Origin of the sequence: Streptomyces nidicola, from assembly GCF_050106155.1 — a bacterium.
Classification (GTDB): Bacteria; Actinomycetota; Actinomycetes; order Streptomycetales; family Streptomycetaceae; genus Streptomyces.
The window spans coordinates 9,177,919-9,293,261 of sequence record NZ_JBNBPI010000001.1 but is presented as its reverse complement, the minus strand read 5'-3'; the positions used below and the strand labels follow the sequence as shown (position 1 = coordinate 9,293,261).

Below are 115,343 nucleotides of genomic sequence, written 5' to 3'. Positions count from 1 at the left end.
ATGGCGTCGGCGCGGACGAGTTCGCGGCCGGTCGCCCTGTCGATGACGGAGGCGATGCAGGCGCGGGCCAGGTCGACGCGGACGGCGAGGTGCTCGTTCTCCAGGAGCAGCGGGTCGGTGTGGGCGTGGGCCGCGGCGGCGGTGTCGGCCGGGTTCTCGCGCTCGCTGCCGCCGGTGGGGTTCCAGCCGGTGGCGGTCTTGACGGCGGTCGTCCCCTGCGTGGCGCCGCCCGCGGTGTCGGCGGCGCGGATGTCGACGCGGACGGAGCCGGCGGCCGGTACGTCGTCGACGCGGACGAGGAGGAAGCGGCCCGCGTCGCGGTGCTCCTCGTTGACCTGCGGCCGCTCCTCGTGGGTCAACTCGGCGCCGGTGCGGGCGTCGTGGACGGTCACGGCCTGTTCGAGCGGCACGCTGGATTCCGGGAGGAAGAGCTCGGCGACCTCGGTGCGTGGCCAGGAGCAGGTGTTCACCACGTGGTACGCGGCCGGGGTGTCGGCGGGCCGGGCGAGGCGCTGGCCGAGGCGGGCGTTCGCACGGTTGAGGAGGGACTGTCCGTCGTCGCGGGCGCGCACCGCCTGGCCGTACTTCCAGTGCCACTGCTGCTCGCCGGAGTGACTGTGGTCGTGCCCGTGTGTCCAGGGGTCGCCCGCGCCCCAGGTGTGTTCGTCGAAGAGGGACACCGCTTCGTACACACCCGCCGAGTCACGTGTGTCGTCGGCCGCCCCTTCCGCGCCGAGCACGCCCGCGAACGTGCCGAGGGTCTGCGCGTCGGCGACGACGGACTGGGCGGTGCGGGCCATCGACAGCGGGTGGGCCCCGGAGCCGACGCCGTCGACCCACCAGTCCGTCCAGTCGCCCTCGAAGGTCTGGATCTCGTCGCCCAGCCGGGCTTCGGCGTCGGTGAAGAAGTCCTCGTTGCGGGACAGGCGCAGCTGCGGGTAGGCCCAGGTCTCGTTCCAGCGGCGCACGGTGTCGGCGATGATGCGGCGCGGCGGCGCGTTGTCGCCGAACTTGCCCTGGACGCGCAGGTGCAGGACGTCCCACGGGTAGGGCTCGCGCTTGATCTCCCGCTCGTCCATGGCCCAGCCGAAGACACCACCGCGGTACGGGTAGGGGTTGGAGGCGAGTGATGTCAGGTAGGCGGGCAGCAGGTCGTCGACGGAGGCGTAGTCGGTGTCGAAGCCGAGCAGCGGGCCCTCCATGTACGCGAGCCCGTGCGGGGTGTCGGTCATCCAGACGAGCACGCTGTTGCCGCTGGGCGCCTGCCAGCGGAACAGGCGCGGCAGCTTCTCGCCTCCGACCAGGTGGGGCACGGAGCGTCCGGCCCAATTGTGCGCCACCGAAAGATACTTGACCCCTGCGGCGCTCAGCGCGTCGACCATGCCGACGACATGGCCGGGTACGTCGGTCTGCATCGCCGAGGTGAAGTCGACGCCGCGTTCGTCGCGCACCTGGTGGGCGAGGCGCAGCAGTTCGTGCAGCTCGTCGGTGGAGCAGGTCTCGCTGTGCAGGTTGAACGGCAGCGCGGTCAGCTCGATGCGGCCCTCCTGCACGCGCCGTACGAACTCCTTGACCTGTTCGGCGGGGCGGGCGTCGGCCCACTGCTGGAAGGAGAGCAACGACTCGACACACCAACGGAACTGGGACTCGGGTTCCCAGTCGTCGGTGGCCTGCGTCAGTTCCAGGCAGGAGTCGAGGAACGAGAGGTGTTCCGCGAGGACGCGGCCCTGCGGGTCGGTGTAGCCGATGTCGAGGTGCGAGTGGTGGACGAGGTGGATGGTCCACTCGCGCTGCGGGGTGAGGGTGACGTCGATGCCGTCGCTTCCCGTAGAGGCGACGGTGACGCGCTGCGCGGTGTCGACGGCGGGCAGCAGGAGGCGTACGGAACCGTTCGGCCCGGCGATACGCTCGGCGGACAGCGGCGCCCCGGACTCGGTACGGACGACGAGTTCGGTGGGGATCACGCCCCCGTTCACGGCTTCCACGCGCAACGACTGAAGCAGTCCGCCGTCCTCCGCGCGGCGCATCAGCGGCTCGACGGTGAGCCGCAACGAGCCGCCGGACAGGCTGCCTTCGGCGCTCACGACGGAGCCGCGCAGGCTCTCCCGGATGCGGTCGTTGTCCCAATCGGCGGTGCGGACGAGGGCCCGTGTGGTCATGCGTTCTTCTCCAACTCTGGGTGCGGTGGGGGGTGTTCAGCGGGCGGCGGCGGTGACACCGCGCAGGAACAGGCCGCGGAACGTCAGGAAGACGACGAGGGTGGGCAGGGAGACGATCAGCGCGCCGGCCAGGATGACGGGCGGACCCGACGAGGCGTAGGCGTTGTTGAGGCTGGTGAGGGCGGCCATCACCGGCTGGACGTCGGGGCTGCGGCTGAGCGTGATGCCGAACAGCAGGTCGTTCCAGACGGCGGTGAACTGGAAGATGAACGCGGCCGCCAGGCTGGAGCCCATCAGCGGCACATGGATGCGCCAGAAGATCCGCCGGAACGAGGCACCGTCGATCATCGCGGCCTCGGTGACCTCGGGCGGCATCGTGGTCATCTGGTTGCGGATGAGGAAGAAGGCGAACGGGATCGACCACGCGACGTAGATGAGCATGAGGCCGAGCCGGGTGTCGTAGAGGTTGCCGTCGGCGTACATGCCGAACAGGGGGGCGAGGAACATCTGCAAGGGGAAGAGGGTCCCCGAGTAGATGAGCCAGAACCAGAACGCGGGCCTCGGGATGGGCAGCACCACCACGGCAAACGCCGCCATCGCGGCGACGAGCACGGCGGCCGCGCCGCACACCACCGCGTACATCAGGGAGCCGAGGAAGCTCTCGCCGATGCCCGCTTCGTTCCAGGCGGTCACGAGGTTGTCCCACAGCGCGAAGCCGTTCGGCGTCCAGTCCGCGTTGCCGCTGTACGAGCCGACGGGTGTCAGCGCGTTCACGACCAGCAGGTACAGAGGGACCAGCCAGAGCACCACGCAGCCGGCGACGAAGACATTGCGGAAGGTCTTTCCCACGGGTGTCACTCCTTGTCGGACGGCTCGGGTCAGCGCGGGGACGTCTCGGGCAGCTGCCTGCGCAGATACAGCCACGAGGAGGCGACGACGATGACGGACAGGACGAGGGCGATCGCGGAGCCGTAGCCGATGTGGAAGAGCCGGAACGCCTCGCGGTACATGGTCAGTGCGAGGGTCTCGGAGGAGCGGGCCGGGCCGCCCTGGGTGAGGACCCAGATCATGTCGAAGGCCTTGAGGCTGTTGACGATGGCCATGCCGACCACCACCACGGTCACGGACCGCAGTTGGGGCAGCGTGATGTGCCGGAACATCCGCCAGCCCCGCGCCCCGTCCAGCTCTGCGGCCTCGATGGTCTCGCGCGGGATGGCGCGCAGGCCGATGGCGAAGAGGACCACGTTGAGTCCCGTGGCCTGCCAGGTGCTGGCCACGATCATGGAGAGGGTGTTCTGCGGCCACTCCAGGAGCCATGGCTGGGCGAGGGAGCCGAGGCCGATGGCGTCGAGGACCTGGTTGAGGGAGCCCTCGGAGGTGAGGATGAACTTCCACAGCACGGCGGTCGCGGCGCCCGAGACCGCGTACGGCAGCACGATGACGGACTGTGCGATCAGCCCGAAGCGCATGCGGTGTGTGGCCACGGCGATGGCGAGTCCCGCGAGGACCGGGAGCAGCAGGGTGCCCGCCACCCACATCAGGGTGTTGAGCAGCGAGCGGCCGAAGATGGGGTCGTCGGCGAGCCGCGTGAAGTTGTCGAGGCCGGTGTAGTGGCTGGTGAAGCCGTTGTCCTCGAAGAAGCTGCCGTAGATGCTGCGCAGGAACGGGTACACGAGGAGTACGCCGACGAACAGCAGGGCGGGCAGCGCCCACGGGACCCCGGAGAGCGGGCCACCGAGCCGGCCCGTGCCCTTCTGGCGGCCACTCGCCTGGTGGGGTGTGCGGGTGGGGATCCGGCGGCGGGGTGGTGTCACCTTGGTGGCTTCGACGGGTGCCGTCGTACGCACGGTCTCGGTCATGCCTTCTCCGCCTCCCGCCACACCGGCCATGCCTCGTCGGCGCGGCCCTGCATCGTGCGCAGCACCGACCGGTACGAGGAGGGGTTGATCAGGGCGGCGGCGAGGTCGTCGACCGTGGATTCGACGAGTTCGGGCGGGCCCAGCTCCCAGAAGCGGTTGAGCTTGCGGGCCTTCGTCTCGCGGACGGTCCGGGTGACACCGTCGATCGTGACGTTCGCGGGTGGGACGACGGGGTTGGGGCAGCCGTCCTGCAGGGCGTGCGAGAAGGCCTTCATGACCTGGGGGTGTGTCCACGCGCCCGCGGCCCGCAGCGCCTCCGCGCGGTCGGGTCCGCGGACCGTGCACACCAGCGCGCTGGTCTCGAAGACCACGGCGGGGCGGACGCGGGTGTTCTGCATCGGCAGCACGAACGCGTCGACGTTCTTGCCGGGTTTGCCGCCGACCCCGGCGAAGGTCCCGCCGAGCCAGGACCCGCAGGCCACCATGCCGACCTTGCCGTGCACGACACGCGCGGCGGCCGTGGAGTGGTCCATGTCCAGTGACGTGAACCAGTGCTTGTCGGCGAAGGACCCGATGGTGCGCATGGCCTGTTGGGCGGGCTCGTCGGTGTAGCGGGCGCGCCCGTTCATCAGGTCCTCGTAGAACTGCGGGTTCTGCCGGGTGAGGATCTCTTGGAACCAGATGAACGCGGGCCACCGGCCGGCCGTCGTCGCGTGCAGCGGGGTGATGCCCGCGCGCTTGAGGCGGTCGGCGGTGTGCATGAAGTCGTCCCAGGTCTCCGGCTTCTTCAGGCCGTTGTCCCGGAAGACCTCCGGGTTGTAGAAGAAGACGTAGTAGGCGAGGTTCATCGGCAGCCCGTAGACACGGCCGCGGTAACTGAGCGCGGGCCGCAGCGCCGGGTCGGCCCAGCCCTTGCGGACGGCGCCCGCCCAGTGGTCCGACAGATCCTCGATGCCGCCGGTGCGGGCGAGGTCCTGGAGCCGGTAACCGGACCAGTACTTGAGCATGTCCGGTGTCTTGTTGGTGCGCAGCGAGGACTTGACGACCTGCTCGAAGGACTCCAGGGACGGGATGACCTCGGGCACGAGCGTGATGCCGTCGACCTTGCGCATCGCCTGCCCCGCCGCCTTGAGCGGCGGTGCCCACGTCTGGTTGTCCCCGTGCAGGGCCACCTTGCCGGGAGGCTGCCCGGAGGCGGTGCCGCACGCCGTGAGGAGCGGCGCCGACGCGGTGGCCACGGCGCCGGCTGCGGCCGCCCGCAGCAGGGCGCGTCTGCCGGGCCTCGCGGCCGGAAGAGCTGGACCGATGGACGGCTGACGGCCTGTCATGGGGCGGCTCCCTCAGGCGGACTCAAGATCGTGTTATCGATAACACGCGATGCCGGGAGCATGGCGCGTGCGCGAGCGGGGCGTCAATGGGCGCGGCAGGGCGAATGTTTGGGTGGGCGTGTGACGTGGGGTTCTCGCGCGAAGTGACGGGGTGTCGGCGGCGGTGGCGGTGGCGCATGGTCATCCCGCGCAAAGCGAGGGGTGTCGGCGAAGGCGCGTGGCCGTCACGCGAAAAGCGGCGGGGCGTCGGCGACGGCGCGTGATCGTCCCACGCCCACGCAAGGCGACCGGGAGTCGGCAATACGCGGCCGCCCGCAGCCGCGCACGTCCGCCGAGCATGCCGATTCCGCGGCACACACCAGGGTTGGTGCGATGCCGCGGGTCGGGGACGTGAGTTACGAGGTGGTCGCGGCCAGCGCCATTGGGAGTTGGTCGGCCAAGTAGGCGTAGTCCTTGCGGTCGTTGTAGAGGTGTGCGGACAGGCGGAGGAAGCCGCGGCCGTTCCAGGTCGTGATGGCCGTCTCGCAGCCGATCGTGTCGGCGAGGTGGCGTCCCAGCGCGTGCGCGGCGTCCTGGTCCGATGCCGCGCCGTCGGGCAGGGGGACGAGGCGCATGGCCGGGGCGGGGCTGCCGCCGACCGGGGCCGTGTCCACGCCCAGGGCGTCCGCGAGCAACTGCTGGGCCTCCCCCGCCAGTTCGGACATTTGCCGGCGTGCGGCGTCCCAGCCGAACCGCTCCTCGATGAAGTCCAGGGAGCGCGGCGCCGCGAGCCAGGGGGCGAGGTCCACCGTGCCCTGCTGGTCGAAGCGCTCGGGGAACGGGTAGGGAGCGCCCCAGGAGTCGGTCAACGGGTGCAGACGCTGCGCCCGGTCTCCGCGTGCCACGAGGGCAGCCGTACCGCGGGGCGCGCAGGGCCACTTGTGCAGGTTGCCCACCCAGAAGTCGGCCTCGCCCGCGTCGGCGAGGGGGTCGGCGAGCATACCCGGCGCGTGCGCCCCGTCGACGAGCACGAGGGCTCCTGCCGCGTGGGCGTGCGCCGCGATGTCGGCGACGGGGAACAGGCGGGCGGTGGCCGAGGTGATCTGGTCGACGACCACAAGGGAGGTGGGTGAGGCGGTGTCGCCGAGGGCCTCGGCGAAGAGCGCGGCGATCTGCGCGGAGGTCGCGTCGAGCGGGATGTGCAGGGTCCGTACATGCGCGCCCGCCCGCTCCGCGGCCCGCGTCACTCCCATGGTGACGGCGCCGTAGGAGTGGTCCGTCAGCAACACCTCGCTGCCGGGCGGGAGTTCGAGGGAGCCCAGCACTGTACTGATACCGGCGCTGGCGTTGGGCACGAGCGCGAGGGTGTCCGGGGCGACGCGCAGATAGCGGGCGATCTCGGTGCGGGCCCGCGCCACGCGCTCCGGGAGCCCGCGGAACCACCGGCACGGGTTGCTCTCCATCTCCGCGCGCAGCGCTCGCAGCTCGTCGAGGGTGACACGGGGCACGGCACCGAAGGAGCCGTGGTTGAGGTGGCGTACGTCGGGGTCGAGCGCCCAGGCGTCGAGGGGGTGGGAAGACATGTCACTCCGCGAGTCATCCGATGACTGTGGTCCGATCGTGTCGTACTCGCAGGACCGTAGGCGGTAAATTGCTTGCTGAACAGGGGTGGTTGGGAATTCTGGGAATCATCCCCAGCGCATGCTGCAGGATTCATCGGATGACTCCTCGGACGACACGAGGACAAAGGGGGCAGGACCATGACGGCCACCGATACGGCGGCAGCGGGGCTGCGGGCGATGATCGCGAGCGGTGAACTGGCTCCGGGCGCGCGGCTGCCGCCGGAGCCCGACCTGTGCGCCCGCCTCGGGGTGTCACGCGGCTCGCTGCGCGAGGCGGTGCGCTCGCTCGCGGCGCTCGGGATGCTCGAACCCCGGCACGGCGCCGGCACGTTCGTCTCCGCGCTGCGTCCGGCGCACATGCTGGCGGGCTTCGCCGCGATGGTCGACGTACTCCCCCTCGACGGCCTCCTGGAACTCTTCGACACCCGCCGCGCCGTGGAGTGCCAGGCGGCCGCGCTGGCGGCGGCCCGCGCCGACGAGAAGGTGATCGCGCGGCTGCGGGAGCTTCAAGCGCGCCTGAGCGCCACCGAGGACGAGCAGGAACTCCACGACCTGGACCACGAGTTCCACACCACTATCTGCTCGGCCTCCGGCAACGAGACCCTGGCCGCGCTCGCCGGCGTCCTGCGCTCCCGGGGCCGCCACTACAACGTGTACGGCTCCGCGCAGGGCACGGCGGTCCGCGCCGCGAGCGACCAGGGCCACGAGGCGCTCATCGACGCGCTGGCCGCCCACGACCCCACCGCGGCGGCAGCGGCGACGGGCGCGCACCTCACCCGGACGGAGAGGTGGCTGCGGCAGCTGCGCCCTGCGCCGGAACCGGGCTGACGGGGCGGTCGAGCGGGACGAGGCAGCCGCCGAGTGCGCGAAGCCCGACCGTGTCCCCGGGGAGGGCCGTCAGCGGCGCGCGATGGGCGACCAGGCAGCGGGTGCCGTCGGCGAGCCGGACCGTACTGGTTCGCCCCCTGCCGTGGTACGTGGTGCGCTCCAGGGTGCCCTCCCAGTGGCACTCGGCGTGCCCGGGCTCGACCACGGTCAGGTCCTCCGGGCGCAGGGCCAGTTGGCAGGGCGCGTGGTCGAGCTCGCCTGCGTGCTCCGCGATCTCGGCGAGTGGCCGGGCGGACGGCAGGTCGGGCACGAAGCCCGTCGGGGTGCGGCGGCCCGCGATCAGCGTGACCTGGCCGACGAAGGACGCCACGAACGACGTCGCGGGACGTTCGTAGATGTCGGACGGCGAACCGACCTGTTCGATGCGGCCGTTGTTCATGACCGCGACGACGTCGGACATCTCCAGCGCCTCCTCCTGGTCATGAGTGACGTACACGGCGGTGATCCCGGCCTCGCGTTGCAGGGTGAGCAGTTCGTGGCGCATGTCGACGCGCATCTTCGCGTCGAGGTTGGACAGCGGCTCGTCGAGCAGCAGGACGGTCGGGCGCAGCGCCAACGCCCTTGCCATCGCGACGCGTTGCTGCTGGCCGCCGGAGAGCTGGCCGGGGAAGGCGTCGGCGCGCTGGGCGAGGCCGACCTGGTCGAGGGTCTCGTGCACGCGGCGGGCGATCTCGGCCTTGGGCAGCTTGCGGAGCTTCAGGCCGTACGCGACGTTCTCGCTCACCCTCATCTGCGGCCACAGCGCGTAGTTCTGGAACACGAATCCGACATCGCGCTTCCATGGCGGGACGTTCGCCACGTCGCGGTCCCCGAAGCTCACCGAACCGCTGGTCGCCGTCTCGAACCCGGCGAGGATGCGCAGCAGCGTCGTCTTGCCGCAGCCCGAGGGGCCCAGCAGGGTGGTGAAGGACCCGGCGGGGACGGACAGGTCGATGCCGTCCAGCGCCAGGTGTTTGGGGAACTGCTTGCGGACACCGGAGATGGTGACGCCCACGGAGGCGGCGGAAGCGGGCAGGTCTGTGGCCATGTTGGGTGGAGTCCCGTCACGAGGTTCTGAGGTCGGAGAAGCGGCGCCGGACGAAGTACAGGGGCACGTAGACGCTGACCATCAGGACGACGGTCATCGCGGAGGCGACGCCGAACGGGCTGCCGGGCTGCACCGCGTTGTTGAAGATCACGACGGTCATCGTGACGAAGGGGACCGCGTAGACCATGATCGTGGCGCTCAGTTCGGTGATCATCTGGAGGAACGCGACGGTGCCGCCGGACACCACGGCGGGCCGGATCGCGGGGAGCGTCGCCTGCCGGAACGCCCGCAGGGGCTTGGCGCCGACGCTGACCGCGGCTTCTTCGAGGGCCGGGTGCACCTGGGTCATGGCGGCCTCGACCGACTTCATGAAGTACGGCAGGCGTCGGGTCAGATACGCGAGCACGATGATGGTCGCCGTCCCGGTGAGGATGAGCGGCGCGCTGTTGAAGCTGAGGATGAGGCCGATCGCGAGGACGGTGCCCGGCAGGATGTACGGGATCATCACCATGATGTTGAGCGCCGGGGCGAGGACCCGGTAGCGGCGGCGCACCGTGATGTAGGCGGTGAGGACGCCGACGAGGATGCACAGCACGCAGCCGATGCCGGCGAGGACGAAGCTGGTGAGGATCGTTCCCAGGTCCTCGGCGAACAGCTGCCGGTAGTTGGCGAGGGCGGGCGTCCAGGTCAGGATGCCGGTCTGCCAGGTCAGGAAGCTGGTCCCGATGACGACGAGGTGGGGCACGAAGGAGATGAAGAAGACGAAGCAGAGCCAGCCCGTCATGAGGACCTTCTGGGCTCGGCCGACCGGCTGCAGCGGCCGGGTGCGCACGCCCACCGAGGCGTAGGTCCTGCGCCGCAGCGCCCACTGCTGCACGGCGAGGGTGGCTCCGGCGACGGTGAGCATGACCAGGCTCGCGGAGGAGGCGAGGGCGGGGTTGGTGCTGACCTCGCTCAGGAACTCGTTGTAGACCTGCACCGGGAGCATGCGGTAGCCGCCGCCGATGATGAGCGGGGTGCCGAAGTCCGCGAAGATCTTCATCGCGGCCGTGTAGAAGCCGGTGACGAGGGCCGGAACGGCGAGCGGCAGGATGATGCGCAGCCGGGTGCGCCACGGGTTGCTGCCCACGCTCGCGGCGGCCTCGTCGAGGCTCGGGTCGATGGACCGGAAGGTGTCGTAGGCGATCAGGAACGTCATGGACTGGGTGGCCCAGATGGTCACCCAGATGATGCCGCCCGGCCCGATGATGGTGTCGAACGGCAGCGGGACGACGTCCGTGAGGATGCCTCCGCGCCCCAGCAGCATGACCCAGGCGTAGGCGCCGAGGAACGGCGGCGAGACGGTCGCCATCGTCGCGAGGGTGAGAAAGAGGCCCCGTCGCGGCAGGTCGTACTGGGCGAGCAGATACGCCGCCGGGATCCCGACCAGGCAGGACAGCAGCCCGGCGACGAAGGACACCAGCACCGAGTGCCACAGGGCTTCGGTGAAGCGGGCGGTGGTGAAGAACTCAGCGAAGTGCGCGAGGGTCGCTCCGCCGTGGCCGTCACTGAACGCCGCTGTGACGATGCGCAGTTGGGGCAGCACGATGATGGCGAGCAGCAGCAGGGTGAGCAGTACGGCGATGAGGACCCAGACGCCGGGCCGTCTGCGGGGCCGCCGGACAGCGGTACGTGTCTGCGTCTCGCGCGGGATGTCGGTCGTGACCATGGGACGTCCGGGGCCCGCCGCTACTTGGCGCCCGAGGCGGCGTCGAACTTGTCGAGCACCTTCGGCTGCTCGCTCACGAACTCCGCTGGGGACTGGGCCAGATGGAGGCTCTTGCCCGCGGCGAGTCCGGCGGGCGCGGGCAGATCGGTTCGGGCCGAGCGGCGCCCGACGGCATCACTCATGACCTGTTGCCCCTTGGCCGACATGAGGTAGTCGACGAAGGTCTTCGCGTTCGCGGTGTGGGGCGCGTCCTTGATGACGGCCGCGGCGCCGATCTGGTTGGAGACCACGTCGGTCGGATAGACCAGCTTGAGCGGCGCCTTGGCCTTCACCCAGGCATTGCCCAGGTCCTCATTGATGAAGGCCACCGGGAACTCGCCGTTGCGTACGCCCTTGAACATGGCGTCACTGCTGTCGGTGACCTTGGCGTTGGGGAGGAACTTGTCGACGTAGTCCCAGCCGTACTTGCTCACCATGCCGGCGAGAACCGAGTAACCGGTGCCGGATGAACGGGGGTTGGCGAATCCGATGCCGCCCTGCTTCTTCCACTTCGGGTCGGCGAGGTCGTCCATCGTCTTCGGATAGTCGGCCGGGTTCTTGACGCGGTCGGTATTGACCGCGATGGCCTGGTAGAGCAGATCGGTGGCGTGCCACTGGTGCTTGGGGTCGGTGGCCACCATGTGCTTGTCCTGGTCGAGTTCGGCCGGCGCCCAGATCCCCTTGCCCGCGACGGCCTTGTAGTTCTCGATGGATCCGCCCCACGCGACGTCACCGAGAGGGTTGGCCTTCTCGCCCTGGATACGGCTCATCAGGGGGCCGGTGCCGGAGATCGCGGTGAGCGTCACCTTGATGTCGGGGTGGGCCTTCTCGAAGGCCTTCACGATGGGGGCCGTCACCTCGGGCCCGGACGAGGTGTAGACGGCAAGTCCCTTGCTGTCACCGGACTTCTGCCCGCCGACGACGGAGCTGCAGGCGGTGAGGGCGAGCGCGGTGACGGCGAGGAGACAGACACGTACGGATCTCATGCGGAGTGCCTTTCTGCTTCCCGCGGGGACGTGGCGGCGACCCACACGGGGTTGGAGACGGCGAGCGAGGAGGCGTGCGAGCGATTGCACGAGGCCCAGAAGTAGGGGTCGTCGCTGGAGGCGTGCAGCTCGGCGCGGTAGTGGCCGGGGAGCGGGCGCGGGTCGCTCACGCGGATGTGCGCGGGCCCTGCGGCCTCCACCGGTTCCATGTGCCAGAGCAGCCCGCCCCGCAGGATGAACAGCACGGCGGGGCGCGGTGTGTCGACGTCCACGTCGAGATGAACAGCCCCGCCCGGTGACACGGCCACGGTCCCACCCATCGCGCACGCGCCGGAGTCGCTACGGGCGGACAACCACAGCCCGGCACCGCGCGACACGTACGCCTCGCCCGCCCGCAGCGCGCCGAGGATGCCCTCCCGGCTGCGCTCCGCCCGTACGACGGTGGTGACTTGGCCGAGCCGGTGTTCGGGCTTCTGGGGGTGGTGGCAGTCGGTGCCGGCGACGCCGGTGATGCGGTGCCCGGCGGCGAGCAGCCGGTCCCACAGTCCGACGGCCGCGTCGTTGTTGGCGCCCTGACCGAAGTTGTCGACCTCCAGGAGGTCGACGTCGTCCCACGTGTGGTCATCCCTGCGCCACGCCTGACGACCGCTGAAGGGATGGTTGACACCGACGAGGCCGTCCTGGGCATGCACCTCGCGGGCGGCGTCGGCGAAGTCCCAGCCCTCGGCGTCGACGTAGGTGCCGGGCCATCGGGACAGGCCGTGCAGATTGGCGTGGCCGAAGTGCGAGGTCAGCTCGATGGACCGCAGGAGCACGAGCCCGTCGGCGGCCCCCTCCTCCTCCAGACACGCGAGTTCCGCCCAGTGACTCGACGTGAAGTGGTCACTGACGGCGAGGAAGTCGAGCCCGGCGGCGCGGGCGGCGTCCAGCAGGGCGGGGAGGTCGGCGGAGCCGTCGCTGTGGAGGGAGTGCGAGTGGAGCTCGCCGCGGAGCCAGGTGGGTGGTGACTTCGGTGCCGGCACCGCGGGCCCACGTCGCGTACGCGCTACGGACGCTTCGGCAACGCCCGGAGCACCCGCACCCACCTCCACATCCCCCACATACACCCGCAGCTCGTAACTCCCGCCCTGCGTGAACCGGTCGAGGTCGATGCGGATGGTCCACTCCCCGGCGGGCAGCGGCCCCGCATGACACCCGAGGTCGGCGTGCCCCTCCCCCACCTCGAAGGACAGCCGACGGGGCCCGGGATCACCAGGGCACTGCACATGACCGCGCAGGAACCCGGCGGGGTCGAGGGCGGCGGCGTAGAGCTGGAAGCAGTCGGTGACCTTCTCGAAGTCCAACTCGACGCGGAGCGTGCCGACGCCCTCCGGGAGGGCGAGGGCACGGTCCAGATACTGCTCCGTGATCGACGCGGGGTCGATGGTGCGGGTCTCCCGCAGAACACGGCGGCTGCTCACCCGGCCTCCTTGAAGCGCACCACGAGCGCCACCGGCCCCCGGCGATCACCCGGGCCGCGCAGACTCGCTCACCAACTTGCAAGAACGTGCGCATAGTTGAGCACGCTTCTTCGTGGCGCGCCAGCGAGTGCGCAGAATTGCTCGGTGGGCCGGGTGGTGCGGTGAGGCCGTCACCCCGTCGCCGCCGCCTCCCGAATCCGCGGCTCGAACTCGCGGCGTACGTACGCGTCGAACGGGGGCGTCAGTGCGCCGTCGATGACCTGTCGGATTCCGTGTTGCGCCGCGAGCTCCTTGAGGGACGCGCGGGATTCGGGGCCCACGCCGCCGCCGATGATCAGTACGCCGAACTCCTCGGTCTCAAGGAGTCCTTGCGCCTCGTCGTCCGTGCTCACCCCTTCCGCTTCGAACCCGTCCGCGTGCAGCGTGGTCAGTACCTCTGTCACCCTCGCGGGCGTCCTTCCCAGCACAAGTGTCTTCATGGGGCGAACCTAGAAGCTCAATCGGACTTGAGGTCAAGTCCTGCCGCCGCCTGTGCACGGCGGCGTCTGCGGAGGGCGGCGTAGGAGGTCAGGACGACCACGACCGTGAGCAGGCTCGCGGCGAAGTCCGCGCGGGTTGCCGGGAGGATCGCCATCGCGGCGATGACCACGACCATCGCGCCGATCGTGAAATAGCTCAGGTAGGGGTAGCCCCACATCTTCAGGGTCAGGGAGTCGGGGTCCTCGCGTTCCAGGCGCTTGCGCAGGCGGAGTTGGGAGAGGGCGACCAGGAGGTAGACGAAGAGGGCGACCGCTCCGTAGGAGTGCACGATGAAGGAGAAGACCGTGTCCGGGGAGACGTACGCGAAGACCACGGACACGTAGCCGAGGACCGTGGCGAGGAGGATGGCTCGGCGTGGGACTCCGCTGCGGCTGAGTTTCGTGAGGCCGCGTGGGGCCTCGCCCTCGCGGGTGAGGGCGAAGACGATGCGGGACGCGGAGTACAGGCCCGCGTTGAGGGAGGAGAGGACCGCGATCAGGATCAGGATGCGCATCATGGTGTCCGCGCCGGGGATGCCGATCTCCTGGAGCGCCGCGATGTACGGGCCGCCGTTCAGCTTGTCCGAACTCCACGGGACGATCGCGACGACCAGGAAGATCGAGCCCACGTAGAAGAGCAGGACGCGCAGGACGACGGAGCGGGTGGCGCGGGCGACGTTGCGGCCGGGTTCGGAGGATTCGGCGGCCGCGAGCGCGGCGATCTCCGCGCCGGTGAAGAAGCCGACCGCCGGGATGATGGAGGTGAGGACCGGGCCAAGGCCCATCGGCAGGAAGCCGCCGTGCGCCGTCAGGTTGTCGACGCCGCCCGCGTCGTGGGCTCCCGGCCACAGGCCGACCACGAAGACGAGGCCCACCACGAGGAACACCGTGATCGCGGCCACCTTGATCGACGAGAACCAGTACTCGAACTCGCCGAAGGTCTTCACCGACAGCATGTTGACCGCGGTCAGGATCAGCATCAGGGCGAGGCTGATCGTCCAGAGTGGCAGGCCGGGGAGCCAGGCCTGGACGAGTTCGGCGCCGGCGACCGCTTCGAGGGCCACGACGTTGACCCAGAAGTACCAGTACAGCCAGCCGATCGTGAAGCTGCCCAGCGGGCCGAGGGCCAGGCGGGCGTAGGCGTGGAAGGAGCCTACGGCCGGGCGTGCCACCGCCATTTCGCCGAGCATCCGCATCACGAGGATGACCAGGCCGCCGGCGAGTGCGAAGGAGATCACGGCGGCGGGCCCGGTGTCCTGGATGACGACGCGGCTGCCGACGAAGAGTCCGGCGCCGATGACACCGCCGATCGCGATCAGGGTCATGTGGCGCTGCTTGAGGGCGCTGCGCAGACCGGGGCCGCCGGAGGGCTCGGCCGTGCCGTCGTCCCGCAGGGATCTGTCGCTGGTGTCCGTCACGTCCGCCTCTTCTCCGTACGTCTGCGTGGGCCTGCCCGGCGGCACCGTCCCATGATGATCATTCGGCGCCGTCGGACAGTCTTGGCACGCCCGGAGGCACACCGGGGCGCGTTCAACGAACCGTTCACACGGTCGAAACGACCGGTCGAAGCGATCGACGCCTCAGGCCACGGAGCGGGCGACCGAGGCGACCATCTCGTGCACCCCTTCGAGCAGCTCACCGAGCACCGCCCGGTCCGCGACCAGCGGCGGAGCCACCATCAGCATCGTCGCGCCGCGGTCGTCGGGCCGCAGGATCACGCCTGTGCGGCGCATCGCGTCCGGCAGCACCTCGCGCAGGATCCGCGTCGACTGTTCCTCGGTCAGCTCGCGGCCGCTGTCCCGGTCGGCGGTGAACTCGACCGCGTAGAAGAAGCCGGTGCCGCGGACGTCGGCGACGACCTGGTGGCAGTCCTTGATGTCGTCGAGTCCGGCCTTCAGGCCGGGGCCGAGGGCGCGTACGTTGCCGGGGATGTCCTCGTCGCGCATCGCGCCGATGTTGGCGACGGCCACGGCGGTGGACACCGGGTGCCCGCCCCAGGTCGCGCCGTGCGTGAACGTGCCGCCGAGCGGCGAATCGTACAGGCCCCGGACCAGGGGCTCGCGGACGATGGCGCCGCCGAGCGGGGCGTAGCCCGAAGTGGCTCCCTTGGCGAAGGTGACCAGATCGGGGACGACGCCCTCGGCCGCGCTGCCGAACCAGTGGCCGAGCCGGCCGAAGGAGCAGATGACCTCGTCGGCGACGAGCAGGATGCCGTGCTCGTCGCAGATCCGGCGCAGTTCGCGCCAGTAGCCGTCCGGCGGGACCAGGGCGCCGCGGCCGTTCTGCACGGGTTCGGCGAAGACCGCGGCGACCGTCTCCGGGCCTTCCTCGGCGATGGCCCGCTCGATCGCGCGGACGCAGTCGAGTTCCGCCGCCGGGCCGTAATCGCCCGTGAATCCAAGGGTGTTGGGGACATGCCGGATGCCCGGGAGCAGCGGCCCGAAGGGCTCCCGGATCTTGGGGAGGCCGGTGACGGACAGGGCGCCCAGGGTGACACCGTGGTAGGCCATCGACCGGCTGATGATCTTCGTGCGCTCCGGCTGTCCCTGCGAACGGTGGTACTGGCGGGCGAACTTGATCGCCGTCTCGACCGCCTCCGAACCGGAGTTGACGAAGTACGTCACGTCCAGGTCGCCCGGCGCGAGTTCGGCGATCAGGCTCGCCGCCTCGATGGCGGGCGGGTGGGCGGCGCCCCAGTTGGTCGAGTACGCGAGGGTCTCCATCTGCTTGGCGCCCGCGGCCACGACGTCACCGCGGCCGTGGCCGATGTTCACGCAGAACAGCCCGGAGAGGCCGTCGAGGTGGCGCCTGCCCTCGTCGTCGTAGAGATAGCAGCCGTCGCCGCGGACGTACACCGGCGGCGGGGTGTCGTACCAGCTGTCCTTGCGGGTGAAGTGCGGGCCGAGGTGACGCTGGGCCTTGGCACGCAGGGTGGGGTCCTGGGGCACGGTGCGCTCCTTCGCGGTCACGTTCACGTTCATGTCACGTTCGTGTTCGTGTTCGTGTTCACAGCAGGGCTTGGTCCACGTCGACGTGCTTCATGTCATGAGCCTCGGCCACCGGACGGTAGGTGAGCCGCCCGCCGAGCGTGTTGATGCCCCGCTTCAGCGCCGGGTCGGTCGCCGCCACCGCGCGCAGACCGTGGTCGGCGATGGCCTTGACGTAGGGCAGCGTGACGTTGGTGAGGGCGTGGGTGGAGGTGTGCGGGACCGCGCCGGGCATGTTGGCGACGCAGTAGAAGAGGGTGTCGTGGACCCGGTACACGGGGTCGGCGTGGGTGGTGGGCCGGGTGTCCTCGAAGCAGCCGCCCTGGTCGACGGAGATGTCGACGAGGACGGCGCCCGCCTTCATGCGGGCGACGAGGTCGTTGCTCACGAGGCGGGGCGCCTTGGCGCCGGGGACGAGGACCGCGCCGATCACCAGGTCGGCGTCGAGGACGGCCTGTTCGAGGGTGAGCCGGTTCGAGGCGAGTGTGGTGATGCGGCCCTGGTACATCCGGTCGGCGGCGCGCAGCTTGTTCACGTCGGTGTCCAGCAGCACGACGTCCGCCCACATGCCGGTGGCGACGGCGACCGCGTTCATGCCCGCCACTCCGGCACCGATGACGACGACGCGGGCCGGACGGGTTCCGGAGACACCGCCCGTCAACACGCCGCGCCCGCCCCCGCCGCGCATCAGGTGGTACGCCCCGACCTGCGGCGCGAGCCGGCCCGCGACCTCGGACATCGGGAAGAGCAGCGGCAGCGAGCCGTCGGCCGCCTGCACCGTCTCGTAGGCGACAGCGGTGGTGCCGGCGTCGAGCAGCGCCTGCGTGCAGGCACGGGACGCGGCGAGGTGGAGGTAGGTGAACAGCACCTGGTCGGGGCGGAGCCGGTGGTACTCCTCTGCCACCGGCTCCTTCACCTTCAGCACCAGGTCGGCCCCGGCCCATACGTCGTCGGCCGCCGGCAGGACGCGGGCTCCGGCCTCGGCGTAGTCGGCGTCGGGCAGCGCGGACCCGGCTCCGGCGCCCGCCTCGACGGTGACGGTGTGGCCGTGTGCGGTCAGTTCGTGGACCCCTGCGGGGGTCAGGGCGACGCGGAACTCGTTGTTCTTCACTTCCCGCGGAATACCGATCCTCACGGTTCGACTCCCCTCTGGCCCGGCCCGGAATGCGGCGCGGACGCGGTACGACAGGCGTGGGTGGGCGCGCTCGACACGAGTTGGGGTGGAGGCTGCGACGTCTGGACTGAGCCTGAGTCATTGCTGGACAGAGCCTGCGTCATTGCTGGACAGAGCCTGCGCGGAAGGTGGCGTCGGCCGTCGCACCCTCGTGCGCCGGGGCCACCACGGCTACCGTGCCGAACGGGACGGCGACCGCAACAGGTCCAGTTGCGTGCACGCTGATGGTGCCAGGCCGACGGCGAGACGGAGGCGGTACGTGCCGCGTACGTTGATCGAGATCGAGCGGGGTCGCGGGGAGCCGCTGTACCGGCAGGTGCGGCAGGCCATCGAGCACGGCATCGCGTCGGGGCGGCTCGACGCGGGCGGCCGGTTGCCGTCCTCGCGGCTCCTCGCCCAGGAGTTGGGGGTGTCACGGAACACGGTCACCGCGGCGTATCAGGAGCTGGTGGCCGAGGGTTTCGTGGAGAGCCGGGCCCGTTCGGGGCTTTTCGTCAATCCGCGGATGCCGGCCCGCCCGGAGCCGGAGCCGGCGCCTCCGCAGGAGCACGCCTTCGACTGGTCGGGGCGGCTGCGCGGTCGCGAGGGGGACCGGCTTCCGCACATCGAGAAGCATCACGACTGGGCGCGCTACCCGTATCCGTTCCCCGCGGGTCAGGTCGATCCGCGGGCCTTCCCGGCGCGGGCCTGGGTGCGCGCGCTGAACCGGGCGCTCGACCGGCCGCACGCCGCCTGGTCGTTGCAGGACTGCGTGGCCGACGACGATCCGTTGCTGGTGGAGATGGTCCGTTCCCACCTTCTGCCCGCACGCGGCGTGGCGGTGGAGGCGTCCGAGGTGCTGATCACCATCGGCTCGCAGCAGGGGCTTGATCTGCTGGGGCGGGCGCTGCTCGGGCCCGGCTCGGTGGCTGCCGTGGAGGATCCCGGGTACCTGGACGCGCGGCACATCTTCCTGCGGGCCGGGGCCCGGTTGCACCCCCTGCCCGTCGACGCGGACGGACTGCGCCCGCCGGGCACCCTCCGCGGCGTCGACCTGCTGCATGTGACGCCCAGTCACCACCATCCGACCAATGTGACGTTGGGGCCGGGGCGACGGCAGGCGCTGCTCGAGGCGGCCAGGGAGGCGGGCACGGTCGTCGTGGAGGACGACTACGACAGCGAGTTCCGCTACGAGGGCATTCCGACGCCCGCGCTCAAGTCGCAGGACACCACGGGGCAGGTGGTGTACCTGGGCACGTTCTCCAAGTTCCTCGCGCCGGGCCTCAGGCTGGGCTATCTCGTCGGCTCGGCCGAACTCGTCGCACACCTGCGGGAGTTGCGCCGCTATTCGGTGCGCCATCCATCCGGCCATTTGCAGCGGGCGCTCGGCCTGCTGATCGAGTCGGGCGACTACCAGTGGGCCGTACGGCGCAGCCGGGCACGCCTCGGAGCGAAGTGGCGGCTGATGCGGGACGCCGTGAACGCGTCGCTGTCGTGGGCGAGTTCACCGGCGCCGGGCGGGGTGAGCCTGTGGATGTCGGGGCCGGAGGGGCTCGACTGCCGGGAGCTGGTGCGGCGGGCGCGCGAGCGCGGTGTGCTGATCGAGCGGGGTGACATCTTCTTCCTGGCGGGCCTGGACGTCCCGGCAGGCCCGGACTTACTGACGGGCCCGGACCTCCTGACACGCCCGGACCTCCTGGCAGGCCCGGCCTTCCAGGCGGGCCCGGATCTCGACGCGCTGCGGCACTTCCGAATCGGCTTCGCGGCGCCACGGGCCGACGTCATCGAGCCGGGCATCGCGATCCTCGGCGACGTCGTGCGGGAGTTGCTGCCGGCGCAGTGACCTTCAGTCCGCCTCGACCCGGGCGATCCGTTCGGCCGCCTGCCGCAGCACCGGCACCAGTTCGACGGCCCGCTGCACATCGACCCGTACGGCGGGCGCCTGGAGGGCGACGCACTGACGCACCCGCGAACCGGCCGGGTCGCCGTCCGGCTCGCGGGGCACGGGCACCGCGGCACACACCAGGCCTGGCAGGAACTCCTCGTCGTCCAGGGCGAAACCGTCCCTGCGCACCTGGTCGAGCTCGGCCTCCAGGGCGTCGGGGTCGGTGCGGGTGCGCGCGGTGAACGCCTTCAGCGGGGCCGCGGTGAGTATCTTGCGGCGCTGGGCGGCGGGCAGGAACGCGAGGATCAGCTTTCCGCTGGCGCTGCAATGAACCGGGACGCGGGAGCCGGGCCGCAGCGCGAAACGCAGCGGCTCGGGGGTCTCGACGCGGTCGAGGTAGACGACCTCCGGTCCGGCCGGCGCGGTCAGATTGCAGGTCTCGCCGATCTCGTCGACGAGGTGGCGCAGGACGGCGTGCCGGGCGGCGTGGTGGGTGCCGTGGCTGAGCAGGTCCTCGGCGAAGGTGCGCAGCCGGCCGCCCGCGCCGTAACGGCGGCCGTCGCCCTGCCGGTCGAGGAGGCCCGCGCCCTCCAGCTGCTGAAGCATCCGGTGCACGGTCGGCTTGGGCAGTCCGGTCTCGGCGACCAGCTCGGTCAGGGTGACCAGCCGGTCGGTGCGGGCGATGTGTTCCAGCAGGGCGAACAGGCGCAGGGCCGGGGTTCCGTCCTCCATGTGCACCATCCTCAACTCTCCCTCTGCAGGGGCCAGTTGTCGGGCCCCCGAACGTAGCAGCCCGTCCCGGATTTCGGTACGCACGGTTGACGCTGCCGAGACGCCCGCTCTACGGTCCTCGACGTGTCCCGCTTTTGGGAACACCACGTACCGGATCCCGGAACCTGCTCTCCCCCCACCGAACATGCGCCACCCCGCACCAGCACCGACAGCACGTCGAAGGGTGGAAACTCCATGACCAGCAGTGCGCCCCAACCGCAGTTCACGACCGAGGACGGCCGTCAGGTGGCCGCCGGCGTGCAACGGATGACCCCTTCCGAGTCGTTCGTGGAGACCCTGGTCTCGCACGGCGTCAAGGACATCTTCGGCATCATGGGTTCGGCCTTCATGGACGCGATGGACATCTTCGCGCCGGCCGGCATCCAGCTGATCCCGGTCGTGCACGAGCAGGGCGCGGGCCACATGGCGGACGGCTACGCGCGGGCCAGCGGCCGGCACGGCGTGGTGATCGGCCAGAACGGTCCGGGGATCTCCAACTGCGTCACGGCGATCGCGGCGGCCTACTGGGCGCACTCCCCCGTCGTCATCGTCACGCCCGAGGCGGGCACGATGGGCATGGGGCTCGGTGGCTTCCAGGAGACCAATCAGCTCCCGATGTTCGAGGAGTTCACCAAGTACCAGGCGCACGTGAACAATCCGCGCCGGATGGCGGAGCTGACGGGCCGCGCCTTCGACCGGGCGATGAGCGAGATGGGGCCGACGCAGCTCAACATCCCGCGCGACCACTTCTACGGCGATATCGAGGCCGAGATCCCGCGCCCGTCCCGCCTCGACCGGGGTCCGGGCGGTGAGCGCAGCCTGGAGGAGGCGGCGCGGCTGCTCGCCGAGGCCGAGTTCCCGGTGATCATCTCCGGTGGCGGTGTGGTGATGGGCGACGCGGTCGAGCAGGCGAAGGCGCTGGCCGAACGGCTCGGCGCGCCGGTCGTCAACTCGTACCAGCACAACGACTCGTTCCCCGCGAGCCACCCGCTGTGGTGCGGGCCGCTCGGCTACCAGGGTTCCAAGGCGGCGATGAAGTTGCTCGCGCAGGCCGATGTGGTGGTCGCGCTCGGCACCCGGCTCGGCCCGTTCGGCACGCTGCCGCAGTACGGCATGGAGTACTGGCCCAAGGACGCCAAGATCATCCAGATCGACGCGGACCACCGCATGCTGGGCCTCGTCAAGAAGATCGAGGTCGGGATCTGCGGGGACGCGGGCGCCGCGGCGCAGTCCCTCGTGCGGCGGCTCGACGGCCGTGACCTCGTCTGCGAGGGGACGCGCGCCCGGCGTTCGGCGACCATCCGGGCGGAGAAGGACGCCTGGGAGAAGGAGCTGGACGGGTGGATCCACGAGACGGACCCGTACAGCCTCGACATGATCGCGGAGCAGGACGGCGAGGACGGCTCCTGGCTGCACCCGCGTCAGGTGCTGCGCGAGCTGGAGAAGGCGCTGCCGGAGCGGGTGATGGTCTCCACCGACATCGGCAACATCAACTCGATCGCCCACAGCTATCTCCGCTTCGAGGAGCCGCGGTCCTTCTTCGCCCCGATGTCCTTCGGGAACTGCGGCTACGCGCTGCCGACGATCATCGGCGCCAAGCTGGCCGCGCCCGAGCGACCTGCTGTCGCCTACGCGGGCGACGGCGCCTGGGGCATGAGCATGGGCGAGATCATGACGGCGGTGCGGCACGACATCCCGGTGACCGCGGTGGTCTTCCACAACCGGCAGTGGGGCGCCGAGAAGAAGAACCAGGTCGACTTCTACGACCGCCGGTTCGTCGCGGGCGAGTTGGAGAGCGAGTCCTTCGCCGGGATCGCCCGCGCGATGGGCGCCGACGGCGTGATCGTGGACCGGCTCGAGGATGTCGGCCCGGCGCTGAGCAAGGCGGTCGCGGCGCAGATGGACGAGGGGCGCACCACGGTCATCGAGGTCATGACCACGCGTGAGCTGGGCGACCCGTTCCGCCGCGACGCCCTGTCGAAGCCGGTCAGGCACCTCGACAAGTACCGGGACTACGTCTGATCTCTGTACGACTACGTCTCATCGCTGTACGAGCACGTCTCATCGCTGTACGAGAACGTCCGGGGCGCCCGCGGTCGGTGCGGGCGCCCCGCCCTCCGTCCCCTCCTTCCCTGTCCCTCTCCCCTGGTGGTGATCATCCGTGCCGAGCCCGCTCCCCCGCCCCGCCGATCCCCTGCACGCCGCCGACACGATCCTGTACGGCGGCACCGTACGCACCCTGGACCGCGCCGGGCACACCGGCACGGCCATGGCCGCCCGCGACGGGAAGGTGCTCGCCGTCGGTTCGGACGCCGACATCCTCACCCTCGCAGGGCCCGCCACCACGCTGCGCGATCTGCACGGCCGGTGCGCCGTGCCGGGGTTCATCGAGACCCACAACCACCCCACGTTCTTCGGCCTGACGCTCGCCGCCGAGGTCGACGCGGGCAGTCCGCCGAACGACGGGATCGCCGACATCGTGGCCCGCGTCGAGCAGGCCGCCGGGCACACCGAGCGCGGCGACTGGATCCGCGGCTACCGCTACGACGACACGCTCCTCGCCGATGACCGGCACCCCACGCGCGCCGATCTGGACCCGGTCTCGCCGCACCATCCGGTGTGCCTGCAACACATCTCGGGCCACTTCTGCGTGCTCAACTCGGCGGCGCTCGGGCGCCTGGGCATCAACCGGGACACCCCCGACCCGGTCGGCGGCGCCATCGTCCGCGACGCGCGGGGCGAGCCGACCGGTGTGCTCGCGGAGACCGCCGCGTTCGCCGCGTACGCGGGCATGCCGAAAGCGGATGTCGACGACTTGGCCGACGCCATCGGCCGGGCCGGTGACGCGTATCTGGCGGCGGGTGTCACCACCGTGCACGACACGGGGCTCGGCCTGATGGGCGGCCCCGGCGAACTCGACGCCTACCGCAGGGCCCGGCTCACCGGTCGGCTGCGCAACCGGGTCCAGGCGTACCTGGTGCAGGACCTGTTCCCGGAGCTGGCCGAGGGGCGCCTCAGCCCCGTGGAGTCGGCCGTCGCGGGGCTCGGGGACGACGCGTTCCGGGTGGCCGGCGTCAAGATGTGGGCGGACGGCTCGATCCAGGGCCTGACCGGGTGTGTCTCGGACGGCTACGCGTGCGCCCCGGACAAGCACGGGCTGCTGATCTTCCCGCCGGACGACCTGTCCCGGCGGATCGCGACGCTGCACGAGGCGGGCTGGCAGGTCGCCGTGCACGGCAACGGCGACGGCGCCATCCAGGCCATCCTCGACGCGTACCAGAAGCTGGGCCTGGACCCGGAGTCGGCGGACCGGCGGCACCGCATCGAGCACTGCCAGATGGCGGGCGAACGGCAGCTCGCGGACATGGCGCGGGCGGGTGTGCACGCCTCGTTCTTCGTCAAGCACGTCTACTACTGGGGCGACCGGCACCGCGACCGCTTCCTCGGTCCCGAACGGGCGTCCCGCATCGACCCGTTGGCCTCGGCCCGCCGCCACGGCGTCACCTTCGGCCTGCACTCGGACACGCCCGTGGTCCCGGTGCCGCCGCTCGAGGGCATGTGGTGTGCGGTCGACCGGATGACCCGCGACGGCCACCAACTCGGCCCAGAGCAGCGGGTGGACGCGGAGACCGCGCTGCGCGCCTACACCAGCGAGGCGGCCAAGCTGGCCTTCGAGGAGGACCGCAAGGGAACCCTGGAGCCGGGCAAGCTGGCCGATGTCACGGTCCTGTCCGAGGACCCGACCGCCGGCGGCGAGCGCAGCCTGCGCGATCTGACGGTCGAGGCGACGGTCATCGGCGGCGACGTCGTGTGGGAGCGAACTCCCGGAGGCACGCGATGAGTTCACCACCGACCGAGCCCACCCGCCGTCTCCCCCGCAGCCTGTGGCTGGGCCTCGGGGTCCCCTCGTTCGCGCTCCTCGTGGTCATGCCGCTGCTCGCGGACACGGACGTGTACGTAGCGGGCATCCCGCTGCTGTTCCTGTGGGTGTTCGCGTGCTTCCCGCTGACCACCCTGTGTCTGAAGCTGGCGTGGCGGATGGACCGGAAGCACTACCCCGAGGACACACCGGACTCCTCGGAAGAGGTGACCCGATGATCGCCACGGTCTTCTTCGTCATCATGGTGCTCTCGGTCCTCGTGGCGTTCAGCGCGCGGCGCGGCATCCGCAAGGTGTCGATCAGCGAGTACCTGGTCGGCGGCCGTTCGTTCCCGCCGTGGCTGCTGTACTTCCTCGCGGTCGGCGAGGTCTACAGCATCGGCACGATGATCGGTTTCCCGGCCGGGATCTACGCCAAGGGCGCGAGCTACGGCGTCTGGTTCCTCGGCTACATCCTGCTGGCCTATCCGCTCGGCTACTACGTGGCTCCGCTGATCTGGCGGGCCGGGGTGCGCTACGACGCGATGACCATCCCGGACGTGTTCGGCCGCCACTTCCGCAGCCGGAACCTCGAACTCATCACGGCGCTGGCCCTGTTGGTGGCCCTGGTGCCGTGGGGCCAGTACCAGTTCATCGGCATGCAGGTGGTGCTTACGGCGCTCGGGCTGCCGATCACGCCGGTGCAGGCGGTGATCCTCGCGGGCGTGATGGCGTTCCTGTACGTCGCCGTGTCCGGTGTGCGGTCCCCGGCGTTCGTGTCCATCCTCAAGGACGGGCTCATGGTGCTGGGTGTGGTGGCCGCGGGTGTCGCCGCGCTCGTCGCGGGCGGTGGCATCGAGGCGGTCACGGATCCGGCGGCCGTGCCGCGCGCGCAGGTCACCATGTCGGGCAGCCCGATGGTGTTCGCGCTGACCACCATCGTCTTCCAGGCGGTCACCTTCTATCTGGGGTTCTCCGCGGGCTACATCTTCACCGCGCGCTCCGAGCGGGCCATCAAGTCGTCGACGGTGTGGATGCCGTCGTACATGCTGATGTACCCGTTCCTGGTGGCGACGGCCTACTTCGCGTACACGGCAGGCAAGCATGTCGCCGACCCCAACACGGTGTTCATGGAGGTCGTCCGCGATGTGCTGCCGAACTGGCTGGTGGGTGTGGTCGCGGGCGGCGCGGGTCTGTCGGGGGTGCTGGTGCTCGCGGTGACGGCGCTGTCGATCGGCGGCATCGTCTCCCGCAACCTCGCGCCGAACCTGCGCCCGGAGGCCCAGCGCCGGTGGACGACGCTGGCCGTCGCGGTGTTCCTGGTGGCGGCCGCCGTGCTGACACTGACCGCGTCGTCGCTGATGCTGACCGTGCTCAACCTGACGTACTACCTGCTGGGCCAGCTGATCCCCGGCTGGTTCGCCCTGCTGTTCTTCCGCCGGGTGCGGGCGTGGGCGGTGGCGACCGGCATGATCGCGGGTGTCGCCGCCTCCCTGGTCCTTTACGTGGTCGAGCCCGACCTCGGAGGTGTCAACGCGGGCCTCGTCACGGTGGTGTTGAACGCCCTGCTCACCTTCGGCCTCAGCGCTCTGGCCCGGTCCCGGCCGTGCGTCACGGAGCCGCCGCTGGTGTCGGTGCCCGCGCCCCGGCCGGGAGCGGCGGACACCCAGGGCGGCCAGGACGAGGAGCCGGCCGCGCTGCGCTGACGGTCGAGCGGGGCGGGTGGGGATCGGCGCGCCCCCACCCGCCCCGCGGCCCTCAGGCCCCCGCCAGTTCGGCCACCTCCGCGGCCGTCAGCGTCTTCCCGTACACCCGGAAGTCGTCGAGCGCGCCCTTCAGATACGGGTCGGCGTACTGGGACTTGCCGAGGTATCCGGCGCGGATGTGGTTGCCGAACATGTCCGGCTGCGCGGTGACGTGGTCGTTGCGCCCCTTCTCCGCGCCGTCCACGTACAGCACGGCCGTGCCGTTCCCGTACGTCAGCGCCACATGTACCCAGGCGTCGGTGGGGAGTTGGTCGACGTCGATGCGCTCCTCCGCCCCCGCGCCGCCGGCGGTGATCGCGAAGCGCAGGGTGTCGGCGTCGGAGCGTGGTGTCAGGAACAGGTTGGCGGAGGCACCGCTGCCGATGTCGAAGACGCGGGTCCACGTCTCGGGCGTCCCGTCGAGCTTCACCCAGGTCGCCACCGAGTACGCGGTGGCGCCGGCCAGCACGTCGTCGGCCAGCTTCACGTACCCGCCCGAGCCGTCGAGGGCGACGGCGCCGCCGGTCTTCCCGCCGGTCGTCCAGATCGCGCCGGCCATCAGCTGAGCGGTCTTGCCGTTGCCCGTGGCGTCGGCGGCGGTCGTTCCCGAGGTCTCGTCGAAGCGGTGCCAGGCGGCGAACTCCGGTGGCGGGGGCGGCGGTTCGCCCGTCAGCCAGTAGGCCGTGTAGTACACGTGGTGGGTGCGGGCGATGGGCAGCAGGGTGGCGTTCTCGTCGTCGGCCCGCGCCGTGAACCTCATCGGTGCGACAGCCGTCTGCTTCACCGACTTCGGGTCGAGCCTCGGCATCCGCATCGCGCCCCGGTCGCCGTACTGCCCGGCGAGCACCACCGGCCCGTACAACACGGCCTGTACGTCCGGGTCGTCGGGCGTCGGCTCGATGGCGAGCCGCATGGGGAGGGTGACCTCGACCCGGTCACCGGCCTTCCAGCGGCGGCGCAGCGCGAACCAGCTGCCCGCCTTGGGACGGTCGCCGAGGGCACGGCCGTTGAGCGTGATGCGCGCCCCCTTCGTCCAGGACGGGATCCGCACCCGCAGTTCGTGCTCGGCGGTGCCTGCCGTGACGGTGAGCGTGGTGGAGGCCTTGTCGGGGAAGCCGGTCGTCTGCCGCCAACTCACCTTCTTGGCCTTCCACTTCACCTCCGCGGGCACGAACAGGTTCACCAGGAGCCGCTCGTCGTCGTGCGAGAAGACGGTCTCCGCGAACTTCGCGTGCGTCTCCATCCCGCTGCCGTGGTCGCAGGAGAAGTTGTCGTAGTCGGTCGAGTAGGCCTTGGGGTCCTCGCCCATGAAGGAGGGCTGCTGCTTGTACGAGCCCGGCGCGAGGCCGGTGTAGTAGATGTTGAAGCCGTGCGCGGAGTCGGGGTCCTGTTCGCCGAGCATCTGGTTGAACAGGGTGCGCTCGTAGTAGTCGAGCAGGTCGACGCGGTGCGGCGCGTGGAAGTGCATCAGGCGGGTCAGCTTCAGCATGTTGTAGCTGTTGCAGTTCTCGCAGCAGCCGTTGGAGAGCTGGGCGGCGATGGCGTCCGGCTCGTGGAACGCCTCGCCGTTGCTGTTGCCGCCGATGACGTACGTGTGGTGGTCGGTGACGATCTGCCAGAAGTTCTCGGCGATGGTGCGGTAGCGGTCGTCGAGGCCCTCCTCCCACAGCCGCAGCGCGCCCACCATCTTGGGTATCTGCGTGTTGGCGTGCAGCCCGGCGAGCTTGTCCTCGTTCTTGGCCAACGGGTCGAAGACGACGTCGTGGGTGAACCGTTCGGCGACCTTCAGCCAGTTGGTGTCACCGGTGATCTCGTGCAGATCGGCGAACACGTCGTTCATGCCGCCGAACTCGGTCTGGAGCACCCGCTGCATCTGGTCGTGGCTCAGCGCCCCGGTCCGCTTGTCCACCCAGGCGGCCTGCCGCAGCACCACGTCGAGGGCCTGCTCGCTCCCGGCGAGACGGTGCTGGTCGACGAGCCCCGCCATGATCTTGTGGATGGTGTAGTACGGCGCCCAGACCCCGGACCCGGCTTCGAGGCGGTCGAAGAAGCTCTCGGGGAACGCGGACAGATACCCCTTCCCGAATCCCGCCTTCGGCGAGGCCTCCTGACACTCCGCCAGTGCGGCGACCAGCTCGCGCCCCTTGTCACGTACGGCGGTGTCGCCGGTGTTGGCGTACGTCAGCGCGAGCCCGGACAGCAGATGTCCGGTGCTGTGCCCGCGCAGCTCCACGTCGGGTGCCTCCCAGCCGCCACAGGGCTCGGCGTCGGACGGCAGGCCGACGTTCTTCCTGAAGGTGTGCAGCAGCCGGTCGATGTCGACGAAGTGCAGATAGGCGGTGTTGCGCGCCTGGTTGTCACGGAAGACACCGGGCAGCAGGGCGACGGCGTCGAGGGGGAAGGGGGCGACGGCTCCCGTAGCGGCCCGGGGTGCGGCATCGGTGCCGGACGCCGGGCTCGCGTACGCCGCCGTGCCCAGGGTGGTGGGCAGCGCGGCGGCTGCGACCCCGGTGGCGGCGACAGCGATGAACTGCCGTCTGCCGGGGGTGACTTGCGGAGAAGACGATCCGTTGGATCTCTCGGTGCGGCTCACGTCGTGCTCCTCGCGCGGCTATTTGTTCGCGATTTCGGACAGTGAACGGAACTCCGGACGCGAAGATTAGGCTCGCCGCACACCATGGTCAACACCCCGCGCACCGTTCCCACGCACACCGGCCCGCCACCGGGACAGGGATCACGGTTAGCCTGCCACCGCGGCGATCCCCCGCCGCCACCGTTTCGCCCCGAGGAAAGAGCCGTGAACATGAGCACCACCGCCCGCGCCACCGTGCAGCACGAGGACGAGCGCACCCGGGTCACCCGCTGGGACTTCGAGCCGGGGCAGAGCACCGGCCGCCACGTGCACGAGTACGACTATGTCGTGGTCCCGGTGACGGACGGCCACACCGATGTCATCGCCCCGGACGGCACGGTCACGCGCAACGAGCTGTTCTCGGGCCGCTCCTACGCGCGTTCGGCGGGCAGCGAGCACGAGGTCGTCAACGCGGGCCAGGAGCCGCTGGCCTTCGTGGAGGTGGAGCGCAAGTAGCGCCCCACCTCCACGGCGTCCTCACGCCTTGCGCCCCACCCCGCACACCGCCGCCTCGACCGCCGACGCCTCGGGCCGCGGCGCGCCGGGGTCCGGGCGCCAGGCCGAGGTGTTGACCACTCCTGGTTCGACGAGGTCGAGGCCGTCGAAGAACGCGGCGATCCGCTCCGGTGACCGCAGGTGATAGGTGTGCACCGACTGCTGGTTGTAGCCGGCGACCGCCGTGTTCAGCGCGTCGTTGTTGTCCGTGCCGTCGGTCAGGGCCAGGTAGCTGCCGGGCGGCAGCGCCTCCAGCAGCGTGGACACCACTTCCGCGGGGCGGTCCTCGTCTGACAGCTGCCCCATGATGCTGAGCAGGGTCAGCCCGATCGGCCGGTCGAAGTCCAGGGTCTCGCGCGCCTGGGCCAGGATCCGCTCCGGGTCCCGCACGTCGGCGTCCAGATAGGCGCAGGCCCCCTCGGGGGTGCTGGTGAGCAGCGCCCGCGCGTGGGTCAGGACCAGCGGGTCGTTGTCGACGTACACGATCCGGCTGTCCGGGGCGATGCGCTGGGCCACCTCGTGCGTGTTGTCGGCGGTGGGGAGGCCGGTGCCGATGTCGAGGAACTGCCGGATGCCCGCCTCTCCCGCCAGGTATCGCACCGCGCGCACGAGGAACTGCCGTTGCAGCCGCGCGACGGTGGCGAACTCGGGGAACGTGGCGAGGATGGCCTCGCCGACCTCGCTGTCGACGGGGTAGTTGTCCTTGCCGCCCAGAAGGTAGTTCCACACCCGGGCGGAGTGCGGACGGTCGGTCTGCAGCCTGTCGCGGAGTTCGCCATGCGTGTGATCCATGGCTTCAGCTTCACACACAACACGGCGGGTGCACCGATGAGTTCGGGGCCCGGGAGCGGTCTGCACCGGTATCACCACGGCATGCCACCCGAGGAGGACTTTCCGTGATCGACCTGAAGCCGGCCTGCGGCCGGATGACCGATGTACTGACCGGTGTGAGCGACGAGCAGCTGTCCGGGCCCACCCCCTGTTCCGAGTACTCCGTGCGCGAGCTCGTCGCCCACGTCGACGAGGCGGCGCGGGCCTTCACCGGCTTCGCCCGCAAGGAAGCGCCCCTGCCCGCGGAGCCGGGCGACTGGCGCGAGCGCACGGCGAAGAGCGTGCGGGCGCTCGGCGACGCCTGGGACGACCCGGAGGCCTGGCGGGGCGAGACGGACGGGCCGGGGTTCACGCTGGCGAACGAGACGTGGGGGAAGGTCGCGCTCACCGAGATGGTGGTGCACGGCTGGGACCTCGCCAAGGCCACAGGGCAGCCCTTCGACCTGCCCGAGGAGACGCTGCGCGCCTGCCACGACCACGTCAGCGGCTTCGTGACGGCGGCGCCCCTGCCTGAGCTGTGGGGGCCACCGGTCGAGACACCCGCCGACGCGCCGCTGATGGACCGCATCGTGGGCTGCACGGGGCGCCGCCCCTGACCCGGCCGCCCGTGCACTCTGCACAGTCACCTCCGTCCCACCGGGCACTGCGCCCATCCCGCCCCTTCGGCGGCCGCCGTAGCGTGCGGGCAACCGCAGTCGCTTGGAGGTTCGATGGCCGCCGCACGCGCCGTCGGGGTGGACGACCACGCCCTGACCAGAGTGCCCACCACCGCCCGTTACAGCTGGTGGTCCGTAGCCCTGCAGCGGTTCGGGCAGATCTCCGGGCTCAGCCAGTTCGTGCTCGGCGCGACGCTGGGCTTCGGGATGGACTTCTGGACGGCGTTCTGGGCGCTCACCCTCGGCTCGGTGATCGTCGAGGTGCTCTCGATCTTCGTGGGGATCATCGGCGTACGGGAGGGCCTTCCGACGTCCGTGCTCGCGCGCTGGACCGGGTTCGGGCGCGTCGGGTCCTCGCTGATCGGGCTCGCGATCGCGCTGAGCCTCATCGGCTGGTTCGGCATCCAGTCGGCGATATCGGCCGACGCGCTCGCGGGCCTTGTCGGTGTGTTCCCCGCGCCCGTGTGGTCGGTGCTGTTCGGGCTCGGCGTGACGGCCGTCGTGCTGTGGGGCTTCGGCTCCATGAACTGGGCGGCGTACGTCACGGTGCCCGCGTTCCTGCTGCTCGTGGGCTGGTCCACGGTGCACGAGCTGGCGCGCTTCGACATCGGGCATCTCGTCGCCTCCGCGCCGCCCGGGCCGCAGCTCTCCCTCGTCCAGGGCACGACGCTCGTGGCGGGCGGCGCGATCGCGGGCGCGATCATCACGCCGGACATGACCCGCTTCAACCGGTCCACCGCCGACGTCGTCAAGCAGACCGTGGTGGGCATCTCGCTCGGTGAGTACGTGGTCGGGCTCGCCGGAGTGCTCCTCGCCCACGCCACCCGGTCCGCCGACGTGACCGCGATCGCCGTGTCCTCGGTGGGCTGGGTCGGCACCCTCGTCGTCATCATGGGCGCGCTGAAGATCAACGACTGGAATCTGTACAGCTCCGGTCTCGGCGTCGTGAACTTCATCGAGTCGGTCTTCGGCCGCAAGGTCAACCGCGCCACCGTCACCGTCGTCCTCGGCCTCGTCGGCAGCCTGCTCGCGGCGGCCGGCATCCTCGACCGGTTCGCCGACTTCCTGACGCTGCTCGGCGTCGCCTTCCCGCCCATCGCCGGCGTGATGATCGCCGAGTACTTCGTGGTCAAGCGGTGGCGTGGCGACCTGGAGGCCTCGCGGGCCGCGGGCACGCTGCCCGCGACCGCGCCGACCTGGGTCCCGGCGACGCTCGTCGTGTGGCTGCTCGCCTTCTGTGTCGGTGAATTCGTCGACTGGGGCCTGCCCAGCATCAACTCGGTCGTCTTCGCGTTCCTCGCCTACATCGTGCTGGGCCGGCTCGGCCTCGTACGCGGCGTCGGTGTGTCCCGCGACATGGGAGCCGGTGCGCCGGTGTCCGATGAGACTCCGGGCGTCGCGAGCGGCGACTCCCCCGACTCCCCCACCCCTCACGTCACCGCCGCCCCCGGCGGCGCCTCCCGCTAAGGAGAGAGTTCCGTGCGTATCGGAATCGATGTCGGCGGCACCAACACCGACGCCGTCCTGCTCGAAGGATCGCGGGTGCTCGCCACCACCAAGTCCGCGACCAGCCAGGACGTCACGTCCGGCATCGTGTCCGCGCTCGAGGCGCTGCGCGCGCAGCACGCCTTCGACCCGGCGGCGGTCGGCGCCGTGATGATCGGCACCACCCACTTCCTCAACGCGCTCGTCGAGGCCCGCGGCCTCGCCCCGACGGCGGCGCTCCGCCTCGGCCTGCCCGCGACGTCCGCGCTGCCCCCGTTCGTGGACTGGCCGGAGCGCCTGACGCGGGCCGTAGCCGGACGGCCGTACCTGGCGCACGGCGGGCACGAGTTCGACGGCCGGAAGATCGCCGACCTGGACGAGGACGAGCTGCGCCGGCACGCCGCCGACATGGCCTCCCACGGCATCAGGTCGGTGGCGATCTCCTCGGTGTTCTCGCCGGTCAGCGACGAGTTCGAGGTAAGGGCGGCGGAGATCCTGCGCGCCGAACTGGGCCCGGACGTGGCCCTCTCGCTGTCCCACGAGATCGGCCGTATCGGCCTCCTGGAGCGGGAGAACGCGACGGCGGTGAACGCGGCGCTGCGTGAGCTGGCCGCCGGGATCGTCGACGGTCTGGCCGGGGCGGTCGCCGGTTTCGGCATCACCGCGCCGCTGTATCTGAGCCAGAACGACGGCACGCTGATGGACCTGGAATACGCCCGCCGCTACCCGGTCGCCACCTTCGCCTCGGGCCCGACCAACTCGATGCGCGGCGCCGCGGTGCTGTCCGGTCTCGACACCTGCGCGGTCGTCGACGTCGGCGGCACCACCAGCGACGTCGGCGTCCTGGCGCAGGGATTCCCGCGCGAGGCGGGGACGGCCGTGGACGTGGCGGGGGTGCGCACCAACTTCCGTATGCCGGATGTGCACAGCATCGGCATCGGCGGCGGTTCGCTGGTCGTCGAGGACGGCGGCCGGGTCACGGTCGGCCCGCGCTCGGTCGGCTACCGGCTCACGGACGAGGCCCTGGTGTTCGGCGGCTCCACACTGACCGCCACGGATGTCGCGGTGGCCGCCGGGCTCACGGACATCGGCGACCGCTCGGCCGTCGCCCACCTCGACGCGCGCCTGGTGAAGGAGGCACTCGACACGATCGCCGCCGACATCGCCCGCGCGGTCGAGTCGATGCGGACCTCGCCCGAGCCGCTGCCGGTGGTCGCGGTGGGCGGCGGTTCGGTCCTCCTTCCGGACACCCTGCCGGGCTCCGGAACGGTCCACCGGCCCGATCACTTCGCGGTCGCGAACGCGATCGGCGCGGCCATCGCACAGGTCGGCGGCGAGGTCGACCGGGTCTACGCGATCGACGCGGGCCGCCGCGAGACCGTGCTCGACGAAGCCCGGCAGGAGGCGGTCGACCGGGCCGTCGCCGCGGGCGCGAACCCGTCCGGGGTCCGCATCGTCGAGTTCGACGAGGTCCCCGTCCCCTACCTGCCGGGCAACGCCACCCGGATCCGCTGCAAGGCCGTGGGCGACCTGCAACAGGTCGACTGAGCCCCGCCCCCACCCACGTAAGGAGAGCACGAGCACATGAGCTGGACCCTGGGCCTCGAGCAGCTGGACGACCTGGCGCGCGGCGCCGCGATCCTCGGCACCGGAGGCGGCGGCGACCCGACCATCGGCCGCCTCCTCGTCCGCGAGGCGATGCGCGAGTACGGCCCGGTGACCGTCCTCGACCCCGACGAGGTCGCCGACGACGCGTTCGTCGTCCCGGTCGCGAACATGGGCGCGCCCACCGTGATGGTCGAGAAGCTGCCCGGCGCCGACGAGCCGGTGGCAGCGCTGCGCGCCCTGGAGACGTTCACGGGCCGCAAGGCCGACGCGACGATGCCCATCGAGTGCGGCGGCAGCAACTCGCTCATCCCGCTGATCGTCGCGGCCCGCACAGGCCTCCCGGTCGTCGACGCGGACGGCATGGGGCGCGCCTTCCCCGAACTCCAGATGGAGACCTTCCACGTCTACGGGATCCCGGCCTCGCCGCTCGCGATGGCCGGCGAACACGGCGAGACCTGCGTATTTGACACCGGAAAGGACACCAAGCGCCTGGAGGACCTGGCCCGCCGGGTCACGGTCGGGCTCGGTGGCGGAGCCGCGATAGCCGAGTACTCGATGACCGGGGAACAGCTCAAGCGCACCGCGGTGCCGCGCACGCTGTCCCTCGCCCTGTCCCTCGGCCGCGCGGTCCGTGAGGCGCGCGAGGCCCACCGGGACCCGGTGGAGGCACTCGGAGAGGCGGTGGGCGGCACGATCTACGGTCACCTGCGGGTACTGTTCCGCGGCAAGGTGACCGATGTGGAGCGGCGTACGGAGGGCGGTTTCGCGCGGGGCCGTGCCACGTTCGCGGCGTTCGAGGGCGACTCGGATCTCGAACTCCGTTTCCAGAACGAGCACTTGGCGGCGCTGCGCGACGGCGAGCCGATCTGCGTGGTCCCCGACCTGGTGTGTGTCCTGGAGGCGGACACCGGCGAACCCATCACCACGGAGGCGCTCCGCTACGGCCAGCGGGTCACGGTGATCGGCATCGCGGCACCGGCCATCATGCGCACCCCGGAGGCGCTGAACGTCTTCGGCCCGTCCTGCTTCGGCCTCCCGTACGAGTTCCGTCCGGTGGAGGAGCGGCTGCCCATTTCAAGCCCCTGCAGGGGGCACCTCCCAGCGGTAGCTGGGGGAGATTGAGCAGCGGGGTCCGGGGCAGCGCCCCGCGACCGCAGCCACGGTGCTGCCCGCGCACGCCCAGTGCCCCGCTGCAAGAATCAGGGGCGTGCCCCACACGATCACCGCCGAAGACGTCCCCGCCCTGGTCACAGGCGTGAACGTCCTCGGCTGCGGCGGAGGCGGCGACGCCGCGGCCTTCGCGTCGATGCTGCGCCACTCACTGGGCAGGACCGGCACGGTCACCTGGCACGAGGCCGGCTCGCACGACCCCGTCATCGTCCCGGTCGGCGTCGTGGGCGCGGTGAACGTACTGAGCGAGAAGCTCCCGAACGGCCAGGAGTTCCGGGAGGCCGTCGGCGCGGTCGCCCGCTGGACGGCCGGCCCCGCCCCCGACGCCCTGATGGCCGTGGAGGCGGGCGGCCCCAACGCCCTCACCGTGCTGCTGGCCGCACTCGACCTCGGCCTCCCCGTCGTCGACGTCGACCTGATGGGCCGCGCCCTCCCCCGCCTCGACCAGCTCAGCTGGGCCGTGCGCGGCCTCCCGGTCACCCCGTGCGCGCTGGCCGAACCGGGCGGCCAGATCCTGGTGGTGGACCGCACGGACGCGCGCGGACTGGAACGCACGGTGCGCGGTTTCCTCACGGCGGCGGGCGGCTGGGCCGCACTCGCGCTCGCCCCGGTACGGCTGAGCGCGGTGCGCGACGCCTGCGTCCACGGCTCCCTCACCCGGTCCCTGGCCCTGGGCCGCGCGCACGCCGAGCTTCCGCACCGCCCGGACAGGGACGCCGTGGAGGCGGCGCTCGGCTGCAACGTGCTCGCGGCGGGCCGGATCCGGGAGGTCGCGCGCAGCGAAGGTCCCGGCTTCGGACGCGGCAGTGTCACGGTCACGGACGCCGCGTCCGGCGCGGTCGTCCGCCTGGAGACGGAGAACGAGATCCTGCTGGCCCTGCGCGACGGCGAGCTCGCGGCGACCGTCCCCGACGTCATCTGCCTCCTGGACCGCCGCACGGCGCTCCCCGTGGCCATCGACCGGGTGCGCCCCGGCCAGGAGGTCATCGCCGCGACCCTGCCGGGTCCCGAGTTCTGGCGCCGCCCCGACACGGAGCCGTACGTCTCGCCCCGGGCGTTCGGCCTGGACGCGGAGGTCGTCGGATTCGAGGCGGCCACGACATGACCGGTACGGCCCGAAGCGGCACCCGAAATGATTCCTCCCCAGGCGTCCCCCTCTCCGCGATGCTCGCCCACCCCACATGGCACGACGTCACCCTCCTCGCGGGCCCCGAGGACTCCCGCACCGTCCAACACCCCGTAGCCGCACAGGACTTGGCGCATCCACTACCCGAGGAACCCGCCGGCCGGCTCCTCGTGCTGCTCGGCGGCGCGGACCGCGGCGACTGGCGGCTCGACGCGCTGCTGCGCCGTGCGCACGGCGCGGGTGTCGCGGCGCTGCTGGTTCCGGGGGTGACGGCGCTCCGTATGTCGTCGACGTTGCTCGCCGAGCGGCTGCGGCTGCCCGTCCTCGGCTCCCCCGACCCGCTGGCCGCGTACCTCGCCCTGGAGCGGATGACCGCCGAACCGGGGCTGCTGCGCGCCGATTCGGCCCTGCGCACCGCGCGGGTGTGTGCCCGGGCGGACGAGACCGTGGACGCACTCCTCACCGATCTGGGCGCGCTGCTGCACCGCCCGGTCGCCCTGCTCACCGCGGACGCCCGGCACCTGGCGGGCGACCCGGCCACCGTGACTCCCGCCGAACAGGGCACGGTGGCACGGCAGTTGACAGGTCCGCCGCTCCCCCGCCCGCTCGACCTCCCCAGCGGCGCCCGTCTCCTCACCCACCCCGTCGGCACCGAACGTGTCCCACCCCGCCTCGCCGTGCGCCTGCCCGCCCGGCTCGCCCCCGAGGCCGACGCGGTGGCGGCCGCCCTGGAGGTGGCGTCGGGCGCCGTACGGGAACGCCTCGCGCTGCGCCGCCTCGACCTGGAACGCAGCGCACGCCACCGCACCTCCCTGCTCGGCGAGCTGCTGCGCCCGGCGGGCGGCGAGATCCCGGACGCGGTGCGCCGGCACGCGGTCGAGTTCGGCTGGCGCCTCGACGGCTGGCACACCGGCATCCGCATCGGTACCGGACCCGATGTGGACGTGGCGGGCCTGCGCGCCGAGGTCACCGACGCGTTCGCGGCGGAGCGGCTCGGCGCCCAGGTCGTCGAGCAGGGCGACGGCTGGTCCGCCTGGACCAGCACCGACCAGGAGCCGTCGACCAGCGACATCGAGCGGCACGCCGCCGCCGTCCGCCGCGTGCAGCGCCGCCTGCCCGAGGTTCTGCACGCGTACGTGGGGGTGGGCCGCGCCCATCCGGGTCCCACCGGCATCGCCCGCAGCCTGGGCGAGGCGGCCGACGCGGCGCGTCTGGCGCAGGGCCGGGAGGCGAGCGGCCGCTTCTTCCACGTGGACCGCCTCGGCCTCGCCCAGCTCCTCCTCGCCTGGACCCGCACGGACACCTTCCAGCCCGCGGCCCGCTCCCTGCTGGAACCGCTGTCCGGCGAGCCCGGCGACCTGGTGCGCACCCTCACCGCGTACCTCGACGCGGAGTCCTCCACGGCCGAGACCGCGGCGATCCTCGGCGTGCACCGCAACACGGTCGCGGCGCGCATCGCCCGCGTACAGCAGCTTCTGAGCGTGGACCTCGCGGATCCGGACGAGCGCCTTGCCCTGCACCTGGCGTGCCGGACGGCCATGGACGGATGAATCAAACAGAGGGGAATCAGGCCGAGGGGAATCGAGCGGCGCACGAGGCGAACGCAGGAAATGGACGCGGGAAAGCGAACTAGGACACCATCCGACCTACTTGCTGGCTACCGTGACGGAACCGAACACCAAGCGGGCATTCCACGCGAGAGGCGAACACCATGACCACCAGCGAGCCGACCACCCAGGCCCCCACCGCCGCCGTCACCGGCGAACGCGCCGACATCCTCGAGTCGTTGGCCAAGCAGCGGCACTTCCTGGCCTTCACCACGCGGGACCTGACGGACGACCAGGCCCGGCAGCGGACCACGGCGAGCGAGCTGTGTCTCGGCGGTCTGATCAAGCACGTCACCGAGGTGGAGCGCAGCTGGGTGGGCTTCATGCTCGAAGGCCCGTCCGCCATGCCGGACTTCTCGGCGATGACCGAGGAGGACTTCGCCGCCCGGGCGGACACCTTCCGACTGCTGCCCGACGAGACGCTGGCCGGTGTGCTCGCCGACTACGAGAAGGCCGCGGCCGCGACCGACGAGCTGGTGGCGACCGTGCCCGACCTGGACCGCAGGTGGCCGCTGCCGAAGGCCCCTTGGAACGAGCCGGGCGCGGAGTGGTCCGTGCGCCGGGTCCTGATGCACCTCGCCGCCGAGACCGCGCAGCACGCGGGCCACGCGGACATCATCCGCGAGTCGCTGGACGGCTCGAAGAGCATGGGCTAGCACTCTCCCGGTCCTCACCGTCACGGCGTGCTCGCGTGGGCGCGCCGTGATTGCGGATGAGGGCCACGCCTATGAGGGCGAGGAGCGAGGCCGCGGAGAGGGTGTAGAGGCCGCCGTTGGTGCTGCCCGTGGAGTCCTTGAGGTAGCCGAAGAGGGTCGGTGAGACGAAGCCGCCCAGATTGCCCAGTGAGTTGACGAGGGCCAGGCCCGGAGCGGCGATCTTCACGTCCAGGCCGTGCTGGGCCATCGGCCAGAACACACCAGCGGCCACCTTGCCACCTACCGCGGCCAGAGTGATCGCGACCAGCCCGAACCAGGGCGATCCGAGGGTTGCCAGGAACGTGCCGAGAGCCGACAGGACCAGCGCCGCGGCCAAGTAGGGGCGCCGGTCGGGGAGTCGGTCGGTGAAGTGGTTGGTGGTGTACATCGCGATGACGGCGCAGATCCACGGGATCGCGGAGAGCAGCCCGACCTGGAAGGGCGACAGTCCGCCGATCTCCTCCACGAGGCTCGGCAGCCAGAAGGTGATGGCGTAGCCGGTCAGCGCCATGGCGAAGAACACGCCCGTCAGCGCGGCGACCTGCCCCCGGAAGAGGAGCTTGATGCCGCTGGTGCCGGGGGCACGGGTGCGCTCCTGCCGGTCGCTCTCGACCGCCGAGCTCAGCGCCTCCTTCTCCTCGTCGGACAGCCAGCGGGCGTCACGGATGCGCGAGACGAGGAAGAAGCCGGCGAAGATGCCGAACACGATCGAGAAGCCGCCTTCGAGCGCGAACATCCAGCGCCATCCGGCGATGCCTCCGATGCCGTGCATCTCCAGGAGGGCCCCGGTGATCGGCCCGGTCACGATGTACGCGGTGGCCGAACCGCCCAGGAAGATCGCGCTGGCCTTGCCCCGGTGGGAGTTCGGCAGCCACTGGGTGAAGTACAGCATGACGCCGGGAAAGAACCCCGCCTCGGCGACGCCGAGCAGGAAGCGCAGCCCGTAGAAGGCCCACACGTCGTGGATGAAGCACATCCCGAGGATCACGGCGCCCCACGTGATCATGATCCGGGTGAGCCAGACACGTGCGCCGAGCCGCTCGAGGAGCATGTTGCTGGGCACCTCGAACAGGGCGTAGCCGATGAAGAACAGGCCGGCGCCCAGGCCGTACGCGGTGGCGCTGACGCCGACGTCCGCGCGGAGGTCGTCCTGGACGAAGCCCACGTTCGTCCGGTCCATCTGGTTGATCACCAGCATCAGGACGAGCACGGGCAGCATTCTGGTCAGGAACTTCCTGACCGCACGCTGCTCAGCGGTACGTTCGGCCGCCGCCGCGGCCCTTTCGGCCCGGGTCTTCCACTTGAACGGTTGCACGGCCATGCGGGCTCCCAAGTCTGGTGCCTCGTGGGGACGTTGGTTCGCGTTTCTGAATGCTGATCAAGATCGTGGGCACCCTACGGACCGACCGGCACAGCGTCAATGGATCACGCAGAACCAGGGATTCACGCACGTGAAAGGCCTTGTCACACCGCCTGGCCGAGTCCTGGGCATCGGTAGGGCTGTTCATGGATACGAATCATGTGCTCTGATCTGAATGATCGTCGCTCCCGCGAACAGACCATCGGACAGCCACGCACAGACCACCGGACAGAAGGGCCCGAGGCATGAAGTCGTCCACCGCTCCCCCGGATACCGCTCCCCCGGACGCCGGCAGCCGCATCCGTGAGCTGATCGTCACGCCCATCGCCTTCGCGGACCCTCCCCTGCTCAACGCCGACGGGGTGCACGAGCCCCTCGCGCTGCGCTGCGTCCTCCAACTCGTCCTGGAGGACGGCACGGTCGGGTTGGGGGAATCGCCCGGCGGCAGCGCGCGGCTCGCCCGGCTGGAGCGGGCCGCGAAGATACTGCCGGGCCGGGACGTCTTCGACACCACGGCCCTGTGCGCCGCCGTCGACGGCGCGCTGAGGGCGGACGTACCGAGCGCGCACGAGCGCGGCTGGACCACCTCGGCGATCGAGGTGGCCTGCCTCGACGCACAGGGCAAGCTCACCGGCCGCCCGGTCAGCGACCTCCTGGGCGGTGCGGTGCGCGACAGCGTGCCCTTCGCCGGATATCTCTTCTACAAATGGGCCCGGCACCCCGCCCTCGACGGACGCCCGGCGATCGCGGACGAGTGGGGGGAAGCGCTCACTCCGGACGGCATCGTCGCGCAGGCGCGGCGCATGCGGGAACTGTACGGATTCGAGTCCTTCAAGCTCAAGGGCGGCGTCTTCGCGCCCGACGAGGAGATCGCGGCCGTCGAGGCGCTGCGCGACGCCTTCCCGGACGCGCCGCTGCGCCTGGATCCGAACACGGCCTGGACGGTGGAGACTTCGGCGTATGTGGCCGACCGCCTCGCCGGCACCCTCGAGTACCTGGAGGATCCGACCGGGACCATCGCGGGCATGGCCGAGGTGGCCCGCAGGTCCCCCATGCCGCTGGCGACCAACATGTGTGTCATCGCCTGGGAGCATCTGCGCCCGGCCGTGCGGGAGGACGCCGTCCAGGTCCTGCTCACCGACCACCACTACTGGGGCGGACTGCGCCGCACCCGCGAACTCGCCGCGGTTTGCGAGGCGTTCGGGCTCGGCCTTTCCATGCACTCCAATTCCCACCTGGGCATCAGCCTCGCCGCGATGACGCACGTCGCCGCTTCACTGCCTCGCCTGGACCACTCCTGCGACACCCATTACCCGTGGAACGCCGCCAGCGACATCGTGGAGCCGGGCGTTCTGAAGCTGGAGAACGGGGCGGTTCGCGTGCCCACGGGGCCCGGTCTCGGTGTCACCCTCGACCGTGACGCGCTGGAACGGATGCACCGCGTCTATCTGGAGTCCGGCATCCGGGACCGCGACGACTCCGGCTACATGCGCCGTGTCCAGCCGGACTTCCGGCCGGGACTGCCCCGTTGGTGACCGCGCCCGGCCATTGGCTCGGGCGGCACAAGCGTCGATGATGATGACCATGACTTCAGCACCGAACACACCCGGCGTGGGGAACGCGTCGACGCTCGATCTGGCGGCGGCGCTCGCCACCGGCTCCGTCCGCGTCGTCGACCTCACGGCGCCCCTCTCCTCCGGGACGCCGATCCTTCCACTGCCCGAACCGATGCACCCGATACCCCACTTCGAGCTGGAGCGGCTCAACGACTGGGACGATCCCGGGGAGATCTCCTTCCAGAACCACATCCACACCGGCGAGCACGTGGGCACCCACTTCGACGCCCCGGTGCACTGGTCGTCCGGGCGTGACCTGGAGGACGTGGGCAGCGTGCCGGCGACGCGACTCGTGGGGCCCGCCGCGGTCGTGGACAAGTCGGCCGAATGTGCCAAGGACCCCGACTACCTGCTCGGCCTCGACGAGTTGAAGGCGTGGGAGCGTGAGCACGGCGCGCTGCCCGAGGGCGGCTGGCTGGTGTACCGCACCGGGTGGGACACCCGCTCCGACGACCAGGCCTCGTTCCTCAACGCCGACGACAACGGCCCGCACACCCCGGGCCTCACCCCGGAGTGCGCCCGCTACCTGGCCGAGGAGACCGGCATCGTGGGGATCGGCGTGGAGACCGTCGGCACGGACGCGGGTCAGGCGTTCCGCTTCGAACCGCCCTTCCCCGTCCACCACTTCATGCTCGGCAACGGCAAGTACGGCGTGACGCAGCTGCGGGGCGTCGGGGAGCTTCCGCCGGTCGGCGCGGTGCTGGTGGTCGCACCGCTGCGCATCGTCGGCGGCTCCGGCAGCCCCGCGCGCGTCCTGGCGCTGACGCCCGCCACGGAAGGCAAGTGAGCATGCTCGTACGGGAAGCCATCGGCCGCGAACTCCACCGGCTGGGTGCGCGCACCGCGTTCGGCGTGGTGGGCAGCGGCAACTTTCATGTCACGGGCGCGCTCGTCGCCGCGGGCGCGCGGTTCGTCGCGGCGCGGCACGAGGGTGGCGCGGCGGTCATGGCGGACGCGCACGCCCGCACCAGCGGCGAGGTCACCGTCCTCTCCGTGCACCAGGGCTGCGGCTACACCAACTCCCTCACCGGGGTGGCCGAGGCCGCGAAGAGCCGTACTCCGCTGCTGGTCGTGACGGCGGAGGCGACCGAGCGGACCTCGAACTTCTACGTCGACCAGCCGGCCATCGCCGAGGGCGTCGGGGCGGTGTCGGCGCGGGTCCGCTCCGCGCGCACAGCGCTGGACGACGTCACCCGCGCGTTCCGGCTGTGCGCCGAGGAGCGCCGCACGGTGGTCCTCAACGTCCCCATCGACGTACAGGACGAGGCGCTGCCCGAGGACGCCGTGGCGCCGCGGCGCCGCCCGGCCCCCGGCCTGCCGCGTCCGGCCGCCGCCGATGCCGAGGGCTTCGCCGAGCTGCTGCGCCGCGCCGAGCGCCCGGTGTTCGTGGCGGGTCGCGGTGCCCGTTCCGGCGAGGCCGGGGAGGCGATCGCGGCGCTCGCCTCGCGGACGGGCGCGCTGCTGGCCACGTCCGCGGTGGCGCGGGGGCTGTTCAACGGGCGGCCGGGCGAGGAGTGGTGCCTGGACGTGGCGGGCGGTTTCGCCACGCCGCTGGCCGCCGAACTCATCTCGGGCGCCGATCTGATCGTGGGCTGGGGCTGCGCCCTGAACATGTGGACCATGCGGCACGGGCGCCTCATCGCGGACACCGCGAAGGTGGTCCAGGTGGACGTCGACCGCGACGCCCTCGGCCGCACCCGCGACATCGACCTGGGCCTGTGGGGCGGCGTCACTGAGACGGCGCACGACGTGGCCGCGGTCCTGGCGGACGATCCCGCGGCGAGCGGCTATCGCACGCCGGACGTCGACAAGCGGCTGGCCGCCGAGGGCAGTTGGCCACAGATTCCGTTCGAGGACGGCACGGGCGACGGCCGCATCGACCCCCGTGCACTGACCCTCGCGCTCAACCGCATGCTTCCGGCCGAGCGCACCGTGGCCGTCGACTCGGGCAACTTCATGGGCTACCCGAGCATGTACCTCGACGTGCCCGACCAGTACGGGCTGTGCTTCACGCAGGCGTTCCAGTCGATCGGCCTCGGCCTGTCGACGGCGATCGGTGCGGCGCTCGCCCGGCCCGAGCGGCTTCCGGTGGCGGCCTGCGGCGACGGTGGTTTCCTCATGGGCGTCTCGGAGTTGGAGACGGCCGTGCGCCTCGGCCTGCCGCTCCTGGTGGTGGTCTACAACGACGCCATGTACGGGGCCGAGGTCCACCACTTCGGCCACCCCGCAGAGGCGGCGGACCTGTCCACGGTCACGTTCCCCGACACCGACATCGCGGCGCTCGCCCGCGGCCACGGCTGCGCGGCCCTGACCGTGACGGGGCCGAAGGACCTGGACCCGCTGGCCGAGTGGCTCGCCGCCCCCGACCGGCCGATGGTGATCGACGCCAAGACGACGCGGGGCGAGGGCTCTTGGTGGCTTCAGGAGGCGTTCGGCCACTGACGCCCGCCCGGCACGCACGGGAAGAACAGCAGCGACCCCCGCCGGAAATCGCTTCCGAACATCGGCGGGGGCCACCCACGAGGAAGCACGGCTCCCCTTCGCGCGCTTCCTCGTCTGTTCCGTCCAGTGACGCCGCGGGACCGCGGGAGGAAGCCCCAGCAGGCGCACCTCGGACGGAGGACCACAGTCGCGTTGTCGGCGATGCGACTGTGGCGTCTTCTACCAAGTTGCCCGGGGACCAGGGGCGTTGAAGAGGGTAACCCCCTTCGGCGTATCCAAACGTATGGCACATGCCAGAGGCGTCTCAAGTCCTCGTTTGCGCCGTCATGCGATGGTGTCGGCCGAATCCCGCAGCAGGTCGGTAAGCGCGCGGGCCGCCGCGCTCGGCGGGCGGTCCGCCGGGGTCGCGAGGTACAGCGACCAGCCGAGGTCCGCGTCCGTGACCGGCAGGACGGCCAGGCCGTGCGCGGTGTCGGCGAGGAAGCGCGGCACCAGGGCGACGCCCAGGCCCGCCCTGACGTAGTCGGCGCTGGTGGCGAGGTCCGTGATCTCGATGGTGACGTGGCGCGGGACGCCCGCCGTGGCGAAGGCACGGTCGGCGACGGAGCGGTTGCCGTAGCCGACGGGACAGTCGATGAACCGCAGCCCGGCCAGTTCGCGGATCGCCACGCCGTCACGCCCGGCGAGCGGATGGTCGGCCGGCACCACGAGGTCGAGCGTCGATCCGGCCAGCGGCGTCAGCTCGACCTCGGCGGGACTTGCCCCCGGCAGGGAGACGAGGGCAAGGTCGAGACGGCGTTCCGCGAGCGCCGTGAGATGCCCCTGGGATCCGGTCGGCGCGACGGTGATCTGCACCTGGATGCCCGGATGGCGACGGTGGAACTCGCCCAGCAGTCCCGGCAGATCGATCAGCCGGATCGACGTGAGGGTGCCCAGGCGCAGGGTGCCGCGCAGCGCGCCCCGCACCTCGGCCACCGCGTCCGCCGCGTCGCGCGCGGCCTCCAGGACGATCCGGGCGCGCGGCAGCAGCGCCCGCCCCTCGTCGGTCAGCAGCACCCGCTTGGAATTGCGGTCGAGCAGCCGCGCGTCCAGTTCCCGCTCCAGCGTTTTGACTGCGGCGGAGACCGCGGACTGGACGATGTGCAGACGGGCCGCCGCGCGCGTGAAGTTCTGCTCCTCCGCGACGGCCACGAAGTACTCGAGATGACGTAGTTCCACTCGTCGACTATCGCAGCAACCATCTGTCTTCGCGATCGTCACCAGCGCAAAGATTCGTTGGACGTGATGGCTGTGCAGGCGGACAGTGGAGTCTGCCCACCCGCACCTGGCCGACCCACACCCGGCCCACCCGCACCTGGCCCACCCGCCCCTCCTCCAGTCGAAGGGACCCCTGCCGCATGGCCACGCCGACGCGCGTCCGCACCCCGTCCCACTCCCCCACCGCCCGGCCCGCCGCCGGTTCGCGCCGGCACGGCATCGGCTTCTGGATCGTGGCGCTCGCCTTCCTCACGTCGATGGCGTTCTCGACGGTGCCCACCCCGCTGTATCCGCTGTACGAGGAGCGGGACGGCTTCTCGACCTTCATGGTCACCATCGTCTTCGCGGTGTACGCGGTGGGCGTCGTGGTCAGCCTGATGCTGGCCGGGCACGTGTCGGACTGGGTGGGGCGCAAGAAGATCCTGCTGCCGGCACTCGGGCTGGAGTTCGTCGCCGCCCTGCTGTTCCTGTCGAGTCCGGAGCTTCCGGTCCTGCTCGTCGGCCGGTTCGCGTGCGGTCTCGGCATCGGCATGCTCAGCGCGACGGCCACCGCCCACCTGGCCGAACTGCACGCCGCGCACCGTCCTGACGCCTCCCCGGGGCGGTTCGAGACGGTGTCGACGGCCGCCAACATCGGCGGCCTGGGCCTCGGCCCGCTGGTCTCCGGGTTCCTCGCGCAGTACGTGACGGCTCCGCTGCGGCTGCCGTATCTCGTGTTCGCCGTCCTCCTCGCGGTCGTGGCGGTCGCCCTGTCCCGCACTCCGGAGACCGTGCGCGAACTGCCGGTCAGGCCGCGCTACCGGCCGCAGCGGGTGAGCGCCGACCATGGCGACCGCGCGGGTTACGTGGCCGCGGCGGCCGGCGCGTTCGCGTCGTTCGCGGTGTTCGGCTTGTTCTCGTCGATCGCCGCCGGGTTCGTCGCGAACACTTTGCACCACCCGTCGCACCTGCTGGCCGGGGCGATCTCGTTCCTGGTGTTCGGGGGCGCGGCCCTCGCCCAGATCCTCACCAACCGCCTCGCGCCGCGGACGAAGTCGACGCTGGGGCTGCTCGCGGAGGGCGCGGGCTTCGTCACGCTCGTCGTCGGGATGCACACCGCCGACCTCGCCACGTTCCTGGCGGGTGGCGCGGTCGCGGGCGTCGGGGCGGGGCTGCTGTTCAAGGCGGCGGTCGGGGCCGTGGTCGCGATGGCGGCGCCCGCGCGGCGCGGCGAGGCGCTCGCGGGCCTGTTCCTGGTCGCCTACTCGGGGCTGAGCGGTCCGGCCGTCCTCCTTGGCGTCGCCACGCTCTCGCTCACGGCGACCTCGGCGATGACCTGGTTCGCCATGGTCATCTTCGCCCTCCTGACGACGGTCGCCGTGCTCAACCGCCGCTCGCACGGCGGTCGTTGAGCGACGCAGGCACGACAAGCCTTGACCGTCGCTCGAACGGCAGGCGTTGAGCGACACCAAGACACCACCAGCGCCAACCCACCTCGCAGCGACGCAGATCACATCGGCCAACCTCTTGACGCCTCCACGTTCAAACCGGTTTAGTCAACGCCGTTCGGCCGTTCAAACCGGTTTGAACGTCCATCCGGAGGCCGCCCTCAAGGAGTTGCGCACGCCATGGCCCGCAAGCCCACCATCGCGGACGTCGCACGCCACGCCGGGGTCTCCCGCGCCACCGTCTCCTTCGCCCTCAACGACCGCCCCGGCATCGCGGAGGACACCAAGACCCGCGTGCTCGCGGCGGCCGCCGACCTCGGGTGGACGCCGAGCCGCCAGGCCCGCGCCCTCTCGCTCGGCAAGGCAGGAGCCTTCGGCCTCGTCCTGACCCGCGAACCGGAACAGATCGGGGCAGACCTCTTCTTCCCGGCGTTCATCGCGGGCGTCGAGGCCGTCATCGGGCAGCGCGGCGACGGCCTGATGGTGCACGTGACCACGCCCGAGCAGGAGCAGGGCGTGTACGAGCGCCTCGCGGCCGAGCGCCAGGTCGACGGCGTACTCCTCACGGACCTCAGGCACGACGACCCGCGCCCCCCGCTGATGCGCCGGCTCGGCCTGCCCGCCGTGGTGGTGGGCCAGCCCGAGTGGGGCGGCGGCCTGCCCACGGTCAGCCTGGACGACGAGCCCGCCTACTCCGCGGCGGTCCGCCGTCTCGCCGACCTCGGCCACCGGCGCATCGCGCACGTCGAGGGCCCCCGCGAGTTCCGGCACGCGCACCGGCGCCGCCTCGCCTGGGAGCAGGCGCTGCGCGACCTGGGCCTGCCCGAGGGCCCGGTGCTGCCGGGCGGGTTCAGCGCCGAGGGCGGTGCGCGGGCCACCCGTGAGCTGCTCGCGCTCGACACCCCGCCGACCGCGATCGTCTACGGCAACGACCTGGCCGCGATGGCCGGGCTCTCGGTCGCCCAGGAGCTGGGTGTGCCGGTGCCCGAGCGGCTCTCGGTCGTCGGCTACGACGACGCGCCCCTGACCCGCTACAGCTATCCGCCGCTCTCCTCCGCACGCGCGGACGCCCGTGGTTGGGGCGAGGCCGCGGCCCGCGCCCTGGACGCCGTGCTCGCAGGCGACGAGGGCGCGGCGCACGTGGCGCTGCCGCCCGCCGAGTTCATTCCCCGTGCGTCGATCGGTCCCGCCCCGCGCGACTGAGTCCGCACAGCGGAGCGACAAAGCAACAAGGCGACAGAGCAACAGACTTCGGGCCGCGCCGTGCGCGGACCGGGAATTGCGCACGGCGACGAGGCCGCGCGTGAACAGTTCGGAGATCATCATGCTGAGGAGAACGGCGTCCTCGCTGCTCGTGCTCGCGCTCGCGGGAACGGCGACAGCCTGCGGCCGGGCCGCCCCCGACGCGAACGTCGCCGCCGACGCGCGCGGACCGATCACGGTCTGGCTGTCCAACAACGCCCAAGAAGTGCAGTGGGGCAGGCAGATGGTGGCCGCGTGGAACAAGCGCCATCCCGATCAGCACGTCACCGCCCAGCAGATTCCTGCGGGCAAGACGTCCGAGGAGGCGATCAGCGCCTCGATCATCGCGGGCACGACGGCGTGTCTCGCCTTCAACACCTCGCCCGCGGCGGTGCCGACGTTCCAGAAGCAGAACGGGCTCGTCCCACTCGACGACTTCCCCGGCGGCACCTCGTACGTCACCGGGCGCAGCGGCGGCCTCGCCGACCAGTACAGGTCGCCGGACGGGAAGTTCTACCAGCTGCCCTGGAAGAGCAACCCGGTGATGATCCTCTACAACAAGAAGCTGTTCAAGAAGGCCGGCCTCGATCCGGAGCACCCGAAGCTCGCCACGTACGAGGAGTTCCTGAAGACCTCCCGCACGCTGGTGCGCAGCGGCGCCGCGAAAGCGGCGATCTGGCCCTCGCCGTCGAGTGACTTCTTCCAGCCCTGGTACGACTTCTATCCCGCGTTCGCCGCGCAGAGCGGCGGCAAGCAGCTGATCGAGGACGGCAAGCCGCAGTTCGACTCCGCGGCCGGACGCCAAGTGGCTTCCTTCTGGCGGAAGTTGTACGCCGAGAAGCTGGCGCCGCAGGAGGCGTACCCGGGCGACGCCCTCAATGACGGGAAGGCCGCGATGGCCACGGTCGGACCGTGGGCCGTCTCCGCGTACAAGAACAGCGTGGACATCGGTGTCGCCCCGGTGCCGACCTCCGACGGCGGCAGCGGCAAGCACTCCTTCAGCGACGAGAAGTCGGTGGCGATGTTCAGCGCGTGCAAGAACCGGGCGACGGCCTGGGATCTGCTCAAGTTCGCGACGTCGAGCGTGCAGGACGGCAGGTTCCTGGAGACGACCGGCCAGATGCCGATGCGCGAGGACCTGACGAAGCGCTACGCCGGCTACTTCGCCGAGCACCCCACGTACAGGGCCTTCGCCGACCAGGCGGAGCGCGTCGTCGAGGTGCCGAACGTGCCGGGCTCGGTCGACATCTGGCAGGCCTTCCGCGACGAGTGGACGAAGTCGGTCGTCTTCGGCCGCGAGTCCACGCGCGCGGGCCTGCGCAACGCCTCGTCCGAGATCACCGACCTGCTGAACGAGTACGGAGACGCGTCATGAGCGTGAACCTCGAGAAGGGCCACCGGCGGTCCCGGATCGGCGCCCTGTTCGTCTCCCCGTACGTGCTGTTCCTGCTCGTCGTCTTCGCGATCCCGCTGGTCTACACGGTGTGGATGTCCTTCCACCGCTTCTACTTCACGGCTCCCGGCACGGACGTGGACGCGCCGTGGGTGGGCCTGTCCAACTACAAGGACGTGTTCACCGACCCGGTGGTCGGCCGGGCGTTCCTCAACATCCTGATCTTCCTGGTCATCAACGTGCCGCTGACCGTGGGCCTCTCGCTGGTCCTGGCCGCCGCGCTGAACGCGAAGATGCGGGGCCGGGCGTTCTTCCGCGCCGCGTTCTACCTCCCGTACGTCACCGCGAGCGTCGCGCTCGTCGCGGTGTGGCAGTTCCTCTTCGGCCAGGACGGCTTTGTCAACCATCTGCTCGGCTCGCACGCGCCGGATCCGTCGTGGCTGGTCAACTCGCATCTCGCGATGCCGATGATCGCCGTCTTCGTGACGTGGAAGCAGCTCGGCTTCTTCGTGATGCTGTACCTGGCCGCGCTGCAGAACGTCGGCAAGGAGCTGTACGAGGCGTCCGCGATGGACGGGGCGGGCAAGGTGCGGCAGTTCTTCTCGGTGACCGTGCCGGGCGTACGTCCCGCGACGACGCTGGTCGTCATCTACGCGATCATCACCGGCGCCAACATGTTCAGCGAGCCCTATCTGCTGACCGGGGGCGGCGGGCCGGACCACGCGTCCACGTCGCCGGTGCTGCTCATGTACCAGAAGGGCATCGAGCAGGGGCATCCCGATGTCGCGGCCGCGCTCGGCGTCGTGCTCATCGCGTTCGTCATGGTCGTCTCGCTCGCCGCCCGCAAGCTCACCGAGAGGGGCAACTGACATGAGTGCCACCACCCCGTCGGCGTCCCGCCGCTCCGGCTTCGGCGGCAAGGCCCTGCGCTACGTACTGCTGTCGCTGGGCGCGGTCGTCTTCCTGTTCCCCTTCTACTACATGGTCGTGGGCTCGCTGCGGAAGGTCACGGTCGGCGATCTGTCGGCGGCCGTGCCCTCCGGCCTGACCGGCGCCAACTACGCGGCGATCAACAGCACGATCTCGCTGGGCCGTTCGCTGCTGAACTCCGGGATCATGACGATCGGCGTCCTCATCTGCACGCTCGTCTTCGGTGTGCTGGCCGGGTACGCGCTCGCGGTGCTGAAGTTCCGCGGCAAGGGCGCCGTGTTCGGGGCGCTGTTGCTGGTGCAGATGATCCCGTTCCAGCTGCTCACGCTGCCGCTGTACGTCCTCGTGGTCCGCGACTACGGGCTCGGCGACAACTACCTCGGCATGATCCTGCCGTTCGCGATCAACTCCACGGCCGTCTTCCTGTTCCGGCAGTTCTTCTCGCAGATGCCGCAGTCCCTGTTCGAGGCGGCGCGCATCGACGGCGCGAGCGAGCTGCGGATCCTGTGGAGGATCGCGCTGCCGATGGCCAAGCCGGCCATCCTGACCGCGCTGCTCCTGACGTTCATCGGGCCGTGGAACGAGTTCCTGTGGCCGTTCCTCGTCACCAAGAACGCCGACATGCAGCCCCTCGCGGTCTCCCTCGCGAGCTTCCTCTCCAATCTTCAGGGCACGGTCGCCAACCCGGCGGGCGCCCTGCTGGCCGGCGCGTGTGTGCTGGCCGTCCCCGCGGTGGTCCTGTTCCTCGTGTTCCAGCGCCACTTCACCTCCACCGACATCGACTCCGCTACCAAGGGCTGAATCCGCACATGAGCAACACCACCAACACCACGATCCCCTACCGCATGGTCCGCAAGGGTGTGGTCATGTCGCCCCTCGCCGGTGAGGCGAACGAGGTCGAGGGCGTCCTCAACCCGGCCGCAGGACGCACCCCCGACGGCACGCTGCACCTCCTGCCCCGCCTCGTCTCCGAGGGCAACGTCTCCCGCGTCGGCCTCGCCGAGGTCACCTTCGACGAGCAGGGCGTGCCGAACGGTGTCGAGCGCCGCGGCGTCGTTCTCGCCCCCGACGAGGGCTGGGAGCGCGGCAAGAACAACGCGGGCGTCGAGGACCCCCGCATCACGTGGGTCCCCTCGCTCGGCAAGCACGTCATGTCGTACGTCGCCTACGGCCCGCTCGGCCCGAAGCCCGCGCTCGCCGTCTCCGAGAACCTCACCGAGTGGACGCGCCTCGGCCCCATCCAGTTCGCGTACCAGGCCGACCTCGACACCGACCTCAACCTCTTCCCGAACAAGGACGTCGTCCACTTCCCCGAGCCGGTCCCGGCCCCCGACGGCGAGCTGTCGTACGCGATGCTGCACCGCCCGATGTGGGACCTCGGCTGGTTCCGCGAGGGCGAGGGCGTGCACCTGCCCGCCGGTGTCACCGACGAGCGGCCCGGCATCTGGATCTCGTACGTGCCGGTCAAGGAGGTCGAGGCCGACATCCGCGCCCTCGTCCGCCCGCGTCAGCACACGCTGGTCGCGCTGTCCGAGTACGAGTGGGAGTCCCTGAAGATCGGCGGCGGCCCGGCCCCGATCCGCGTGCCCGAGGGCTGGCTGCTCATCCACCACGGCGTCTCCGGCACCATCGAGGACCCGTGGGCGCAGAACCAGAAGGTGTCGTACGCGGCGGGCGCGATGATCCTCGACCCGGCCGACCCGTCGAAGGTCCTCGCCCGCTCCGACCAGCCGCTGATGGCCCCCGAGACGGAGGAGGAGATGTCCGGCACCGTCCCGAACGTCGTCTTCCCGACGGCGATCGAGGAGATCGACGGCGAGCTGTACGTCTTCTACGGCATGGCCGACGCCCACATCGGCGTGGCTCTCCTGGAGCGCACCGCATGACACCTCCTCCCCTGGGCATCGGCCTGGTCGGCTGCGGCGGCTTCGCCGAGTTCGTCCTCGACGCCGTCGCCGGGCTGCCGGGCCTGCGCCTGGCGGCGGTCGCCGACCCGTCGCGCGAACGGGCTTCCCGGCTCGGCGCGCGGCACGGCGTCCCGGCTCTCGGCTCCCTCGACGAGTTGCTCGAACGGGACGACGTCGCGGCGGTGTTGATCGCCACGCCGCCCGCCACCCATGCCGCGATGGCCACCCAGGCGCTGCGCGCGGGGCGCCACCTCTTCTGCGAGAAGCCCCTCGCGACCACGACGGAGGACGCGGCGTCCGTCGCCGACGAGGCGCGCCGCGCGGGGCGTGTCCTGGTCGTGGACCATGTGCTGCGCTACAACCCGCTGCTGCGGGCGGTCCAACGGCTCACCGAGCGGGAGCTGCTCGCGCCCGTCCGCCGGTTCCTGTTCGAGAACGACGCCGCAGACGAGGACCTCGGCCCCGACCACTGGTTCTGGGACCCGGCGCACTCCGGTGGCATCTTCGTCGAGCACGGCGTCCACTTCTTCGACGCGGCGCGGGCGCTGCTCGGCACGGACCCGCTGAGCGTGCGGGCCACGGCGGTGGCGCGTCCCGGCGGGCCGGTGGACATGGTGAGTGCGGACGTCGTGCACCCCGGCGGCGTCCTCGCCTCCCACCTGCACTCCTTCACCCACGCGCACCGCGCCGAGCGGCAACTCATGCGCCTGGACCACGGGTTCGAGGAGACACGGATCACCGGCTGGATCCCCGCCTACGCGGAGATCTCGGCGTGGACCGACGAGGCGGGCGCCCGCCGCTGGGAGCAACTGCCGCTCCAGCTCGGCCCGTTGCTGACGGTCGGCGGCTTCGAACCGCACGGCGACGAACAGCTCACGGTCCACGTCGAACGCGACGCCGGACCGGCCACGCCCGCCCGTGGGCGCGGCGAGCGGCGCAGCGCGCCGCACCACGTCCACGTCGTCATCGACCTCGGCGGCGAGGCCCGCAAGCCGTACGTGTACGCGCAGAGCGTGCGCGCCGCGATGGCCGACCTCGTACGGGCGGTGCGCGAAGGCACCCCGCCGGCGGCGGACGCCCGCAGCGGCTTCGGCGCGGTGGCGGTCGCCGAGGCGGCCACGGTCGCCGCCGCGACGGGCCGCGAACAGCCGGTCCTGCCCGCGTTCCCGTGGGCTTCGGAAGGAGTCGTCGCATGAGCTGGTGGCAGGACATGGTCTGCTACGAGGTGTACCCGCGGGCCTTCGCCGACTCCGACGGCGACGGAGTCGGGGACCTGCGCGGGCTGACCGAACGCCTCGAACACATCAAGGACCTGGGCGCGGACGCGGTGTGGTGCACGCCGTTCTATCCGTCGCCGCTGGCCGACGGCGGCTATGACATCGCCGACCACACGGGCGTCGCCCCGGACCTCGGGACGACCGCCGACGTCGACGAACTCACCGCACGGGCCCACGCGTTGGACCTGAAGTTCATCGTGGACCTGGTCCCGAACCACACCTCCGACCGGCACCCCTGGTTCCTGGAGGCGCTGGCCGCCGGGCCCGGGTCGGCGGAGCGGGAGAGGTATCTGTTCCGGCCCGGCCGGGGCCCAGGCGGTGAACTGCCGCCCAACGACTGGCAGTCGGCGTTCGGTGGGCCCGCCTGGACGCGGGTCGCGGACGGCGAGTGGTACTGCCACCTGCACGCGGCCGAGCAGCCCGACCTCAACTGGCGCAATCCGAAGGTGCGCGACGCCTTCGCGGACGTGCTGCGGCACTGGCTCGACCGGGGCGTGGACGGGTTCCGGGTGGACGTGGCGCACGCCCTGTTCAAGGCGGAGGGCCTGCCGGACGCGGGCCCGGGGCAGCACACCGACCCGCTGCGCAACCACCTCATGCCCTATTACGACCAGGAGGAGCTCCACCCGCTCTACCGCGAGTGGCGGACCCTGCTCGACACGCATCCCGCGCCGCCTGGTGCGGTGGCGCCCGAGGACCGGGTGATGGTCGCGGAGTCGGCGGTCTTCGACCCGGCCCGGCTCGGCCGCTACATCCGCCCCGACGAGATGCACCAAGCCTTCAACTTCGCCTTCCTGGAGGCCTCGTGGGACGCGGCGGAGCTGCGCGAGGTGATCGACGGTTCGTTCGCGGTGCCCGGCTCCGCGGTGACCTGGCTGCTCTCCAGCCATGACGCGCCACGGCCCGTCACCCGGCACGGCTCCCTTGCGCGCGCCCGCGCGGCCGCGCTGCTCATGCTGGCGCTGCCCGGATCCGCGTATCTCTACCAGGGCGAGGAGCTGGGCCTTCCGCAGGCGTTCGTGCCCGACGACCGCATCCTCGACCCGCTGTGGGAACGCTCCGGCCACACCGAGCGGGGCCGTGACGGCGCGCGCGTCCCGTTGCCCTGGTCCGGCACGGCGGCGCCGTACGGCTTCAGCAGCGCGGCACCCGAGGCGACCTGGCTGCCGCAGCCCGACGACTGGGCGCAGCTCACGGTGGCCGCGCAGCAGGCGGACCCGGGCTCGACGCTCGCCCTGTACCGGCGGGCGCTCAGGCTGCGCCGCATCCACCCGGCGCCGGATCCCGCGGCGCCCCCGCAGTGGCTCTCCGCGCCCGGCGCGTCCCATCTCTCCTTCCGCCGCGGGAACTTGGTGTGCGTGGTGAACCTTGCCGAGCAGCCACTCCCCCTCTCCGCCCTCGGCCTCACCGGCCCTCCGCTCCTCACCAGCGGCCCCCTCACAGCGGGCGCGCTGCCGAAGGACACGGCCGCGTGGCTGGTGTCCCCGGCCTGAGCGCGGATGGCGACTGCCACTGACGGGGCGACTGCCCCACCCCGCACAGATTCCGGCATGTGCCACCAGCGAAGTCCGCTGCCGACACAGCAGCCATGGCCAGACCTTCACGGAACGAGTCCAAAGGATTGATGAATCCGCTGACCAGACAGGGCAGTTGACGTATGGTCACCCAATGGACGGAGCGCAGTGGTTGGCCTCCTGTCACCGAAAGCCGAGCGAGGCATATGCCGCATGGGAGCAGTCGCCGTTTCTGGCGAAGCTCCCGGCGGGCCGCGACTGGGACGCGTTACGCGTGCAGCAGCCGCTCGGTCTGACGGTGCTGTGGGAGCTTGGCGAGGAGGCGGACGCCGTGCCGGTGCTCGAGGAGCACGCCAAGCCACGCCCGGTGTTCTACATCCTCACGCGCCCCGACCCGGCGGGCGCCTCGGTGGCCTGGCCGGAGACGGAGGACGTGCGGCTGCTCACCGCGGGTGAGGACCTGTGCATGCCGTCCCCGGACGCCGACGGCATCACGGGCGTGCGCCACCACTCGTTCCTGTGGCGCACCCCGCCGGACGGCAGCGGCAAGCTGGTCGACCCCGAGCTCCTGCGCACCGCCCTGAAATCGGCCCTCGATCCCGGCCGGCAGGCCGAGCGGATAAGGGCGGCCCGCGCCGTCTTCTGGGCGAGCAAGCGGCACAGCCACTGAGCACCACACCCCCTGGACACCCCGCGCGAAGAGCCGTCGCGGCGGACAACTGTACTGTGCACGGGTATCGGTTGTTCCAGGAAGGATGATCCGCCATCGCCACCAGCAAGACAGTGCAGATACCCACCGCGGACGGCCGGGCCGACGCCTTCGTCGCCTCCCCCGACGACGGCGCGCGGCACCCGGGCGTACTGCTCTACATGGACGCCTTCGGCGTGCGGCCCGTGATCGAGGAGCTGGCCCGCGAGCTGGCCGGGCACGGCTACTACGTGCTCGTGCCCAACGTCTACTACCGGCGCGGGGCCTCGCCCGTCGTCGAGCTTCCCGAGTACATCAGCGAGGAGAACCGGCCGGAGATCTTCGGCAAGTTGTTGCCGCTGATCCAGGAGCACACGGCCGAGCGCGCCCTGAGCGACGCCGATGCCTTCGTCGACTTCCTCACGGCCCAGCCCGAGGTCGCCGATGGCCCGATCGGCACGACCGGCTACTGCATGGGCGCCGCCCTCGCGCTGCGCACCGCCGCGGCCCGTCCCGACCGGGTCGGCGCCGTCGCCGGTTTCCACCCCGGCATGCTCGTCACCGACGCCCCCGACAGCCCGCACCTCGCTGCCGACAAGGTCACCGCCCGTGTGCACCTGGGGCTCGCCGAGGGCGATCTGAAGCCCGAGGCCGTCGCCGAGCTCAACAAGTCCTTCGAGACCGCGGGCGTCGAACACTCCATCGAGCTCTACCCCGGCAGCGTCCACGGCTTCACGATGGCCGACACCTCCGCCTTCTCCGCGGAGGCGCTGAAGCGCCACTGGGACCGGCTGCTGCCGCTCCTCGACGGCGCCCTGCGGGCCGGCTGAGAGCGCGACGCGCCGTAAGGGCGCGGAGGCCGGTCGTCGGCGTCGCCGCGCCCTTACTCAGTACCCCTCCGCCGACCCCAGATACTGCTCCGCGAACGCCGTCGCCGCCGCCCGCGACGTGAACAGACGGCGCAGCCGGGCCAGCGTCGTGCCCGTGCGGAACGGGTCGCCGAACGACGCGCCGTGGTAGACCTCCGACAGCCACTGCGAGAACTCCTGGTAGTCCCATACGCGCCGCAGACAGGCCTCGCCGTACCCCTCGATGCCACTGCTGTCTCCCGCCGCGTGCGCCACGATCGCGTCCGCGAGGAGGAACGCGTCGTGCAGCGCGAGGTTGAGGCCCTTGGCCGCGATGGGGGCGACCAGATGCGCGGCGTCCCCGGCCAGGAAGAGACGCCCGTACGTCATGGGTTCGGTGACGTAGTCGTGCATGTCGAGGACGCGCTTCTCGATCAACTCGCCCTCGGTGAGCGGCGGGGCACCCGCGGCGGCGAGTCGCTTGCGCAACTGCGCCCACACCCGCTCGTGCGACCAGCCCTCCGGATCATCGCCGGGCGGGCACTGCAGGTAGTAGCGGGTGACGTCGGGGCTGCGCGGCATCTGCCCGGCGAAGCCCTCCTCGTGCATGCCGAACAGCACGCGGTCCGTCGACGGCGGCGCCTGGGCGAGCAGCGCCAGCCAGCCGATCCCGTAGTCGTGCCGCGCGACACGGACCCGGCCGGCGGGCAGCGCCTCGCGCGTCGCCCCGCGGGCCCCGTCGCACCCGGCGACGAACTCGCAGTGCAGCACCCGCCGTCGACCGGTGTCGCCGCAGGTGTACGAGACCGATGGACGCCCGCCCTCCAGGTCGTGGAGGCGTACGTCGCGGACACCGAAGCGGATGTCGCCGCCGCGCACGTCGGCGTACTCGCGCACCAGGTCGGTCACGAGCAGCGGCTGCGGGTAGACGAAGTGGTGCTGCCCGGTCAGTTCGGTGTAGCCGAAGCGGTGCCGCTCACCCGCGAAGCGGAACTCGCACTCCGTGTGCCGCTCCGCGCGCTTGAGCAGCTGCGCGGCGAGACCGCGCCGGTCGAGGGCGCGCACCGCCCACTCCTCGATGACACCGGCCCGCGGCCGCCGCTCGATGAACGTACGGCTCTCGCACTCCAGGACCACGCAGTCGACGCCCGCGGCCCGCAGGAGGTTCCCGACGGTGAGTCCGGCGGGGCCAGCGCCGACGATCACCACCGAACTCCGCTGCGACAACGTCGAGTTGGGCCCGGTTTCCGCGTCGGTCATGCGGCCCATTATGGGTCAGGTGACGTCGGCGCGGTCCACCGTCTCCGCGCCCTCCAGCGGCGCCCGCTCCAGGAACGCCACCGCGTCGGGCTCCCGCTCCCGCAGGCGCCGGAAGCCGGCGGCGGTGAGGGTGCGGCAGCGCGTGTCGCGTTCGGCGAGGACCTTGCGGGTGCGGCCGGGCGGGAAGTCGGCGGGCGTCAGGGCCGCGCCCGGGCCCGCCGACCAGGTGCGGCTCGTCGTCACCGTGTCGGCGGTGTCGGCGCACACGGCGAGGCGCCCGGACTCGACGTACCACAGGACGATCCGGTCGAGCGGGGCGGTGCGCGGCGGCGCGACGGACTCGCCCTCGGCGAGGTCGAGGGTGTCGAAGGCCTCGTCGAGGGCGGCGCGCAGACCGGCGTCGGCCTCGCCGAACAGATCGCAGTCGGCGAGCGGCACGGGGACGTCCGGGTCGAGTCCCAGGCCGGTGAGCAGCTCGTCCTCGCAGGCTTCCAGGGCCCGGCCGAGATCGGGGAACTCGTCGGCGGTGCGGGCCAGGGCCTGCCGCTCGTCCGGGTCGGCGAGGACCATGCGCAGGTCACGGGCGCGCAGCGTCTCGGCGAGGCCGCGCAGCAGGTCGGCGGCGACCGGTTCGATGCGGCCGACCCGGGTGAGGTCGAGCACGAACCAGCCGACGGCGTCCGGGAGTTCGAGGGCGGCGCGCACGGTCTGCTCGGCGGTGGCGAAGTCGAGGTCGCCCTGGAGCACGTGGACGCGGATCCGCTGCGCGCGGGCGTCGAGCGCTGCCCGCTGGGCGCGGGTGCGGTGCCGCAGGGAGCGCAGCGGGGTGGCGTGCAGGGAGCGGGGCGGCAGCGGCCTGCGCTCCGGGGCCGAGGCCCGCATCAGGTGCAGGCCGAACTGGTCGGAGATCAGGTGGCAGGCGGCGATGCCGCGCACGCTGTTGCCCTTCTCCTCAAGGGGTGGGCTGAAGACGCCGATGCCGAACTGGCTGGGCAGCGCGACCCCGATCCCGCCGGACACCCCGCTCTTGGCGGGCATCCCGACCCGGAGCATCCACTGCCCCGACGCGTCGTACATGCCGCAGGTGGCCATGACGGCGAGGACGTGCTGGGCGTGCCGGCTCGCGACGACGCGTTCGCCGGTGACCGGGTTGATGCCGCCGCCCGCGAGGGTCGCGTGCATCACGGCGAGGTCGTCGCAGGTGACGAGGACGGAGCACTGGCGGAAGTAGACGGCGAGCTCCGCCTCCACGTCGCCGGTGAGCGAGCCCGCGTTGTGCATGAGGTAGGCGAGGGCGCGGTTGCGGTCGCCGGTGGCGCACTCGGAGGCGTACACGGCCTCGTCGACGGTGAGGGGCCGCCCCGCGAAGGCGCCGAGCCCGTCCAGGATGCGGTCGAAGCGGGCCTTCGGGGTGTCGCCCGCGACGAGCGAACTGGTCACGATGGCACCGGCGTTGACCATCGGGTTCGGTGGCCGCCCCGTGCCGGGTTCGAGGCGGATCGAGTTGAACGCCTCGCCGCTCGGCTCGGCGCCGACCCGCGCCAGGACGTTCTCCAGGCCGTGGTCGGCGAGCGCGAGCGCGAACACGAAGGGCTTCGACACGGACTGCGCGGTGAAGTGGACGTCCGTGTCCCCGCTCCCGTAGACCCGCCCGTCGATGGTGCACAGGCTGAGCCCGAACAGCCGGGGGTCGGCGCGGCCGAGCTCGGGGATGTACGAGGCCGGCTCGCCGTCGTTCAGATCGCGCAGCCGCAGCCGCACGCCGTCGAGGAGTGCGGTCAGCGGGTCGTGAGCGGGCTTTTCCGGCTTGTGTCCCATCTCGTCCATCGAATCGCATGAGGTGCGCCGCTGCCTCCCGAAAACCCCTGTCCGACGCCCGTCCGAGGCAGCAGAGTGTCCCCATGACCGACACCGACCGCAAGAACGATCTGCTCCGCTACCTCCAGGAGGCCCGCGACGCCCTGCTGTGGAAGCTCGACGGGCTCTCCGATTACGACGTGCGGCGCCCGCTGACACCGACGGGCACGAACCTGCTGGGCCTGCTCAAGCATCTGGCCGGGGTGGAGCTGGGTTACCTCTGCGACACCTTCGGCCGGGCGCACGGCGAGCCGCTGCCCGCCCTCGAAGACGCAGCGGAGGACAACGCCGACATGTTCGCGACCGCCGACGAGTCCCGTGAGGAGATCGTCGAGCGCTACCGGCGCGCCTGGACGCACACGGACGCCTCGGTCAGGGAGCTGTCCCTGGACACCGTCGGCACGGTTTCGTGGTGGCCGAAGGAGCGCAATCAGGTCACGCTGCACCACGTTCTGGTCCGGGTCATCTCCGACACGCAGCGCCACGTGGGCCAGGCCGACATCCTCCGTGAGGGCCTGGACGGCCTGATCGGCTACCAGCCGGGCAACGACAGCCTGCCGCCACTGGAGTGGAAGCAGCACCACGCCCGCCTGGAGGAGATCGCGGCGCGCTTCAAGGACTAGTCCTCTAGTTCGGCGCGTGCTGCGCCGCGAGGCGGACCGGGGCGTTCTGTGCCCCGTATCCCTGGTAGCCGTCCTCGCGCTGGGCCAGTTCGAAGAAGACGCGGCCCACGGTGCGGGTGTAGCAGTGGCGGAAGGTGCCGTGGGCGTCGCGGTCGTAGAGGATGCCGAGTTCCTGGTACGTCTCCAGCTCGCCGGGCGCGAACTCGAAGCGCGCCGCCAGGTCGTCGTAGTAGTTGCCCGGCATCGGCAGCAGTTCCCCGCCCGCCGCGCGGAAGCGGCGGGCGGCCGCGACGACGTCGCTGGTGGCGAGGGCGATGTGCTGGGCGCGGTCCTGGTCCTCACCGGGCCCGGGGCCCGCGCCGAGCGCGATGCGGACGGCGCCGTCGGCGGTGGCGACGGCGCGGCTGCGCAGCAGTCCGTACGGGTCGGCGACGTCGACGCTCGCCCGCGGTTCGAGGCCGAGCACGCTGCGGTGGAACAGGGCGGCCTCGTCGAACTGGTGCCAGGGCTGGGTGAGCTGGAGGTGGTCGACGCCGGTGACGTCGGTCTCGGCGGGCCGCTCCCCCGTGGGCTCGAAGTCCCGGATCCAGCTGGGGAGTTCGGGGCGGTCGGTGGCGCAGAAGAAGAGTTCCGTGCCGTCGGGCGCGGCGACGGCGTCGAGGAGTACGTCGCCGGTTCCGCGGCGGCGTGGCAGGACCGGGGCGAGCAGGGCCTCCGCGCGGCGGGCGGCGGCGGCCGGGTCCGGGGACTCCAGGCCGACGGCGGCGAGGACGGTGCCGTCACGGCGGGCGGCGGGCCCGGTGTTGAGGAGCACGCGGGCCTCGCCCTGCTCCCACAGGTCGACCGGCTTGCCGCGGTGGCGTCCCGTGCGGGTGAAGCCGAGGGCGGCGAGGAGGTCGGCGGCCGGGGCGACGTCGGGGGTGACGAGTTCCGTGAAGGCGACTCCGGTGGGTACGACGGGTGCGGGCAGCTCGCCCTGCGCCACGACGTCCTGGACACCCACCGCCTCCTGGAGGGCGAGCAGTGAGCGCAGCGCGTCCACGGCGGCGGGCCCGGCTTCGGCCTGCCGGAACACATCGTTGAAGATCTCCAGCGACAGCGGCCCCTGGTAACCGGCCGCCAGTACGTGCCGCAACAGCCCGGCGACGTCGAGGTCGCCCTGCCCGGGGAAGCAGCGGTAGTGGCGGCTCCACTTCAGGACGTCCATGTCGAGCAGCGGCGCGTCGGCGAGCTGAAGGAAGAAGATCTTGTCGGCGGGGATGTCCTCGATGCCCTTGGGGTGGCTGCCCTTGGCGAGGATGTGGAAGCTGTCGAGACAGGTGCCGAGCGCCGGGTGGTCGGCGGCCTCGATGATGCGCCAGGCATGGTCGTACGTATTGACGTGCCGGCCCCAGGCGAGCGCCTCATAGGCGACGCGGACCCCGAAGTCGCTCGCCCGCTCGGCGAGTTGGCGCAGTTGGTCGGCAGCGAGCGCGTCGTCCCCGATGGAGAGCGGGGAGACGCTGGAGCACACGAGGACGGTGTCGGTGCCGAGGCGCTGCATGAGCCGGAACTTGTGCTCGGCGCGCCGCAGGTTCTGCGCGAACACGTCGGCGGGCACGGCCTCCATGTCGCGCATCGGCTGGTACAGGTCGATGCTCAGGCCGAGGTCGGCGCAGCGGTCGCGGACCTCCTCGGGAGTGAGGGGGCTGGCGAGCAGGTCGTTCTCGAAGATCTCGACGCCGTCGAAGCCCGCGCGGGCGGCCGCGGTGAGCTTCTCGGTGAGCGATCCGCTGAGCGAGACGGTGGCGATGGAGGTGCGCACGGCGGGCTCCTTCAGGGATGTCTTGGGTGGGGTCGGAGATGCGCGGGGTCCGGGATCAGCCTCGGCCCGCCGCCGCGCCCGGCGTGGGCAGCGCCCCCTCCGCCCCGGCGAGTTCGGCGAAGTGGGTGAGCATCCGGGCGGCGTCCGGCTCCCGACCGGTGAAGAGGCGGAACGCGTCGGCCGCCTGGAAGACGGCCATGCCGCCGCCGTCGAGCACGGCGCAGCCCAGGTTGCGTGCGGTGCGCACGAGTTCGGTCTCCAGCGGCCGGTAGACGACCTCGGCGACCCACAGGCCGGGGTGCAGCAGCTCGGCGGGGAACGGGAGGCCCGGGTGGGCGGCCATGCCGGTGGGGGTGGCGTGCACGATGCCGTCGGCTCCGGCGATGTGCGTGGCGAGCTCGTCCATTCCCGCGGGCACCGCGCGGCCCTCGCCGAAGTGCCGGTTCAGGGAGTCGGCGAGGGCGGCGGCCCGCTCCGGCAGCGCGTCGACGAGCACGATACGGCCGGCCCCCAGGGTGAGCACGGCGTGTGCGACGGCGGCGCCCGCTCCCCCGGCGCCGAGCTGGACGACGCGCTCCATGCGGGCCTCGGGCAGCCCGCGGGCGAAGGAGGCGGCGAACCCGGTCACGTCGGTGTTGTGGCCGATGGCGCGGCCGCCGTCGAAGACCACGGTGTTGACCGCGCCGAGCGCCGCGGCCCCCGCCGACAGCTCGTCGAGGTGCTCGATGACGAGCTGCTTGCAGGGGTGCGTGACGTTCAGCCCGTCGAATCCGACGGTGCGGGCGGCCCGCAACAGCTCCCCCACGCCCTCGGGCCGTACGCCGATCTCACCGATGTCGAGCCGCCGGTACAGATACCGCAGGCCCTGCTCGTCGGCCTCCTGCTCGTGAAGGGCCGGGGAGAGCGAGGGCCCGATGCCCTCGCCGATCAGACCGACGAGATAAGAGTCCTTGGGCACGGGGTCCTCCTGGCCGAGCGTCACGCTTAATGTACGAACTGGTTCGTTACTCATATCAAGTCCTACGCCCTCCTGGGAAGGGATGGAAGGGATCAGCGGCAAGGGACTGATCGGAACCGACCCGGAACCGACCCCGGCGCGGCTCCTACAATCACCGGATGACCACTGTCGAAGAGCCGGCGCGCCGCGCGGGACGCATCCGCGACGCGGCCCGCACCAAGGCCGAGATCCTCAAGGTCGCCACGGAGGAGTTCGCCCGCGCCGGGTACACGGGCGCCCGCGTCGACGAGATCGCGGCCCGCACCCGCACCACGAAGCGGATGATCTACTACTACTTCGGCGGCAAGGAACAGCTGTTCACGGCCGTCCTGGAGCGCAGCTACGCGGTGATCCGCGAGGCCGAGCAGGACGCCGACGTGGAGGATCTCGACCCGGTCGCCGCGATCCGGCGGCTCGCCGAGCTGACCTTCGACCACCACGAGCAGCACCCGGACTTCATCCGCCTGGTGAGCATCGAGAACATCCACGACGCCGAGCACATCACGGCGTCCGAGACGATCGGCTCACTCAACTCGCCCGCCATCGACGTGATCGGCCGGATCCTGGAGTCGGGCCGGGCCGAGGGCGTCTTCACGGCGGACGTGGACGCGGTGGATCTGCACGCGATGATCAGCTCCTTCTGCTTCTTCCGGGTCTCCAACCGGCATACGTTCGGCGCCCTGTTCGGCCGCGATCTGACGGCGCAGGACCGCCGCGAGCACTACCGCACAATGCTGGGCGACATGGTCATCGCGTACCTGACCGCGGGCGGCGGCGAGCGCTGACCGGCTCGTACGTCCTCGTCGCAACCTCTTGACAGGCGGGAAACACGGGCGCAACATCGCTGGCCATCAGCAGTTAACTATCCAGTGGGTTAATTAACCCGGCCGGCTCAGGGCCACCGGGTTGATCCACCCAGCCCTCAAGGAGCCCGCGTGTCCGTCCCCGCAGAATCACCGCGCGCACCACAGGGCCAGCCCCGCAAGGCGGCATTCGCCGCCTGGAGCGGCAGTGCCCTCGAGTACTACGACTTCTTCATCTACGGCAGCGCCGCCGCGCTCGTCTTCCCGAAGGTGTTCTTCGACGAGTCGGATCCGGCCGACGCCACCCTGCTCTCGCTCGCCACGTTCGGCGTCGCGTACGCCGCGCGGCCCGTCGGCGCGTTCTTCCTCGGTCACATCGGCGACCGTCTGGGCCGCCGCAAGATCATGGTGTTCACCGTGGTCCTGATGGGCCTGTCGACGTTCCTGATCGGCTGTCTGCCCACCCGCGAACAGGTCGGCGGATTCGCGCCGTTGCTGCTCGTGCTCTGCCGCATCATGCAGGGCATCTCGGCCGCGGGCGAGCAGTCCAGCGCCGGTTCGATGACCTTGGAACACGCGCCGGAGGACCGGCGCGCGTATTTCACGAGTTTCACCCTCAACGGGACCCAGGCCGGGCAGCTCCTCGCCACCATCGTCTTCCTGCCGATCGCGGCGCTGCCCGAGGACCAGCTGCTTTCCTGGGGCTGGCGCATCCCCTTCTGGCTGAGCCTCGGCGTCGCCGTCGCCGGCTACGTCATCCGGCGCTCGCTGGACGAGACGCCCGAGTTCGCCCGCAAGGCCGAGTCCGGCGAGGTCGCCAAGCTGCCGCTCGCGGTGCTCTTCCGCGACCACTGGGTGGACGTCCTGCGCGTGATCGGGGGCGCCCTGGTCGCCTCCGTGAGCACGATCTTCACGGTGTGGGCCCTGTCGTACGCGACGAGCGACGCGGTCGGCATGGACCGCTCCGCCATGCTGTGGGTCGGCGCGCTCGCCAACCTCGTGGCGCTCGCCGCGATCCCGCTGTGGGCGAGGCTCGCCGACCGCATCGGCCGCCGTCCCGTCTTCCTCACGGGTGCCGCGGGCAGCGCGCTGCTGATGTTCGGCTACCTGTGGGCGATCTCCACGGGCTCGTACGCGCTGACGTTCGTGCTCGGCATCCTGGCGTTCGGCGTCGTCTACAGCGCGGCCAACGCCGTGTGGCCGGCTTTCTACGGCGAGATGTTCCCGACCCGCGTACGGCTCTCGGGCATGGCCATCGGCACCCAGATCGGCTTCGCCATCTCCGGTTTCGCGGTGACGTTCGCGGCGCAGATCGCGGGCCCGGGCGGCGACAACTGGGGCGCGGTGGCCCTCTTCACCGCGGCGCTGTGCGTGCCGCCGGTGGTGGCGGGGCTCACGGCGCGCGAGACGGCGAAGGTGCCGACGGCGCGGCTGGGTGAGCGGGACGCTGTGCCCGCTCACATCGGCGACGCCAGCAAGGCGGCCGTCTGAGAACACCGGTGCCCGGCCCCGCGGCCGGGCACCGGTCCGTTCAGAGCCGGTAGACCCGCTCAGCCGTACCCCGCAGCACCGCCTCCCGCTCCCCCGCGGCGAGCCCCTTGGTCACCTCCTCGACGCGGCCCGTTACCTCGGCGTACGTCGCGGTGAGGGTGGAGACGGGCCAGTCCGAGCCGAACATCACGCGCGTCGGGCCGAACGCGTCCAGGCTCGTCGCGGCGGCATCGGCACAGGCGAGGGCCGCGCCGGACAGCTTGCACGCCGTGTTCGGCAGAGCGGCGAACGCCCGGACCGCCCGCTCCCACACCCCGCGCCCGCCGGCCTCGTCCGGCGGGTTTCCCGCGTGATCGAGGACGAAGGTCACCTCTGGGTGGCGCGCGGCGGCCCGTGTGCAGGCCGGAAGCTGGTCGACACGGGCGAGGACGTCGTAGGCGAGGCCCGCGTCCGCGAGTGCGCCGAGTCCGCGTCGCACGTCCGCGCGGAGCAGCCATCGCGGGTCGGGTTCGGCCTGCACGGCGTGCCGGACGCCGACCAGCCGGGTGCCGCCCGGCTCCTCACGCAGCCTTGCGAGAGTGTCGGCGACGTCGGGGCCGGTGAGATCGGTCCAGCCCACGATGCCCTTGACGAGGGTGTCGTGGGCGGCGAGGGCCAGCAGTTCACGGGTCTCGGCCCGGTCGGGCACGGTCTGCACCACGACGGTGCCGTCCACGCGCGCGTGCCCGGCCTGCGGCCGCAGGTCGTCGAGGGTGAAGTCGCGGCGCAGCGGGGCGAGTCGAGGGCCCTTGATCCACGGCTGGTCGCGCACGGCGAGTCGCCAGAGGTGATGGTGTGCGTCGATCAGCGACGGTGCCTGGCCGCTCACCACGTGCCCGTCTCCGACAGCAGTCCGCGTTCGGCGAGCTCACGCCAGAAGGCCGCTGGAACGTCACGGGCCGCACGGAACTGCCTTACGAAATCCTGCACTTCGCAGGGCGAGCGGGCACCCATCACGAGGCCCAGCACCGCATCCGGAGCCGACGAGAAGGCGAGGGCGGCGGCGCGCAGGGTGGTGCCGTGACGTTCCGCGGCCTCTTTCAGGTGCAGCGCACGGGTGACGAGAGCGTCGGGAGCCGCCGTGTAGTCGTAGGTCGCGCCGGGCCGGGGGTCGGCGAGGAGGCCCGAGTTGTAGACGCCGCCGACGAGGACGGCGACGCCGTGCCGCTCGGCAGCGGGCAGCAGGTCGACGCGCGCGTCGGGATCGAGGAGGGTGTGGCGCCCCGCGCACAGCACCACGTCGATGTCCGTGTCGCGGACGAAGCGGGTGAGCATCGCGGACTGGTTCATGCCGGCCCCGATGGCCCGCACGACGCCCTCGGCGCGCAGCCTTTCGAGAGCGGGATACGCCTCGGCGAACGCCTGCTTTTCGTGGTCGTCGGGGTCGTGGAGGTAGGCGATGTCGACGCGGTCGAGGCCGAGGCGGGTGAGACTCTCGTGCAGGCTGCGGCGGATGCCGTCGGCGCTGAAGTCCCAGACGCGGCGGGGCTCTTGCCCGCCGGGGCCCGGGACGAGGAGGCGGCCGACCTTGGTCGAGACGACGTACGTGTCACGGCGGCGGCCGGCGAGTGCGGTGCCGAGCCGGCGCTCTGCGAGCCCGAGCCCGTAGTGCGGCGCCGTGTCGAAGGCGCGCACACCGGCGTCCCAGGCGGCGGCGACGGTGGCGTGGGCCTGGTCCTCGTCGACCGGCGTGTAGAGGTGGCCGAGAGCGGCGGTGCCGAGGACCAGTTCCGTGACCGGGACGCCGCTGCGTCCGAGCGTGCGGCTACGGAAGGGCGCGAGGCTGTGGGGCACCGGGAGGTCTCCCTGTCGTCGGGGCCGCCGTGCCGCAGTCGCAGGGCTCGCGCGGCACGAGCGGGTGGCCGATCTCGGTGACCGGCCCGGGCGGGGCGTCGTACGGAACCGTGAACTCATGTCGTCCAGCGCCGCGTTCGACTGTGGTGTCACTCCCCGGCAGGGAGATCTCGGCTCGAACGCCCGGCGGCACACGCACGTCGACGGTGACGGCGCCGCCCTCGATGCGCCAGCCCGCCTCCGCTCTCCCGTACGGGGTGAGGTGCGCGGCCCACGCGTGGGTGAGGGTGCCGCCGGGCCTTGGCGCGACGCGGATGCGGCGCCAGCCCGGTTCGGCGGGAGCGAGGCCCGCGACGGTGCGGTGCAGCCAGTCGGCGACGGAGCCGAGGGCGTAGTGGTTGAAGGAGGTCATCTGGCCGGGGTTGACCGTGCCGTCGGGCAGCAGCGAGTCCCACCGCTCCCACACGGTGGTGGCGCCCATGGTCACCGGGTACAGCCACGACGGGCAGTGCCGCTCGGCCAGCATCCGGTGGGCGAGCCGGGTCTCGCCCACCGCGCAGAGCGCGTCGCAGATCAGCGGGGTGCCCGCGAATCCTGTGGCGATGCGGAAGCCGGAGCGCCGCACGAGGTGGGCGAGGCGGCGGGCCGCCGTGTGCCGCTGGTCCGCGGTACTGAACAGGTCGAAGCTCAGGGCGAGCGAGTAGGCGGTCTGCGAGTCGGAGGACAGGCGGCCCGCGGGCGTCACGAACTCGGCGGCGAAGGCGGCACGCAGTCGCGCGGCCAGCTCACGGTGACACTGTGCGTCGTCCTTCTCGTCGAGCAGTTCGGCAACCTCGGCGACGAGGTCGGCGGAGTGCACGAGGTAGGCGCAGGCGACGAGGTCGGCGTCGGTGCGGGCGGCGGCCGGGTCGTCGGGCGGCGCCGCCGGATCCAGCCAGTCGCCGAGCTGCCCGGGGTCGCGCCACACCCCGGCGCCCGCCTCGGCGCGCGCGGCGCCGAGCGCCAGCCAGGCTGCCATGGAGGGGTATTGGGACCGCAGCACCTCGATGTCGCCGCTCGCCCGGTACAGCGCCCACGGCACCAGGACGGCGGCGTCGCCCCACAGGGCGTGCACGCCGTCCGCCATGGGCGGGTCGAGGATGTCGGGCACGACGAGCGGCACGGACCGGTCGTGGCGGGCGAACTGCTCGGCGGCGAGGTCGCGCAGCCAGCCGCCGAGCATGCCGGTGCAGTCGTACAGGAAGGCGGCGGTGGGCGCGAAGACGGCGATGTCGCCGGTCCAGCCGAGACGTTCGTCGCGCTGGGGGCAGTCGGTGGGCAGGTCGAGGAAGTTGCCGTGCAGGGAGGCGACGGCGTTGTCGTGGAGTCGGTTGACCAGAGCGTCGCTGCAGGTGAACCAGCCGGTGCGGCGCAGATCGGAGCGGACGACGACGGCTTTCACGCAGGTCGGGTCGAACTCCCCCGGCCAGCCGTCGATTTCGGCGTAGCGGAAACCGTGGAAGGTGAAGCGCGGTTCGTACGTCTCCGGGGCGCCGCTGCCTCGCAGGACGTAGGTGTCCGTGGCGGCGGCGTCGCGCAGGGGTCGGCGGGCGAGTTCGCCGCCGTCGAGGACTTCGGCGTGGCGCAGAGTGACACGGTGTCCGGCGGGTCCGGTGACGCGGATGCGCAGCCGGCCGACGACGTTCTCACCGAAGTCGACGACGGTGCGGCCGGAGGGTGTGGTGCGGACGCCGCGGACGGGGACGGTGCGGGTGCGGCGCATGGGCGGGCCGGTCGGTGCCACCACATCGGCGGCCGGGAAGGGCAGTTCATGCAGGGGATGCCAGTCGTGGTCGTCGTGGCCGGGCTCCGACCAGCCGTCGCGTTCGTGCCGGGCGTCGTACTCCTCGCCGTCGTACAGCTCGGAGCGCAGGAGTGGCCCGGTGGTCCAGCGCCAGTCCCGGTCGGTGACGATGGTGTGGGTGCGGCCGTCGACGTAGCGGATCTCCAGTTGGGCGAGCAGGGCGCGGTGCGGTCCGTAGCGGGCGCGGCGGCCGCCGTCCCAGCCGAGGCGGCCGGTGTACCAGCCCTCGCCGAGCAGCGCCCCGAGCGCGTTCCCTCCGGGGCGTAGCAGGGCGGTGACGTCGTGGGTGCGACAACGCAGTCGGTGGTGGTAGGAGGTCCAGCCGGGTTCGAGGACTTCGTCGCCGACGCGGACACCGTTGATCTCGGTCTCGTACACGCCGTACGCGGTGGCGTAGAGGCGGGCGGAGGCGACCGGCGCGTCGACGGTGAAGGCGCGGCGCAGCAGGGCGACGGGCAGGGGCCCGTCCGGCGGTTGGCTGTCCGGGGTGACGGGCCGGGCCTGCCAGTCGGCGCGCGTCAGGAGTCCGGCCTCGACGGTGGCGGGCGGGGACCAGGCGGTGGCGGAGCCGTCCGAACCACCCCAGACCCGCACCTGGACGGTGGCGCGCTGCCGGGAGGCGAGCGCGGGACCCGGCCAGTCCACGAGGACGGAGTCCGGGCTCTCCACCCGACCGGTGTCGGCAAGGACGGCGACGTCCTCCCCTGTCACCCTTAGCTGGTAGGCGAGTTGGGTCCAGTCGGTTTCGTCGGTCTCGGTGCGCCAGCTCAGGCGGGGCGCCGCCACGCCGATCCCGAGGGCGTCGCGGTGGTGCTCGAAGACGGGTGCGGTGACCCGGCCCATGCTCACCCCCTCACGTCCAGTCGAGGCGGAGGACCTGGACGTACGGGGTGGGCGGCCGGTCGGGCAGCCGTACGTCGAGCCCTTCGGCTCCCGCCGTCCATGTGGGCTGTTCCGGCGCGCCGAGCAGCGTGACCTCGCGGGGCGGGGTGGCGGCCGCGAGGCTGTGGATGCGGATCCTGCGGTCGTCGGGCCAGGACATGACGAAGGCGTACACGACCTCCTGTTCGGGGACACGGGTGAAGCGGAGGTCGCGCGAGGTGTAGGTGAGCCGGCTCTCGCGGGCCTTGATACCGCTCACGTTCGTGGGGCCCTCGCCGTACACGGTCCAAGGGCGGTTGCCGTACAGCGCCTCGCCGCAGACCCGCATCCAGGCGCCGAGGGAGTCGAGGACGCTGCTGACCTCGTCGTCGAGGGTGCCGTCGGGCAGCTGCGGCACGTTGAGGAGCAGGCAGCCGTTCTTGCTGACGGTGTCGACGAGCAGGTGGACGATCTCCTGGGCGGACTTGTACTGCTCGCCGTCGCGGTAGAACCAGTCGCCGATGCTGGTGTCGTACTGCCACGGGTCCGGGTCGATGCCGCTGAGCTGGTGGCGTTCGACGTCGAGGAGTACGGCGCCGCGGTCCTCGTCGGCGATGGTCTTGATGCTGACGGCGCCGTCCGGTGTGCGGTTGTAGTAGTCGGCGAGGAACTCCAGGCCCCTGCGGCGGTCCGGCCCGTCGGCGACGCAGACACTGCCCTCGTCGAAGGGCATCCGTGAGTCGTCGAGGTAGACGAGCTCGGCGTCGTGGCGTTCGGTGACGTCGCGCAGCCGTGCGTAGAAGTCGTCGACGAACGCGGCCGTGGGTACGTCGCCGGGCTTACGGGGCGGGCCGTACAGGGCGCGTGGGTCGAGCCCCTCCCACCAGGTGCCGCGGCCGTCGGCTGCGGTGAGGTGCCCGTCGTAAGGTCCATCGGCGTCAGCGCCGTACGCGGCGTCGAGCCAGCGCCAGGTCCAGGAGCCGGCGTGCATGGAGATGCCGAAGCGCAGGCCGGCGGAGCGGGCGGCGTCGGCCCAGCGGGCGACGATGTCGGTACGCGGGCCGACGGTGACGGAGTTCCACGGCTGGCGGGCGGAGTCCCACAGGTCGAAGTTGTCGCAGTGGGCGGCGAGGGAGACGAAGTAGCGGGCGCCCGCGCGGCGGAAGCGGTCCATCAGGGCTTCCGGGTCGAAGCGTTCGGCGCGCCACTGGTGGCACAGGTCCTTGTGGCCGAAGCGCGAAGGGTGTCCGTAGGTGGCGCGATGGTGGGCCGTTTGGCGGGCGGTGCGTTCGCGTTCGAAGTCCTCGGTTCCTGCGTAGGGGCCGTAGAGATGGCGCGCGTACCAGTCGCCTCGGCGCGCGGCGCACTGCGGGCCCCAGTGGGACCAGATGCCGAGTTTGGCGTCGCGGAACCAGTCGGGGACGCGGTGACGGCGCAGGGAAGCCCAGTCGGGGGTGTAGTGCGCCCGCTCGGTCGCGGCGGGTGCGGAGCGGAGTTCCTCGACGCTGCTCATGCGGTTGCCTCTCCTGGTGCGGGCACTTCTACGGGTCGCAGAAGCAGGGCGAACTTCCAGTGTTGGGGGCGCAGTAGGTGGTGCTTCAGCGGAGGCGGGCCGCAGGAGGCGCTGCCGAGGCCGTGCTGGGCGATGTCTATGTGGAGGTGGAGACGGCCGTCGGGCGTGAGGTCGCACGGGTGGGCGGCGGCTTCGAGGGCCTCGGTGCTCCAGGGGCGGACGGTGAGGCCGAACGGCCTGTCGGGGTCGGCGGCCTCGACGCGCAGCCCTTCGCCGGTTGCCGGGTCGGTGAGTTCGGCCCAGCGGACGGCGGCTCGACGACCGTTCTCCTGCGGTACGACGTAGGGGGTCTGCAGGGCGGCCACGGTGGCGGTGAACAGGCCGACGCGGGCGGCCTGTTCACTGTCCGGGTAGGCCTCGCCAGGACCCTTGCCGTACCAGCGGACCCGGTCGTAGCGGTCGGGCAGGGTGAAGCGGACCCCGGCCCTGGGGAGGGTGCGTTCGCCCCACGGCCCCTCGGGGACGATCTCGACGGCGAGGCGCAGCGCGTCGCCGAATTCGGTCCACTCGTGGCGCATGCGCAGACCGTGCGGGAAGCCCTCGGGCGCGAGCCGTACCTCGGCGCCGTGCTGTCCCGACCACAGCGTGCGGGACACGAGACGGTCGAGACCCGCCGAACGCCATTCCCTCAGCACGGAGTTGGCGCCCATGCCGCGGTCGTTGTCGGTGGGGGCGCGCCAGATGTCGAGGTGAGGGCCGTCGACGTCGGGTGCGGCTTCAGGAGGGGTCGCCCGCTGGGAGCACGCGGGGGGTGTGCGCCGCGGGGCGGCAAGCCGGCCCTGCGCCCAGGCGACCTCGTGACCGGCGGGCGCCCAGGGCGTGTCCGCCGCGAGCACGGCACGCACCGTGAGCCATACCTCCCCGCCGCGCGCGGGGGCCACGGCGGGCATCGGCACGTCGACGCACTGGCGGGCCCCCACGGGGGGAACCTTCAACTCGCCCTCGGCGCACGGCACCCCCTCGCGCTCGGCGGTCCAGGTGAAGCGCAGGTGGGAGAGGTCGCGGACGTCGTGGCGGTTGCGCACGGTGATACGCCCCGGGGCCGTCGTGTCGATGGTGATGCCCACCGGTTCGACGGCCTTCTTGTACGCGGCGAGGCCGGGTGACGGGGTGCGGTCGGGATGGACGAGGCCGTCGACGCAGAAGGTACCGCCGTGCGGGCTGTCGCCGAAGTCGCCGCCGTACGCGAAGAACTCCCGGCCGTCGTCGGTGGTGCGGCGGAAGCCGTGGTCGATCCACTCCCAGACGAACGCACCGGCGCAGCGCGGATGCCGTTCCAGGGTGCGCTGGTACTCCTCCAGGGACCCCGGCCCGTTTCCCATGGCGTGCGCGTACTCGCACAACAAGAAGGGCAACTGCCGCCTCCGCTCCTCCAGTTCGGGACGGCCCTCCGTCTCGGGTGGCGCCGGTTCGGCGTGGCCGCCTATGCGGTCGACGTCGTCCACGGGCGCGTACATGAGGCTGTAGAAGTCGGAGTGCCGGTAGGTGCGGTCGCGTTCGTAGTGCAGGGGGCGGGAGGGGTCGCGGTCGCGGGTCCAGGCGGCGAGGTCGGCGAGGTTGGCGCCCGTGTGACTCTCGTTGCCCAGGGACCAGATGACGATGCTGGGATGGTTCTTGTCCCGTTCGACCATGCGTCGCATACGGTCCAGAAGCATCGGGCGCCAGCGCGGGTCGTCGATCGGGTTGTCCGTCCAGCCGGCGTGGATGAACCCGTGGGTCTCGATGTCGCACTCGTCGATCACCCACAGTCCGTACTCGTCGCACAGGTCGAGGAAGGCGGGGTGCGGCGGATAGTGGGCGGTGCGCACGGCGTTGATGTTGTGGGCCTTCATCAGCTCGACGTCGCGGCGCATCGTCGCGAGGTCGAGGGCCCGGCCGCGGTCCGGGTCGTGCTCGTGCCGGTTGACGCCGCGCAGCAGTACGGGGGAGCCGTTGACGGTGAAGCGGCCGTCGACGATCGCGACGGTGCGGAAGCCGATGCGCAGCCGTGCGCGCTCGGTGTCGGTGCGCAACTCGGCTTCGTAGAGGCGGGGTTGTTCGGCGCTCCAGGGTTCGACGCCGGGCAGGGTGAGGGGCCGGTCGGCGGGGTGGTCGTGGATGCCGAGTTCGGGGACGGCGAGGAGGGCCGCCGCCGACGTCTCGACGCGCAGCAGGCCTTCGTGTCGTACGTGGTCGTACCCGGCGTGCACGAAACAGTCGTCGAGGCCGCCCGGCGGGCGCTCCAGGAGGGTGACGTCGCGGAAGATGCCGGGCAGCCACCACATGTCCTGGTCCTCCAGGTAGCTGCCGGACGACCAGCGGTGGACGCGGACCGCGAGTTCGTTGCGGCCTGGACGCAGGGCGTGTCCCGCCTCGAACTCGACGGGGAGCCGGCTGCCCTTGGAGGTGCCCAGCTCCTGTCCGTTGAGCCAGACCTTGCACGCCGAGTCGACACCGTCGAACCGCAGGACGCTGCCGGCACCACGCCAGCCGTCGGGCAGTTCGAAGGTGCGGTGGTGATCGCCGGTGGGGTTGGCGTCGGGGACGTGCGGCGGGTCGATGGGGAACGGGTAGGCGGTGTTCGTGTAACGGGGGACGCCGTGGCCGCGCAGTACCCAGTGCGAGGGCACGGGCAGGTCCGTCCAGGTGCCGGAGGCGGCGCCGGTCCCGGCCAGGAAGTCGACGGGCGCGTCGGCCGTCGGTGAGAGCCGGAAGGACCAGGGCCCGCCCAGGTCGAGGCGGGCGGCGTCGGAGGCCGGCGGGGCGATACGGGGCGGTCGGCGCAGACCCGTACCGGGCGTGAAGTCGGCCCAGTAGGGCATGCCGTGCGCCTCCTGTCCCTCAGGCCGCATCGGGGCTCCAGTCTCCGGGGACCGTGAACTCATGGATGCCGGGCGGCACTTGACGTACGTCGCGGCCGCCGTCCGGCAGCGCCAGCTCCACCCGGGTGTCGGCGCCCGGCGGCAGCGTGACCGTCAGGCGGAAGGCGCCCGGAGCCCGGTGCCAGGCGACGGACGCCCGGCCGCGCGGCGTGTCGTACCAGGCACTCGCCCAGGTGAGGTCGCCGACCGGGGCGGGGCGCACCACGATGTGCTCGTACGCGACCGAGGCCGGGGTCTGCCGCAGCCCAGCCAGCGAGCCGACCAGCCAGTCGGTGGCCGCGCCGAGCATGTAGTGGTTCTGCGAGGAGCCGCGGGTCGGGCCGTCCCAGCGTTCGGTCAACGCCGTCGCCCCATGGGCGAGTTGGTAGCCGTAGCTCGGATTGTCCGTGCGGCTGAGGATGTCCCACACCACGTCGTCGCGGCCGTGGTCGGACAGGACGCGCAGCAGCGACGGCAGGGCGATCTCGCCGACGGTGACGTGGTCGCCCGCGTCGCGGACTCCCGACACGAGGTGGTCGAGGACAGCCGGCGTCTCTGCGGCGGGTACGGCTCCGGCCTCGAGGGCCAAGGCGTCGCAGGCCTGGCTGCCGCTGCCGTAGGTGTGCCTGTCGGCGTCGTGGAACCGCTGGTGGAAGGCGCCGGCGATGTCGTCCGCGAGGCGTCGGTGGGCGGCCGCTTCACGGTGGGCGCCGATCGCCTCGGCGATGTCAGCGAGCGCGGCGGCGATCCGCCGGTGGGCGAAGGTGGCGGTGACGGCCTTCGGGGTGGAGGTGTCGAAGGCCATCCAGTCGCCGAGCCCGTGCTCGAGGATCAGCCCGTCGGGCGAGCGGGAGCGCAGATGCTCGAGGTAGCGCAGCATGCGCGGGTAGTGGGCGCGCAGTGTGGCGGTGTCGCCGTAGGTGCGGTGCAGCCACCACGGCGCGAGGACGAGGGCGCCGCCCCAGTTGGCGTCGTCGCGGAACTTGTCCTCGAAGACGGTGTACTCCGGGGCGATGTCCGGGACGAGACCGGTGGCGGTCTGCGCGTCGGCCATGTCGCGCACCAGCTTGCGGTAGTGCGCGGCGACGTCGTAGCCGTGGGCGACGGCGGGGAAGACGAGGTGGACCTGTTCGAGCCAGCCGAGCTTCTCGCGGTGCGGGCAGTCGGTGAGCAGGCTGTACATGTTGCTCTGGACGGCTCGGTCGATCAGCCGGTGGACACCGTTCAACAGATCCGACGAGCAACGGAAACCGCCCGCGGGGGTGTTGGCGGCCCGCATCACCTCGCCGCGCAGGGTGTCCGGCGTCGGCGGCTCGGGCAGGCCTTCGACCTGGAGCCAGCGGAAGCCGTGGTAGACGGTCGCGGGCTGCCAGCGTTCGCCGTCGGGGTCGCCGCGCAGCGTGTAGCGGTCGAAGCAGGGCGTGCCGGTGAAGCGCTGGTTGACGGTGCCGTCGGGGGCGAGGAGCTCGGCGGGCCGGATCACCACGGAGGTGCCCGCCGGGCCGGTCACGTCGAGCCGCGGCCGTCCCGCGATGTTCGTGCCGAGGTCGAAGACGTGCACGCCGGGCCGGGGCTCGCTGAGGGCGACCGGGGTGAGCGTGTCGACGACCTCGACCGGCGGATGGGCGCGCGCCGTCAGGGCGACGTCGGCGGGCAGGGGCGCGGGGACGGCGGGCCGCCAGCCGCCGCGGTCGGCGCCGGGGCGGTGCCAGTCGGCGGGTTCGAGGCGGGCGTCGTGCTCCTCGCCACCGAACCAGGCCGAGAGGGTGACCGGGCCGGGACGCGTGCGCCAGCTCGGGTCGGTGACCACGGTGGTGGAGGCGCCGTCCGCGTACTCGGCGTACAGCAGGGCCAGGGCGCGGGGGCTGCCGTGATCGGCGCGCAGTTTGGTGTAGCGGCCGTCGGTGTCGAGGACACGCGCGATGCCGTTGCCCAGGGCGATGCCGATGGTGTTGACGCCGGAGCGCAGGGCTTCGGTCACGTCGTACGTGGCGTAGAGCAGACGCTTGTCGAAGGCGGTGCAGCCGGGTTCGAGGCGGGCGCGGCCCGTCGGCGCGCCGTTGACGAACGCCTCGTAGACGCCGAGAGCGGTGGCGTACAGACGGGCTCGCACCGGGGTGGCGGGGAGGCTGACGTCACGGGCGAGGAGGGGCAGCGGGTCACCAGGGCCCAGGTCCGGTGCGGTGATCCATTCGGCGCCCGCCCAGTCGTCCGGGGCCGGCAGGCCGGTCTCCCAGGTAGCGGGCGTGCTCCAGGCGGTCGGCGTGTCCTCGTCGCCCCGCAGGGAGTGGTCCCACACGCGCACCCGCCACCACACACGCTGCCGGGCGCCGGGCGCCTTGCCGTCGTAGCGGATGCCGGTGTGGGCTTCGCCGGGGACACGTCCGCTGTCCCACAGGTCGCAGGCACCGTCGGTGAGCAGAGCGGACGTGGTGGCGCTCTGCACCTGGTAGGCCGACTGTCGGCCCTGCGTCAACTGCCAGGCCAGGTCGGGGTGTTGTTCGTCGAGGCCGAGCGGGTCAGTGAGGTGGTCGGTGCGCAGGGTGTGGGGCGGGCGTCGGGTCATGGTGCGGCCTCCACCTGCGTCGGTACGGCCGTGCGCATCGGGCCTCCCCTTCGGGTCCCACCCGGACTCCAGGTGGCATGCCACTCTTCATCGCCGAATTTCCGAAACCGTAAGCGGGCAGCCACAAAGCGTCAACACCCCGCGCCTGGCTATCACTTGGCCTTGTCCAGCGCTTTCTGACCTCTTGACGCTCCTGACCGGCCACACTTAGCGTTCTGGACGTTCGCCCCGAGCACCGCCCCTTCGGACTCCGAGACGGCGAGACACAGATGACTGGCATACCAGCAACCCTGCTCCTGGAAGAACGCGCCGAGCTCGCCATGAACGCGGTCGTGCAGCTGGCCGACCCGGATCTCGACGGCATCCCCTTCTTCATGGCCGATCTGCTCGCCGACCCGGCCGAACTCCGGCACGGCGACTGGGACTACGGCTCCAGTCACGGGCGGCTCACCGACGCCTGCGTGCTGGCCCGCCGGATGACCGGCGCCGACTGGTGGGCGCCGACCGAGAAGGCGTACAAGAAGACGCTCCTCGACCTGCTCGGCCCGGACGGCCTGACCTGGCGGCGCACCCATCCGCGCGGCCACTGGGAGGCTACGGCCGGGCTGATCGACCAGCGGGCCACCCTGCTCGCGCTCACCACCTGGTACCAGGACGACGGGGACCCGGCCGTCGCCGAGGCGGCCGACCGGCAGGTCGCGGCGCTGCACCGGATCGCGGTCAAGGAGCGCGACGTCTGGTACTACCCGGCCTCCGAGTACACCCGCGACGGCTGGCCGTCGGCCCACGCGGTGCAGCTGCACCTGGCGCCCGACCCCGCCTCGTTCTGCGGACGCCTCATCATGCCGCTGCTGCGCTGGCATCGGCTCACCGGAAACGCCCAGGCGTTGGAACTGTGCGGCTGGTTCGTCCGGCTGATCACCCACCACAGCGGTGTGTTCGGCGAGGACGGCTCGTTCAATCCGGCGCTCGCCTACCGCAGTGGCCACTTCCACACCCGGCTCGGCACTCTGGACGGGATCGCCAAGTACGCACTGTTCACCGGGGATCACGCCCTGACGGCTTTCGTGCGCCGGACGTTCGACTGGGCGCTGGGCCGGTGCACGGCGTACGGCTGGACGCCGGGCGACCTCGCTGGGCAGCGGTTCGAGCACGAGACGTGCTCGCTCGTGGACCTCATCGGCATCGGCACGACACTGGCCCGGGCCGGACACCACGAGTACTGGCCGGTCGTCGAGCGGTTCCTGCGCAACCATCTGACGGCGTCGCAGCTCACCGACGTGTCCTGGGTGCGCTCCGCGCCCGACCGGGCGCTCGACGAGCCCGGCTGGATCACCCGGTACCGGGTGGGCGAGCGGGTCCGCGGAGCGTTCGCCGGATACGGCGCGCCCAACGACTACGTCAACGACGCCGTGCTCGGCCGCGGCCACACCGCCGATGTGCAGGCGTGCTGCGTCGGCTCCGGGGTGCGCGGCCTGTTCACCGGGTGGGCCGCGGCCGTCACCGGCGACGCGCGCCTGGTCCGGGTGAACCTGCTGCTCAACCGGGGCAGCGCCCACGTCGACGTACACAGCCACCTGCCGCACGAAGGTCGCGTGGACCTTCGGGTACGCGCCGACTGCGAGGAGCTGCGGATGCGGGTGCCCGAGTGGGCCGGGTACGCGCGGCTGCGGGTCGAGCGCGCCGGGCACACCGCGCACGGTGCCGAGCCGGGTCTGTGGGCTCCGGACGGCATGCTGCGGCTCGCGGCGCCGCGGGCGGGCGAGCTCATCACCGTCACGTTCCCGCTGCCGGAGCGGGTCACCGAGGAGACCGCGGCCGGGCGCGCTTTCTCGGTGCGCTGGCGCGGGGACGACGTCATCGGCATCGAACCGGAAGGCAGGACCCGACCCATGTACACCGCCCGCACGATCGAGCCTCAGGCGAAGCCGCGCGAACACACGCTGCACGTCCCGGACCAGGAGTGGTCCTGGTGAGCGCCCCCGGCCGCAGAGCCTTCCTCGCCGCGGCGGGCGCCGGCGCCGCGCTGCTGGTCTCCCCCGCCGTCGCGCGGGCCGCGTCCTCGGAGGCGACGGAGGCTGACCGTCGCGCTCGGCGGATCCTCGCGGGCATCCGCGTCCCCCGGTTCCCGCGCCGCACCGTGCCCGTCACCGACCATGGCGCGGTCGGCGACGGTGCGACGGACTGCACCGCGGCGATCCGCGACGCCATCAAGGCCTGCGCCGCGGCGGGCGGCGGACGCGTCGTCGTACCGCCCGGCGACTGGCTGACCGGAGCGGTCCATCTGCGCGACCGCATCGACCTGCACCTGGAGAAGGGCGCCACCCTGCGCTTCCGACAGGACCCGGCCGCGTATCTGCCCGCCGTGTACACGCGCTACGAGGGCACCGAGTGCATGAACTACTCGCCGTTCGTGTACGCGTACGGCTGCCGGACCATCGCCGTGACGGGCTCCGGGATCCTGGAGGGGCAGGCCGACGCCACGCACTGGTGGGACTGGACGAAGGGCGTCGACGGCGGGCCCTCCCCCGAGTCGCCGGAGAAGCAGCAGCTGCTCGCCTGGGCCGAGGCCGGGGTGCCGGTCGAGCAGCGAATGTTCGGCGATGGCCACCGTCTGCGGCCCAATCTGCTGCAGTTCTACCGCTGCCGCGACGTACTCATCGAGGGCGTCACGGTCCGCAACTCGCCGATGTGGAACATCCATCCGGTGCTGTGCACGAACGTCACCGTGCGCGGCGTCACCGTCGACAGTCCGAACGGACCCAACAACGACGGCGTCGACCCCGAGTCCTGCTCCTACGTCCACATCAAGGACTGCGTCTTCGACACCGGGGACGACTGCGTCGCGTTCAAGGCCGGAAAGAACGCCGACGGGCGGCGCGTGAACGTCCCCATGGAGCACGCCCTGGTGGAGGGCTGCCAGATGCGCGACGGGCACGGCGGCGTCACCGTCGGCAGCGAGACGACCGGCGGCGTCGGCGACATCGTGGCCCGCGGCTGCCGCATGTCCAGCCCGGACCTGGACCGGGCGATCCGCATCAAGTCCAATCCGGTGCGCGGCGGTTATGTACGCGACGTGCTGTGCAGCGACATCGAGGTGGGACAGGTCGGCGACGTGGTCGTCGAGGTGGCGCTGAACTACGAGAACATCGACACCGGGGCGTACTACCCCGACGTACGCGGCATCGAGGTGCGGCGGCTGACGGCCGCCAGCGGACCGCGCGCCTGGACCCTGTTCGGCAACGCCGCCAACCCGATCCGCGACGTACGCCTCGTCGACTGCGCCTTCGACGGCATGACCGGCCCTAACGAACTGCGCAATGTCGAGGGCCTGGTGCTCGAACGCGTCACCATCAACGGTGAGGCGGTGACGGGCTGATGGACACCGAGGCGCCTTGGCGGGAGGCCGACGCGATAGTGGCGCGGGTGACCCGCCCCCGCTTCCCCGACCAGGACTTCCCCGTCACGCGGTACGGGGCCGTGGGCGACGGTGCCACCGACTCCTCCACCGCGCTGCGCCGGGCGATCGCCGACTGCCACAGCGCGGGCGGCGGCCGGGTTACCGTGCCGCCGGGCACCTACCTCACCGGCCCCGTCCGGTTGCGCAGCCATGTGGAGCTGCACCTGGCGGAGGGCGCCACGCTGCGCTTCCACCGGGACCCGGCCGCGTATCTTCCCGCCGTGCTCACCCGCTTCCAGGGCGTGGAGTGCTACGGCTACTCGCCGCTGGTGTACGCGCGCGACGAGCGGACCGTCGCCGTCACCGGGCGGGGCGTCCTCGACGGGCAGGCCGACGACGCGCACTGGTGGCCGTGGTCCGGGCAGGCCGAGTTCGGCTGGCGTCCCGGCGTGCACCATCAGGAGGAGGACTGGCCGGCGCTGTGGCGGCAGGCCGAGAACGGCGACCCGGTCGAGTCCCGGGTCTATGCCGACGGTTACCGCTTCCGCCCCAACTTCCTCGAGTTCCAGAGCTGTCACGGGGTGCTCGTCGAGGGCGTCACGATCGTCCGCTCCCCCATGTGGGAGATCCACCCGGTGCTGTGCGAGAAGGTCCTCGTCCAGGACGTCACCATCGACAGCATCGGCCCCAACAACGACGGTATCGACCCCGAGTCCTGCCGCGACGTGGTGATCCGCCGCTGCGACATCACCGCCGGCGACGACTGCGTCGCCATCAAGTCGGGCCGCGAGGCGGACGGACGGCGGGTCGGCCGGCCCAGCGAGAACATCGTGATCGAGGACTGCGTGCTGCGGCACCGCTACGGCGCCGTCACGCTGGGCAGCGACATGACCGGCGGCATCCGCAACGTGTATGTGCGGCGCTGCCGCATCGGCGGGCCGGGCCTGTACTTCGGCCTCTACATCAAGACGAACTCGGTGCGCGGCGGCTTCGCGGAGAACATCCACCTGACCGATCTCACGGTCACGAACCTCACCAAGGAGTTCGTGACGTGCGACTTCCACCGCGGCGAGGGCGACACGGGCGGCTACCCGCCACGGGTGCGGGACATCAGCGTCAGCAACAGCACGGTCGACCGTGCGCGGCGCGCTGTACTCGCCCGCGGCTACGCCCACGCGCCGATCCGTGAACTGCGCCTCTGTGACGTCGAGTTCGGATACCTCGCCGAACCCGATCGGGTCGAGCATGTGGAGGGCCCCGTACGGGCAGAGGTGACCGGTGGACACTGAAACGACCCAGCCTGAACGGTTCGACCACTGCCCCTGGGAGTTCTGGGGTCACAGCGACGCGACGCAGCAGGCACGCCAACTCGCCTACCAAAAGGAACTCTTGCGGCGCATCGGGGACGCCTCCTTCGGGGAGCGGGTGTTCGTGTCTCCGTGGGCGGCGGTCCATGCCGACACGCTGTACCTGGGCGACCGCTCGTACATCGGTGGGCACGCCGTCGTCACGGACGACGTGCGCGCGGGCAGCGACTGCACCGTCAACCCGTACGCGACAGTCCGCGGCCGGGTGACGTTCGGGGACGGGGTTCGGGTGGGCGCGCACACCTCGCTGCTCGGCTTCAACCACGGTTTCGCGCCGGACACCCCCGTACACCGGCAGCCGTTGACCTCTCAGGGCATCACGGTCGGCGACGACGTGTGGATCGGCTCGCACGTCGTCGTCGTGGACGGTGTCACCATCGGCGACCACTGCGTGATCGGGGCGGGGGCGGTGGTCACCAAGGACCTGCCCGCCTGGTCGGTCGCGGCGGGGAACCCGGCGCGCAGGCTGCGCGACCGACGTGACACGGGGACGACGCCGCGCGGGCCCGGCAGCCTGGACTCCCGCCTCGAACGGTTCGCCCAGCGGGCGCGGGAGCAGGCGCCGGCACTCCTCGATCACCGCCGCGACGGCGAGGGGACGTGGACGGACCGCCCCGGGGCCGCGCCGACGGTGCGGGCGGTGTGCGACGCGGTGGAGATCGCGGCGCTGCTCCTGGACGGCCCTCCACCGGGCGAGAGCGGCCCCGAACTCACCACAAGACTGCGGGAGTTGCAGGACCCGGCCACGGGCCTGGTCCCGGAGCTCGGCCACGCGGCGCCGTCCTGGTCGGACTCCGACGCGATGTACCACATCCTCTCCGTCGGCTACGCGCTCGAGCTGCTCGGCTCCCGTTTCCCGCACCCCGTGCGCGCCGTGACGGAGCTGTCGCCCGAGGAGCTGGTGCGCCGCCTGGACGCGTTGCCCTGGCACACCGAGGCGTGGCGCAGCGGGCACTGGGTGGACGGGGCGGGCACGGCGCTGCACTTCGCCGCGGGCCCTTCGCCACTGACGGACACACTCTTCGGCTGGCTGCTCACACGGGCCGATCCGATGCTCGGCATGTGGGGCGGTCGGCACGCCGAAGACGGCCTGCGGCAGCCGGTGAACGGCTTCTACCGGGCGACGCGTGGCACCTACGCACAGTTCGGCCTGCCACTGCCGTACCCCGAGCGCACGGTCGACACCGTCCTGACGCACAGCAAGGACCCGGCCTGGTTCGGCCCGGACCGCGGCACGGCCTGCGACGTCCTGGACGTGATCCATCCACTGTGGCTGTGCGCACGTCAGACCACCCACCGGCTCGGCGAGGGCCGCGACTGGGCGCGCGGTCAACTGGACCGCATCCTGGACGACCGCTGGCACGACGACGCGGGCTTCTCGTTCGCCCTGGAACCTGGCACCCGCCCCACGCACCGCCCGGGGCTTCAGGGCACGGAGATGTGGCTGGCGGTCACGTGGCTGCTGGCCGAGCACCTGGGCGTGTCGGAGGCCTTGGGGTACCGGCCGCGTGGCGTGCACCGCCCGCTGCCGGTGCGCGGGGGTGAGCGTCCGGCCGGGAGGACTGCGCGTAGCGAAGGAGCGTGACACTCTCCGGGAAAGTGTCACGCTCCTTCGCTACCCCCTTACCGCTTCCGCATCCGCAACGCCTGCGACAGCACCTGGGCCGTCACCCACGAAGGGTTCCAGGTGTTGCTCGTGCCGCGGTCCTGCCAATTGGTGGGGAAGAAGCCCTCGGCCTGCTCGCCCACCGCCTGGAAGCCCCACTCCCCGGGCCGGGTGCAGATGCCCTGGCCGAAGGAGTGCAGCGTTGTCTCGCCGAGGCGGCGGTAGAGCGGTTCATTCAACATGTCTCCCAGGAGGGCGAGTTCGTACGCCGGGAAGAAGACGTCGACGTGATGGTTCTGGACGCTGACGCCGGGCCAGCCGGTCGTGCGGAAGCCGTTCCTGAACGGCGGGTCCCACTGGTAGACCCAGGTGAGCAGCCAGTCGGCCGCTGTCCGGGCGGCCGTGGCCCAGCGTTTCTTGCCGGTGAGCCGCAGGAGTTCGAAGGTGCAGAGGAAGTAGCCGATGCCGCCCTCCTTGTCCTCGCAGGCGGCGTCGAGGGTGGCGTGGGCGAACGGGGTGGTGAAGTCGGTGGCGTTGCGCCGCCGGTAGGCGTCCGCAAGACTCTCCGCGCGGCGCAGCAGGTCGTGGTCCCCGGTGACGCGGTGCGCTTTCACCAGGGCGAGGACGCAGGGAAGTCCGGCCGCCGAGCCGTCGCCGGGCAGCGGGCTTCCGTCGGGCCGCCAGCCGTACGGGGGCGGGGCCTCGCCCTCGCCGCACGTCGCGCCGACCCCTTCGAGCAGGGCGGCCACCCAGCGGTGCGGTACGGCGTACCCGTGGGCGCGGAACAGCTCGATCACGTCGGCGAGGTCGCACAGGGTGTCGCCGTAGGCGCGGGCCGAGACGAACGGCCCGATGTCGTCCCTCGTGAAGCCCGACCAGGCGCGCTCCTCGGTGGCGTAGAAGCTCAGGCGCAGGCCCGGGGCGTCGGGTGCGGCGCTGCCGTCGAGGTAGAAGTCGACGGCACTGCGGGCCCGTTGGATGCGCCACCGCTCAGCATGGTCGACGCCGAAGCGTGCGTCGCACCAGGCGAGCTTGAGGGCCTGACCGGTCCAGCCGTACATGAAGCCGGGCGTGTGGCCGGGACCGATGAACTTCAGGTAGCCGGCGGCCCCTTCGGCTTCGTACCACCGTCGGTCCAGGGCCCGCTCCTTGTGCCGCACGATCGCGTCGAGATCCAACGGGCGGGCGCCGCGCGGCCGGTAGAGGTCCAGGCCGCGGTGGACCATCGCTCGGAAACCGTGCCCACGGCGTGCCGGGCGGCCCCAGTCGAGGGCGTGGCGGGTGCGGTGGGCCGCGCCGGGCGGCAGGTCGAGGTAGCCACCTTCGTAGGGGGCGGTGCGGTTCTTGTGGACGTAGACCGTGTCCGGTCGGCCCGCGAACAGGGTGGCCCCGCTCGCGCCGACGAGCGTCACGCCCCGGCCGGCGGGCACCGCCCCGAGTGATCCCTCGCCGGGCCGCACCGCGTACAGGGTGGCATACCAGGCTGTCGCGCCCGCTCCCCATTCGGCGTGGGCGCAGGGCACGGGCAGCCGGTGGTCCTCGACGACAAGGCCGGAGCCGTCGGCGCCGGTCACGCGGGGCACGGTGCGGGTCGGGTCGGAGGAGGGGTTGCCGCGGTAGTACACCTGGGGCAGGGTCACCGCCTCCGGGCGGCGGGCGGGCAGCGGCACGGCAACCCCCAACACCGCGTCCCGCAAAGGAGATTCGCCTTCGTTGCGGTACTCCACAGCCACGTACAGGAATCCGTTCTCGAACCACAGCCGCAGGTCGACGGCGAGCGCGGGGCAACCCGCGACGGTGCCGCGCACCCGGACGGCGCCACCGTCCCCCTTGACGTCCGGCGCCACGAGTCCGGGCCTGGCCAGGGTCCATGGCCTGCCGAGGGACACCACGAACAGGTCGTCGAGCGCCATGGCGGCGCAGACCGCGTCCGGCGGGCCCACCGCGCCGAGAGTGAGGCGCAGCCCGTCTCCTCCCCCTTCGTCGAGGCGCAGGAATCGGCCTTTCTCACCTATGAGCACCATTCTCAACTCTCCGTTCCCGCACAGGTGTTGACCCTCACGACGGACGACGGAACCATTGTGGCATCCAGGTGGCATACCAGTGGAGTTCCCGATCGTTCTCGACAGGAGAATCTCTATGAGCGCGACACCGAACACCCCCGAACAACAGCCCTCCGGCCCGAGCAGGCGCAAAGTCGTGACCACCGGCGCGACGCTGGGCGCGGCGGCGCTCACCGGCGTCACCCTGGCCGCGTCGGCTCCGGCGCAGGCCACGGCCGTCAAGAGCACAGCTCGGACGTCCGTACGGACCTCGGCCTCCGGCGCCGCCTGCACGACGATCCCGAACCGGTACGACGAGCCGTTCGAGGTCTGCGACGACGAGATCTTCATCTTCATGGCCAACTACAAGCCCTTCGAGTACGCGGGCTTCTTCGAGAAGGTCATCGGCGACAAGCTGCGCGCCGCGTTCCCCGGCATGAAGTTCAAGTGGGCGGCCTGGGACTACCCGATCCGCTACGAGGACCTCGACAAGGCCGGCGTCGTGCCGGACATCGTCCTGGAGGACCCGCGCCGCCGGATCGACCGCGACCTGGAGCCGCGCGGCTGGGTCCGCGACCTCACCGACGACCTGCGCTCGACCGGCATCGACCTGGGCTCCCTCAACCCGGCCGCGGTCGAGATCGTCAGATCCCGTTCGGACGGCGGCCTGTACGGTGTGCCGCTGTTCATCGACGAGTACCTCCTCTACTACAACAAGAAGATCCTCGACATGAAGGGGGTGCGGCCCCCGACGAACGGCACGACGTACGACGAGGCGTTCCGCCTCGCCAAGAAGCTCACGTTCGAGCAGGACCTCGTCGCGTACAAGGGCTACCTGCAGCACCCGGACCAGTACCTGGAGGGCAATCAGCTGGGCCTGTACCCGTTCGCGCCGGGCGCGAGCGAGAACCCGAAGCCCGAGGACGTGAAGATCGACATCACCTCGGCGGGCTGGCAGCGGCTCGGCAGCAACCTGGAGCGGTTCCTCCTCCTGCCGCACAACATCTTCACCACGGTCGACGACTACCTGCTGACCGGGCATGTCGCCATGGCCGTCGACAACCTCCGCAAGCTCGGCGGCTACGCCCTCAACGATCTGTACCTGGAGCCGGACGACGCGGCCGAGTGGCGCGAGCTCGCCAAGAACATCGAGCTGGGCGTCACCTCGGTGCCGGTGCTCGGCAGCGGCGACAACGCCGTCTACCAGCCCAACACCATGGCCGCCTTCCTGCCGCCGCAGTCGACGAAGAAGGCCGAGGCGCTGCAAGTGCTGAAGTGGCTGGTGTCGCAGGAGGCACAGGTGGAGCTGTCCCGGCACGCCATGAAGCCGACGCTCCGCTCGGGCGCGGTGGAGGCGGCGTTCGGCAAGGCGATCCCGGAGCTGGCCAAGATCGACACCTCGGGTGTGTTCTGGGGTGACAACGCCGTCGTCAAGGACTACAAGAACACCGAGTACTGGGACATCCCGATGTACATGGTGTTCCGGCAGCACGTACTCAAGGACGGGCTGCGGGTGTCCTCGGCGCTGAAGGTGGCCGAGACCGTGGACATCCCCGCGTACATCAAGGCGCAGGCGGCCTCCGGCAAGGACTGGTGAGTCGCGTCAACCACGCCTGCGCAGCCGTATCGCGAGGTACGGCCGCGCGGGCAGTTCCACTTCGACCGGGGCGCCGCCGGCCGCTCCGGGCCGCGGACGCACCGTCATGTTCCAGGTGTCGAGGACCTCGACGGACCAGGCGCCCGCGGCGAGGGCGAAGGAGCGGCGCGGGTAGCGGTGTGGGCCCAGGTACTGGAGCAGATACTCCCCCGGCGACTCCAGCGTCGACGCGTCGTACGTCTCCGGGGCGTGCGCCAGGCCGCGGGGCGCTGCGTCGAGGACGTCACGCAGGAACGCGAACCGCGCCACCGCCGTTCCGGCCGGGCTCCCGCCGGATCGGCTCCATGGGCTGGTTCCCCATGTCTCGGCGTGGGCCGCGTAGCCGCCGCGGCACACCGCCTCCCAGACTCGGCACATCAACTCCTGCCCGGGCAGCGCCTGTTCGGCGTCGTCGGGCGCGTCGCCCTCGGCGCCACAGGCATCGAACAGGACCGGTTTGCCGAGTTCGTGGACGAGGCGGGAGACCGTGCGGGTCTGCGGGTCGCGCACGGAGGCGTGGGTGATCCAGGGGGCACCGAAGTCCGTGTCGGGCGGACCGTGCACGGTGAGCGGGTGGTGGCCGTGGTCGTGTTCCAGGATGTCGGTCTGCGCTTCGTGGTCCGGTGGGGCGCACCACCACACGTTGGGGTGGGGCGCCAGGCGGTCGACGGTCTGCGGGATGTCGCGTCCGGTGAGGTCGACCTCCACCTGGATGCCGGCGGAAGCGAGGGCGGCGACCTGGCGGTCGAGGGTGCCGAGGGGAAGCGTGCGGGACCGGGTGAGGCGGACCCGGTTGAACGGGGAGAGTGCCAGCGCGCGGACGGTGGCGTCGTCGGCCTGGGGGACGGTGGTGGTGAGCGGGTGGTAGGGCGTGCCGTCTGCGTGCCGGAAGCGGGTGCCGTCGGCGTGCACGGGGGCATGGTTGCGCGGTGTCGTGTGCATGGGTCTCCCCTGTCAGGCCTTCCGAATCCGCAGCGCCAGGTCCGGCCGGTGGTCGAGCGGTATCCGGACGCGGCCCGTGCGCGCCGGCCCCGGCAGCGGAGTGACCGTCATGTTCCACGTGTCGATCAGGTCGAGTCGCCACGGGCCGCCCACCTCCGGGAGCGTCACCTCCCGGTGCCGGTGGCGGCGGTCGCCGAAGTAGGTGAACACCGCCTCGGGGCTCTCCTCCCACACGGTCCGCAGGAACGCGAGCCTCGGCGTCACCTCGCCGTACAGCCGTCCGCCCCGAGAAATCCATGCCGAGCCCTCGGGGTCCCGCTCCGGATAGCACTCGCCGTGCCCGACGTATGCGCCGGCGGCCATGCCGTGCCAGAACTGGCGCAGCAGTGCCTGCCCGGTGAGGTTGCCCCAGCGGCGGCCGAGGATCCCCTCGTAGCCGATCTCGTCGATGACGACCGGCTTCGGTACGCGGTCGAGCCACGCGGGGGCGAGTGCGGCGTCCCAGTGCTGGATGGACTGGTGGGTGGTCCACGGCGTCCGGAAGTCGAAGATGCGCTCGTACTCGTACATGCGGGTTCCGTTGTGGATGGACCTCAAGTGCTGGTAGGGGTCGGCCCGTTGGACCTGGCGGCCGATGTGGTTCCAGTCGTCGACGGTCTTGGCCTTGTTGAAGTCGTACTCGTTGGCGATCGACCACCAGACGTTGCGCAGGGGTGCCAGCCGGGCGACCGCGTACCGGACGAGGGCGAGGTCCTCCTCGCGGCTCATGTCGTCGACGCCCCAGTGCCCCTCGTCGTAGGGATGGAAGAGGATGATGTCCGCCTCTATCCCGAGGTCACGCAGGTCACGGACGCGGCGCTCGAAGCGGCGGAAGAACTCCGGGTCGAAACGAGTGGTGTCCAACTCCCGTGGCGCGGGCGGGCGCTCGCCGATGCCCGGGTACGGAAGCCGGGGCGGGACCATCGCACGCGTGGGCAGCAGACACATCCGGACCTTGTTGAACGGGGACTGCGCCAGGGTGCCCAGCGTGCACTCCTCCAGGTCCTCGTCCTCGTAGTGGGTCCAGTGGTAGCAGGTGGTTCCGAAGGGGTGGTACGGGGTGCCGTCGGCGTACGCGAAGGTGCGCGGCCCCGCGACCCGTACCGGCCCGTGGTTGCCGCGCACTGGTGGCACGCATATGAACTCCCCTTGCACGCCGTCCAGTTGGGTGACGGTCGAGCGGGTGGTGTACGTCCACGGCCCCTGCCGGTCCGGCATGAACCGCACGGTGTACCTGCCGTCGCCGTCGTAGAAGCCGGCCACGGGTACGACGCGGTGGCCGTGCCGGAAGTCGGCGGCGAACTCGACGTCCCGGTAGGGGTTTTCGGTGGCGGGCCCGGTCAGGGTCAGTTCGAAGACGTCCCAGCGTTCGGTCATCGTCACGGACGACCGCCCTCCCTGATCCAGGCCTCCGTCACCACGGCGTGCTTGATGGTCTTGCGCAGGTAGGAGTACGCGACATGGATGCGGTCGTCGCGGGTCTGCAGCAGGCAGGGGTAGGAGTAGCCGAGTTCAGTGTCCCGGTACTCGTCGTCGGCCACTTGCAGGTCGCGACGCCAGGGCCAGGTGCGGCCCTCGTCGTCGGAGAGGGCGAGGGTGAGCGGGGTGCGCAGGGCCTTCTTACGGCGGCCCGGGCCCTCTCCGACCCAGCGGTACTCTCCGCGTTCCAGGCTCGCGTGGTTGTAGACCAGGGCGAAGGTGCCGCTGCGCAGCCGGATCACCTGAACTGCCGAGTTGTTGTTGGGCAGTTCGGTCCGCACCGGGGTCGTCCAGGTACGGCCGGCGTCCACGGAGGCGGTGGCGTGGATGCGGTCGGCGGCGCGGCTGCGCAGCAGGCCGAGCAGTGAACCGTCGGAGCGGGGCACGACACTCAGCTGGACGAGGTGGTCGCTGCCGGGGACGTCGTACTCCTTCCAGGTGCCGCCCGCATCCTCGCTGATGAGGACCGTGGAGTGCTCGCCTTCGGGGCGGCAGCGGTAGGCGGGAAGGAGCCACGAGCCGTCCCCGGGGTCGAGGGGCGGGTTGCGCACGAACAGGCCGGGTCCGTCGTGGGCGGTGCGCGGGGCGGCCCAGGTGCGGCCGCCGTCGTGCGAGACGCGGGTGACGAGGCGGGCGGTCTTCTGGTCGTGGGGTTCGTCGGAGGGGTGGAACAGGTGCACGGCGCCGTCGGGTCCGGTCGCGAGCACCGGGTTCTGCTCCGCGCGGTCGGGGTCGGCGGACAGGGCGACGGGCGTGTCCCAGCGGTCGCCGGCGCGCGGGAGGCGGGCGAGGATCACATTCGTGTCGCGGTCGCCTTCATCGGGGCCGTTGAACCAGGCGCACAGCAGGTCGCCGTCGTCGAGTTCCAGCAGGCAGGCGGCATGGCTGTCGCCGGGGTGCAGCGTGGGCAGCAGGGCCTCGCGCACGTCCGGGTCGTCGGGGCGCGGGCGCAGCACCCCGTCGAAGCGCGGGTCACCAGTCATGAGACGTCGACTCCCCTCAGGCCGAGCTGTCCTGCGAAGTGGCAGGCCGAGGCGCGGCCGGGCGCGACGGGGCGCAGCTCGGGCACCTCGGTGCGGCACACGTCCTGTGCGTAGGCGCAGCGCGGATGGAACGGGCAGCCGGGCGGTACGGCGGAGGCGTCGGCGACCTCACCGCGCAGCACGATGCGCTCGCGGCGCCGGGCGGCCGGGTCGGGGTCGGGGACGGCCGACAGGAGTGCCTCGGTGTAGGGGTGCAGGGGCTGTCCGTACAGGGCGTCGGTGGCGCCGGTCTCCACGACACGGCCCACGTACATGACGGCTACCTCGTCGGCCATGTACTCGACGACGCCCAGGTCGTGCGAGATGAACACGTACGTGAGGTCGGACTCGTCCTGGAGGTCCTTGAGCAGGTTGAGGATCTGGGCGCGCACCGACACGTCGAGGGCGCTGACCGCCTCGTCGGCGACGACGAGGCGGGGCGCGAGCGCCAACGCCCTTGCGATACCCACACGTTGGCGTTGACCGCCACTGAACGCGTTCGGGTAGCGGCGTAGATACTCGGGGCGCAGGCCCACACGGCGCAGCAGCTCCGCGACGCGTTCCTCGGTGTCCTTGGCGTTCAGACCGAGGTTGACGCGGAGGGGTTCGCCGACGATCTGGAGCAGCGTCATGCGCGGGTTGAGGGAGGCGAACGGGTCCTGGAAGACGAGGCGGATCTCGCTGCGGTACGGCTTGAGGGCCTTCTCGTCGAGGGCGGCGAGGTCGACGGTGGTGCCGTCGGTGCGCCGGTAGACCATCTCTCCGGAGGTGGGTTCGTGGACGCGCAGCAGGCAACGGCCGAGGGTGCTCTTGCCGCAACCGGACTCGCCGACGAGGGCGAGGGTGCGTCCGGCCGGCACCTTCAGGTCGACGCCGTCCACGGCGCGGACCGCTCCGACGGTGCGGCCGAACAGGCCGCGGCGGATGGGGAAGTGCTTGGTCAGGCCCCGTGTCTCCAGGAGCGCGGCCCGGGTGCGGGTATCGGTGACGGTCATGCGGCCGGCTCCCCTTCCTCAGTGGTGTCGTCGTACAGCAGACAGCTGACCCTGCCGTCGCTGCCGGTCGCCGGGGCGGGCAGCGGGGCCGCGACCGCGCGGGGCACGGTCACGTCGCAGCGTCCAGCCATGAACTCGTCGCAGCGCGGGTGGAACGGGCAGCCCGGCGGCCGTGCGTACGGCCCCGGCACCATGCCCCGCACGGGTCGCAGCCGTTCGCGGGAGCCCGCGCCCAGCTTCGGGACCGAGCGCAGCAGGGCGCGGGTGTAGGGGTGGCGGGGGCTGCGCAGCACGGTGTCCGTGGTGCCGGACTCCACGACCGAGCCGAGGTACATGACGGCGATGCGGTCGGCCACTTGGGCGGCGACGCCGAGGTCATGGGTGATCAGCATGATCGCCATGCCCGTGTCCCGCTGCAGTTCGCGCAGCAGGTCGAGAATCTGCGCCTGGGTGGTGACGTCGAGAGCGGTGGTGGGTTCGTCAGCGATGAGCAGGTCGGGGCCGCAGGACAACGCCATGGCGATCATGGCGCGCTGCAGCATGCCACCGCTCATCTGGAACGGGTACTCGTCGACGCGGCGCTCCGGTGCGGCGATCCCGACCCGGCGCAGCAGCTCGACGACGCGGGTGCGGGCCTCGGCCTTGGTGGCCTCGCCGTGCAGGATCAGCGCCTCGCCGATCTGGTTGCCGAGGGTGTGCATGGGGCTCATGGAGGCGATGGGTTCCTGGAACACCATGGCCACTTTGCGGCCCCGCACGGAGCGCAGTTCCGGGCCCGGCGCATCCACCATGTCGACGACACCGTCGTCGCCGTGCACCCGGATGTGTCCTCCCGTGATCCGGCCCGGCTTGTCGACCAGGCGCAGTACGGAGCGGGCCATGACGCTCTTGCCGCACCCCGACTCGCCCACCACGGCGAGGACTTCGCCGCGGCGGATGGTGAGGTCGACGCCGTCCACCGCCCGTACGACCCCGTCGTCGAGTTCGAATCCGGTGTGCAGATCCTCGATCTCGAGCAGCGTGTCCGGCTGCTTCATCGCCTCTCCCTACGTGTACGGGCTACCTGTACGGGCTACTTGTACGGATCGGCGGAGTCGCGCAGTCCGTCGCCGACGAAGTTCATGGCGAGCACGGTGACGAACACCGCGACGCCCGGGATCAGCAGCCATGGAGCGCTCTCCACGGTGCGGATGTTCTGCGCCTCCTGAAGCAGCACGCCCCAGCTGACGGCGGGCGACTGGAGCCCCAGGCCCAGGAAGCTCATCGCGGTCTCGCCGAGGATCATGCCGGGCACCGCCATCGTCAGGGAGGCGATGACATGGCTCGACATCGACGGGACCATGTGCCGGAAGATGATCCGGGGGCGGCTGCAGCCGTCGAGCCGTGCGGCGGTGACGAAGTCCTCCTCGCGCAGCGAGAAGAACCGCCCGCGCACCACCCGTGCGAGACCCGTCCAGCCGATCACGGACAGGATGGTGGTGATGGCGAAGTACCGTGCCAGCGGCCCCCATTCGTCGGGCACGGCCGCCGACAGCGACAGCCACAGCGGCAGGGTCGGGATCGACATGAGGAACTCGATGATGCGTTGGATGGTGAGGTCCGGTTTGCCGCCGAAGTAGCCGGAGATGCCGCCGAAGAACAGGCCGAGCAGGAAGCTGACGGCGACCCCGACCAGGCCGATGGACAGGGACACGCGTGCGCCGTGGATGATGCGGGACAGCATGTCGCGACCCGAGCGATCCGATCCGAGGAAGTAGACCTTCTGGTCGGCGTGCACCGCCCCGAACAGGTGGCGGTCGCCGGGGATGAGTCCCCACAAGTGGTAGCTGTCTCCCTTGGCGAGGAACTTCAGCGGGATCCGCTTGTCGGGGTCGACGGTGTGGATCTGCTCGAAGGTCTCCGGGTCGCGCTCGGTGGTGTAGCCGTTGGCGTAGAACCGCAGGCCGTCGTCCCAGCTGAGGTCGACCTTGACGATCTGCGGCGGCGCATAGGTGTGCTTCTCGTCCACGGCGCTGGGTGAGGCCGGCGCCAGGATCTCGGCGAAGACGACGACGAAGTAGGCGAGCAGCACGATGACGGCGCCGACGAGGGCGAGTCGGTGTTTGCGGAAGCGGCGCCAGATCAGCCGCCACGGCGAGGCCTGCCCGCCGGTGACGGGTGCGTCGTCGACGACGGCGGACGCCTCTTCGGGCTGGGGTGTTCGGGTCAGCACGGTCCGCTCACCCTCCCTCGTAGCTGTGCCGGATGCGTGGGTCCCACCAGGCGAGCGCGAGGTCGCTGAGCAGGGTGCCGATGACGGTCAGGGTGGAGAGGATCAGGATGAAGCTGCCGACCAGGTACATGTCCTGGTTGAGGACGCCGCCGAGCATCAGCGGTCCCGTGGTCGGCAGGTTCATCACGATCGAGATGATCGTCTCGCCGCTGATCAGGCCGGGCAGCAACCAGCCGACGGTGGAGATGAACGGGCTCATGGAGGTGCGGACGGGGTATTTGAGCAGGAGTTTCCACTCGGGCAGTCCCTTGGCGCGGGCGGCCACCACGTACGGCTTGTACAGCTCGTCCAGGAGGTTGGCGCGGATGATGCGGATGCCGCCCGCGGTGCCGGCGACGGCGATGATCAGGATCGGCAGCCACAGATGGCTTGCCGCGTCCAGGACCTTGCCGAGGTTCCACGCGGCGTCCTGGTACTCGGGTGAGAACAGGCCACCCGGACTCTGGCCGAAGTAGCGCATGCCGACCCACATCAGGACGAGGGCGAGCATGAACTCGGGCACCGCCATGCCCACGAACCCGAAGAGCGTGGCGATGTAGTCCCCGGACGAGTACTGGCGCACGGCCGAGTAGATGCCGATGGGCCAGGAGATCGCCCAGATGATGAGCAGGGTGGCCACGGAGAGGAAGAAGGACAGCGCGACACGGTCCCAGATCAGATCGCTGACCGGGCGCATGTTCCAGGCGAAGGCCTGGCCGAAGTCCCCGTGGAAGACGATGTTGCTGATCCACTTCCAGTACTGGGCGAGGAACGACTGGCCGAGCCCGTAGCGGGTGCGCAGTTCGGCCACCTCCGCCGGGCCCATGAACTCGCCGCGCTCCTCGGCGTTGGCCTGGAGCGTGTCGACGTAGTCGCCCGGCGGGAGGCTGATGATGAAGAAGGTCGCCAGCGAGATGGCCCACAGGGTGACGAACATCCAGCCCGTGCGGCGGACGAGGAACGACAGCATGTCTGAACTCCCGGTCCGCCCTCAGGCCTTGGCCTTGAAGTAGTACGTGCTGGGGTTGGTGGGGCCCGGCGCCTGGAACAGGCCGGCCGCGCTGAATGCCTTCGGGACGTTGCGCAGGGTGTTCTTGACGACGGCGTAGTCCTTGGGCGGCGTGGAGATGCCGATGTAGTAGAACTCCTCCTTCGTGATCTCCAGGATCTGCTTGGCGAGGCGGGTGGCTCGCGCGATGTCGAAGGTGTCCCGCATCTCGTCGAAGAGCTCCAGTTGGTGCTTGATGCGGGCGGGCGGTTCCTCGCCGTCTCCGCCGGTGCCCTTGTCCTTGCGCAGATACCACTTGGCCCATTCGCCGCCGAAGCGGGAGGAGCCGCGCGGGTTGGTGGGCGCGTAGTAGTGGTTGCCGCCCTCACCGGTGCGTACGTCGAAGTTGTTGCAGTCCCAGGTGGCTGCCTCCGACTTGCCCGCCTCGACGCGCTCCCAGTACAGGGTCTCGGCCATGCGGGAGACGGTGGCGTCGACGCCGACCTTGCGCCAGTCGCCTCGGATCATGTCCATCGCGTCGACCTGGTCGGCCATGTCGGAGACGACGAGCACGGTGAAGGCGACCGGGTCGCCGTCCTTGGTGAGACGAATACCGTCGCCGTTGCGCTTGGTGAAGCCGGCCTTGTCGAGGTACTCGTTGGCCTTCGCGACGGAGTACTCGGTGTACTGCGTGCCCAACTCCTCGTTGTGCAGCTCGTTCTCGGGGCCGGGGGCCGCCTGCCAGGGCCGGCCCTGGCCCGCGAAGACCGTCTCGATGATCTTCTTCCGGTTGATCGCGTAGGACAGGCCGACGCGGAAGTCCTTGTCGGCGAAGAGGGCGCGCTTCTTCTTGTCGGGGTGTGTCTGGTTGAAGCCGATGATCATCGTGTTGGCGGAGTCCGGCTCGACCTCGGCGATGCGGTAGCCGCCCTTGGAGCGGTTGCGTGAGATCACCGGCTTGTTGCGGACCGTGCCGAACTGGTACATCTGCATGTCCAGATCACCGTTGGAGATCTTCAGGACCTCGACCTCGACCTCTTGCAGAACGTCGACAACGACCTTGTCGATGTACGGCAGTTGGCTGCCGTCGGGGTCGACCTTCCAGTAGTACGGGTTGCGCTCGCAGACGACGCTGCTGCCCTTGGTGACCGGGTTCCTGGGCAGCCAGGCGTTGACGGTGGGCAGGTCCGGGTTCTGCCACACCTCCTGCACCGTCTCCAGGCGGGTCAGCCAGTCCGAGGCCCCCGCGGCCTTCGCGTCCTTGTTGGCGTCCTTGTTGTACTTCGGCAGGTACTTCTTCATGAAGTGCTTCGGCAGGAACATGAAGACGCCCGTGGTGCCCGCGACCTCTTCCAGGAAGCCCGCCTTCGGTGCGTCGAAGACGTACTTGACGGTGTGGTCGTCGACGGCTTCGCACCGGGCCGGCTTGCCGTTCTTGTTCAGCCACAGTGCGTAGAGGCCCGCCGGGTGCACCTTGGGATCGGCGTTGTAGTCGTTGAACGCGAACTCGAAGTCCTCGGCGGTCAGCGGCTCTCCGTCGGACCAGCGCATGCCCTTGCGCAGATGGAAGACGAACTCCTCGCCCCCACCGTTGATCTCGTACTTCTCGCAGACATTGGGAAGGATCTTGGTCTTGGTGACGCCCTGCCAGGTGGGGGCCCAGCGCACCAGCGGCTCGTAGCCCACGCTGAAACGCAGCCAGCCGAGGTCCTCCTGCGTGATCATCGCGGAGTGCCAGGTGCCGCCGTACGCCCCGGTCTCCTGGAGGGGCTCGACCACCAGGGGCTTGGCCGGCAGGCGCTTGGCCACCTTCGGGATCTTGCCGGCGTCGGCCTGCTTCTTCAGGGACGGCGCCTCCTTGCCCTTGGAGCCGCCGCCGCCCGAATCGCCGTTCTCCGCGTCGGTCGAGAAGAAGCCGCAGCCGGTCAGCGAGGCGGCGGCGAGGACACCGCCGCCGGCCCGCAGCAGCATGCGGCGCTCCACGCTCCGGGGGTTGGGTGGCACAGGGGTGCGGTCAGGAGTCATCTCCACGCTCCTTTGCGTCGAGGGCCGCCGTCTCCAGCTCGCGGACGAGGGGCACCACGGTGGCGTCGAGGCGGCGTTCCTCCTCGGCGTCGAGGCGGGCCAGCGGGGGTGCGGCATGAGCGGATTCGATACGGCCGAGGGCCGCGAGGACGTACTTGCAGGTGCTGACCGTGGCGGACAGGGTGTGCTCGTGGCGGGCCGCCGCCATCACTTCGAGCAGGTCCTCCAGGCGCTCCTGCAACGCGCGGGCGTACGTGAAGTCGCCCGCGCGGGCCGCCTCGTAGAGGGCGACCAGGGTGCGGGGGGTGACGTTGGCGAGGGAGCTGGTGGCCCCGGCGGCGCCCGCGTAAAGGGCGATGTCGCTCAGGCCGCTCGCTCCGGCGAAACAGGCGAGGCCGAGGTCGCGGCGGGCGGCCGAGCGCAGCACCCGGCGCAGCCAGGTCAGGTCGCCGCTGCTGTCCTTGAGGCCGCTCAGCACACCCTCTTCGGCGAGTTGCAGGACGCAGTCGACGGTGAGGGCCGACGGGGTCAGCTGCGGGAAGTGGTAGGCGAGGACGGGGAAGCCCACGGCGTCGGCGACGGCGCGGTAGTGGTCGCGCAGTTCCTCGCGCCCGTACGGCGTGAAGTACGGGGCGATGACGGCGAGTTCGTCGGCCCCCGCGTCCACGGCGGCGCGCGCCTGGCGGATGCTCAGCGGGGTCGCGGCGTCCCCCACGTGCGCGACGACGGAGACCCGGCCGGCCGCGGTCTTGGCCGCGACGTCCACGGCGGAGCCCCGCGCGTCCTCGTCCAGGGCATGGAACTCCCCCGTGGTCCCGTTGACCCACAGGCCATGGACACCCGCGTCGATCAGTGCGTTCAGGTGGCATTCCAGGGATGACCGGTCGAGCAGCCCGCTGGACGTCATGGGCAGCACGGTCGGGGCAATGATCCCTTGCAGCGCGTGTCGCGCCATGGTCACCTCGGAGAGGCTCAGAGGGATGTCGGTGGTATGCCATGAGTTTGTTGAGCGATGCCGGGAGCGTCAACCCCCGTGACGTAACCAATAGTTCGGCTTGCCCACCCCCGAGACACGCGGCTCACCTGCGGCATACCATGATGCGCAGTTGAACCGGCGGCACTGGGAGGCGCAATGATCCGAGCGCGAGCGGCACAGCAGGCCCGCGCGGAGGACGGCACGGGCGTGGACGGCGCGGAGGGCAAGAAGGTCGCGGCCCCCGAGGAAAGCCTGGAAGCACGCGCCTCGCGGGCGATCGTCGAGTGGCTGACGACGGAGCATCCGACACCCGGGCAGGCCGTGCCGGTGCGGGAGTTCGCCCGTCGGCTCGACATGAGCCGTACTCCGGTGCGCAGCGCGGTGGGCCGCCTCTACGAGCGGGGGCTGCTCGCCTACGAGTCCTCGGTGGGCTTCACGGTGGCGATACCGTCCCTGTCCAGCGTGTACGAGCTCTTCGAGCTGCGGCTGATGCTGGAGTCGCACGCGCTGCGCCTCTTCGTGGACCGCGTGGACCGGGAGGCGCCCGCGCTGCTGCGTGAACTGGTCGTACAGGCCGAGGAGTTGGCGGGCGAGGCGGTGCGGGACGCGGCTCGATACCCCGACTTCCGGGACAACGACGCCCGTTTCCACCGGGAGCTCGTCAAGCTGGGCGGGCTGCCGATGCTGCTCGATCTGCACGACGACCTGAACCTCAGCATCCACGTGACCCGCGCGGGCCTCAAGGCGCCCATCACCCCGTCCCGGCTGAACATCGCGGTGGACGAACACCGGGCGATCGTCGACGCGTTGGAGTCCGGCGAGCGGCTGCGGGCACGGGAGGCACTGGAGGCGCACATCCTCCGCGTCCGCGATCAGACGATCGCTTTCCTGGCGCGGCCGAATCTCTAGCCGACAGCACTGCCCCCGCCGCTCCAGCCGAGACCGGAGGACCGTTGGAAGGCACTGGAGGACCGATGGAAGGCCCCGTACGCCCCACCCACGCCGCGCTCTCCCCGCACCGCCCGCCCCGCAACCTCCGACTGGCGGTCACCGGCGGCCTGTTCGGCCAGTGGCTGGACGTCAACCGCACGACGAGCATCCCTCTCGCCCTGCACCACCTGGAGGACTCCGGGGCCCTCGCCAACCTGCGGACGGCCGCCGGTGTCGCATCCGGCGCCTTCCGGGGACCGGCCTACGCCGACTCCGACGTGCACAAGATGCTGGAGAGCGCGGCGTGGCAGCTCCAGCACTCCCCCGACCCCGCGCTCACCGCGTTCCTCACCGAGACGGCCCGCCTCCTGGCGCGCGCCCAGCAACCCGACGGCTACCTCGACTCCCACTACCAGCTCACCGACCCGGCGGACCGCTACACCCGACTCGTCGACAGTCACGAGCACTACTGCGCGGGGCACCTCTTCCAGGCGGCAGTGGCCGCCCAACGTTCCACGGGCGACGAGGAGTTGCTGACGGTGGCGGGCCGCCTGGCCGACCACCTGTGCGCGGTGTTCCTCGACCACGAGGGGCCGGGCCTGGACGGGCACCCTCAGGTCGAGACGGCCCTGGTGGAGCTGTACCGCGCCACGGGCGTCGAGCGCTATCTCACCCTCGCCGCCCGCATGGTCGAACGCCGCGGCCACGGCCTCGTCGGCCCGCACAAGCACGGCGCCCGCCACCGCCTCGACCACCTTCCCGTCCGCGAGGCCCCCGCGGTCACCGGTCACGTCGTACGTGCCCTGTACCTGGAGGCCGGCGCCGTGGACGTGGCCGTGGAGACCGGCGACAAGGAACTCCTCGCGGCGAGCGCCGCGCGGTGGACCGACATGGTGGCCACGCGCACCGCGATCACCGGTGGCCTGGGGTCCCGGCAGGTCGGGGAGGTCTTCGGTGAGCGCTACGAACTCCCGCCGGATCTCGCGTACAACGAGACGTGTGCGTCGGCCGCAAGCATGCAGTGGGCGTGGCGGCTGCTCCTCGCCACCGGCGAGGGACGGTACGCGGACCTGCTGGAGCGCACGCTGTACAACGCGTTCGCCGCGGCCCGCTCCGTGGACGGGCGCACGTACTACAAGGGCAACCCGTTGCAGCGCCGCCCCGACCATGCCGAAGCGGTGGGCGATCCGCGCTGCCGCGACGAGTGGTTCTGGTCGGCGTGCTGCCCGCCCTCCGTGACCCGCCTGATGGCCTCGCTCCCCCACTACGCGGCGACGACCACGGACGACGCCCTGTTCCTGCACCTGTACACACCGATGAGGCTGGCCTGCGACCTGGGGGCCGGGCCGATCGCGGTGCGCGTGGAGACGGAGTACCCGTGGAGGGGCGCGGTGCGGGTCACCGTGGAGGAGGCGCCGGACGCGGAGTGGACGCTGGCTCTGCGCGTGCCGCCGTGGAGCGGCCGCACGCTCCTCGACGGCGTCCCCGTCACACCCGACGCGCAGGGCCGGGTGCTGTTGCGCCGGCACTGGCGCGCGGGCGAGTCCGTCGCCCTGGACCTCGACATGACGCCGCGCCTCACCGCCGCCCACCCGCGCATCGACGCCCTGCGCGGCAGCGTGGCGCTCGAACGCGGCCCACTCGTCCACTGCTTCGAGCAGGCCGACCAGCCCTACGTCGACGAACTGGCTCTCGACGCGGACGCGGACCTGAGCGTGCGCGACGTCCCCGATCTGCCGGGCATCGGCCGCACGGTCCGCATCGAGACGGAGGCGGTCACGGTTGCCGCGCCGCACCAGGACGGCCTGCCCTACCTCAGCCCGGGCGCCCCCCGCACCCGCCGCCCGGCGCCCGCCGCCGCGGTGCCCTACTTCCAGTGGGACAACCGCGGCGACGGCGCGATGCGGGTGTGGGTGCCGCTGGACGAACACCCTTAGCCAGGCGACTACTTGTTGATTTTCACCTGGCTGAACGTCGCCGTCACGTAGTGCGCGATGTCGTTGTCCTGCTTGTCGCCGTCGACGAACAGGCCCGCGTACACCTGGTCGCCCATCGGGATCCGCTCGTAGCCCACACGCGTCCACTGCAGGGAGTCCGGGGAGATCTCGGAGGTGAACTCGTCGCCGCGCAGTGTGATGCGCAGCCACTGCGGCTTGATGTCGAGCAGTTCGTCCTCCTCGTACGGGTACCTGCCGTCGCTCATCTCCGTGCCGTGCGAGTGGATGCGCTTGACGGCGCACTTAAGGCCCCCGTCGACGACACAGACGCCGATGAGGTTGAACGGCGAGTCCGGTGTGAGGTTGTCGCGGATCATGATTCCGGCGATGACCTCCGAGTAGACGCGGCTGAGCGTGTCCACGCGGGCGATCAGCTCGACGACCTCGTCGCCGGGGCTGTCGATCTTCTGGTAGACGAAGTGGCAGCTGTCCTTGCGGCCCTTGACCCTTCCGGAGCCTCGCAGTGTGAACTTCCCGGAGTCGAGGGCGGCGGCGCCCTTGATGGGCACGTCACCGAGGTCGACGGACGTCCAACTCCCCAGGTCCGTCTTCTTGTTGACGTGCACCGGCACGGGCGATGACGTGGTGGCGGTGCCGGTGGAATCGGTGGCGCGGGCCGTGAGGTGGTGCGTGCCGGCGGTGGCACCCTTCCAGGTGAGTTCGTACGGGGCGGTGGTGGCTTCGCCGACCTTCTCGTCGTCGGCGTAGAAGGCGACGGTCTTGATGGAGGCGCTCCCCTGCGCGGTGGCAGAGGCCCGCAGGGCGACATCGGCGGTTCCCGTGGCGTTCGCGTACACGGTGTCGATGTCGGGTCCTGTGAGGGAGACCTCGGGGTTGGGGGCGCCGGTTCCGCTGATGGAGTGGAGGTACAGCTCCAGGTTGCTGTACCCCGTGGCCGAGTCGATCGCGGCGCCGTCCGAGGCGTCCTTCGGGTTGAGGCCGTGGGCCTTCTCCCATGTGTCCGGGATGCCGTCGTGGTCGCTGTCCTTGGGCGCCTCGGCGGCGGCGAGCGGGACGAGGCCGCCGACCTCCTTCTGCGAGTTGATCATGCGTCCGGTGCCGTGGCGGGCGTCGTGGACGACGCGCGCGTCGACGGCGTCACGGCGCGGCAGTGTCGCGCCCACGCCCTTCAGCACGGCGTCGTAGGCGTCCTTCGCGGACTGCGCGTCGATCGGGTCGGGGAACTCCAGGGGCTCGTCGCGCAGGGTGACGCCGCCGACCGGGAACTTCACGCCCTTCACGTTGTCGTCGGTGATGTCGTCGTGGCCCTCGATGGTGTTGCCGCTGACGTGCCAGACGCCTCCGCGGTCGGGCGAGACGATGACGGGGGCGATGTCGGCGAGGGTGTCGGGGCCGGGCTTGTAGTAGTTGCCGATCATGTTGACGCCGGCCACCCACTCGCCGCCGTAGCAGGACGTGTAGCCGTAGTTGTAGATCACGTTGTTGCGGTGGTCCACATTGCTCGGGACGTCCTCGACGAAGCTGAAGCGCGGGTTGCGGCCGCCCTGATGGACCAGGAGGTTGTGGTGGTAGGTGACGTTGTCGCCGCCCCACAGGCCGCCGTAGCCGTGCAGCCCCTTCGGGTGCACGGACTGCGCGAGGCCCTCGGAAATGATGCACCACTGCAGGGTGACGTTCTCGTTCCCGTACACGGAGCAGCACTCGTCGACGGCCCAGCTGAAGGAGCAGTGGTCGATGATGACGTTCTTGCAGCCCTCCACACCGAAGGTGTCGATGGGTGTGCCGAGGCTGTCGGTGCCGCGGAACCGCAGATGGCGCAGGATGATGTTCGACTGGTCGTTGATCTTCGTCTCGTTGCCGACGACGCAGATGCCGTCGCCGGGCGCGGTCTGTCCGGCGATCGTCAGATTCGAGCCGAGGATGTCGAGGCCACCCTTGAGCTCGATGTTTCCCGCGACGCGGAAGACGACGGTGCGGTCGGAGGAGGCGACGGCGTCGCGCAGGGAGCCGGGCCCCGAGTCGGCGAGCGTGGTGACCTCGTAGACGGGCTTGCCTCGGCCGCCGGTGGCCCAGCGTCCGCCGCCCTCGGCGCCGGGAAAGGCGAGCACGTTGTCCGCCGCGTCGGCCGCCGCGGCGAGCTTCTCGGCCGCGCGGGCGGAGGAGGGCAGGTTGAGTGCGGCGGCGCCGAGCAGGGCGCCCGCGCCGATGACGAAGGCGCGACGGCCCATGGGGGTGGCGAGGCGCTGCGCGCTGTCGGTGGCCTCGTGCCCGTTCAGTTCAGGCATGCCAGAACTCCTCAAGTCGGATAAGGGGGAAGGGTGTTGCGGGAGGGGCTGCGCCGTACGCGGAGGGGCTACGCCTTCCGGGGCACGAGCCGGTACACGCCGTTCTTGCGCGTCGCGCAGACGACCACGTTCGGCTCGGGGCGTTCGACCCGGTCGGCGCCTGCCACGTCGACCGGCCGGTCGGTGCGCAGCCGCAGTTCACGGCCTTGCAGCGAGCGGACGCTCGCGGCGGTGAGAGCGCCGTCCGCCCAGTGCGCGTCGAGCTCGAAGCCGCCGCGCGCCCGCAGCCCGCGGAACGAGCCGGTGGGCCATGCGGTCGGCAGCGTGGGCAGCAGCTCGATGTCGTCGGTGTGACTCTGCACCAGCATCTCGGTGATGCCGGAGACACCGCCGAAGTTTCCGTCGATCTGGAACGGCGGGTGCAGGTCGAACAGGTTGGGCGCGGTGCGCGCCGGGGTGAGCAGGTCGGCGAGGTGCTTGTAGGCGCGCTCGCGGTCGAGCAGCCGCGCCCACATGTTGATCTTCCAGGCGAGGGACCAGCCCTGTCCGGCGGTGCCGCGCAGCTCCAGGCTCTTGACCGCCGCCGCGGCGAGGTCGGGTGTGGTGCGCGGGGTGATCTGCGCGCTGGGGAACAGTCCGTACAGGTGGGAGACATGGCGGCTGCGTACCGTCGCGGCCTCCTCCCAGTCGACGAGCCACTCCTGGATCTGGCCGAGGTACCCGATGCGGGTGGGCGCGAGCCGCTCGCGCGCCTCGGCCACCCGCTCCCGCAGGCCGGGGTCGATGTCGAGGACGCGGGCCGCCTGCCGGTAGGCGTCGAAGAGGTCGCGCAGCAGCTGCATGTCCATGGTGGGGCCGGCGCAGATGCTGACGGACTCGCCCTCGTCCTGGTGGTGGGTGACCTCGGGCGACTGCGAGGGGTTGGTGATCAGCCAGCCGTGCTCGGACTCCTGGGTGAGGGTGTCGAGGAAGAACTCGACCGCGCCCTTGAGGACCGGGTAGTCGGCTCGCAGCGCCGCCTCGTCGCCGGTGAACCGGTAGCGCTCCCACAGCATCAGGGACAGCCAGGCGCCACCGGTGGGCCACATGCCGTACTGGGCGAAGTCCACGGGGGCGGTGCCGCGCCAGGCGTCGGTGTTGTGGTGGGTGACCCAGCCGCCCGCGCCGTAGTGCAGTTTCGCGGTGCGGGCGCCGTTCTCGGCCAGTTCGTGGATCATCGTGGCGGCCGGTTCCCAGCACTCGGCGAGGTTGGCGGGGCCGGCCGGCCAGTAGTTCATCTCGAAGTTGATGTTGACGGTGTACTTGGACTCCCAGGCCGGGGCCATGCTGTCGTTCCACAGGCCTTGCAGGTTGGCGGCCTGGCCCGGCGCGCGCGAGCAGGAGATCAGCAGATAGCGGCCGTACTGGAAGTAGAGCGCGGCGAACTGCGGGTCCTTGCCGTCGCCGAACTGCCCGATCCGCTCGTTCGTGGGCAGCAGGGTCCGCTCGGAGGTGCCGAGGTCGAGGGCGACCCGGCCGAACATCCGCCGGTGGTCGGCCACATGGCGTGCGCGGAGTTTCCCGTACGGGGTGCCGGCCGCCGGGTCGAGGTGGCGGCGGGCACGCTCGGCCGGATCGGCGTCGACGTCCCGGTAGTTGCGGTAGCTGGTGGCCAGGGAGACGACGAGGGTGACCGCGTCGGCGCCGGTCACCGTGAGGGTTCCGGACGGGTCGGTGCGGACGCCGCCGCCGTCGGCCACCGCACGCACGGTGGCCCGGAACCGGACGGCTCCGTCGCGCCCCTGCCACGGCCCGCTGACGCCGTCCAGGGCGACGGTCCGGGCGTCGAGCGCCGAACTCCTGGCCTCCTGCGGGGTGTTGAACGAGGCCGTGAAACCGACGGCGCCGGGGGTGTCGGCGGTGAGGCGTACGAGGATGACCTGGTCGGGGGTGCTGGCGAAGACCTCGCGGGTGTGGCGCACGCCGCCGCGGGTGTAGCGGACTCGGGTGAGCGCGGTCGTCAGGTCGAGTTCGCGCTCGTAGTCGGTGACCTCGCCGGCTTCGGCGAGGTCGAGGTCGAGGGTGCCGAGGACCTGGTAGGCGGCCTGTTCGCTCGGGCTGCCCATGAAGTGCGCGTCGACGAGCTGTTGGGCCTGGTACCACTTCTCGGCGAGGACCAGGCGGCGGATCTCGGCGAGGTGGTCGACGGCGTCGGGGCGGTTGTAGTCGTGGGGACTGCCCGCCCACAGGCTGTCCTCGTTGAGCTGGAGGTGTTCGGTGTCGGTGCCGCCGAACACCATGGCGCCGATCCGGCCGTTGCCGACGGGCAGCGCCTCGAGCCACTCCTCGGCGGGTGCGCGGTACCACAGTCGTAACGGGTTGTCGGAGTCCGTCGGGGCGGAGGCGGTGGTGGCCGCGGCGGCCGTGCGAGGCAGGGCGGTGGCGGCCGCCGTTCCGCCCGCCGCCGCGAGCACTCCGCGTCTGCTGACGTCTCTCATGTGCAACTCCTCTGTCGGTAAAGTCTGTTGAGGTCGCTCACGACGGATACCGGCGCGCGGTGCTCGACGAGTGCGGCGCGCAGCAGCTCGGACGCGGCGTGCTGGAAGGCCGGGAAGCCGGGGTGGTTCGGGAGGATCCACGCCGTCTCCACGGTGTCGAGGGTGGCGCGGTAGAAGCCGCCCCAGCGGCGGCCCGCGCGGGCATCGGCCCAGGCGGCGCGGGAGGCCGGCTGGGCACCGGTGACCGGGAAGAGGCCGCACTGGACGGGGTCGGCGAGCAGTCGCACGAGATGGTCGCGCAGCGCTTCCCGGATCAGCGGGTCGTGTGCGCGGCGCCGCGACACCGCGAGCCCGGTGCCTGCGAGCACACCGCGGGCCGCGGGCGGCGCACCGAAGGCGAGCGGGTGGCGGCCGCTGCGGGTGGCGGTGGCGCACCCCGGGACCAGCGGGCAGTACACGGGTCCGTCGCCCTGCGCCAGCGCCTCCAGAACGGTACGCGGACCGCGGTGCCACAGCCGCGGATCACTGCGGGCGACCAGCGCGGCGAGCCGCTCGAGGGCGCGCACCCCGCCCTCGCGGGAGACGAACTCCGCACCCTCACCCAGGCGTTCACTGTCGCTCAGGCACAGTGCGCTCAGGGTGAGGAGGGCATGTTCGCCGCCGAGGCACACGGTGAGCGGCACGGCGGACGTGACCACATCGTCCCAGGTGGTGGGGAGCCGCGCGGCGGCCGCCAGGTCCGCGCGCACGGCGGACATCTGCGCACTCACGTGGTAGGGCACGGCCCACGCCCGACCACTGCGTTCGTAGGCGGCGAACGCGGGCCCGATCGCGCCCGCCCGCCACCGCTCCAGCGCCGCGGCGCCGACGAGCTCATCCACCGGCACCAGACATCCGGCCGCGACGGCGTCCCCGAGGTCGGCGTGGTCGATCGTCAACAGGTCGTAGTTGGCGGCGAGTTGCTCGACGGTGGGACCGCCCGCCGTCCAGGCGTCCCACACCACGGGCAGGCCGACGGTCTCACAGCCCGGCGGCAGTCCCGCGTCGATCCGGGAGAGTTCGGTGAGCGGCGACGGGGTCCCCGCCTTGTCCCGGCTGACACCGCGCAGCGCGTCGGTCGTGGTGGGCGGCGCCTCGATGGGGGTGCTCGACGTGGGATTCATACGGACTCCTGCACAAGAGCGGTGCGTTGACTGGGGTGACGGACGGGCCCGGAGAGCCGTCGGGCCCGCCCGTCGGTCGCGCGCGTCAGTCCTGTGCCGTACCGGGCTTCGGGTACGGGAACGAGTCCTTGACGCCGATCTTGTCGTACTCCATGCGGGAGGCGTCGAAGCCGTCCTCCCAGTCACCGTTGGTGACCTTGTTGCACTGGTAGGCCTGGTACTTCTGGTCGGTCACCTTGCCGACCTGCACGTTCGAGATGGCCCAGCCGCAGCCGCCCGCGTCCATGTGCACACCGCGGGTGCCGGAGTCCGGCATGGAGGCGTCCGGGATGACATCGCCGATCACGACCTGGTTCAGGGAGTTGACGATCGGGTGGTCCTCGGGGTCGTTCTGCAGGCCGTACGTGTAGAAGGCGCCCATGTCGCCACTGTCCAGGCCGGTGTTCTCCAGGCGGACGTAACTGATCTTGTTGCCGTCGGTGTAGGTCTGTCCGTTGGTGGCGACCTCGGGGCGGCTGCGCAGGCTGATGCCGTAGCGGGCGCTGTGGTTGACGACGATGTGGCTGACCGTGTTGCGTCCGGTGTCCTGCAGTTCGATGCCGGAGGCGTCGCCGGGCACCAGTTCGCCGACATGGTCGATGAAGAGGTTGGTGAAGGTGTTCTCGTGCGCGACGTCGCCCTCACCCGGATAGGGGCCCTCGACGCGGATGCCGTCGGCGCCGATCCGTTCCAGCAGACTGTCCGCGACGCGTACGTGATCGTTCGCGGTGAGCAGGTAGATCGCGGTGAACCCGGTGTCGGTGATGTGCATACGGGTCAGATCGATACCGGTGGTGTTGGTGAGCCGGATCGCGCCGAAGCGATTGCGGGGCATCTCGATCTGCCGGTCGTACGTGGGGTACTCGTGCACCACGCCGGAGTCGCCGGACTCGTTCCAGCCGTAGCGGTACCAGTCGGGGAAGTCGGTCTGCGTGACACCGAGCCCGTCGAAGGACACGTCGTGCAGCCGCTTGCTCTGTGACGAACCCGCCAGGTCGAGCACGGTCTTGACGACGGGCCTGCGCACCTCCGCCTTCGCGATGTCGCCGCCCTGCGGCTTGTAGTAGAGGTATCCGCCCTTACGGTCGGCATACCACTCGCCGGCCTGGTCGAGGAAGTCGATCGAGTTCTCCAGGAAGTACCGGGAGCCGCCGCCGCTGTTGTGGAGCGCGAAGCGGGTGGGGTACTTGAAGGTGAGCTGGCTCTTCTTCATGTTGTAGTCGCGGATGTCGACGGTGTCGGTGAACCAGGACCAGCTGCCGCCCGACCACACGGTCACCCGTCCCTGGCTCATGTCCCAGTCGGGGTTCCAGTCGCCGGGGTTGGCCCACAGCCAGGTGTGCACCGCCTCGTAGGTCGGCTCGGGCAGGTAGGACGTCATGTACGGCGCCCACTCGTCGGCCGATTTGCGGTTGGGGTAGCGGGCGTTGGTGACCCGCTGGCCGTCGTCGTACAGCGTGTAGAAGGGCTGGTCGACCGGGACCTTGGCGCGGTAGACGCCGTCCTTGTACGCCTCCCAGCCGGTGACCGGGACGGAGCCGGTCAGCCGGGCCTTGCCCGGTCCGTCCGCGCTCCGGTAGACGACCTTGTGGCCGCCGGTGCCCGAGTCGCGCTCGTCGAGGCCGATCGTCTTGCCCACCGGGTAGTCCCCGGCCCGCAGGTTGACCTCGATGTCGCACTTCATGCGTCCGGGGCGGTTGAGGCCCTTGTCGCGGATCTCGTCGCGGGCCCGGGTCACGGTCTTGAAGGGGCTCTGCTCGGTGCCCTTCGCCTTGTCGTTGCCGTCGGTCGCGACGTACAGCTCGGTCGGGCTGCAGTCGCCGGCGGCGTCGGCCGACGGGGTGCCGGGCAGAGTGACTCCCGCGGCGAGCAGGAGCCCGGCGGCGCCGAGCAGGCCGAGTCTGGGGAGCCGGGTGATTCTGCTGAGACGTGCTGCGGCGGTGACGGATGTGCGGGTCACGGGGCCTCCTTGCCACGTGGACGGTCGTACGGGTCCGTGTCTGCGCGCGTTCTCGGTGCTCGGGTGCGCGAGTCACCCCCTTCCGGTCGCGCGCCAGCGCTCGTACTCGGCGCGGGTGTCGGGGGTGAGCGGGTAGTAGTCGGTCAGGGCGCCGCCCTCCTCGATGCGGGCGCGGCTGAAGCGCTCCCACTGCTCGTGGTCGCGGGCGGCGGCGACGATGTCGGGGGCGGTGCGCCGGGGCACCACGACGGGGCCGTCGTCGTCGGCGACGAGCAGATCGCCGGGCAGGGCGAGGACGCCGCCGCAGGCCACGGGGACGTCGTAGGCCCAGGGGAAGAGTTCGGCCTGGGAGGCGTAGTGCGGGGTGACGCCCGTGGACCAGATCGGTACGCCGGTCTCCCGGACGCGCGGCGCGTCACGGAAGCAGCCGTCGATGACGAGGCCCGCGCCGCCCTTCTGCTGGAAGTAGCGCACGAGCATGTCGCCGAAGCAGCCGGTGCTCTGCGAGCCGTAGGCCTGCACGACAAGGACGTCGCCGGGCTCGATGGTCTCCAGGACGGCCCACAGGGCGGTGTACCGCTCGACGTACTCCTGGCCGAGGCCCGAGGCGATGTCCTCGCGCTGTGGCATGAACTGCAGGGTGCGCACCCTGCCCGCGATCTTCTGTCCGGGGCGCAGCGGGCGCGGGCCGCTGACGAAGGTGCGGCGGATGCCCTGCGCGTGGAGTTTGGCGCAGGCGGTGGCGGAGGACACGGCGGCCAGGGCCTTCACCATGTCGCTGTCGGCGGGGGCGGGCAGGGGGCCGCGTACGGGCAGGTCCCAGATGGGCTCGTCGGCCACGAAGTCTCCTTAGGGCGGGGGGGTGGATGCGGGGTCAGCGGGTGGGGACGGCCGACTGGTGGGCGGGCCGCCGGTGGCGCGGAGTGAGGCGCAGGTCGAGACGGATGCGACGGCCGGGCGGCAGCTCGACGGTCACGTGGCCCGCGCCGACCGGGATGTCGGCGGTGCGGGTGGTGACCTCGGGTGCGGTGTAGGCGCGAGGGTCGCCCGGGTGACCGGGGTCGGCGGTCTCGGTGCGTACCGCGTCGATGCGGTCCTCGCCGAAGGCTCCGGCCTGGACGACGACGGTGCGGGGGTAGCTGTGTCCGGTGTGGACGAGCTCCAGGCGCACGCGGTCGGGGGTGACGGTGTCGACCAGGGCGGCGACGTCGGGCGGCAGTCCGGGGCGGCCCCGCCGCCCGTCCCAGTAGGCGATTCGAGTGGGCAACAGACCGCCGTTGTAGAGGACTTGGGGCGTGCCGGTGGTGAGTTGGAGGAGCGCCTCGGTCAGGACGGGGTTGACCCGCTGCCAGTGGTGGATGTGGAGGCCGGCCGGGTCCGTGGGGTCGGCGGTGATGAGTTCCAGGCGGCGGGCGGCCTGACCGAGGGCGACGCGCAGGATCTCGGCCGGGTAGTCGGGGTTGTCGCCGGCGAGGTAGGCGAGCCAGGGTGCCTCGTGGCCGCCCTCCTCCTTGTTGCGGAATGCGCGTACCGTGCGCCAGTCGTAGCCGGAGGCCTTGCGGATCCGGGTGAGGCGTTCGCGGTCGGCGTCGGCACCGGATGCGTGCCACAGCCACAGCGGCAGGGCGAGCTGGGGCGGCTGGTGGTCGAACCAGCCGTCGTCCGCGTACCGGTTGGGCACGAGGAGGGTGGGCCGGTCGGCGTCCTCGCCGAGTTCGGCGTGCCAGCGGTCGCTGATGCTCATGTCGGTGCCGGTGACGGGTGCCTCGACGGCGTGGGCGAGGACCTCGTCGAGCGGGGCGCGGCCGAGGTCGAGCAGCTCGTCGGCGCCGCCGAGCAACGCGGCGTTGAGGGAGGCGATCGCGGCGGCGTTGCCGACGCTGTACAGGCCGTGCGGCCAGCTCCAGCCGTACAGGCCGCCGTACCAGCGGCCGCCGTGCAGTTCGCCGACGACGCCGTTAGGACCGACGTTGTCGGGCAGTACGCCGCCGCGCGCCGCGGCCCGCTCGTGCCAGGCGCCCAGGTAGTCGAGGGCCCAGTCGCGGTAGCGGTCGTCGTGACCGTACAGCCAGGCGTTGACGGCGAGGCTGGTGGCGGCGAGGTCGACGGCGGTGTCGCCGTGACCGATCCGGGCGTTCATGGCCTCGCCCATCCGGCGGGCGTTGTCCGGGTCGGCGAGGTCGTCCCAGGTGGCGATGGTGCCGAGGTCGTGCAGCGGCAGGCCGAAGGGACGCATCATCCCCAACTCCGCCCCGTACGAGGCCCATTCCTTCTGCAGTCCGGGGCGGGGGCCCTCGGCACCGTTGTGCGGGGCGCGGATGATGCGGGCGGCGGGATCGTAGTTGCCGGCCGGGGAGCCGGGCAGGTACAGGTCGGCGAACTTGTGGGCGCGGGAGCGGAATTCCGGGTCGGCCGGGTCGGCGGCGCAGATCCCGTAGAACAGGAGCATGGACTCGCCGAGGTGGAACCAGTCGTAGCCGCGCTCGAACTCGTCGACGACCAGGCCGAGTTCGGTGAGCTGCTCGGTGACGCCCCGCCAGTGGTGCTTCGCTGCGTCGAGCAGCTCGTCGGAGCCACCGAGCCGGTAGAGGACGGGCCAGTTGAAGAACGCTTCGTAGAAGTCGTCGCCGCCGTCGCGGTCGGCGACGGGACCGGAGTAGTAGAGACTGCCGTCGGGTGCGCAGTAGCGGTCGGCGAAGGCACGCCAGGCGTCGTCGAGCACGTCGAACAGGCGGCGCTGCAGGATCGCCCAGACGGGCGGGGTGCCGACGGGAACGGTGGCGGTCAGCAGGGTGGGCGGTCTGTCGGGATCGGTCACGGTCAGCCTCTCGTCGCGCCGGCCGTCAGGCCGCTGATGATGTGGCGTTGCATGAAGACGAAGAAGACGATCAGTGGGGCCACGGCGAGCAGCAGCGTGGGGAAGACGACCGTGTAGTCCGTCTGGTACTGGCTGACGGCCGCGTAGACGCCGGTGGTCACCGTGTACAGGCCGCTGCCCGGGCCGAGGATGATCTGCGGGTTCACGAAGTCGTTCCACACCGAGAAGGTGTTGAGGATGACCATGGTGGCTACGACCGGTCGCATCAGCGGGAACACGATCCGCCAGAAGGTGCGGATCGGCCCGCAGCCGTCGAGGGCCGCCGCCTCGTCGACCTCGCGCGGGACGGTCGTGATGTACCCGGCGTAGAGGAAGACGGAGAACGGCAGGGTGAGCACGGTCTCGAAGAGGACGAAGCCGCGCACCGTGCCCATCAGGCCGAACGTCTTGAGGACGTAGACGACCGGTATGACGAGGACCTGGCTGGGGATGAAGGTGCCGGCGAGGAAGAACAGCATCAGGGCGCGGTAGCGGCGGCGCGCGCTGCGGGCGATGACGTACGCGACCGGTCCGGCGAGCGCGATGGACAGGACGTTGACGCAGACGACGAAGAGGATGGTCACGGCGTAGCCCTGGACGAGGTCGAACTCGTCGCCCCGCAGGGCCTTTTGAAGGGGCTTCAGGGTGCCGTCGGTCGGGAGGCCGAAGGGGTCGGAGAGGATCTCCGGCTGCGACTTGAAGGCGTTGACGACGAGGACGTAGAGCGGCACGAGCATGAACAGCGCGACGACCGTCAGGAACGTCAGGCGTGCGGTGCGGCCGGGGCCTCGCCGACGGGGCGGGTCCGCCCGCACCGGGGCGGGTGGCTTCGGCGGCGCGGTCGCGGGCCGCTTGGGGAGGCTGTCGAGGCTCATGAGTACACCGCGCTTTCCCCGCGGCGCCGCAACTGGGCCACGGCCAGGGCGAGCGCGGCCGTCACCACCATGAGCACCACGGACTGGGCGGAGCCGAGGCCGAGGCGGCCGTCGTGGAAGGAGTTCCAGAGGATGAGGTAGGCGAGCGTCTGTGTCTGTCCCGCGGGGCCGCCGCCGGTGAGCGAGACCACCAGGTCGTACGTCTTCAGGAGCGTCACCAGGGACAGCACGATGTTGATCGTGATCGACGGGCCGAGCGCCGGGAGCGTGACATGGCGCAGGATCTGCCACCTGCTCGCCCCGTCGATGCGGGCGGCCTCGGTCAGCGAACGCGGCACGGCCTGCAGTCCGGCCAGGTACAGCACCACGTTCACGCCGAACGCCGACCACACGACGACGCACACCAAGGTGGCGAGCGCCCACCGGGGGTCGGCGAGAAACGGCAGCACGTCGCCGCCGCGCGAGGTGATCAGACCGTTGACCGCGCCGGTCGTGCCGAGGATGGCACTCCACAGGAAGCCGACGACCAGTGCGGACAGGACGTGCGGGTAGAACAGCACCATCCGGAAGAACGTGTTGACGCGCGACGTCCCGTTGAGCAGAAGCGCGAAGCCGAGGCCGAGGACGTTCAGGCCGACGGTGCCGACTCCGCCGAGCAGCAGCGTGACCCAGGCGGCCCTGCCGAGATCCGGATCGTCGGCGAGCGCCGCGTAGTTGGCGCCGCCGACGAAGGCGGGGCTCGCGCTGAAGCCGTCCCAGTCGGTGAGGCTGAGGTAGGCGGCCAGTCCCACCGGGACGGCGAGCAGCGCGGTGTACAGCACCGTCGCGGGCAGCACCATGACGGTGGTGGCCAGGCCCGCGCGGCGGTCGCGAGCGGTGCGGCGGCCGGGGCGCGGCGGTCGGCCGGCTCGGGTGGCTGTGTGCATGGCGTCCCTTCTGTGACGACGGTCGGGCCCGGGGCCGGGGTCAGGAGTGGGCTTCGACCCAGCGGTCGACGGCCTTGGCCACGTCGTCGGGCGAGCGGCCCGCGTAGAGGCCCTGCACCTCGGTGTTCCAGGCGGCGTTGAAGCCCTTGGGCAGGGTGTCGTCGCCGTACCCCTCGCCCTGGGCGACCTTGTCCGGCGCGGCGTCGAGGATGTGCTGCACGTCCCGCTCCAGCGGGCTCAGCTCGCGCTCGACGCCGGAGCGGAAGTTGCCGTCCTGCTTCAGCTGGGCGGTGACCGCCTTCTTGTCGGTGACGAGGAACTCGACGAGGTCGCGGGCGAGCTTCTTCTCCCCGGAGTTCTTGAGGATCATGTACGGGGCCGCGAGGGTGGCGCCCTGCGGGCCAGGGTGTTTCTGGCCCTTCTCGACGGGCGCGGCGAACACCCCGACCTCGAAGTCCTTCTTCGCGGCGGCCTCGGTGGCGGTGAACCAGCTGCCCATCACGTACATCGCGGACTTGCCGGTGAGGAAGTTGGTCTCACCGTCCGCGTACTTCACGCCGAGGGCGTTCTTGTCTATGTAGCCGCTCTCGATCCACGACTTGTAGAGTTTGAGGTACGGGAGCATCGACGAACCGACCGTCAGGTCACCGGAGTTGACCTTGCCGTACCAGTCGGGGTGGCGCTGGGCGAGCGCCGGATCGGTGAACTGGAGCAGCTGGAGGCCGGTGGCGAAGTCGCCGGAGGTCTGCAGCGGCAGGTACCCGGCCTTCTTGAGCTTGCCCAGGGCGGCGGTGAACTCGTCGAGATTCTCCGGCAGTTCACGGATTCCGGCCTCGGTGAAGGCGTCCTTGTTGTAAAAGACGAGCGACTGGGCCTGTTCGCCCACACCGACGGCGTAGACATGTCCGTCGAGGGACGCCTCCTGCACGAGTGGGGTGTTCTTGGTCCATGCCTCGTCGGTGAGGTCGAGCATCTGGGGGGCGAGGGTCTTGTCCGGGAGCAGCGTCTCCACCACGTCCGGGGCGTCGCCGGCGGCGAGTTGCTGCTGGAGGGTGTCCGGGACTCCCTTGCCGGTCGGCGCCTCGATCTTGACGTCGACACCGGGATGGGCCTTCTCGAACGGGGCGACGAGATCGTTCCAGAACTTCTTGGTCAGGTTCGGAGTGATGTTGACCAGCACCCGGACCGTCCCGCCGCCGTCCTTCGCGTCCCCCTTGCCGGTGTCACCGCCGCCCGAGAAGCCACCGCCGCCGCAGGCGCTCACCGCCATGAGCAGCGCCGCTGCCGCGCCCGTCCGGGCCAGGGTGCGGGATCGTGCACTTGTTGCCGTTCGCCGGTTCCGCATGGGTTCTCCAGGTCGGCTCGGGGCGCCGGGGCGCCGGGGCGCAGTGGAACAGCATGGTTTATTGGGTCAATAATCGAGCAGCGATTACTTCATAAGTGCCTACCGAAACAGCGTCAAGACAGTGCGCACACCCAAAAGTTGACGATGCTTCATGGAGCTCGGCGCCCGAACGAGTCAAAAGTCCGCGTCCTGCGAGGAGAGAAGCGCATGAGGGAGCAGCAGGAGTTCACGCCCCCGAGCGAGACGGATCGCACCGTGCTCAGCACGTGGACCCGGGACACGTCGAGAGCGTTGCGGTTGCGCAGCCGCATCGTCCTCGCACGCGCCGACGGTCTCTCCGCCCAAGAGGTGGCCCAGGATCTCGGGGTGAGCGCTGCGACGGTCACCAAATGGGCGCGACGCTACGCGGAGCGAGGGCTCGACGGCCTTGCGGATGCCCCTCGTTCGGGCCGTCCGCGCAGTTCGGCGCGGGCCGACGCCGAGCGGCTCGTGGGCGCGGCGATCGAGCGCGAGGCGCGCGGCGAGCCGGTCCCCTCCACCCGCACCCTGGCGGAGCAACTGGGTCTTTCGCAGTCGACGGTGGCCCGGATCTGGCACGAGCAGTCGGCGTTGCGCGAGCACACTCCGGGCGCGGAGCGACGGGCCGCGGCCGGGATCAGGACGCGCGCGCCCCGGTCCGCGGAAGGTGGGGTCGCACCGGCCTCCGCGCTCGCCGCCGCTTCCGCATCCGCCGCCGCCCCGGTTCCGGTCGCACCCGCGGGGGCCGACGCCACCACGCTGCCCCGGAGGCTGCTTTCCGACCACGTCTATGCAATGCTGCGCGATCTGATCGTGAGCGGCGAACTCGCGCCGGGCCAGCGCATCGTCGAGTCCGACATCGCCCGCAGGGTGGGCACCAGCCAGGCCCCCGCCCGCGAGGCGGTCAAGCGGCTGGCGCACGAGGGCCTGGTCAACTCCCAGCCGCATCGCGGGACCTACGTCACCGAGGTCTCCGACGAGCAGGCGCGCGATGTGCGCGAGATCCGTGTGCTGCTCGAGATGTACGCGGCGCGGCGCACCGCGGGCCGGCTCACGGAGGAGTTCGGGCACCGACTGGAACAGAGCGTGGAGGCGATGCGGCGCTCCGCCGAGGACGGCAGCATCGGGGACTTCCGGGACGCCGACATGGCCTTCCACCGGACGGTCTGCGCCGCGTGCGGGAACGGCATCCTGCTGCGCCTGTGGCGCATCA

85 protein-coding genes (2 of these 85 only partly in view) are annotated in these 115,343 nt (G+C 71.3%); 38 read left to right on the top strand and 47 right to left on the bottom strand.

Annotation, left to right across the window (positions count from 1 at the left end; translation table 11 throughout):
• From ACOKM3_RS41875 to ACOKM3_RS41855, 5 genes are all read right to left on the bottom strand, one after another.
• Window positions 1-2,159, bottom strand: the 5' portion of a protein-coding gene (locus tag ACOKM3_RS41875) for a glycoside hydrolase family 38 N-terminal domain-containing protein (RefSeq protein WP_426906550.1). Its footprint begins 1,012 nt before the window's first position; only the first 2,159 of its 3,171 coding nucleotides appear in the window; its start codon is at window positions 2,157-2,159; its stop codon lies off the left edge, out of view.
• 36 nt (window positions 2,160-2,195) lie between these two features.
• A complete protein-coding gene (locus ACOKM3_RS41870) occupies window positions 2,196-3,008 on the bottom strand; it encodes a carbohydrate ABC transporter permease (protein ID WP_426906549.1) in 813 nt (270 codons plus the stop codon).
• Window positions 3,009-3,037: 29 nt separating this feature from the next.
• Complete coding sequence (locus tag ACOKM3_RS41865) at window positions 3,038-4,018, bottom strand: carbohydrate ABC transporter permease (protein WP_426906548.1); 981 nt, start codon at window positions 4,016-4,018, stop codon at window positions 3,038-3,040.
• Window positions 4,015-5,346: an ABC transporter substrate-binding protein gene (locus ACOKM3_RS41860; protein WP_426906547.1), complete on the bottom strand. Its 1,332-nt coding sequence runs from the start codon at window positions 5,344-5,346 to the stop codon at window positions 4,015-4,017. Before ACOKM3_RS41860 ends, ACOKM3_RS41865 begins: the two co-directional genes overlap by 4 nt.
• 395 nt (window positions 5,347-5,741) lie before the next feature.
• Window positions 5,742-6,908 (bottom strand): aminotransferase class V-fold PLP-dependent enzyme, encoded by a 1,167-nt coding sequence (locus ACOKM3_RS41855; protein WP_426906546.1) that lies wholly within the window; start codon window positions 6,906-6,908, stop codon window positions 5,742-5,744.
• A gap of 177 nt (window positions 6,909-7,085) precedes the next feature.
• Between ACOKM3_RS41855 and ACOKM3_RS41850 the strand changes: the two genes are divergently transcribed.
• Entirely contained in the window at window positions 7,086-7,775 is a 690-nt protein-coding gene (locus ACOKM3_RS41850) for a FadR/GntR family transcriptional regulator (RefSeq protein ID WP_426906544.1), read from the top strand.
• Here ACOKM3_RS41850 and ACOKM3_RS41845 read toward each other — a convergent pair.
• The 8 genes from ACOKM3_RS41845 to ald form a co-directional block, all read right to left on the bottom strand.
• A complete protein-coding gene (locus tag ACOKM3_RS41845; RefSeq protein ID WP_426906543.1) occupies window positions 7,720-8,862 on the bottom strand; it encodes an ABC transporter ATP-binding protein in 1,143 nt (380 codons plus the stop codon). The two genes, ACOKM3_RS41850 and ACOKM3_RS41845, sit on opposite strands and share 56 nt — an antisense overlap.
• A gap of 16 nt (window positions 8,863-8,878) precedes the next feature.
• Entirely contained in the window at window positions 8,879-10,570 is a 1,692-nt protein-coding gene (locus ACOKM3_RS41840; protein ID WP_426906542.1) for an ABC transporter permease, read from the bottom strand.
• A gap of 20 nt (window positions 10,571-10,590) precedes the next feature.
• Window positions 10,591-11,595, bottom strand: a complete 1,005-nt coding sequence (locus ACOKM3_RS41835) for an extracellular solute-binding protein (RefSeq protein WP_426906541.1) — start codon at window positions 11,593-11,595, stop codon at window positions 10,591-10,593.
• Complete coding sequence (locus tag ACOKM3_RS41830; RefSeq protein ID WP_426906540.1) at window positions 11,592-13,055, bottom strand: CehA/McbA family metallohydrolase; 1,464 nt, start codon at window positions 13,053-13,055, stop codon at window positions 11,592-11,594. The genes ACOKM3_RS41835 and ACOKM3_RS41830 overlap by 4 nt, the downstream gene beginning before the upstream one ends.
• Window positions 13,056-13,225: 170 nt before the next feature.
• On the bottom strand, window positions 13,226-13,534 hold the full coding sequence (locus ACOKM3_RS41825; RefSeq protein ID WP_426906539.1) for a hypothetical protein: 309 nt from the start codon (window positions 13,532-13,534) through the stop codon (window positions 13,226-13,228).
• Window positions 13,535-13,551: 17 nt separating this feature from the next.
• Window positions 13,552-14,991 carry an amino acid permease gene (locus tag ACOKM3_RS41820; protein WP_426906538.1) on the bottom strand — a complete coding sequence of 480 codons (1,440 nt, stop codon included), beginning with the start codon at window positions 14,989-14,991 and terminating at the stop codon, window positions 13,552-13,554.
• Between the two features lie 162 nt (window positions 14,992-15,153).
• The gene (locus ACOKM3_RS41815; protein ID WP_426906537.1) at window positions 15,154-16,554 is read right to left on the bottom strand and encodes an aspartate aminotransferase family protein; all 1,401 of its coding nucleotides are present in this window, start codon (window positions 16,552-16,554) and stop codon (window positions 15,154-15,156) included.
• A 25-nt stretch (window positions 16,555-16,579) separates the two neighbouring features.
• Window positions 16,580-17,695, bottom strand: a complete 1,116-nt coding sequence (gene ald / locus ACOKM3_RS41810) for an alanine dehydrogenase (protein ID WP_426906536.1) — start codon at window positions 17,693-17,695, stop codon at window positions 16,580-16,582.
• A gap of 298 nt (window positions 17,696-17,993) precedes the next feature.
• Here ald and pdxR point away from each other — a divergent pair, with 298 nt between their 5' ends.
• On the top strand, window positions 17,994-19,556 hold the full coding sequence (gene pdxR, locus ACOKM3_RS41805; protein ID WP_426906535.1) for a MocR-like pyridoxine biosynthesis transcription factor PdxR: 1,563 nt from the start codon (window positions 17,994-17,996) through the stop codon (window positions 19,554-19,556).
• Window positions 19,557-19,559: 3 nt separating this feature from the next.
• Here pdxR and ACOKM3_RS41800 read toward each other — a convergent pair whose 3' ends face one another.
• Window positions 19,560-20,330, bottom strand: a complete 771-nt coding sequence (locus tag ACOKM3_RS41800) for an IclR family transcriptional regulator (RefSeq protein WP_426906534.1) — start codon at window positions 20,328-20,330, stop codon at window positions 19,560-19,562.
• 234 nt (window positions 20,331-20,564) lie between these two features.
• On the opposite strand from ACOKM3_RS41800, the gene xsc reads away from it, so the two are divergent.
• The 4 genes from xsc (at window position 20,565) to ACOKM3_RS41780 (ending at window position 25,933) form a co-directional block, all read left to right on the top strand.
• A complete protein-coding gene (gene xsc / locus ACOKM3_RS41795; RefSeq protein WP_426906533.1) occupies window positions 20,565-22,391 on the top strand; it encodes a sulfoacetaldehyde acetyltransferase in 1,827 nt (608 codons plus the stop codon).
• 139 nt (window positions 22,392-22,530) lie between these two features.
• Window positions 22,531-24,210, top strand: a complete 1,680-nt coding sequence (locus tag ACOKM3_RS41790) for an amidohydrolase (protein ID WP_426906532.1) — start codon at window positions 22,531-22,533, stop codon at window positions 24,208-24,210.
• Window positions 24,207-24,467: a DUF3311 domain-containing protein gene (locus ACOKM3_RS41785; RefSeq protein WP_426906531.1), complete on the top strand. Its 261-nt coding sequence runs from the start codon at window positions 24,207-24,209 to the stop codon at window positions 24,465-24,467. Before ACOKM3_RS41790 ends, ACOKM3_RS41785 begins: the two co-directional genes overlap by 4 nt.
• A complete protein-coding gene (locus ACOKM3_RS41780; RefSeq protein ID WP_426906530.1) occupies window positions 24,464-25,933 on the top strand; it encodes a sodium:solute symporter family protein in 1,470 nt (489 codons plus the stop codon). The genes ACOKM3_RS41785 and ACOKM3_RS41780 overlap by 4 nt, the downstream gene beginning before the upstream one ends.
• Window positions 25,934-25,985: 52 nt before the next feature.
• Here ACOKM3_RS41780 and ACOKM3_RS41775 read toward each other — a convergent pair whose 3' ends face one another.
• Window positions 25,986-28,565 carry a beta-L-arabinofuranosidase domain-containing protein gene (locus tag ACOKM3_RS41775; protein WP_426906529.1) on the bottom strand — a complete coding sequence of 860 codons (2,580 nt, stop codon included), beginning with the start codon at window positions 28,563-28,565 and terminating at the stop codon, window positions 25,986-25,988.
• A 210-nt stretch (window positions 28,566-28,775) separates the two neighbouring features.
• Here ACOKM3_RS41775 and ACOKM3_RS41770 point away from each other — a divergent pair, with 210 nt between their 5' ends.
• Entirely contained in the window at window positions 28,776-29,060 is a 285-nt protein-coding gene (locus ACOKM3_RS41770) for a cupin domain-containing protein (protein WP_426906528.1), read from the top strand.
• Between the two features lie 21 nt (window positions 29,061-29,081).
• On the opposite strand, the gene ACOKM3_RS41765 is transcribed toward ACOKM3_RS41770, so the two are convergent.
• Window positions 29,082-29,891: an SAM-dependent methyltransferase gene (locus tag ACOKM3_RS41765; RefSeq protein WP_426906527.1), complete on the bottom strand. Its 810-nt coding sequence runs from the start codon at window positions 29,889-29,891 to the stop codon at window positions 29,082-29,084.
• A 104-nt stretch (window positions 29,892-29,995) separates the two neighbouring features.
• Between ACOKM3_RS41765 and ACOKM3_RS41760 the strand changes: the two genes are divergently transcribed.
• From ACOKM3_RS41760 to ACOKM3_RS41730, 7 genes are all read left to right on the top strand, one after another.
• A complete protein-coding gene (locus ACOKM3_RS41760) occupies window positions 29,996-30,526 on the top strand; it encodes a TIGR03086 family metal-binding protein (RefSeq protein ID WP_426906526.1) in 531 nt (176 codons plus the stop codon).
• 114 nt (window positions 30,527-30,640) lie between these two features.
• Window positions 30,641-32,053 carry a purine-cytosine permease family protein gene (locus ACOKM3_RS41755; RefSeq protein ID WP_426906525.1) on the top strand — a complete coding sequence of 471 codons (1,413 nt, stop codon included), beginning with the start codon at window positions 30,641-30,643 and terminating at the stop codon, window positions 32,051-32,053.
• Between the two features lie 12 nt (window positions 32,054-32,065).
• A complete protein-coding gene (locus ACOKM3_RS41750; RefSeq protein ID WP_426906524.1) occupies window positions 32,066-33,619 on the top strand; it encodes a hydantoinase/oxoprolinase N-terminal domain-containing protein in 1,554 nt (517 codons plus the stop codon).
• A gap of 36 nt (window positions 33,620-33,655) precedes the next feature.
• Window positions 33,656-34,801, top strand: coding sequence for a DUF917 domain-containing protein (locus tag ACOKM3_RS41745; protein WP_426906523.1), 1,146 nt, complete (start codon window positions 33,656-33,658; stop codon window positions 34,799-34,801).
• A gap of 85 nt (window positions 34,802-34,886) precedes the next feature.
• The gene (locus tag ACOKM3_RS41740) at window positions 34,887-35,954 is read left to right on the top strand and encodes a DUF917 domain-containing protein (RefSeq protein WP_426906522.1); all 1,068 of its coding nucleotides are present in this window, start codon (window positions 34,887-34,889) and stop codon (window positions 35,952-35,954) included.
• A gap of 59 nt (window positions 35,955-36,013) precedes the next feature.
• A complete protein-coding gene (locus ACOKM3_RS41735) occupies window positions 36,014-37,525 on the top strand; it encodes a PucR family transcriptional regulator (RefSeq protein ID WP_426906521.1) in 1,512 nt (503 codons plus the stop codon).
• A gap of 161 nt (window positions 37,526-37,686) precedes the next feature.
• Entirely contained in the window at window positions 37,687-38,238 is a 552-nt protein-coding gene (locus tag ACOKM3_RS41730) for a DinB family protein (RefSeq protein ID WP_426906520.1), read from the top strand.
• On the opposite strand, the gene ACOKM3_RS41725 is transcribed toward ACOKM3_RS41730, so the two are convergent.
• Window positions 38,198-39,496, bottom strand: coding sequence for an MFS transporter (locus ACOKM3_RS41725; RefSeq protein WP_426907030.1), 1,299 nt, complete (start codon window positions 39,494-39,496; stop codon window positions 38,198-38,200). The two genes, ACOKM3_RS41730 and ACOKM3_RS41725, sit on opposite strands and share 41 nt — an antisense overlap.
• Before the next feature lie 386 nt (window positions 39,497-39,882).
• Between ACOKM3_RS41725 and ACOKM3_RS41720 the strand changes: the two genes are divergently transcribed.
• The 3 genes from ACOKM3_RS41720 to ACOKM3_RS41710 are packed head-to-tail and all read left to right on the top strand — an operon-like array spanning window position 39,883 to window position 43,695.
• Entirely contained in the window at window positions 39,883-41,172 is a 1,290-nt protein-coding gene (locus ACOKM3_RS41720; protein WP_426906519.1) for a glucarate dehydratase family protein, read from the top strand.
• A 49-nt stretch (window positions 41,173-41,221) separates the two neighbouring features.
• Window positions 41,222-42,040: a cyclase family protein gene (locus ACOKM3_RS41715; protein ID WP_426906518.1), complete on the top strand. Its 819-nt coding sequence runs from the start codon at window positions 41,222-41,224 to the stop codon at window positions 42,038-42,040.
• Between the two features lie 2 nt (window positions 42,041-42,042).
• Entirely contained in the window at window positions 42,043-43,695 is a 1,653-nt protein-coding gene (locus tag ACOKM3_RS41710; protein WP_426906517.1) for a thiamine pyrophosphate-binding protein, read from the top strand.
• A gap of 324 nt (window positions 43,696-44,019) precedes the next feature.
• Here the strand turns inward: ACOKM3_RS41710 and ACOKM3_RS41705 are convergent, their stop codons facing one another.
• On the bottom strand, window positions 44,020-44,913 hold the full coding sequence (locus tag ACOKM3_RS41705; RefSeq protein ID WP_426906516.1) for a LysR family transcriptional regulator: 894 nt from the start codon (window positions 44,911-44,913) through the stop codon (window positions 44,020-44,022).
• 179 nt (window positions 44,914-45,092) lie between these two features.
• Here ACOKM3_RS41705 and ACOKM3_RS41700 point away from each other — a divergent pair, with 179 nt between their 5' ends.
• From ACOKM3_RS41700 to ACOKM3_RS41655, 10 genes are all read left to right on the top strand, one after another.
• Complete coding sequence (locus ACOKM3_RS41700) at window positions 45,093-46,343, top strand: MFS transporter (protein ID WP_426906515.1); 1,251 nt, start codon at window positions 45,093-45,095, stop codon at window positions 46,341-46,343.
• A 216-nt stretch (window positions 46,344-46,559) separates the two neighbouring features.
• Window positions 46,560-47,582 (top strand): LacI family DNA-binding transcriptional regulator, encoded by a 1,023-nt coding sequence (locus tag ACOKM3_RS41695; protein ID WP_426906514.1) that lies wholly within the window; start codon window positions 46,560-46,562, stop codon window positions 47,580-47,582.
• A gap of 121 nt (window positions 47,583-47,703) precedes the next feature.
• Window positions 47,704-48,996, top strand: coding sequence for an ABC transporter substrate-binding protein (locus ACOKM3_RS41690; protein ID WP_426906513.1), 1,293 nt, complete (start codon window positions 47,704-47,706; stop codon window positions 48,994-48,996).
• Entirely contained in the window at window positions 48,993-49,883 is an 891-nt protein-coding gene (locus tag ACOKM3_RS41685) for a carbohydrate ABC transporter permease (protein ID WP_426906512.1), read from the top strand. Before ACOKM3_RS41690 ends, ACOKM3_RS41685 begins: the two co-directional genes overlap by 4 nt.
• A 1-nt stretch (window position 49,884) precedes the next feature.
• On the top strand, window positions 49,885-50,745 hold the full coding sequence (locus ACOKM3_RS41680; RefSeq protein ID WP_426906511.1) for a carbohydrate ABC transporter permease: 861 nt from the start codon (window positions 49,885-49,887) through the stop codon (window positions 50,743-50,745).
• An 8-nt stretch (window positions 50,746-50,753) separates the two neighbouring features.
• Window positions 50,754-51,830, top strand: coding sequence for a glycoside hydrolase family 130 protein (locus ACOKM3_RS41675; protein ID WP_426906510.1), 1,077 nt, complete (start codon window positions 50,754-50,756; stop codon window positions 51,828-51,830).
• Window positions 51,827-53,047 (top strand): Gfo/Idh/MocA family protein, encoded by a 1,221-nt coding sequence (locus ACOKM3_RS41670; protein ID WP_426906509.1) that lies wholly within the window; start codon window positions 51,827-51,829, stop codon window positions 53,045-53,047. Before ACOKM3_RS41675 ends, ACOKM3_RS41670 begins: the two co-directional genes overlap by 4 nt.
• Window positions 53,044-54,621: a glycoside hydrolase family 13 protein gene (locus ACOKM3_RS41665; RefSeq protein ID WP_426906508.1), complete on the top strand. Its 1,578-nt coding sequence runs from the start codon at window positions 53,044-53,046 to the stop codon at window positions 54,619-54,621. Before ACOKM3_RS41670 ends, ACOKM3_RS41665 begins: the two co-directional genes overlap by 4 nt.
• A gap of 175 nt (window positions 54,622-54,796) precedes the next feature.
• Complete coding sequence (locus ACOKM3_RS41660; RefSeq protein WP_426906507.1) at window positions 54,797-55,312, top strand: hypothetical protein; 516 nt, start codon at window positions 54,797-54,799, stop codon at window positions 55,310-55,312.
• A 113-nt stretch (window positions 55,313-55,425) separates the two neighbouring features.
• Window positions 55,426-56,160 carry a dienelactone hydrolase family protein gene (locus ACOKM3_RS41655; protein WP_426906506.1) on the top strand — a complete coding sequence of 245 codons (735 nt, stop codon included), beginning with the start codon at window positions 55,426-55,428 and terminating at the stop codon, window positions 56,158-56,160.
• Window positions 56,161-56,217: 57 nt separating this feature from the next.
• On the opposite strand, the gene ACOKM3_RS41650 is transcribed toward ACOKM3_RS41655, so the two are convergent.
• Both ACOKM3_RS41650 and glsA read right to left on the bottom strand, forming a co-directional pair.
• Window positions 56,218-57,438, bottom strand: coding sequence for a 4-hydroxybenzoate 3-monooxygenase (locus ACOKM3_RS41650; RefSeq protein WP_426906505.1), 1,221 nt, complete (start codon window positions 57,436-57,438; stop codon window positions 56,218-56,220).
• 15 nt (window positions 57,439-57,453) lie between these two features.
• Window positions 57,454-59,256 carry a glutaminase A gene (glsA, locus tag ACOKM3_RS41645; protein ID WP_426906504.1) on the bottom strand — a complete coding sequence of 601 codons (1,803 nt, stop codon included), beginning with the start codon at window positions 59,254-59,256 and terminating at the stop codon, window positions 57,454-57,456.
• An 83-nt stretch (window positions 59,257-59,339) separates the two neighbouring features.
• On the opposite strand from glsA, the gene ACOKM3_RS41640 reads away from it, so the two are divergent.
• Complete coding sequence (locus ACOKM3_RS41640; RefSeq protein WP_426906503.1) at window positions 59,340-59,918, top strand: DinB family protein; 579 nt, start codon at window positions 59,340-59,342, stop codon at window positions 59,916-59,918.
• Window positions 59,919-59,922: 4 nt separating this feature from the next.
• On the opposite strand, the gene ACOKM3_RS41635 is transcribed toward ACOKM3_RS41640, so the two are convergent.
• Both ACOKM3_RS41635 and ACOKM3_RS41630 read right to left on the bottom strand, forming a co-directional pair.
• Entirely contained in the window at window positions 59,923-61,722 is a 1,800-nt protein-coding gene (locus ACOKM3_RS41635) for a sugar phosphate isomerase/epimerase and 4-hydroxyphenylpyruvate domain-containing protein (protein WP_426906502.1), read from the bottom strand.
• A 55-nt stretch (window positions 61,723-61,777) separates the two neighbouring features.
• Window positions 61,778-62,680 carry a shikimate dehydrogenase gene (locus ACOKM3_RS41630; RefSeq protein WP_426907029.1) on the bottom strand — a complete coding sequence of 301 codons (903 nt, stop codon included), beginning with the start codon at window positions 62,678-62,680 and terminating at the stop codon, window positions 61,778-61,780.
• Between the two features lie 158 nt (window positions 62,681-62,838).
• On the opposite strand from ACOKM3_RS41630, the gene ACOKM3_RS41625 reads away from it, so the two are divergent.
• Window positions 62,839-63,504, top strand: a complete 666-nt coding sequence (locus tag ACOKM3_RS41625) for a TetR family transcriptional regulator (protein WP_426906501.1) — start codon at window positions 62,839-62,841, stop codon at window positions 63,502-63,504.
• A gap of 150 nt (window positions 63,505-63,654) precedes the next feature.
• Window positions 63,655-65,013, top strand: a complete 1,359-nt coding sequence (locus ACOKM3_RS41620) for an MFS transporter (protein ID WP_426906500.1) — start codon at window positions 63,655-63,657, stop codon at window positions 65,011-65,013.
• A gap of 40 nt (window positions 65,014-65,053) precedes the next feature.
• Here ACOKM3_RS41620 and ACOKM3_RS41615 read toward each other — a convergent pair whose 3' ends face one another.
• The 6 genes from ACOKM3_RS41615 to ACOKM3_RS41590 are packed head-to-tail and all read right to left on the bottom strand — an operon-like array spanning window position 65,054 to window position 76,529.
• Entirely contained in the window at window positions 65,054-65,881 is an 828-nt protein-coding gene (locus ACOKM3_RS41615; RefSeq protein WP_426906499.1) for an amidohydrolase family protein, read from the bottom strand.
• Window positions 65,878-66,846 carry an aldo/keto reductase gene (locus tag ACOKM3_RS41610; protein ID WP_426906498.1) on the bottom strand — a complete coding sequence of 323 codons (969 nt, stop codon included), beginning with the start codon at window positions 66,844-66,846 and terminating at the stop codon, window positions 65,878-65,880. Before ACOKM3_RS41610 ends, ACOKM3_RS41615 begins: the two co-directional genes overlap by 4 nt.
• Window positions 66,818-69,532 (bottom strand): family 78 glycoside hydrolase catalytic domain, encoded by a 2,715-nt coding sequence (locus tag ACOKM3_RS41605; RefSeq protein ID WP_426906497.1) that lies wholly within the window; start codon window positions 69,530-69,532, stop codon window positions 66,818-66,820. Before ACOKM3_RS41605 ends, ACOKM3_RS41610 begins: the two co-directional genes overlap by 29 nt.
• 10 nt (window positions 69,533-69,542) lie before the next feature.
• On the bottom strand, window positions 69,543-71,063 hold the full coding sequence (locus tag ACOKM3_RS41600; protein ID WP_426906496.1) for an alpha-L-fucosidase: 1,521 nt from the start codon (window positions 71,061-71,063) through the stop codon (window positions 69,543-69,545).
• On the bottom strand, window positions 71,060-73,954 hold the full coding sequence (locus ACOKM3_RS41595) for a glycoside hydrolase family 2 TIM barrel-domain containing protein (protein WP_426906495.1): 2,895 nt from the start codon (window positions 73,952-73,954) through the stop codon (window positions 71,060-71,062). Before ACOKM3_RS41595 ends, ACOKM3_RS41600 begins: the two co-directional genes overlap by 4 nt.
• Complete coding sequence (locus ACOKM3_RS41590; protein ID WP_426906494.1) at window positions 73,944-76,529, bottom strand: family 78 glycoside hydrolase catalytic domain; 2,586 nt, start codon at window positions 76,527-76,529, stop codon at window positions 73,944-73,946. The genes ACOKM3_RS41595 and ACOKM3_RS41590 overlap by 11 nt, the downstream gene beginning before the upstream one ends.
• A gap of 269 nt (window positions 76,530-76,798) precedes the next feature.
• On the opposite strand from ACOKM3_RS41590, the gene ACOKM3_RS41585 reads away from it, so the two are divergent.
• Genes ACOKM3_RS41585 through ACOKM3_RS41570 form a run of 4 tightly spaced genes read left to right on the top strand, consistent with a single transcriptional unit; the run spans window position 76,799 to window position 82,881 of the window.
• Window positions 76,799-78,505 (top strand): glycoside hydrolase family protein, encoded by a 1,707-nt coding sequence (locus ACOKM3_RS41585; RefSeq protein WP_426906493.1) that lies wholly within the window; start codon window positions 76,799-76,801, stop codon window positions 78,503-78,505.
• A complete protein-coding gene (locus ACOKM3_RS41580; protein WP_426906492.1) occupies window positions 78,502-79,908 on the top strand; it encodes a glycoside hydrolase family 28 protein in 1,407 nt (468 codons plus the stop codon). Before ACOKM3_RS41585 ends, ACOKM3_RS41580 begins: the two co-directional genes overlap by 4 nt.
• The gene (locus ACOKM3_RS41575) at window positions 79,908-81,218 is read left to right on the top strand and encodes a glycoside hydrolase family 28 protein (protein ID WP_426906491.1); all 1,311 of its coding nucleotides are present in this window, start codon (window positions 79,908-79,910) and stop codon (window positions 81,216-81,218) included. The genes ACOKM3_RS41580 and ACOKM3_RS41575 overlap by 1 nt, the downstream gene beginning before the upstream one ends.
• Entirely contained in the window at window positions 81,208-82,881 is a 1,674-nt protein-coding gene (locus tag ACOKM3_RS41570; protein ID WP_426906490.1) for an acyltransferase, read from the top strand. The genes ACOKM3_RS41575 and ACOKM3_RS41570 overlap by 11 nt, the downstream gene beginning before the upstream one ends.
• Before the next feature lie 38 nt (window positions 82,882-82,919).
• Here ACOKM3_RS41570 and ACOKM3_RS41565 read toward each other — a convergent pair whose 3' ends face one another.
• Window positions 82,920-84,926, bottom strand: coding sequence for a hypothetical protein (locus ACOKM3_RS41565; RefSeq protein ID WP_426906489.1), 2,007 nt, complete (start codon window positions 84,924-84,926; stop codon window positions 82,920-82,922).
• A gap of 115 nt (window positions 84,927-85,041) precedes the next feature.
• Between ACOKM3_RS41565 and ACOKM3_RS41560 the strand changes: the two genes are divergently transcribed.
• Window positions 85,042-86,541, top strand: a complete 1,500-nt coding sequence (locus ACOKM3_RS41560; RefSeq protein ID WP_426906487.1) for an ABC transporter substrate-binding protein — start codon at window positions 85,042-85,044, stop codon at window positions 86,539-86,541.
• Between the two features lie 6 nt (window positions 86,542-86,547).
• Here ACOKM3_RS41560 and ACOKM3_RS41555 read toward each other — a convergent pair whose 3' ends face one another.
• The 9 genes from ACOKM3_RS41555 to ACOKM3_RS41515 are packed head-to-tail and all read right to left on the bottom strand — an operon-like array spanning window position 86,548 to window position 97,276.
• Entirely contained in the window at window positions 86,548-87,522 is a 975-nt protein-coding gene (locus tag ACOKM3_RS41555) for a DUF5605 domain-containing protein (RefSeq protein ID WP_426906486.1), read from the bottom strand.
• A 12-nt stretch (window positions 87,523-87,534) separates the two neighbouring features.
• Window positions 87,535-88,938, bottom strand: a complete 1,404-nt coding sequence (locus ACOKM3_RS41550) for a DUF5060 domain-containing protein (protein WP_426907028.1) — start codon at window positions 88,936-88,938, stop codon at window positions 87,535-87,537.
• 2 nt (window positions 88,939-88,940) lie between these two features.
• Window positions 88,941-90,023 (bottom strand): sialidase family protein, encoded by a 1,083-nt coding sequence (locus ACOKM3_RS41545; RefSeq protein ID WP_426906485.1) that lies wholly within the window; start codon window positions 90,021-90,023, stop codon window positions 88,941-88,943.
• On the bottom strand, window positions 90,020-91,057 hold the full coding sequence (locus ACOKM3_RS41540; RefSeq protein ID WP_426906484.1) for an ABC transporter ATP-binding protein: 1,038 nt from the start codon (window positions 91,055-91,057) through the stop codon (window positions 90,020-90,022). Before ACOKM3_RS41540 ends, ACOKM3_RS41545 begins: the two co-directional genes overlap by 4 nt.
• Window positions 91,054-92,094: an ABC transporter ATP-binding protein gene (locus tag ACOKM3_RS41535; RefSeq protein ID WP_426906483.1), complete on the bottom strand. Its 1,041-nt coding sequence runs from the start codon at window positions 92,092-92,094 to the stop codon at window positions 91,054-91,056. The genes ACOKM3_RS41540 and ACOKM3_RS41535 overlap by 4 nt, the downstream gene beginning before the upstream one ends.
• Window positions 92,095-92,129: 35 nt before the next feature.
• Window positions 92,130-93,269 carry an ABC transporter permease gene (locus ACOKM3_RS41530; protein ID WP_426906482.1) on the bottom strand — a complete coding sequence of 380 codons (1,140 nt, stop codon included), beginning with the start codon at window positions 93,267-93,269 and terminating at the stop codon, window positions 92,130-92,132.
• 7 nt (window positions 93,270-93,276) lie between these two features.
• Window positions 93,277-94,278, bottom strand: a complete 1,002-nt coding sequence (locus ACOKM3_RS41525; protein WP_426906481.1) for an ABC transporter permease — start codon at window positions 94,276-94,278, stop codon at window positions 93,277-93,279.
• A 21-nt stretch (window positions 94,279-94,299) separates the two neighbouring features.
• Window positions 94,300-96,321: an ABC transporter substrate-binding protein gene (locus ACOKM3_RS41520; RefSeq protein ID WP_426906480.1), complete on the bottom strand. Its 2,022-nt coding sequence runs from the start codon at window positions 96,319-96,321 to the stop codon at window positions 94,300-94,302.
• The gene (locus ACOKM3_RS41515; protein ID WP_426907027.1) at window positions 96,311-97,276 is read right to left on the bottom strand and encodes a dihydrodipicolinate synthase family protein; all 966 of its coding nucleotides are present in this window, start codon (window positions 97,274-97,276) and stop codon (window positions 96,311-96,313) included. The genes ACOKM3_RS41520 and ACOKM3_RS41515 overlap by 11 nt, the downstream gene beginning before the upstream one ends.
• Window positions 97,277-97,453: 177 nt before the next feature.
• Between ACOKM3_RS41515 and ACOKM3_RS41510 the strand changes: the two genes are divergently transcribed.
• The gene (locus tag ACOKM3_RS41510; protein WP_426906479.1) at window positions 97,454-98,206 is read left to right on the top strand and encodes a GntR family transcriptional regulator; all 753 of its coding nucleotides are present in this window, start codon (window positions 97,454-97,456) and stop codon (window positions 98,204-98,206) included.
• 65 nt (window positions 98,207-98,271) lie between these two features.
• Entirely contained in the window at window positions 98,272-100,164 is a 1,893-nt protein-coding gene (locus tag ACOKM3_RS41505; protein WP_426906478.1) for a glycoside hydrolase family 127 protein, read from the top strand.
• 8 nt (window positions 100,165-100,172) lie between these two features.
• Here ACOKM3_RS41505 and ACOKM3_RS41500 read toward each other — a convergent pair whose 3' ends face one another.
• The 9 genes from ACOKM3_RS41500 to ACOKM3_RS41460 form a co-directional block, all read right to left on the bottom strand.
• Window positions 100,173-102,470, bottom strand: a complete 2,298-nt coding sequence (locus tag ACOKM3_RS41500; protein ID WP_426906477.1) for an Ig-like domain-containing protein — start codon at window positions 102,468-102,470, stop codon at window positions 100,173-100,175.
• 68 nt (window positions 102,471-102,538) lie between these two features.
• Complete coding sequence (locus ACOKM3_RS41495) at window positions 102,539-104,947, bottom strand: glycoside hydrolase family 95 protein (RefSeq protein ID WP_426906476.1); 2,409 nt, start codon at window positions 104,945-104,947, stop codon at window positions 102,539-102,541.
• A complete protein-coding gene (locus ACOKM3_RS41490) occupies window positions 104,944-106,110 on the bottom strand; it encodes an extracellular solute-binding protein (RefSeq protein WP_426906475.1) in 1,167 nt (388 codons plus the stop codon). Before ACOKM3_RS41490 ends, ACOKM3_RS41495 begins: the two co-directional genes overlap by 4 nt.
• A gap of 85 nt (window positions 106,111-106,195) precedes the next feature.
• On the bottom strand, window positions 106,196-108,109 hold the full coding sequence (locus ACOKM3_RS41485; protein ID WP_426906474.1) for a right-handed parallel beta-helix repeat-containing protein: 1,914 nt from the start codon (window positions 108,107-108,109) through the stop codon (window positions 106,196-106,198).
• Window positions 108,110-108,181: 72 nt separating this feature from the next.
• The gene (locus tag ACOKM3_RS41480; RefSeq protein ID WP_426906473.1) at window positions 108,182-108,949 is read right to left on the bottom strand and encodes an RraA family protein; all 768 of its coding nucleotides are present in this window, start codon (window positions 108,947-108,949) and stop codon (window positions 108,182-108,184) included.
• Between the two features lie 34 nt (window positions 108,950-108,983).
• Entirely contained in the window at window positions 108,984-110,927 is a 1,944-nt protein-coding gene (locus ACOKM3_RS41475) for a hypothetical protein (RefSeq protein WP_426906472.1), read from the bottom strand.
• Window positions 110,928-110,929: 2 nt separating this feature from the next.
• Entirely contained in the window at window positions 110,930-111,841 is a 912-nt protein-coding gene (locus ACOKM3_RS41470) for a carbohydrate ABC transporter permease (RefSeq protein ID WP_426906471.1), read from the bottom strand.
• A complete protein-coding gene (locus tag ACOKM3_RS41465; protein WP_426906470.1) occupies window positions 111,838-112,767 on the bottom strand; it encodes a carbohydrate ABC transporter permease in 930 nt (309 codons plus the stop codon). Before ACOKM3_RS41465 ends, ACOKM3_RS41470 begins: the two co-directional genes overlap by 4 nt.
• A gap of 40 nt (window positions 112,768-112,807) precedes the next feature.
• Window positions 112,808-114,112 (bottom strand): ABC transporter substrate-binding protein, encoded by a 1,305-nt coding sequence (locus tag ACOKM3_RS41460; protein WP_426906469.1) that lies wholly within the window; start codon window positions 114,110-114,112, stop codon window positions 112,808-112,810.
• Window positions 114,113-114,319: 207 nt separating this feature from the next.
• On the opposite strand from ACOKM3_RS41460, the gene ACOKM3_RS41455 reads away from it, so the two are divergent.
• Window positions 114,320-115,343 carry the 5' portion of a GntR family transcriptional regulator gene (locus ACOKM3_RS41455; RefSeq protein ID WP_426906468.1) on the top strand. Its footprint extends 194 nt past the window's final position, so the window shows 1,024 of its 1,218 coding nt (coding positions 1-1,024); its start codon is at window positions 114,320-114,322; the stop codon falls past the right edge of the window.

Coding starts and splice junctions, on each gene's coding strand:
- ACOKM3_RS41865 (WP_426906548.1), bottom strand. CDS start 4,018: ATGACCGAGACCGTGCGTACGACGGCACCCGTCGAAGCCACCAAGGTG.
- ACOKM3_RS41860 (WP_426906547.1), bottom strand. CDS start 5,346: ATGACAGGCCGTCAGCCGTCCATCGGTCCAGCTCTTCCGGCCGCGAGG.
- ACOKM3_RS41855 (WP_426906546.1), bottom strand. CDS start 6,908: ATGTCTTCCCACCCCCTCGACGCCTGGGCGCTCGACCCCGACGTACGC.
- ACOKM3_RS41850 (WP_426906544.1), top strand. CDS start 7,086: ATGACGGCCACCGATACGGCGGCAGCGGGGCTGCGGGCGATGATCGCG.
- ACOKM3_RS41845 (WP_426906543.1), bottom strand. CDS start 8,862: ATGGCCACAGACCTGCCCGCTTCCGCCGCCTCCGTGGGCGTCACCATC.
- ACOKM3_RS41840 (WP_426906542.1), bottom strand. CDS start 10,570: ATGGTCACGACCGACATCCCGCGCGAGACGCAGACACGTACCGCTGTC.
- ACOKM3_RS41835 (WP_426906541.1), bottom strand. CDS start 11,595: ATGAGATCCGTACGTGTCTGTCTCCTCGCCGTCACCGCGCTCGCCCTC.
- ACOKM3_RS41825 (WP_426906539.1), bottom strand. CDS start 13,534: ATGAAGACACTTGTGCTGGGAAGGACGCCCGCGAGGGTGACAGAGGTA.
- ACOKM3_RS41815 (WP_426906537.1), bottom strand. CDS start 16,554: ATGAACGTGAACGTGACCGCGAAGGAGCGCACCGTGCCCCAGGACCCC.
- ACOKM3_RS41800 (WP_426906534.1), bottom strand. CDS start 20,330: ATGGAGGACGGAACCCCGGCCCTGCGCCTGTTCGCCCTGCTGGAACAC.
- xsc (WP_426906533.1), top strand. CDS start 20,565: ATGACCAGCAGTGCGCCCCAACCGCAGTTCACGACCGAGGACGGCCGT.
- ACOKM3_RS41785 (WP_426906531.1), top strand. CDS start 24,207: ATGAGTTCACCACCGACCGAGCCCACCCGCCGTCTCCCCCGCAGCCTG.
- ACOKM3_RS41780 (WP_426906530.1), top strand. CDS start 24,464: ATGATCGCCACGGTCTTCTTCGTCATCATGGTGCTCTCGGTCCTCGTG.
- ACOKM3_RS41770 (WP_426906528.1), top strand. CDS start 28,776: ATGAGCACCACCGCCCGCGCCACCGTGCAGCACGAGGACGAGCGCACC.
- ACOKM3_RS41765 (WP_426906527.1), bottom strand. CDS start 29,891: ATGGATCACACGCATGGCGAACTCCGCGACAGGCTGCAGACCGACCGT.
- ACOKM3_RS41755 (WP_426906525.1), top strand. CDS start 30,641: ATGGCCGCCGCACGCGCCGTCGGGGTGGACGACCACGCCCTGACCAGA.
- ACOKM3_RS41745 (WP_426906523.1), top strand. CDS start 33,656: ATGAGCTGGACCCTGGGCCTCGAGCAGCTGGACGACCTGGCGCGCGGC.
- ACOKM3_RS41735 (WP_426906521.1), top strand. CDS start 36,014: ATGCTCGCCCACCCCACATGGCACGACGTCACCCTCCTCGCGGGCCCC.
- ACOKM3_RS41730 (WP_426906520.1), top strand. CDS start 37,687: ATGACCACCAGCGAGCCGACCACCCAGGCCCCCACCGCCGCCGTCACC.
- ACOKM3_RS41725 (WP_426907030.1), bottom strand. CDS start 39,496: ATGCTGCCCGTGCTCGTCCTGATGCTGGTGATCAACCAGATGGACCGG.
- ACOKM3_RS41720 (WP_426906519.1), top strand. CDS start 39,883: ATGAAGTCGTCCACCGCTCCCCCGGATACCGCTCCCCCGGACGCCGGC.
- ACOKM3_RS41715 (WP_426906518.1), top strand. CDS start 41,222: ATGACTTCAGCACCGAACACACCCGGCGTGGGGAACGCGTCGACGCTC.
- ACOKM3_RS41710 (WP_426906517.1), top strand. CDS start 42,043: ATGCTCGTACGGGAAGCCATCGGCCGCGAACTCCACCGGCTGGGTGCG.
- ACOKM3_RS41700 (WP_426906515.1), top strand. CDS start 45,093: ATGGCCACGCCGACGCGCGTCCGCACCCCGTCCCACTCCCCCACCGCC.
- ACOKM3_RS41695 (WP_426906514.1), top strand. CDS start 46,560: ATGGCCCGCAAGCCCACCATCGCGGACGTCGCACGCCACGCCGGGGTC.
- ACOKM3_RS41690 (WP_426906513.1), top strand. CDS start 47,704: ATGCTGAGGAGAACGGCGTCCTCGCTGCTCGTGCTCGCGCTCGCGGGA.
- ACOKM3_RS41685 (WP_426906512.1), top strand. CDS start 48,993: ATGAGCGTGAACCTCGAGAAGGGCCACCGGCGGTCCCGGATCGGCGCC.
- ACOKM3_RS41680 (WP_426906511.1), top strand. CDS start 49,885: ATGAGTGCCACCACCCCGTCGGCGTCCCGCCGCTCCGGCTTCGGCGGC.
- ACOKM3_RS41675 (WP_426906510.1), top strand. CDS start 50,754: ATGAGCAACACCACCAACACCACGATCCCCTACCGCATGGTCCGCAAG.
- ACOKM3_RS41670 (WP_426906509.1), top strand. CDS start 51,827: ATGACACCTCCTCCCCTGGGCATCGGCCTGGTCGGCTGCGGCGGCTTC.
- ACOKM3_RS41665 (WP_426906508.1), top strand. CDS start 53,044: ATGAGCTGGTGGCAGGACATGGTCTGCTACGAGGTGTACCCGCGGGCC.
- ACOKM3_RS41660 (WP_426906507.1), top strand. CDS start 54,797: ATGGACGGAGCGCAGTGGTTGGCCTCCTGTCACCGAAAGCCGAGCGAG.
- ACOKM3_RS41650 (WP_426906505.1), bottom strand. CDS start 57,438: ATGACCGACGCGGAAACCGGGCCCAACTCGACGTTGTCGCAGCGGAGT.
- glsA (WP_426906504.1), bottom strand. CDS start 59,256: ATGGGACACAAGCCGGAAAAGCCCGCTCACGACCCGCTGACCGCACTC.
- ACOKM3_RS41640 (WP_426906503.1), top strand. CDS start 59,340: ATGACCGACACCGACCGCAAGAACGATCTGCTCCGCTACCTCCAGGAG.
- ACOKM3_RS41625 (WP_426906501.1), top strand. CDS start 62,839: ATGACCACTGTCGAAGAGCCGGCGCGCCGCGCGGGACGCATCCGCGAC.
- ACOKM3_RS41605 (WP_426906497.1), bottom strand. CDS start 69,532: ATGGGCCGGGTCACCGCACCCGTCTTCGAGCACCACCGCGACGCCCTC.
- ACOKM3_RS41600 (WP_426906496.1), bottom strand. CDS start 71,063: ATGAGCAGCGTCGAGGAACTCCGCTCCGCACCCGCCGCGACCGAGCGG.
- ACOKM3_RS41595 (WP_426906495.1), bottom strand. CDS start 73,954: ATGCGGCCTGAGGGACAGGAGGCGCACGGCATGCCCTACTGGGCCGAC.
- ACOKM3_RS41590 (WP_426906494.1), bottom strand. CDS start 76,529: ATGACCCGACGCCCGCCCCACACCCTGCGCACCGACCACCTCACTGAC.
- ACOKM3_RS41585 (WP_426906493.1), top strand. CDS start 76,799: ATGACTGGCATACCAGCAACCCTGCTCCTGGAAGAACGCGCCGAGCTC.
- ACOKM3_RS41575 (WP_426906491.1), top strand. CDS start 79,908: ATGGACACCGAGGCGCCTTGGCGGGAGGCCGACGCGATAGTGGCGCGG.
- ACOKM3_RS41565 (WP_426906489.1), bottom strand. CDS start 84,926: ATGGTGCTCATAGGTGAGAAAGGCCGATTCCTGCGCCTCGACGAAGGG.
- ACOKM3_RS41560 (WP_426906487.1), top strand. CDS start 85,042: ATGAGCGCGACACCGAACACCCCCGAACAACAGCCCTCCGGCCCGAGC.
- ACOKM3_RS41555 (WP_426906486.1), bottom strand. CDS start 87,522: ATGCACACGACACCGCGCAACCATGCCCCCGTGCACGCCGACGGCACC.
- ACOKM3_RS41550 (WP_426907028.1), bottom strand. CDS start 88,938: ATGACCGAACGCTGGGACGTCTTCGAACTGACCCTGACCGGGCCCGCC.
- ACOKM3_RS41545 (WP_426906485.1), bottom strand. CDS start 90,023: ATGACTGGTGACCCGCGCTTCGACGGGGTGCTGCGCCCGCGCCCCGAC.
- ACOKM3_RS41540 (WP_426906484.1), bottom strand. CDS start 91,057: ATGACCGTCACCGATACCCGCACCCGGGCCGCGCTCCTGGAGACACGG.
- ACOKM3_RS41535 (WP_426906483.1), bottom strand. CDS start 92,094: ATGAAGCAGCCGGACACGCTGCTCGAGATCGAGGATCTGCACACCGGA.
- ACOKM3_RS41525 (WP_426906481.1), bottom strand. CDS start 94,278: ATGCTGTCGTTCCTCGTCCGCCGCACGGGCTGGATGTTCGTCACCCTG.
- ACOKM3_RS41520 (WP_426906480.1), bottom strand. CDS start 96,321: ATGACTCCTGACCGCACCCCTGTGCCACCCAACCCCCGGAGCGTGGAG.
- ACOKM3_RS41515 (WP_426907027.1), bottom strand. CDS start 97,276: ATGGCGCGACACGCGCTGCAAGGGATCATTGCCCCGACCGTGCTGCCC.
- ACOKM3_RS41510 (WP_426906479.1), top strand. CDS start 97,454: ATGATCCGAGCGCGAGCGGCACAGCAGGCCCGCGCGGAGGACGGCACG.
- ACOKM3_RS41505 (WP_426906478.1), top strand. CDS start 98,272: ATGGAAGGCCCCGTACGCCCCACCCACGCCGCGCTCTCCCCGCACCGC.
- ACOKM3_RS41500 (WP_426906477.1), bottom strand. CDS start 102,470: ATGCCTGAACTGAACGGGCACGAGGCCACCGACAGCGCGCAGCGCCTC.
- ACOKM3_RS41495 (WP_426906476.1), bottom strand. CDS start 104,947: ATGAGAGACGTCAGCAGACGCGGAGTGCTCGCGGCGGCGGGCGGAACG.
- ACOKM3_RS41490 (WP_426906475.1), bottom strand. CDS start 106,110: ATGAATCCCACGTCGAGCACCCCCATCGAGGCGCCGCCCACCACGACC.
- ACOKM3_RS41470 (WP_426906471.1), bottom strand. CDS start 111,841: ATGAGCCTCGACAGCCTCCCCAAGCGGCCCGCGACCGCGCCGCCGAAG.
- ACOKM3_RS41465 (WP_426906470.1), bottom strand. CDS start 112,767: ATGCACACAGCCACCCGAGCCGGCCGACCGCCGCGCCCCGGCCGCCGC.
- ACOKM3_RS41460 (WP_426906469.1), bottom strand. CDS start 114,112: ATGCGGAACCGGCGAACGGCAACAAGTGCACGATCCCGCACCCTGGCC.